The sequence below is a fragment of the Nonomuraea marmarensis genome, from assembly GCF_043197025.1.
GTDB lineage: Bacteria > Actinomycetota > Actinomycetes > Streptosporangiales > Streptosporangiaceae > Nonomuraea > Nonomuraea marmarensis.
In genome coordinates this window covers 53,672-134,496 of sequence record NZ_JBICRM010000028.1, presented here as the reverse complement: position 1 = coordinate 134,496, position 80,825 = coordinate 53,672, and the positions used below count along the sequence as shown (strand labels likewise).

82 protein-coding genes, 1 tRNA gene, 1 pseudogene and 1 riboswitch (1 of these 85 cut by a window edge) are annotated in these 80,825 nt (G+C 68.6%); of the genes and pseudogenes, 48 read left to right on the top strand and 36 right to left on the bottom strand.

Annotation, left to right across the window (positions count from 1 at the left end; genetic code table 11):
* Positions 1-555: 555 nt before the first annotated feature.
* Positions 556-2,685, top strand: coding sequence for a prolyl oligopeptidase family serine peptidase (locus ACFLIM_RS35640; RefSeq protein ID WP_393172773.1), 2,130 nt, complete (start codon positions 556-558; stop codon positions 2,683-2,685).
* 699 nt (positions 2,686-3,384) lie between these two features.
* Here the strand turns inward: ACFLIM_RS35640 and ACFLIM_RS35635 are convergent.
* The 4 genes from ACFLIM_RS35635 to ACFLIM_RS35620 form a co-directional block, all read right to left on the bottom strand.
* Positions 3,385-3,612, bottom strand: coding sequence for a hypothetical protein (locus tag ACFLIM_RS35635; protein WP_393172772.1), 228 nt, complete (start codon positions 3,610-3,612; stop codon positions 3,385-3,387).
* Complete coding sequence (gene lgt, locus ACFLIM_RS35630) at positions 3,597-4,313, bottom strand: prolipoprotein diacylglyceryl transferase (protein ID WP_393172771.1); 717 nt, start codon at positions 4,311-4,313, stop codon at positions 3,597-3,599. Before lgt ends, ACFLIM_RS35635 begins: the two co-directional genes overlap by 16 nt.
* A gap of 176 nt (positions 4,314-4,489) precedes the next feature.
* Positions 4,490-5,248 carry a class I SAM-dependent methyltransferase gene (locus ACFLIM_RS35625; protein WP_393172770.1) on the bottom strand — a complete coding sequence of 253 codons (759 nt, stop codon included), beginning with the start codon at positions 5,246-5,248 and terminating at the stop codon, positions 4,490-4,492.
* Between the two features lie 430 nt (positions 5,249-5,678).
* Positions 5,679-6,323 (bottom strand): DNA alkylation repair protein, encoded by a 645-nt coding sequence (locus ACFLIM_RS35620; RefSeq protein ID WP_393172778.1) that lies wholly within the window; start codon positions 6,321-6,323, stop codon positions 5,679-5,681.
* A 570-nt stretch (positions 6,324-6,893) separates the two neighbouring features.
* Between ACFLIM_RS35620 and ACFLIM_RS35615 the strand changes: the two genes are divergently transcribed.
* Positions 6,894-7,535 carry a dihydrofolate reductase family protein gene (locus ACFLIM_RS35615; RefSeq protein WP_393172769.1) on the top strand — a complete coding sequence of 214 codons (642 nt, stop codon included), beginning with the start codon at positions 6,894-6,896 and terminating at the stop codon, positions 7,533-7,535.
* 268 nt (positions 7,536-7,803) lie between these two features.
* Here the strand turns inward: ACFLIM_RS35615 and ACFLIM_RS35610 are convergent, their stop codons facing one another.
* The 3 genes from ACFLIM_RS35610 to ACFLIM_RS35600 all read right to left on the bottom strand — a co-directional run bounded on the left by ACFLIM_RS35610 (position 7,804) and on the right by ACFLIM_RS35600 (position 9,622).
* A complete protein-coding gene (locus tag ACFLIM_RS35610) occupies positions 7,804-8,196 on the bottom strand; it encodes a type II toxin-antitoxin system VapC family toxin (RefSeq protein ID WP_393172768.1) in 393 nt (130 codons plus the stop codon).
* A gap of 14 nt (positions 8,197-8,210) precedes the next feature.
* Positions 8,211-8,531: a type II toxin-antitoxin system Phd/YefM family antitoxin gene (locus ACFLIM_RS35605; RefSeq protein WP_393172767.1), complete on the bottom strand. Its 321-nt coding sequence runs from the start codon at positions 8,529-8,531 to the stop codon at positions 8,211-8,213.
* A gap of 164 nt (positions 8,532-8,695) precedes the next feature.
* The gene (locus tag ACFLIM_RS35600; RefSeq protein ID WP_393172766.1) at positions 8,696-9,622 is read right to left on the bottom strand and encodes a LysR family transcriptional regulator; all 927 of its coding nucleotides are present in this window, start codon (positions 9,620-9,622) and stop codon (positions 8,696-8,698) included.
* A 118-nt stretch (positions 9,623-9,740) separates the two neighbouring features.
* Here ACFLIM_RS35600 and ACFLIM_RS35595 point away from each other — a divergent pair, with 118 nt between their 5' ends.
* From ACFLIM_RS35595 to ACFLIM_RS35580, 4 genes are all read left to right on the top strand, one after another.
* Positions 9,741-10,514: an SDR family oxidoreductase gene (locus ACFLIM_RS35595; protein ID WP_393172765.1), complete on the top strand. Its 774-nt coding sequence runs from the start codon at positions 9,741-9,743 to the stop codon at positions 10,512-10,514.
* 126 nt (positions 10,515-10,640) lie between these two features.
* Positions 10,641-12,011, top strand: coding sequence for an erythromycin esterase family protein (locus ACFLIM_RS35590; RefSeq protein WP_393172764.1), 1,371 nt, complete (start codon positions 10,641-10,643; stop codon positions 12,009-12,011).
* A 178-nt stretch (positions 12,012-12,189) separates the two neighbouring features.
* Positions 12,190-12,843, top strand: coding sequence for a TMEM175 family protein (locus ACFLIM_RS35585; RefSeq protein ID WP_393172763.1), 654 nt, complete (start codon positions 12,190-12,192; stop codon positions 12,841-12,843).
* A 147-nt stretch (positions 12,844-12,990) separates the two neighbouring features.
* Positions 12,991-14,130, top strand: coding sequence for an FAD-dependent oxidoreductase (locus ACFLIM_RS35580; RefSeq protein ID WP_393172762.1), 1,140 nt, complete (start codon positions 12,991-12,993; stop codon positions 14,128-14,130).
* 34 nt (positions 14,131-14,164) lie between these two features.
* On the opposite strand, the gene ACFLIM_RS35575 is transcribed toward ACFLIM_RS35580, so the two are convergent.
* Positions 14,165-14,815, bottom strand: a complete 651-nt coding sequence (locus ACFLIM_RS35575; RefSeq protein WP_393172761.1) for a response regulator — start codon at positions 14,813-14,815, stop codon at positions 14,165-14,167.
* Positions 14,812-16,845, bottom strand: a complete 2,034-nt coding sequence (locus tag ACFLIM_RS35570; RefSeq protein WP_393172760.1) for a sensor histidine kinase — start codon at positions 16,843-16,845, stop codon at positions 14,812-14,814. The genes ACFLIM_RS35575 and ACFLIM_RS35570 overlap by 4 nt, the downstream gene beginning before the upstream one ends.
* A gap of 169 nt (positions 16,846-17,014) precedes the next feature.
* Between ACFLIM_RS35570 and ACFLIM_RS35565 the strand changes: the two genes are divergently transcribed.
* The 9 genes from ACFLIM_RS35565 to ACFLIM_RS35525 all read left to right on the top strand — a co-directional run bounded on the left by ACFLIM_RS35565 (position 17,015) and on the right by ACFLIM_RS35525 (position 26,345).
* Positions 17,015-17,500, top strand: a complete 486-nt coding sequence (locus tag ACFLIM_RS35565; protein ID WP_393172759.1) for a hypothetical protein — start codon at positions 17,015-17,017, stop codon at positions 17,498-17,500.
* Positions 17,501-17,944: 444 nt separating this feature from the next.
* Positions 17,945-18,910 (top strand): ABC transporter ATP-binding protein, encoded by a 966-nt coding sequence (locus ACFLIM_RS35560; RefSeq protein ID WP_393172758.1) that lies wholly within the window; start codon positions 17,945-17,947, stop codon positions 18,908-18,910.
* On the top strand, positions 18,907-20,262 hold the full coding sequence (locus ACFLIM_RS35555) for an ABC transporter permease (RefSeq protein WP_393172757.1): 1,356 nt from the start codon (positions 18,907-18,909) through the stop codon (positions 20,260-20,262). Before ACFLIM_RS35560 ends, ACFLIM_RS35555 begins: the two co-directional genes overlap by 4 nt.
* Before the next feature lie 3 nt (positions 20,263-20,265).
* Positions 20,266-23,049, top strand: coding sequence for an alkaline phosphatase family protein (locus ACFLIM_RS35550; protein WP_393172756.1), 2,784 nt, complete (start codon positions 20,266-20,268; stop codon positions 23,047-23,049).
* Positions 23,050-23,151: 102 nt separating this feature from the next.
* Entirely contained in the window at positions 23,152-23,610 is a 459-nt protein-coding gene (locus ACFLIM_RS35545; RefSeq protein WP_393172755.1) for a hypothetical protein, read from the top strand.
* An 859-nt stretch (positions 23,611-24,469) separates the two neighbouring features.
* Positions 24,470-24,613, top strand: coding sequence for a hypothetical protein (locus ACFLIM_RS35540; protein ID WP_393172754.1), 144 nt, complete (start codon positions 24,470-24,472; stop codon positions 24,611-24,613).
* Complete coding sequence (locus tag ACFLIM_RS35535; protein WP_393172753.1) at positions 24,610-25,269, top strand: SRPBCC family protein; 660 nt, start codon at positions 24,610-24,612, stop codon at positions 25,267-25,269. Before ACFLIM_RS35540 ends, ACFLIM_RS35535 begins: the two co-directional genes overlap by 4 nt.
* A gap of 46 nt (positions 25,270-25,315) precedes the next feature.
* A complete protein-coding gene (locus ACFLIM_RS35530; RefSeq protein ID WP_393172752.1) occupies positions 25,316-25,996 on the top strand; it encodes a DUF998 domain-containing protein in 681 nt (226 codons plus the stop codon).
* 28 nt (positions 25,997-26,024) lie between these two features.
* Complete coding sequence (locus tag ACFLIM_RS35525) at positions 26,025-26,345, top strand: GNAT family N-acetyltransferase (RefSeq protein ID WP_393172777.1); 321 nt, start codon at positions 26,025-26,027, stop codon at positions 26,343-26,345.
* 162 nt (positions 26,346-26,507) lie between these two features.
* Here the strand turns inward: ACFLIM_RS35525 and ACFLIM_RS35520 are convergent, their stop codons facing one another.
* Complete coding sequence (locus tag ACFLIM_RS35520) at positions 26,508-26,948, bottom strand: ester cyclase (RefSeq protein ID WP_393172751.1); 441 nt, start codon at positions 26,946-26,948, stop codon at positions 26,508-26,510.
* Positions 26,949-27,053: 105 nt separating this feature from the next.
* Complete coding sequence (locus ACFLIM_RS35515; RefSeq protein WP_393172750.1) at positions 27,054-28,469, bottom strand: sensor histidine kinase; 1,416 nt, start codon at positions 28,467-28,469, stop codon at positions 27,054-27,056.
* A gap of 715 nt (positions 28,470-29,184) precedes the next feature.
* On the opposite strand from ACFLIM_RS35515, the gene ACFLIM_RS35510 reads away from it, so the two are divergent.
* Positions 29,185-30,417 carry an RICIN domain-containing protein gene (locus tag ACFLIM_RS35510; RefSeq protein WP_393172749.1) on the top strand — a complete coding sequence of 411 codons (1,233 nt, stop codon included), beginning with the start codon at positions 29,185-29,187 and terminating at the stop codon, positions 30,415-30,417.
* 379 nt (positions 30,418-30,796) lie between these two features.
* Here ACFLIM_RS35510 and ACFLIM_RS35505 read toward each other — a convergent pair whose 3' ends face one another.
* Positions 30,797-31,165 carry an ArsR/SmtB family transcription factor gene (locus ACFLIM_RS35505; RefSeq protein WP_393172748.1) on the bottom strand — a complete coding sequence of 123 codons (369 nt, stop codon included), beginning with the start codon at positions 31,163-31,165 and terminating at the stop codon, positions 30,797-30,799.
* A gap of 66 nt (positions 31,166-31,231) precedes the next feature.
* Between ACFLIM_RS35505 and ACFLIM_RS35500 the strand changes: the two genes are divergently transcribed.
* From ACFLIM_RS35500 to ACFLIM_RS35485, 4 genes are read left to right on the top strand one after another with little or no spacing between them, the layout of a single operon-like run.
* Positions 31,232-33,247 carry a heavy metal translocating P-type ATPase gene (locus ACFLIM_RS35500; protein WP_393172747.1) on the top strand — a complete coding sequence of 672 codons (2,016 nt, stop codon included), beginning with the start codon at positions 31,232-31,234 and terminating at the stop codon, positions 33,245-33,247.
* A gap of 38 nt (positions 33,248-33,285) precedes the next feature.
* Entirely contained in the window at positions 33,286-33,882 is a 597-nt protein-coding gene (locus tag ACFLIM_RS35495) for a TetR/AcrR family transcriptional regulator (protein ID WP_393172746.1), read from the top strand.
* The gene (locus ACFLIM_RS35490) at positions 33,879-34,349 is read left to right on the top strand and encodes a DUF6653 family protein (protein WP_393172745.1); all 471 of its coding nucleotides are present in this window, start codon (positions 33,879-33,881) and stop codon (positions 34,347-34,349) included. The genes ACFLIM_RS35495 and ACFLIM_RS35490 overlap by 4 nt, the downstream gene beginning before the upstream one ends.
* Before the next feature lie 54 nt (positions 34,350-34,403).
* Positions 34,404-34,835, top strand: a complete 432-nt coding sequence (locus ACFLIM_RS35485) for a protein-tyrosine phosphatase family protein (protein ID WP_393172744.1) — start codon at positions 34,404-34,406, stop codon at positions 34,833-34,835.
* 66 nt (positions 34,836-34,901) lie between these two features.
* On the opposite strand, the gene ACFLIM_RS35480 is transcribed toward ACFLIM_RS35485, so the two are convergent.
* Complete coding sequence (locus ACFLIM_RS35480; protein WP_393172743.1) at positions 34,902-36,239, bottom strand: hypothetical protein; 1,338 nt, start codon at positions 36,237-36,239, stop codon at positions 34,902-34,904.
* 161 nt (positions 36,240-36,400) lie between these two features.
* On the opposite strand from ACFLIM_RS35480, the gene ACFLIM_RS35475 reads away from it, so the two are divergent.
* The 4 genes from ACFLIM_RS35475 to ACFLIM_RS35460 all read left to right on the top strand — a co-directional run bounded on the left by ACFLIM_RS35475 (position 36,401) and on the right by ACFLIM_RS35460 (position 40,527).
* Positions 36,401-38,197, top strand: a complete 1,797-nt coding sequence (locus tag ACFLIM_RS35475; RefSeq protein ID WP_393172742.1) for a flavin-containing monooxygenase — start codon at positions 36,401-36,403, stop codon at positions 38,195-38,197.
* A gap of 18 nt (positions 38,198-38,215) precedes the next feature.
* The gene (locus ACFLIM_RS35470) at positions 38,216-38,653 is read left to right on the top strand and encodes a hypothetical protein (protein ID WP_393172741.1); all 438 of its coding nucleotides are present in this window, start codon (positions 38,216-38,218) and stop codon (positions 38,651-38,653) included.
* A 78-nt stretch (positions 38,654-38,731) separates the two neighbouring features.
* Complete coding sequence (locus ACFLIM_RS35465; RefSeq protein ID WP_393172740.1) at positions 38,732-39,898, top strand: sensor histidine kinase; 1,167 nt, start codon at positions 38,732-38,734, stop codon at positions 39,896-39,898.
* Positions 39,889-40,527, top strand: coding sequence for a response regulator (locus ACFLIM_RS35460; protein WP_393172739.1), 639 nt, complete (start codon positions 39,889-39,891; stop codon positions 40,525-40,527). Before ACFLIM_RS35465 ends, ACFLIM_RS35460 begins: the two co-directional genes overlap by 10 nt.
* On the opposite strand, the gene ACFLIM_RS35455 is transcribed toward ACFLIM_RS35460, so the two are convergent.
* Positions 40,520-40,951, bottom strand: coding sequence for a VOC family protein (locus ACFLIM_RS35455; RefSeq protein ID WP_393172738.1), 432 nt, complete (start codon positions 40,949-40,951; stop codon positions 40,520-40,522). The two genes, ACFLIM_RS35460 and ACFLIM_RS35455, sit on opposite strands and share 8 nt — an antisense overlap.
* 30 nt (positions 40,952-40,981) lie before the next feature.
* Here ACFLIM_RS35455 and ACFLIM_RS35450 point away from each other — a divergent pair, with 30 nt between their 5' ends.
* From ACFLIM_RS35450 to ACFLIM_RS35435, 4 genes are all read left to right on the top strand, one after another.
* On the top strand, positions 40,982-41,773 hold the full coding sequence (locus tag ACFLIM_RS35450; RefSeq protein WP_393172737.1) for an MBL fold metallo-hydrolase: 792 nt from the start codon (positions 40,982-40,984) through the stop codon (positions 41,771-41,773).
* A 35-nt stretch (positions 41,774-41,808) separates the two neighbouring features.
* Positions 41,809-42,381 (top strand): PadR family transcriptional regulator, encoded by a 573-nt coding sequence (locus ACFLIM_RS35445; protein ID WP_393172736.1) that lies wholly within the window; start codon positions 41,809-41,811, stop codon positions 42,379-42,381.
* A 192-nt stretch (positions 42,382-42,573) separates the two neighbouring features.
* On the top strand, positions 42,574-42,912 hold the full coding sequence (locus ACFLIM_RS35440; protein ID WP_393172735.1) for a hypothetical protein: 339 nt from the start codon (positions 42,574-42,576) through the stop codon (positions 42,910-42,912).
* A gap of 10 nt (positions 42,913-42,922) precedes the next feature.
* Positions 42,923-43,882 carry a GNAT family N-acetyltransferase gene (locus ACFLIM_RS35435; RefSeq protein WP_393172734.1) on the top strand — a complete coding sequence of 320 codons (960 nt, stop codon included), beginning with the start codon at positions 42,923-42,925 and terminating at the stop codon, positions 43,880-43,882.
* On the opposite strand, the gene ACFLIM_RS35430 is transcribed toward ACFLIM_RS35435, so the two are convergent.
* The 3 genes from ACFLIM_RS35430 to ACFLIM_RS35420 are packed head-to-tail and all read right to left on the bottom strand — an operon-like array spanning position 43,869 to position 46,333.
* Entirely contained in the window at positions 43,869-44,246 is a 378-nt protein-coding gene (locus ACFLIM_RS35430) for a QcrA and Rieske domain-containing protein (protein WP_393172733.1), read from the bottom strand. The two genes, ACFLIM_RS35435 and ACFLIM_RS35430, sit on opposite strands and share 14 nt — an antisense overlap.
* A gap of 45 nt (positions 44,247-44,291) precedes the next feature.
* Positions 44,292-45,665 (bottom strand): sensor histidine kinase, encoded by a 1,374-nt coding sequence (locus tag ACFLIM_RS35425; RefSeq protein WP_393172732.1) that lies wholly within the window; start codon positions 45,663-45,665, stop codon positions 44,292-44,294.
* Positions 45,662-46,333, bottom strand: coding sequence for a response regulator transcription factor (locus ACFLIM_RS35420; protein ID WP_393172731.1), 672 nt, complete (start codon positions 46,331-46,333; stop codon positions 45,662-45,664). The genes ACFLIM_RS35425 and ACFLIM_RS35420 overlap by 4 nt, the downstream gene beginning before the upstream one ends.
* Before the next feature lie 124 nt (positions 46,334-46,457).
* On the opposite strand from ACFLIM_RS35420, the gene ACFLIM_RS35415 reads away from it, so the two are divergent.
* Entirely contained in the window at positions 46,458-46,928 is a 471-nt protein-coding gene (locus tag ACFLIM_RS35415; protein ID WP_393172730.1) for a hypothetical protein, read from the top strand.
* Here ACFLIM_RS35415 and ACFLIM_RS35410 read toward each other — a convergent pair.
* Positions 46,918-47,994 carry a hypothetical protein gene (locus tag ACFLIM_RS35410; RefSeq protein ID WP_393172729.1) on the bottom strand — a complete coding sequence of 359 codons (1,077 nt, stop codon included), beginning with the start codon at positions 47,992-47,994 and terminating at the stop codon, positions 46,918-46,920. The two genes, ACFLIM_RS35415 and ACFLIM_RS35410, sit on opposite strands and share 11 nt — an antisense overlap.
* A 135-nt stretch (positions 47,995-48,129) precedes the next feature.
* A complete protein-coding gene (locus tag ACFLIM_RS35405; RefSeq protein WP_393172728.1) occupies positions 48,130-48,567 on the bottom strand; it encodes a YtxH domain-containing protein in 438 nt (145 codons plus the stop codon).
* Between the two features lie 221 nt (positions 48,568-48,788).
* Between ACFLIM_RS35405 and ACFLIM_RS35400 the strand changes: the two genes are divergently transcribed.
* Both ACFLIM_RS35400 and ACFLIM_RS35395 read left to right on the top strand, forming a co-directional pair.
* Positions 48,789-49,325 carry a peptidylprolyl isomerase gene (locus ACFLIM_RS35400; RefSeq protein ID WP_393172727.1) on the top strand — a complete coding sequence of 179 codons (537 nt, stop codon included), beginning with the start codon at positions 48,789-48,791 and terminating at the stop codon, positions 49,323-49,325.
* 197 nt (positions 49,326-49,522) lie between these two features.
* Entirely contained in the window at positions 49,523-50,416 is an 894-nt protein-coding gene (locus ACFLIM_RS35395; protein ID WP_393172726.1) for a rhomboid family intramembrane serine protease, read from the top strand.
* A 34-nt stretch (positions 50,417-50,450) separates the two neighbouring features.
* Here the strand turns inward: ACFLIM_RS35395 and ACFLIM_RS35390 are convergent, their stop codons facing one another.
* The gene (locus ACFLIM_RS35390) at positions 50,451-50,696 is read right to left on the bottom strand and encodes a cell division protein CrgA (protein WP_393172725.1); all 246 of its coding nucleotides are present in this window, start codon (positions 50,694-50,696) and stop codon (positions 50,451-50,453) included.
* A gap of 143 nt (positions 50,697-50,839) precedes the next feature.
* On the opposite strand from ACFLIM_RS35390, the gene ACFLIM_RS35385 reads away from it, so the two are divergent.
* The 3 genes from ACFLIM_RS35385 to ACFLIM_RS35375 are packed head-to-tail and all read left to right on the top strand — an operon-like array spanning position 50,840 to position 52,171.
* Complete coding sequence (locus tag ACFLIM_RS35385) at positions 50,840-51,442, top strand: class E sortase (protein ID WP_393172724.1); 603 nt, start codon at positions 50,840-50,842, stop codon at positions 51,440-51,442.
* 1 nt (position 51,443) lies between these two features.
* A complete protein-coding gene (locus tag ACFLIM_RS35380; RefSeq protein WP_393172723.1) occupies positions 51,444-51,602 on the top strand; it encodes a hypothetical protein in 159 nt (52 codons plus the stop codon).
* The gene (locus ACFLIM_RS35375) at positions 51,599-52,171 is read left to right on the top strand and encodes a glutamine amidotransferase-related protein (RefSeq protein WP_393172722.1); all 573 of its coding nucleotides are present in this window, start codon (positions 51,599-51,601) and stop codon (positions 52,169-52,171) included. The genes ACFLIM_RS35380 and ACFLIM_RS35375 overlap by 4 nt, the downstream gene beginning before the upstream one ends.
* Before the next feature lie 147 nt (positions 52,172-52,318).
* Here the strand turns inward: ACFLIM_RS35375 and pknB are convergent, their stop codons facing one another.
* The 7 genes from pknB to ACFLIM_RS35340 form a co-directional block, all read right to left on the bottom strand.
* A complete protein-coding gene (gene pknB, locus ACFLIM_RS35370; protein ID WP_393172721.1) occupies positions 52,319-54,157 on the bottom strand; it encodes a Stk1 family PASTA domain-containing Ser/Thr kinase in 1,839 nt (612 codons plus the stop codon).
* An 83-nt stretch (positions 54,158-54,240) separates the two neighbouring features.
* Positions 54,241-55,593, bottom strand: coding sequence for a serine/threonine-protein kinase (locus ACFLIM_RS35365; RefSeq protein ID WP_393172720.1), 1,353 nt, complete (start codon positions 55,591-55,593; stop codon positions 54,241-54,243).
* Positions 55,594-55,614: 21 nt separating this feature from the next.
* On the bottom strand, positions 55,615-57,072 hold the full coding sequence (locus ACFLIM_RS35360; RefSeq protein WP_393172719.1) for a peptidoglycan D,D-transpeptidase FtsI family protein: 1,458 nt from the start codon (positions 57,070-57,072) through the stop codon (positions 55,615-55,617).
* A complete protein-coding gene (locus ACFLIM_RS35355; RefSeq protein ID WP_393172718.1) occupies positions 57,069-58,451 on the bottom strand; it encodes an FtsW/RodA/SpoVE family cell cycle protein in 1,383 nt (460 codons plus the stop codon). The genes ACFLIM_RS35360 and ACFLIM_RS35355 overlap by 4 nt, the downstream gene beginning before the upstream one ends.
* Positions 58,451-59,746: a Stp1/IreP family PP2C-type Ser/Thr phosphatase gene (locus ACFLIM_RS35350; RefSeq protein WP_393172717.1), complete on the bottom strand. Its 1,296-nt coding sequence runs from the start codon at positions 59,744-59,746 to the stop codon at positions 58,451-58,453. Before ACFLIM_RS35350 ends, ACFLIM_RS35355 begins: the two co-directional genes overlap by 1 nt.
* Positions 59,743-60,213: an FHA domain-containing protein FhaB/FipA gene (locus ACFLIM_RS35345; protein WP_393172716.1), complete on the bottom strand. Its 471-nt coding sequence runs from the start codon at positions 60,211-60,213 to the stop codon at positions 59,743-59,745. The genes ACFLIM_RS35350 and ACFLIM_RS35345 overlap by 4 nt, the downstream gene beginning before the upstream one ends.
* Before the next feature lie 17 nt (positions 60,214-60,230).
* Positions 60,231-60,971: an FhaA domain-containing protein gene (locus ACFLIM_RS35340; RefSeq protein WP_393172715.1), complete on the bottom strand. Its 741-nt coding sequence runs from the start codon at positions 60,969-60,971 to the stop codon at positions 60,231-60,233.
* A gap of 199 nt (positions 60,972-61,170) precedes the next feature.
* On the opposite strand from ACFLIM_RS35340, the gene ACFLIM_RS35335 reads away from it, so the two are divergent.
* A tRNA-Leu gene (locus ACFLIM_RS35335) sits at positions 61,171-61,253 on the top strand.
* Between the two features lie 359 nt (positions 61,254-61,612).
* On the opposite strand, the gene ACFLIM_RS35330 is transcribed toward ACFLIM_RS35335, so the two are convergent.
* Together ACFLIM_RS35330 and ACFLIM_RS35325 are read right to left on the bottom strand one after the other, a co-directional pair.
* On the bottom strand, positions 61,613-62,629 hold the full coding sequence (locus tag ACFLIM_RS35330; protein WP_393172714.1) for a hemolysin family protein: 1,017 nt from the start codon (positions 62,627-62,629) through the stop codon (positions 61,613-61,615).
* Positions 62,626-63,972, bottom strand: coding sequence for a hemolysin family protein (locus ACFLIM_RS35325; protein ID WP_393172713.1), 1,347 nt, complete (start codon positions 63,970-63,972; stop codon positions 62,626-62,628). The genes ACFLIM_RS35330 and ACFLIM_RS35325 overlap by 4 nt, the downstream gene beginning before the upstream one ends.
* A 243-nt stretch (positions 63,973-64,215) precedes the next feature.
* Between ACFLIM_RS35325 and ACFLIM_RS35320 the strand changes: the two genes are divergently transcribed.
* Genes ACFLIM_RS35320 through ACFLIM_RS35310 form a run of 3 tightly spaced genes read left to right on the top strand, consistent with a single transcriptional unit; the run spans position 64,216 to position 67,006 of the window.
* Positions 64,216-65,463: an LCP family protein gene (locus ACFLIM_RS35320; RefSeq protein WP_393172712.1), complete on the top strand. Its 1,248-nt coding sequence runs from the start codon at positions 64,216-64,218 to the stop codon at positions 65,461-65,463.
* Between the two features lie 14 nt (positions 65,464-65,477).
* The gene (locus tag ACFLIM_RS35315) at positions 65,478-66,083 is read left to right on the top strand and encodes a TenA family protein (protein WP_393172711.1); all 606 of its coding nucleotides are present in this window, start codon (positions 65,478-65,480) and stop codon (positions 66,081-66,083) included.
* A 44-nt stretch (positions 66,084-66,127) separates the two neighbouring features.
* The gene (locus ACFLIM_RS35310) at positions 66,128-67,006 is read left to right on the top strand and encodes an Fpg/Nei family DNA glycosylase (protein WP_393172710.1); all 879 of its coding nucleotides are present in this window, start codon (positions 66,128-66,130) and stop codon (positions 67,004-67,006) included.
* A gap of 1 nt (position 67,007) precedes the next feature.
* On the opposite strand, the gene ACFLIM_RS35305 is transcribed toward ACFLIM_RS35310, so the two are convergent.
* Positions 67,008-68,417 carry an MFS transporter gene (locus ACFLIM_RS35305; protein ID WP_393172709.1) on the bottom strand — a complete coding sequence of 470 codons (1,410 nt, stop codon included), beginning with the start codon at positions 68,415-68,417 and terminating at the stop codon, positions 67,008-67,010.
* Between the two features lie 121 nt (positions 68,418-68,538).
* Between ACFLIM_RS35305 and ACFLIM_RS35300 the strand changes: the two genes are divergently transcribed.
* From ACFLIM_RS35300 to ACFLIM_RS35290, 3 genes are all read left to right on the top strand, one after another.
* Positions 68,539-68,931 (top strand): winged helix-turn-helix transcriptional regulator, encoded by a 393-nt coding sequence (locus ACFLIM_RS35300; RefSeq protein WP_393172708.1) that lies wholly within the window; start codon positions 68,539-68,541, stop codon positions 68,929-68,931.
* Complete coding sequence (locus tag ACFLIM_RS35295) at positions 68,928-69,251, top strand: rhodanese-like domain-containing protein (protein WP_393172707.1); 324 nt, start codon at positions 68,928-68,930, stop codon at positions 69,249-69,251. Before ACFLIM_RS35300 ends, ACFLIM_RS35295 begins: the two co-directional genes overlap by 4 nt.
* Positions 69,252-69,307: 56 nt before the next feature.
* Positions 69,308-69,422: riboswitch (TPP riboswitch) on the top strand.
* Entirely contained in the window at positions 69,413-70,744 is a 1,332-nt protein-coding gene (locus ACFLIM_RS35290; RefSeq protein ID WP_393172706.1) for a purine-cytosine permease family protein, read from the top strand. (Overlaps the previous riboswitch by 10 nt.)
* On the opposite strand, the gene ACFLIM_RS35285 is transcribed toward ACFLIM_RS35290, so the two are convergent.
* The gene (locus ACFLIM_RS35285; protein WP_393172705.1) at positions 70,710-71,282 is read right to left on the bottom strand and encodes a methylated-DNA--[protein]-cysteine S-methyltransferase; all 573 of its coding nucleotides are present in this window, start codon (positions 71,280-71,282) and stop codon (positions 70,710-70,712) included. The two genes, ACFLIM_RS35290 and ACFLIM_RS35285, sit on opposite strands and share 35 nt — an antisense overlap.
* 96 nt (positions 71,283-71,378) lie before the next feature.
* Here ACFLIM_RS35285 and ACFLIM_RS35280 point away from each other — a divergent pair, with 96 nt between their 5' ends.
* Together ACFLIM_RS35280 and ACFLIM_RS35275 are read left to right on the top strand one after the other, a co-directional pair.
* Positions 71,379-73,220 (top strand): sensor histidine kinase, encoded by a 1,842-nt coding sequence (locus ACFLIM_RS35280; RefSeq protein ID WP_393172704.1) that lies wholly within the window; start codon positions 71,379-71,381, stop codon positions 73,218-73,220.
* Between the two features lie 206 nt (positions 73,221-73,426).
* Entirely contained in the window at positions 73,427-73,876 is a 450-nt protein-coding gene (locus tag ACFLIM_RS35275) for an ATP-binding protein (RefSeq protein ID WP_393172703.1), read from the top strand.
* Here the strand turns inward: ACFLIM_RS35275 and ACFLIM_RS35270 are convergent.
* The 3 genes from ACFLIM_RS35270 to ACFLIM_RS35260 form a co-directional block, all read right to left on the bottom strand.
* Positions 73,860-74,501, bottom strand: a complete 642-nt coding sequence (locus ACFLIM_RS35270) for a YidC/Oxa1 family membrane protein insertase (protein ID WP_393172702.1) — start codon at positions 74,499-74,501, stop codon at positions 73,860-73,862. The two genes, ACFLIM_RS35275 and ACFLIM_RS35270, sit on opposite strands and share 17 nt — an antisense overlap.
* Before the next feature lie 74 nt (positions 74,502-74,575).
* Complete coding sequence (locus ACFLIM_RS35265; protein WP_393172701.1) at positions 74,576-74,776, bottom strand: DUF6412 domain-containing protein; 201 nt, start codon at positions 74,774-74,776, stop codon at positions 74,576-74,578.
* Entirely contained in the window at positions 74,773-74,946 is a 174-nt protein-coding gene (locus tag ACFLIM_RS35260) for a hypothetical protein (RefSeq protein ID WP_393172700.1), read from the bottom strand. The genes ACFLIM_RS35265 and ACFLIM_RS35260 overlap by 4 nt, the downstream gene beginning before the upstream one ends.
* A 94-nt stretch (positions 74,947-75,040) precedes the next feature.
* On the opposite strand from ACFLIM_RS35260, the gene ACFLIM_RS35255 reads away from it, so the two are divergent.
* Both ACFLIM_RS35255 and ACFLIM_RS35250 read left to right on the top strand, forming a co-directional pair.
* Positions 75,041-75,739 (top strand): response regulator transcription factor, encoded by a 699-nt coding sequence (locus ACFLIM_RS35255; RefSeq protein ID WP_393172699.1) that lies wholly within the window; start codon positions 75,041-75,043, stop codon positions 75,737-75,739.
* Entirely contained in the window at positions 75,739-76,851 is a 1,113-nt protein-coding gene (locus ACFLIM_RS35250; protein WP_393172698.1) for a sensor histidine kinase, read from the top strand. The genes ACFLIM_RS35255 and ACFLIM_RS35250 overlap by 1 nt, the downstream gene beginning before the upstream one ends.
* A 7-nt stretch (positions 76,852-76,858) precedes the next feature.
* Here ACFLIM_RS35250 and ACFLIM_RS35245 read toward each other — a convergent pair whose 3' ends face one another.
* Positions 76,859-77,146 (bottom strand): hypothetical protein, encoded by a 288-nt coding sequence (locus ACFLIM_RS35245; protein ID WP_393172697.1) that lies wholly within the window; start codon positions 77,144-77,146, stop codon positions 76,859-76,861.
* A gap of 310 nt (positions 77,147-77,456) precedes the next feature.
* Here ACFLIM_RS35245 and ACFLIM_RS35240 point away from each other — a divergent pair, with 310 nt between their 5' ends.
* The 3 genes and pseudogenes from ACFLIM_RS35240 to mptB form a co-directional block, all read left to right on the top strand.
* Positions 77,457-77,804, top strand: a complete 348-nt coding sequence (locus ACFLIM_RS35240) for an STAS domain-containing protein (RefSeq protein WP_393172696.1) — start codon at positions 77,457-77,459, stop codon at positions 77,802-77,804.
* A gap of 55 nt (positions 77,805-77,859) precedes the next feature.
* On the top strand, positions 77,860-78,591 hold the full coding sequence (locus ACFLIM_RS35235) for a glycosyltransferase family 2 protein (RefSeq protein ID WP_393172695.1): 732 nt from the start codon (positions 77,860-77,862) through the stop codon (positions 78,589-78,591).
* A 33-nt stretch (positions 78,592-78,624) separates the two neighbouring features.
* A pseudogene (gene mptB, locus ACFLIM_RS35230) lies at positions 78,625-79,875 on the top strand (polyprenol phosphomannose-dependent alpha 1,6 mannosyltransferase MptB); the annotation flags it as partial.
* Between the two features lie 328 nt (positions 79,876-80,203).
* Here the strand turns inward: mptB and ACFLIM_RS35225 are convergent.
* Positions 80,204-80,825: the final stretch of a hypothetical protein gene (locus tag ACFLIM_RS35225; RefSeq protein ID WP_393172694.1), read on the bottom strand. The gene runs 1,625 nt beyond the window's last position; only the last 622 of its 2,247 coding nucleotides appear in the window; the start codon falls outside the window, past its right edge; it ends in the stop codon at positions 80,204-80,206.

The following is an 80,825-nucleotide window of genomic DNA, read 5'->3' as shown; positions in this document are numbered from 1 at the left end:
AGTCAGCCTCGACCCGAGCCGGATCACCCAGATCGCCGCCGCGGCCCTCGTCCTGCTTCAACTGGAGCACGGACGCACCGTGTAAGGCGATCACGAACCGCCACAAGCGGTTACAGGGAAAGGTTCAGTAGGCTGCGTATTACTTTTGTGCGGGACCGATCTTCGATTGGCATTCCAGTACGCTCTCCTCTTTTGCATGAAATTTTTATGTGGATGGCCGATATGGTCGGCCGGTTCAGTGGCCCAGCGCGTGCTGAGAATTCTGGGGATTGGCGCGCACTGTCGAGGGCGAGGCCGTGTTTATAGATCGCGGCCGCGGGGATGATTGTCGCCATAATCGCCCATTTCGGGCGATTCGACGAATCCGGGAGGCTGACATGAACGGATTCCTGCCGTATCGCGAAACCACTCCGGGTGCTCGCGTCGGCGGCGTACGCGGCTGGCAGGCGGACATTCTCCGCGGCGAGTCGTAACCCAGTAAGCCGAGGTACTGCGGTGCGTAAAGGCCGCAGTACCTCGATCCACCGCAGTCTGGGCAATGCTCCGGAGGGGTTTGTGACGCGATTGTTCTACCCTGCCGCTTGGCGCAGCGATACGGTCGATGATCTGTTCGGATTTTTGGTTTCCGATCCCTACCGGTGGCTGGAAGACGCCGATGATGCGCGCGTGCGGGACTGGGCCGCGGCCCAGGATCGTCTCTTCCGCGCGTATCGCGCCGGATGGTCTGAGAGTCGATCGTGGGCGTTCTTGGTGGATCAGGTCTCTTCCTTCGGCGTGTCGGAGCCTCCGATGGTGCGTGGTTCTGTCATGTTCCTCGCCGAGCAACTGCGTGGGGATGAGCAACGCCGCCTGCTGGTCGTCGACGCCGAGGGCAACAGGCGGGTGCTGGTGGATCCGGCCGAGATCGATCCTTCCGGTCACACCGGGCTGTGCACCTGGTGGCCGTCGCGCGAGGGCGAACGGGTGGCCGTTCAGATGGAGGTTGCCGAGCAGCCGGGCAGCGACATCATGGTGCTGGACGTACGTACCGGCGAGGAAGTGGACGGGCCGTTGCCACGCGCCCGTAACACCTCGCTTGCCTGGCTGCCGGGAGGGGAGGCGTTCTACTACGTCAGCCGTGTTCCTGATGAGGAACTGGCCCCCGGCGACAAGCGTTTGCAGCGGCGGGTGCGGTTGCATCGGATCGGTTCGCCCTGGCAGGCCGACGCGGTGGTGTTCGGCGGAGAGGATGCCCCAGACCACTATTACGGGCTCACGGTCAGCGTCGACGGTCGCTATCTGGCGATCACCGCGATGGTCGGGCCCGCCTCACACAACGATGTGTACCTGGGCGAGCTCATCGATCCGCGAGCCCCGCACTTCGTCAAGATCGTGAACGGGCGCACCACACGGGCCCGTGTCCTGCCACGCTTTTTGGCGGACAACGATCTGCTGCTGGTCACCGATCACCAGGCCCCGTGTGGCCGCATCTGCATGGCGCACCGGTACGACACCGACCCGGCCGCGTGGCGAACCCTGATAGCCGAAGATCCCCAGGCCCCCTTGGACGAATGTGTGGTCCTGGATGACCCGGCACTTCCGCGGCCCCTGCTGCTGCTGGCACGCACCCGCCATGGCACCTCCACCCTGACCCTCCACGACCTGGCCAGTGGCGGTAGCCTCACCACCTTGCCCCTTCCCGGCGCTGGCGTGGTGTCATCCCTGTGTACCAACACTCCACACGGACGCCACGCATGGTTCAGCTACTGCGACGCGACCACACCTCCCACCATCTATCGCTACGACGCCACCAGCGGGGAGTTGGAACAACGAGTCGGCGCTTCGATAGCCGGGCATAGTCCACGAATCCGTAGTCGCAGCGTCCGCTATCACGCCGGCGACGGTACCGAGATCATGCTGTTGCTGTTCACCCCGGCTGAAGAACATCAGGGGCCCCGCCCCACCCTGCTCTACGGCTACGGCAGCTTCGGCATGCCGATGCGCCCATGGTTCTTCCCCACGGCGGCCGCATGGGTCGGCGCCGGCGGCACCTACGCGGTCGCCTGTGTCCGCGGAGGCGGCGAAGAAGGCCAACGCTGGCACGACGCCGGCCGCGGACCACACAAATACCGCGCGATCAGCGACTTCAACGACGCCGCGAACTGGCTCATCACCACCGGCCGAACCACGTGCGACCAACTAGCGATATTTGGCCAATCCGCCGGCGGGCTACTGGTCACCGCCGCCGCCGTACAGCGACCAGACCTGTACGCCGCGGTCGTCGCTGAAGGGCCGCTGTGTGACATGGTGCGCTACGAGCATTTCGGCCTGGGAGGCACATGGACCGACGAATTCGGTACCGCCTCCGAACCCGAACAGCTCCAATGGCTACTCACCTACTCCCCCTACCACGCCATCACCCCCGGAGTCCCCTATCCCGCATTCCTCCTCACCGGCGCGGTAACCGATCTGCAGACCGGAGAGGCCCACGTCACCAAAATGTGCGCGGCCCTGCAACGCGCCACCAGCAGTGACCGGCCGATCCTCATGCGCCGGGAACCCGACACTGCCCACGCCGCCTCCCCCGCGAGCAAAGAACGCGCCCTGGCCGCGGACATCCTGGCCTTCGCCGCAGAACACACCGGCCTGTCTCCGACGAAGACAACCGCTATGAGTCTTCACCAGACCGCCGCAGAAACAGGCTGAGAACAACCCGACCGCGACTTACCTAAATTAAGCGGCGGGTCGCGCCGATCACCATCCGCTGGTTCGTGAACGGCAATCACCTGCCGGCGTACGACGGCCGCAGTTTCGTGTCGCGCGCATGTCAGCCCACGTTCAGGTACGACATCCGAGCGGCGTAGGTCGAGTTCCGCACCTCCGAGGTCTGCCGGTCCGGCAACCCATGACGCATCGATCGTCCGACGTTCCCCGCTGAACCGCGACCCTCACCAGTCAATGCCAGCCTGGCCTAGCCTCAAGGTGCCATGCCAGCGGTGTCAACGGCCGAGTGCGTGCAACCCGGCCACCTGCAGCTACGTTTGCACGGCCACGGACAAGCGGTAAGGCGTACAGCAGGAAAGTACAGCAACAGGGCCACACCACACCTCACGCAGACATCCGTGTCACACACCAGAGCAGGGAAAGTAACGCTCTACGTCGTGACTGGCGCCCGTTTGCAAGCAGGAAGTCAGGAGTTCGAATCTCCTAGGCTCCACCTCGGAAGACTTACGCTTGCCGATCACTGTGAGGCGAGGGTGAGTGACGAACTGAGTGGCTGCCGTGTCTGGGGGTCACGTGCTCTTGTCTGTGGTGGCCGTCGTCCTGCGAGCACGAGAAGGTCCACGTCGTGCCGGCCAAGCCGGTGCAAGCCGCAGGAGCAGCGATGAACCAGGCTCCGCGCCGTCAAGAACCTCCTGGAGCTCGGCGGGTGTCCGCCTCCGCGTCAGCCTGGTCGGTCGGAAGCGCCGGATCGGCGGCCTCCCCGCCGTCCTGCTTGTGCGAGGCTGGTACCACGATCTCTTCGGTGTCCTTGTTACGAGTCACCCAGAGGTAGACCAGCGCGCCGACGAACAGCACGATCGAGGTCCACTGGTTGATCCGCAGCCCCAGGAACGTCACCGCGTGGTCCACCCCGCCAACCGGGTCGATCCGCAGCCCCTCGATCCAGAACCCCCCAACGTGTACCCGGCGACGTAGAGCGCGAACAGGCGGCCGTGGCGGAGTGTGAACCGCCTGCCAGCCAGGATCAGCCCAAAACCGAGCGCCACGTCCCACAGCGACTCGTACAGGAACGTCGGGTGGTAGAGCACGTCCGACTGGCCGCCGTGCGCCTGGTCGATCTCCAGGCCCCACGGCAACGTGGTCGGACTGCCGTACAGTTCCTGGTTGAACCAGTTGCCCCAGCGGGCGATCGCCTGCCCGAACGCGATGCCGGGCGCGACCGTATCGGCCACGGCGCTGAGGGACAGTCCCCGGCGGCGGCAGGCCAGCCACACGCCCACGCCTCCCAGAGCGACCGCGCCCCAGATGCCCAGCCCGCCTTCCCAGATGAACAGCGCCCGGTAAGGCTCCTTGATCGCGCGCGGGCCGAAGTAGGTCTGCCAGTCGATGATGACGTGGTAGAGGCGGCCGCCGATCAGGCCGAAGATCACCGCAGGAACCGCGATGTCGTTGATCGTGCCTTTCTCGCCGCCCCGGGCGCGCCAGCGGCGCTCGCTCAGCCAGACGCCGACGACGATTCCGAGAATGAAGCACAATGCGTAGGCCCGGATCGGGATGAATCCAAGATGCCAGACCCCCTCGGAAGGGCTGGGAATCAAGGCGAGGGGCATGTCGGTGACGGTAGCGGATGCGAGCTTACTTGGCCGCGTGCGTGACCTGATTGTGCAATTCCTACGGCTTGACGCGGTGTGGACGAACCCGGCAGCCCGCTGAGCGTGGCGGCATGATCAAGCATCGTCTGGGGTAGTTCGTCGCAACGCAGGTCAACGAGGCGCCGTTGGCATTACTAGCACCGTTCGAGCGTGAGCAGCGGCTCAGAAAACACAGGCGCTGGTGCGCCGGGATCTGCGGCAACAGCCTGCTCCAGGCGGCGGAAGCCGGCCTCCAGCTCGTCGGGACTGAGGTGAGCGAAGAACGAAAGGGTGCGCAGGCGCAGCCGTTCGAGCATGTCACCGCGGGTGCCGGAGGACGGCTCGGTAACCGTGCCGAAGCTGGCAACGCGCCAGTCGGTCGACGTGAACATCGCGATGACCTCGTGCAGCGGCTGAAACAGCGAGGCGTCCACCTCAAAGCCGCGGGGGAAGTGCTCCAGCCACCACGGCCTGGGATGGTGGTCGCTGAAATTCGCGCGCAGTAGCAGCCGCCCGGCGGGCCTGAGTACCCTGGCCAGCTCCCGGGCCGCCCGCGGCTTGTCCTGGACGTGGTGCCAGGACAAGAACATGAGAGCGTAGTCGGCGCTGCCGGACGGCACTGGCATGTCCTCGGCGGAGCCTGCCAGATACCGCACACCGGGATGCAGGGACTGCGCCTGCGCTATCTCGCGCATGCGGACCGACGGCTCGACGCCAGTGACCGGCCCGAACGCTCGCGCCAGCGCGGGGGTGTACCTGCCAGTCCCCGAGCCGACGTCCAACCCCGCCAGCGGACGCCGCTCGGGCAGCACCGCTCCGAAGGCACTGATCCATGTCTGTAGCTGCTGCTCGGAAAGCGCACGGCCACGCGCGTAGTCCTGGTACTGCTCCGTGTCGTAGTCGATCCGCCTCATCGCAGCTCCCGCGTCAGTCGGGCTACGGCAAACCGTCGGCCCGATATATCGAGTTGATACATCGGCACGATATGCAGTGTCGCGTCATGCCGCAAGTGGGGCATGGCGCTCGGGCGTGCCATCGCCAAGCTTGGCTGTGCGACTTTTGTCGGGGCCACGCTCTACCCTCGGCACTCCCGCTGTTACGCGGGGGGGGGGGGGGGGAAGTGTGCCTTGAGGGAGACAGATGCCGGGAAGGGTTAGCTCCAGTGCCGACCGTCTCGACGCTTGGTCACACGTCTGCACCACGGCGAGCGGCCAGGTCGCTTCAATCGACTCGGGCAGGCCCGGCGTGCTCTCCAGCCGTAGGCGACGTGAGGCTCCTCACGGCCGGTTCGTATCGGGGGCCGCGTTCTGAGGAGTAGCGGCACGAGCGTGACCGCGAACCTTCCTACTTATCGTGCTGTCGGCGCACCATCTCGGTGATCCAGATGGGCGCGAACGGAGACGTGCAGCCAGGGGAAGTCGGGTAGTCCTTGAGCACCTCCAGGCGCTCACCGATGTCGATTGCACGGGCGCGGTGCTCGGCGTGCTCGATCCCGATCTGAGCCAGGCAGTGGTTCATCGCCCACTGCAGGCGATCCGGGGCGTCTTTCATCTCCGCCTCGATGACGTCGAGCAGTCCTGCGAGGTCGAGGCCCTCGGGCTTCTTCGTCACGCCTTCGGTGGTCAGCGCCCAGCCGGCACTCGCGACCACTGGATCCGGATCGGCGGACCAGGCCAGGCGCAGCTCTTCGGAGTGCGGGTTCTTCTTCACCACGTAGTTCACGAGCCAGTCGTGCACCTTGGGTGTGCGCTCCTCACGCAACATGACGTCCAACTCGTCACGCTCGAACGCCTTCGGGCGGCAGATCAGGATCGCCAGCAGTCTCGCCGCGGTGTCATCCGTCTCCCAGAGCTGGCACGCGAGTTCCTGCTGCGTCTTCAGCCGCTTCGCGAGCGCGCGCAGCTTGCTGAGGTTCACACCGTGATCGTCACCGTGTTTCTCGTTGACCTCGCGTATCTTCGGGTCCTCGAGCTCGGCCAACTCGGCCATCACCTCGGCCATCATCGTCTCGGTCAGCGTCGTCTCGGCCACCTCTGCCTCCTGTCGATCACGTGCGAGATTCAGCCTACGACGGAAGTCGGCCTCCTGTCGTACACGCCGGTTCGGCGGCAGCCACCGACACGAAATCCCGCGTCTTCACAAATTTGCAGCAGTTCTCGGCACTGACCCTCGACTTCACTCCGAAGTACAGCAACGAGGTCTCACACCATCACACTCTGTCGGCCACGAACTGCTCCCTGAGCTGGGCGGCGCGGGTCTCAGGGGGCAACTGGCTCTCGTTTGCAAGCAGGAAGTCAGGAGTTCGAATCTCCTAGGCTCCACCAGGGAAAACGACTGATCATTTGACGGGGCGTTCGTGCCATTAGCACGTAGGGACCAGCGCTCCCGTGCTGCCGTGGTCACCTCCCCTCTTGCGCTTCCTCTTCGCCTTCTTCTACTCGGCCTTCACCCGCGCGGTGAGCGTGGTCGGGTCCTCGGCGATCGTTCGATGAGTTTGTGTCCGGACGCCGGTCTAAGTTCGTGCCGGCACACAAGCCGGAACACAAGGAGGAGAACACTATGGGCGCGATCCACATCGACCTGTTCGCGACGCTCGACCTGGTTGGCCAGGCGCCGGGTGATCCCGGGGAGGACCCCGACGGCTTTCCGTTCGGGGGATGGCAGGCGCCCTTGTTCGATGAGACGGTCGGCCGGCACGTCGGTGCCGGAATGGAGGGCATGGACGCCCTGCTGCTGGGCCGCAAGACCTACGACATCTTCGCCGCGTTCTGGCCGAACCAGGTCGACGGCGTCGACGGCGGGATCGCCACGCTGTTCAACAGCGTCCCGAAGTACGTCGCCTCGCGAGGCAACCCGGATCTGGGCTGGGCGGGCTCGACGCAGCTGGGACCCGACCTGGTGAGCGCCGTGCACGAGCTGCGTGACAGGCATGAGCACGTCCACGTGATCGGAAGCCTGAACCTGGTGCAGACCCTCCTGCACAAGCGCCTGTTCGACCGGCTCGACCTGTGGGTCTTCCCCATCGTGCTCGGCGTCGGCAAGAAGGTGTTCGACGGCGGTGCGGTGCCCGCCAACCTGGTGCTCCTCGAGCCGCCCGTCGCCTCGTCCAAAGGCGCTGTGCTCCTGCGTTACGGCCAGGGTGCGGGGACCCCCGGCACCGGGGACATGCGACGCGAAGACCGCGGCGTCGGTTCGAGCTGAACAAAAGTCAGTCATTCAATCGAGCAGCCCAACTCGGAGCACATCCAGCGGGCGCATAACCCAAGAGGATGCCTCCGGCGGGGAACTCAGCTCCGGGATGATCGCCCACGCGCCCGGCCGCTATTCAGCGGCGAGCGTGAGCCCGATCTTCCCGTCAGAGTGGCATCGATTGCAGCGGCAGTACAACGCGTGATCGTCGTGCCATTAGCGTGCCATTAAGGGCGTTCAGCAGCGGTCAATCACAGGCCGCAGGCCTCTTTTATGGCTTTCACTGGGGGCGGGTGACCGGGACTACGGCAACTAGGTGGTCCAGGCCTTTAAAATCCTTGGGATTGCAGGTGTAAAGAGGGAGCCGGTTCGCGATTGCCACACAGACAATCATCAGATCTGCTGTTCGGGGTCGAGGTTTGCGGCCTGAGGCAATGACGGCCGTCCACAACTGACCGTACTCGCGAGCGGCAGTGTCGTCGAAGGGCAGGGGATCGAATTCGGCTTCGGCGGTCTGCAGAATCTTCATTCGCTGGGCGAGTTCTTGTGCACCTGTCGCCACCAGGACGCCGACCGACAGCTCCGCTGTGGTGATGGCGCTGATCATCATCTCGTCGGGTAGTTCGTCGGGGTCGATCCCGGCGCGCAGGATGAGGATGTTGGTGTCGAGCAACCCTTGAGCATGGGTCATTCCTCGTCCTCTGCGGACTCGCGCCTGCCGTATGCCCTGTCGTAAGGGTCGTAGAGATCGTCGTTGACGTGGTGATCCATGTCCTCGCGATACTTACGGTCGTCCAGTCGCGGCATGCCGCGGGACACGGCAGCGAACTCGGCCCGCGAAACGGTCCGGCGCCGGCGGCGGAGGGGGACCAGGTCGCCGATGTGATGGCCGTTACGGGTAACGGCGTATCGCTCCCCACGTTCCAGGCCATCCATGATCTCCGCTGACCGGTTGCGTAGGTCGCGCTGGGAGATCTCGTGGGAGCGGTCAGGCTCAGGAGTGCTCACATTTTGAGTTTACTATGGGGTGCCATTTGGTGCTACTCAGTAGCACATCTCGAGATCTCTCACCCTCTTTCGCGAGCCGCCAGCCATCCGATCATCCTGCCCTTGCGGCCCCGTACGGCGAACGGGCGAGATGACCGATGCAGCTCCGAGGTCGTTTTCTGTGATCAGGGGCCACTCGGTGATGGCGGCTGATCATCGGGTGTGTCGGGCGTGGCGCTCCCGATGTCGCTGGCGGCTTGGGCCAAGGCGCGGATAAGTGGGGTTTCGTTGGCGGTACGCCAGACGAGCGCCGCCCGGCAGGGGGCGGCGTCGCGGATGGGGATGAAGGCCAGGCTGGGCCAGGGGTAGAACTCGGCGAACTCGGCGATGACGCCGGCGACGGCTTGGCCGGAGGACACGGCGGTGAGTGCTTCCTGCCAGGTGGTGACCTTGGGGCCGCGGCCGACGGGACGGCCGGTGGGGGTGCGGTGGGGATTAAGGACTTCCTCCATATAGGGAGGGATTGAGCGGCCCTGGACCACGGCGCAGTCGCCGAAGTCTTCCAGGCAGATCGAGTCGCGTTCGGCGTAGGGATGGGTGGCGGCGACCATCAGCACCACGTCGGAGACGTGCGTGACGGGGCCGACGGTCAAGTCGGGTTCGCGGACCGGCAGCCACAGGTGCGCCACGTCGACCTCGCCGGATCGCAGGAGGTCCAGCGGGGAGGGCGGCTGGATCTCGCGATGCTGCAGCAGGGCACCGGGGTGGCGAGTCTGGAACAGGTCGAGGATATGGGTGATCGCCAAGGAATACGGGCCGATGGTGCCCAGGGTCAGCGTTCCGGAGATACCGCTGACGGTGCTCTTCGCGGCCTCGATCCCTTCCATGATCTGTCGGTATCCGGCGCCCAGGTCCCGCTGCAACTGCTCGCCGAGGGAAGTGAGGCGTACCGCGCGAGGGGTGCGGTCGAACAGCGGCGCGCCGATGCGGCGTTCCTGCTTCTTGATGGCTTGGGAGATCCGGGCGGGAGAGACGTGCAGCCGTTCGGCGGTCCGGCCGAAATGCAACTCTTCGGCGAGCACCAAAAAGATCTCAATGTCGCGAAGCTCCATGATTCCCTTCGTTAACTTTCAGGTTAACGCTGCATTGCGATGTTTGCCGTTGTTCGGGTGGCCGCCCGCGCCGATCCTAGAGCCGGACACAACCGGGATCATCGTGTGGAGGAACGCAATGACGAGCCTGATGGGCAAGACGGCGCTGGTGACAGGGGCCTCGCGAGGCATCGGCCGGGCCATCGCGCAACGGCTGGCGGCCGATGGCGCGCTGGTGGCCGTGCACTACGGCGGTAACGAGCAGGCGGCCCGCGAGAGCGTGGAGCTGATCCAGAAGGACGGCGGCCGGGCCTTCGCGGTCCGGGCCGAGCTGGGCGTTTCCGGCGACGTGGAGACCCTGTTCGCCGCTCTGGAGGCGGGGCTGCGCGCGTGGAGCGGTCAGGTACGGCTGGACATCTTGGTCAACAACGCCGGAATCAACACCGGTGAGACGATCGAGACGATCACCCCGGAGGCGTTCGACCGGCTGGTCGCGGTCAACGCCAAGGCGCCGCTGTTCATCATCCAGCGGGCCTTGCCCTTGCTGAACGACGGCGGGCGCATCATCAACCTGTCCACCGGGGCGACCAGGATCGCGATGCCGGAGGGGCCGTACGCGATGAGCAAGGCCGCCGTCGAGGTGCTGGGCCGATCCCTCGCGCAGGTGGTCGGCGCTCGCGGTATCACCGTGAACACCGTCTCGCCCGGTCCGACGGTGACCGACATGAACCCGTGGATGATCGACAACCCGCAGGTCCAGGAGATGGTTGGCAGCGGCAACGCGATCCCCCGAGTCGGCCAGCCCTCCGACATCGCCGATGTGGTCGCCTTCCTGGCTTCCGAGGCGGGGCGCTGGGTGACCGGGCAGGTCATCGACGCCTCCGGTGGCTGCTTCCTCGGCCCGCGCATCTGACCCACCGTCCCCCCAGGCGCTGACATCCCCCATCGGCCGTCGTCAGCGTCCTGTCGATGGGTTGTCAGCGCCCCTACCGAGGCTCACACCTGTCAACCACGCCTACCCCTGCATCGGAACCTCATCATGAACAGCAAGACCTGGGCTGGAGCCCTGTCCGTCAGCCTTGCCCTGACCACCGCGGGCACGGCCGCCGCGGCCGCCGACTCCGACAGCCCGGCGGCCGTCGTCGCCGCGCTCAACGCCGCGGCCAAACCGCTCGCCTCCACCTCCCCCAGGGGAGGCCTGCACGACCTGGACGCGTTCGGCGCGATGGTGGCGGGTGCCAAGGTGGTCGGCGTGGGCGAGGCCACGCACAGCACCGCCGAGTTCTACACCCTCAACCACCGGCTGTTCCGCTACCTGGCGATCGAGAAGGGTTTCACCACCTTCGCGCGGGAGCTCAGCTGGAGCACCGGCGTGCGGCTGAACGACTTCGTCCGGTACGGCAAGGGCGACCCGCGCAAGATCATGCACGAGGAGGTGAAGGGCCCCTACGACCTGTTCGACAACCGCGAGTTCCTTGGCCTGATCACCTGGATGCGCTCCTACAACGCCACCCACAAGGCCAAGGTCCAGTTCATGGGCGCCGACCTGCTCTACCCCGGCGACGTCCTGTTCGACAAGGTCCTGGTCTACGTCAAGCAGTACCACCCCGACCTGTTGAGCGCGTTCACTCAGTTGTACGACGGATTGCGGCCGACGACTCCGAACGCCGGAGCGTACATGGCACTGGCGCTGGCCCAGCCGCTGGAGACCCGCCAGGACTACGCCCGGCGCGCCACCGAGGCGCTGAAGCTGCTCGAGCAGCAGGACTCCGACGGGAACGCCGAGGAGTACCAGTGGGCGGTGCAGCACGCCCGCGCCCTGTCCCAGACCTTCACCGACTTCGCCTTCGACCAGAGCACCGCCGAGGGACGCCGGCAGGCGCAGGTCTACCGGGACACCGTGCTGGCCGACAACGTCGCCTGGTGGAACCGGACCACCGGCCACAAGATCCAGATGTCGGGGCTGAACGCGCACATCAGCTACGCCCCGATCGACACGATGTTCGTCCCCGCCCCGATGGGAGGCGTCCTGCGCGAGCGCCTGGCCGACCGCTTCGTCACCGTCGGCACCTCCTTCGACCAGGGTGGCTACAACTTCCTGATCGACAAGGGCGAGTGCCCGGAGGGCTCGCTCCCGGCCGAGCGGCCCCTGACGTGCAAGGGATCGGTGGCAGCCGCCGGCGCGGACTACAACGAGTACGTCCTGGACCAGGTCCGCCATCGTGACTTCATCCTCGACACCCGCACCGCGCCCCGGGCCGCCCGGGACTGGCTCGCCGAAAGTCGCCCCACCCGCCTCATCGGCGGCGGCTTCTGGTCGCCCGACCAGGCCACCAAGGTCGCCCTCGGCAAATCCTTCGACATCGTGATCCACCTGCACAAGGTCAAGGCCGCCACACTCCTGCCATGACTCAGCAACACGGCTCCACGTGGCCATGCGGGCGGTCGCGACGTCGCGGCCGTCCATGGTGGACACCGCGAGAGTCGCATCTCGTCTGCGAAGAGAGGCCGATCGTCAAGGCGGCCATGCTTGAAATGTGGGCATGGCGTGATTCACACCTAGATCGTTTGCTGAGGGAGCATGACTGATGGCTGACAAGGAGACCAGCCCGAGAGCCGTCGAGCGGGTGGCATTCTTCTCCGATGCGGTGATCGCGATCGCGCTGACCCTGCTGGCTTTGGAGCTGCCGGTGCCCGAGGGGACGCATCTTCCGGACTTCGTCGCGTCCTTCGGCGAACATCGCGACGAGTACATCGCCTTCCTGCTGGCTTTCGTAGTGGTCGGGGGCACGTGGCTCGCTCATCACAAGCTCTTCCGCTTCATGGCTGCCACCGATACGTTGTTGCTGGTCATCAACCTTGTCACCTTGTTCGCGCTGGTGCTGGTGCCCTGGGCCAGCAAGACGCTGGACACCTCGGAGGACGGGTCGGGCATCGCGCTGTACTCGCTCGTCATGGCCTTGATCGGTGCTTCGAGCCTGTGGCTCACCCTGCATGCCAAGCGGGCCGGGCTCATGTATGAGGACACGCCCAAGGCGCTGTTCGACGGCATCTGGGTGAAGGCCGGGCTGCCGGGTGCCATGTTCGCGGTCTCCGCGCCCCTCGCGCTGTGGATCCAGGCCTGGGTGTATCTCATGTGGCCCCTGGTCTACGTGGGCATCGCCATCTTCTACATGATTCGGCGTCTCATGAAGCCGCGGTCTGCCGTACCCCCGGCTCGAAGCACACCTGCCACATCCTGAGGTCCATGCAGTGTGACTCCGTGTACGGGCGGACCCCTCTCGGCAGAGAGCAATCCACGGTCCCGAGTGTGGCGACGGTGTGGAGATACGGGGCGGGTAGCGTGCAGACGGTCGCATGGGTGGGGCACCGTCCCTACCGTCGCAGGTATGCAGACCGTCGATGTACTGGTCGTGGGTGCGGGCCTGGCCGGCCTGCGCACAGCCCGCTTGCTCGCGCTACGGGAACTGAATGTGATGGTGGTCGACCGCCGCAGGTCGCTGTCGACGGGCACCCGCACGACGGGGATCTTCGTGCGGCGCACCCTTGATGACTTCGACCTGCCGGACCACCTGCTCGGGCCTGGTGTCCGGGACGTGCTGCTGTATCCGCCGTCGCGGCGGGCACCGATCCGGCTCACCAGCGATCGGGACGAGTACCGCGTGGCCGACATGGCGGCCGTCTACGAGCACGCGCACCGCGAGGCGGAGTCGGCCGGGGCACGGGTCCTCTTGGGCGTACGGTATGTCGACGCGTCGATGGGTTTTGTGCGGTTCGCGGGTGCGGAACCGGTGACGGCCCGGTTCATCGTCGGCGCGGACGGCGCCCGCTCCCGGGTGGCCCGTGATCTCGGCCTTGATGTCAACCGGCGCTTCCTGGTCGGTGCCGAGATCGTCCACCCGGTCGCGTCGGGCACGGCCACCCCGGCGTTTCACTGCGTGCTGGACCCCCGGGTCGCTCCGGGGTATCTGGGCTGGGTCATCGACGACGGCCGGCATGCGCATGTCGGCGTCGCGGGATATCCGGATGCGATGCGCACCGGCATCCGCCACCTGCTGGACGCTTTCGCCGCGGACGCGCCCGGCCGCGCGGTGCCGGCCGGTCCGGTCGAGCGTCGAGGTGGTCCGATCCCGGTCGGCGGTGTGCTGCGACGGTTGGCGTGCCCCGCCGGGCTGCTCGTCGGAGACGCGGCGGGCGCGGTGTCGCCGCTGACGGCCGGTGGGTTGGACCCCTGCTTACGCATGTCCGAACTGGCCGCGGCGGTCGCCGCCGGGTACCTGCGCACTGGCGACCAACGCATATTAAGCCGGTACGACGGGGACGCGTTGCGGACCCGGTTCCGAGGCCGGCTGTTGCTACGCCGCGTGTTCGCCGGCATCCGATCCCCCGCCGCGGCAGAGGCGGCGGTGACCGTGCTACGCGGTCGTGCCGGTCGTGCCTTGGCGGCGCGCATCCTGTTCGGCGACGGCTCGTTTCCCGACGTCAACTCACGGCTCGCGGACCCGGCGATCGACCACCCATGCCAGTAACGCCGAGCGGGCGCAGGTGCGCAGAACAGCCTCGTCACGGTTCGCCGAGTCCGGCGCGGCGGGCCTGGACGATGGCGGCGGCGCGGTCGGGGGCCTGGAGTTTCGTCAGGATGGTCGAGACGTTGTTGGCCACGGTCTTGGTGCTGAGGACAAGGTGGCGGGCGATGCGGCTGTTGGGCCAGCCGTTGGCGAGCAGCGCGAGGATCTCGCGTTCGCGGTCGGTGAGCTGGGGGAAGGGGCCGGAGGCCGGGCGGGGGTCGGTGAAAGTGCGCAGGACGCGGCGGGCGATGTCGGGGCCGAACACGGCGTCGCCGCGGGCGACCGCGCCGATGGTGCGCACGACGTCTTCTTGCTGGGCTCCTTTGAGCAGGTAGCCGCGGGCTCCGGCGCGGAGCGCGGCGAACACGAACTCGTCCTCGCCGTACATGGTCAGCATCACCACTGCGATGTCGGGATGGGCGGCGGTGATCTGGCGGGTGGCCTCTACGCCGCCGATGCCGGGCATCTCGATGTCCATGAGTATGACGTCGGGGGTGAGTTCGATGGCCAGCACGATCGCCTGTTCCCCCGAGGTGGTCTCGCCCACCACGTCGATGCCGTCGACGGAGTCGAGCAGGAGGGCGAGCCCGTCGAGCACGATGCGGTGGTCGTCCACGATGACGACTCGCACGTCCTGTTCGTTCATGCGCTGCTCCCCGTGAGTGACAGCGGGAGCTGGACGAAGACCCTGCCGCCCGCGCCGGTGGGTCCCGCGCCCCAGGTCCCGCCGAGGGCGGTGGCCCGCTCCCGCATCGAGGTCAGGCCGACGCCGGGCGACCATTGTCGGTCGTCTGGGCCGTCGTCGCGGATCTCGAGACTCAGCTGGTCGGTGCAGGTGATGGTCACCTGGCACCGGGAGGCGGCGGCGTGCCGGGTGATGTTGGTGACGGCCTCGGTGATGATCCGGTAGGCGGCGATCTCCACAGCGGCCGGCAGTGGAGGGAGGGCTGAGGGTACGGAGAAGGCGACGGGGAGGGCGGCGTGCTCGAGATGCTCTTGCAGCGCGCCCACCAGGCCCAGCTCGTCGAGGACCGGAGGCCGCAGGGCGTACACGAGACGGCGCAGGTCGCCCAGGGCGGTGGTGAGGTCGTGCCGGACCTTGCCGAGCAGGACTTTGGCCTTGGGCGGGTTCTTCTCCAGCAGGTTGCGGGTGGCGTCGACCTTGGTGGCCGCGGCGGTGAGCATGGGCCCCAGGCCGTCGTGCAGGTCGTGGCGCAGGCGCCGGCGTTCCTCTTCGGCCGCGTTGACGATGCGCTCGCGCGACAGCAGCAGCGCCTCGGTGAGCATGACGTTGCTGGCGGCCACGGCGACCTGGCGGGCGATGTCCTCCATCAGCCGGGTCTCCCGGAGGTTCAGGGAGCCCTGGCCGGAGCGCAGGCCCACCACCAGCGCGCCGATGTCCCGGCCCTGGTGGGCGAGCAGAAACCTGGCGGAGGGGGCGTCCGGGCTGGGATCGCCGTGGGCGATGCGGCGCACGGAACCGTCATCCCCGAGCATTTCGACCGCCGCTGACGGAAGCCGGAGCGCCTCGGTGACGGCTTCGAGCAGATCGGGGATCAGCCGCTGGATGCTTCCGGCGCTCTCCAGGCGTGCGGCCAGCCGGCCGATCACGGTATAGGGCTCGTCGCGTTCGCCGTACAGGAAGCGGTTGACCAGGCGTTGGATCCGGAACCTTGCCGGGGAAAGGCTGAACGCGGCGCCGAGGGCGGCGGCGACCGTCCACGGCCCGCCAACTGCCTGGCCGAGCAGGGCGAGGATCGCAACCCCTGCCGCGTACACCCCGGCGACCGACGCGGTGAGCAGGGCGTAGACCAGGGTGCGGTTGAGGACGACGTCGATGCCGTAGATCTGGTTCGCCAGGACGACCGCGGTGATCACCAGGAGCATCACGATCGAGCCCACTGAGGAAATCATCTCTCCGGCGGGCAGCGCGACGACCGCCGGGGTGACCAGGATCGCGGCGAGATTGGTCACGGCCAGCCAGCGCAGGACCTGCCGCAGCCGGCCCTTGGCTCGCAGCCACCGGATGACCATCACGACGGAACCCAGCAGCATGCCGATACCGAACAGCGGAGCGGGCTCCCAGATGGGGAGGCCGGCGACGGCGAGCGGATTGGCCAGCGTGACGCCGGGCAGGGCGGGGAACGGCGAGAACAGGCCGTACAGCCAACCGGCGGTGCACAGCAGGACGCTCGCGGCGGCCGGCCAGCGGATCCTCCCCGCGGGCAGTTTCCCGTCGGGAAAGGTCGCCCAGGCCGCGATGAGCACGACGGTCTCCAGCGGCTCCCCGAAGATCGCCGCCCAGAGCGCCGGGGCGGCTCCCGGCAGGTCCTGCCCCTCGCGCAACGCGAACGTGGCCCAGCCGATGCCCCCGGCGGACAGGCCGTGGCCGACCGCGGCGGCCAGCGCCAGCCAGCCGAACACCACCTCGGGACGCCGCACCGCCAGCAGCCAGCCCGCCGCGGTGAACGCCACCGCCAGCACGATCTGGCTCCACAGATGGGCGCTGTCCGCAGGACTCGCGCCGGTGGTCAGGGCGGAGTGCCGGTTGACGACGGCCAGCACCCCGCCGAGCGCGGCCGTGCCCAGCGCGGCCGAGGCCAGCAGATGAGCGGCCCAGCGCCGGCGGATGCGGGCGCCGTCACCGCGCAGGTCGAACACCCCCACATTGTGCATCTCGGGTGATCCCGAAGGACCCGGGAATTCTTCCCGATCTCGCCGGGAACCCGTACTCATGCCCGCGGGATGCCGGGCCCCCGACGATCGCTGCAGCCAACCCCTTCGAACGGAGACGCCCACTCGACCGGTCACCCGGCAGGCCGAGACGACTCAAAAGGAGACCGCAATGCGATCCACCCGCCGCTTCACCGTGCTCGGCGCCGCCGCGCTCGCCCTCACCACCGTGGTCCTGGGCGTCCAGCCCGCCGGCGCCGCCGCGAAGCCCAAGACCCTCCACTACTTCGAGAAGCCCACCGGCTTCACCTACATCCCGGCCGGCGGGAAGCCGATCCACCAGCCGCCGTCCGGCCCGCCCAAGCCCGGCGACCGCATCGAGATCAGCGGCAACCTCTACAAGGGCGACCACAAGCACCACGGCGATGAGGTCGTGGGCACCGACCACACGATCTGCGTGTTCAACGCCGACCTGAGCGCCTACTGCGACGCTCAGGCAGCCTTCGGTGGCTCGATGCTCCTGGTCCACAGCAGCGGCGGCGACGGCGACTTCACCTCCACCATCACCGGAGGCACCGGCCGCTTCCTCAACGCCAAGGGAACCGTCCGCACCCACCCCGTCAAGGACAACGCCGACCTGACCATCCGCCTGAAGTAGACCTGTCGCTAACGAAGATGTCATGAAGTACGCGGAAGGGGAGCAACTCTGGTGTCAGCATGATGCCGGGGAGGCTCTCGGCCAGGAGGAACGCCGGCCCCCGGTGGGGGTCGGCGAGTGGGGAGGTACTTGATCAGCTCATCGAGTGTCGGACTGTCTGGGGACAGCAAGGCTACGGCTGTCCCCGCGTCTCAGGCACCGGGCAATCGTAGTGCGCCCTGAGCGACCTCGCCCCGGCACCGGGTGAGATCCAGGGCGCGAGCGCGTTGACCAGTGCGACCGTGCGATCGCCGGGTCAAGTGGCATATCGACAGGTTGAGTGGCGTATCGACGGATTCAGTGCATATCGACGGCATTCGCCCAACGTTTGGCTGCGCGCCCTCCCATGGCAAACCGCGATCTCTAGGTTCCTCTTGGTTGTAGATCAAGCTAAGGGAGACCGACATGCACAGGCCCCCCGCAGTCCGGGCTCGCGGGATCACGAAGTCCTTCGGTGATGTGATCGCACTCGACGGCGTCGACCTCGACGTGATGAGCGGGCAGATCCACGGCCTGGTCGGCCCGAACGGCGCGGGCAAGACGACGCTCCTCGGTCTGCTGTTAGGCCTGGCGGTCGCGGACAGGGGCCGCCTCGAGATCCTGGGTACGCCGGTCGGGCGGACGCTCGCCGTACCCGACGGTGTCGCGGGCTTCGTGGACGGACCCGGGCTCTATCCCTCACTAACCGCGCGGCAGAACCTCTCGGCCCTGGCCTCACTGCGCCGGTACGACTCCGGTCGCACCGCCGGCGTCGACGACGCGCTGGAGCAGGTCGGGCTCACCGACGTCGCCGACGACCGGGTCCGGGGCTTCTCACTGGGGATGCGCCAGCGGCTCGGGCTGGCCGCCGCGGTGCTCACCACACCGCGACTGCTCGTCCTCGACGAGCCGGCCAACGGCCTGGACCCCGCCGGCAAGCACCACGTGCACCGCGTCATCACCGAACTCTCCGCGGACGGGACCGCGGTGTTCCTCTCCAGCCATCGGATGGACGACCTCGCCGCGCTGTGCTCCGAGGTCACCATCCTCGCCACCGGACGGGTCGTCTTCTCCGGGCCGGTGAGCAAGCTCGCCGCCGAGAGCGGCGAGCTCGACTACCGGCTGCTCACCTCCGACCCGGCGGCCGCCCACCGGCTGGCGTCAGAGACGCCCGGGCTCCGCGTCGTGCCCAGCGGCGACCCCGGTCAACGGCCGGACGTCGTCGTCCGCGGGCCGGTGCCGGCCCTCGACGAGCTGGTCGTGCGGCTCGTGCGAGCCGGCGTAGCGCTCCGAGAGCTGGGGCCCGTGGTGGCGCCGCTCGAGGCCGCGTTCCTGGCCCTGACCGGGACCGGCACCGTACCCGCGCGGACCGACCAGGAGGACCCGCGATGACCGCGACCGTCGCCCGACCCCGGGCCGGCGCCCGGCCGGCGCCCGTGCTGCACGGCTACCGGTTCGAGCTGGTCAAGCTGCTCTCCCAGTGGCGGATCCGCCTGCTGCTGCTCGCCTGCTGGATCGGCCCCGCGGCCTTCGTGGCCGTGGTGAGCCTGCAGAGCTCGCTACCCTCCGACACGGTCTTCGGCCGCTGGATGAACGCGACCGGCTGGGCGGGGTCGCTGGTCGTGCTGGACTTCTCGTGCAGCTGGGCGCTCCCGCTGCTGACGGCGCTGGTCGCCGGGGACGTCTTCGCCGTCGAGGACCGGCTGGGCACCTGGCGCCACCTCCTCATGGCGGTCCGCTCCCCCCGGCGGATCTTCGTGGCGAAAACCCTTGCCAGCCTCACCGTGATCCTGCTGCTGGTGGCCGGACTGACCGCGTCGGGCATCGCCGGCGGCCTGGCCGCGGTCGGCAACCGACCGCTCGCCGGCCTGGACGGCCAGCTCCTCGCCCCGGCGGACGCGGCCGGCACGGTCCTGCTTGCGTGGGCGTGCGCGTTGGCGCCGACGCTGGCGTTCGCCGCGGTCGGCCTCCTCGGCTCGGTCGCCCTGGGCCGCTCTCCGATGGGGCTGCTGATGCCCGCGCTGCTCGCCTTCGCGCTGCAGCTCGCACAGTTGCTCCCGCTGCCGGTGGTCGTGCGGCTGGCCCTGCCGAGCGAGGCCTTCCTCGCCTGGCGCGGGCTCTTCACCAGCCCGGCCCAGGCGGGCCCCCTCCTCATCGGCCTCGCGGTGAGCCTCGCGTGGGCGGTCATCGCCACCGCGCTGGCCTACCGCCTGTTCCTGCGCCGCGACTTCACCGACCTGACATACGACGGGTCGGGCCGGCACGTCCTCGTGGCGGCGGTCCTGCCGCTGGCCGCGCTGGTCGCCCTCACCGTCGGCGTGATCGCCGGCGCGACCCCGGCCACGGGCTCGGGGATCGAGAGGGGGAAGCTGCAGGACTCGCTCGCCACGGCGTACGCCCACCTCTACCGGCTGCAGACGCAGGAGCTCCATCGTCCCGACGTCACGGAGGCCCAGCTGCAGGCCACCGCGTCCTGCGACAAGGGCGGCTCCCGGGTCCTCGACCAGGGACCGGGCAACGACTGGCGGTGCGTCGTCTCCTGGCACCTCCCCGGCGCGACCGCCGTGGGCACCGCCATCTACCAGCTCGACGTCACCGCGGACGGGCGGTACGTCGCCGACGGAGACGGACCGAAGGAGGTGAACGGCTACTTCCAGGTGCGCACCCCGACCGGGGACGCGCCCAACCCCCTGTGGCAGTTCGACGGGAACGTCGACCTGCTCGCAAGCACCCTTAAGGAATGATTCATGCACGTCAAGCGCCAGCGCGTCGCGAAGGACCGTCTCGGGCTCTTCGATCGACGCACCGGCCGCCGGATCCGCCTGGTGGTGGCCGGCACCGCAGCTCTCGCCGTCGCCAGCGGGGGCATCGCCTATGCCTCCACCGAGGTGTTCGGCAGCAACTTAGTCGGCTCCACCACCGAGGCCGGCCTGCAGCTCGCCAGCGACCAGGTCATCAAGCCGATCGGTGACCGCCTGCTCGTCGACAACGGCAAGCTGCTTGCCTCGACCGTCAGCCCGGACGGCCGTTTCCTCGCAGCGCTCACCAACGACCGGTCGATCGCTCTGACCATCGTCGACCTGCAGAACTACAAGGTGCTCCAGCAGGCCGGGACCGCCGCGACCGCCGGTGCGCGCATCTCCAGCAACAACGTCGGGCAGGAGGGGCCGGCCTACTCCCCGGACGGCAAGACCCTGTGGCTGCCGCAGATCGACGGCTTCAACCGCTTCCCGGTGAACGCCGACGGCACCCTCGGCACCCCGACGTTCATCACCATCGCCGCGCAGGGCACGAAGAAGGCGCTGCCGGCCCAGGCGGTCTTCTCCGCTGACGGCAAGACCGCGTACGCCGCCGTCAACGGCCAGAACCGCGTCGTGGCGATGGACGCCGCGACCGGCGCGATCCAGCAGAGCTGGACCGTGGGCACCGCGCCGCGTGGTCTGGCGCTGGTCGGCAACAAGCTCTACGTCAGCAACGAGGGCGGCCGCCCGGCCAAGCCCGGCGAGACGACGATCAACTCCTACGGCACCCAGGTGCCGGCCAACCCGGTCACGGGTGCGACGACCACGGGCACCGTGAGCGTGATCGACGTTGCCAACCCGGCGGCTTCGGTCTCCTCCATCGACGTCGGTCTGCACCCGACCGCGCTGTACGCCGCCCGCGGCGCGCTCTTCGTCACCAACACGTTCGACGACCAGGTCTCGGTCATCGACACGTCCAAGGACGAGGTCGTCCAGACGATCGCCACCCAGCCGTGGCCGGAGGCCGAGGTCGGCTACGCCCCGAACGGTGTGACCCTGACCGAGGACGGCCACCTGCTGGTCACCCTCGGCCGGGCGAACGCGGTCGCCGTCTACCGCTACAAGAATCCGCAGGAGCCGGTCAGCTACGTCGGCCTGCTCCCGACGGACTACTACCCGGAGGAGGTGACCACCGTCGGCGACGACGTGGTCGTCACCAACACCCGCGGCATCGGCGAGCGCGGCCCAACGCGCACGATCAACAAGGGAGCCGGCACCACGCCGGCCACGGGCCACAACACCCACGACTCGACCGGCTCGCTGACTCGGTTCAAGCTGCCGGCCGACTCGGTGATCGCCAAGTCCACGGCCACGGTCTTCGCGCAGAACGGCTGGGACAAGCACGACGTCAAGCAGGCCCAGGGCAACTCCCAGCACGCCGTGCCGGTCCCGAAGCACCTCGGTGACCCGTCGACCATCAAGCACGTCTTCCTGCTGGTCAAGGAGAACCGCTCCTACGACCAGGTGTTCGGCGACGACCCGCGCGGCAACGGCGACCCATCGCTGGCGCAGTTCGGTGAGAAGGTCACCCCGAACCAGCACGCTCTCGCGCGTCAGTTCGGTCTCTACGACAACACCTACGCCATCGGCACCAACTCCGCCGAGGGCCACAACTGGCTGATGCAGGCCGACAACCCGGAGTACACCGAGTCCGGCGCCGGCTTGTACCAGCGCAGCTACGACACGGAGGACGACGCGCTGGGCCACCAGCGCTCGGGCTTCCTGTGGACCGGTGCCCAGGCCGCCGGCAAGACCGCTCGCAACTTCGGTGAGTTCACCCAGTTCTTGACCGTCCCCGCCGGCTCGTCGTGGCAGAAGTTCTACTGCGACGCCCGGAACATGGAGGCGACCGGTCAGGACACCACCATCAAGACGGACACCCAGTCGCCGATCCCGTCGCTCAACGACATCACGCTGCACTCGTACCCGAAGTACGACACCAACATCCCGGACATCTACCGGTACCAGATCTGGAAGCGTGACTTCGAGGCCAACGGCCCGGCCAACCTCAACATGTTCTGGCTCTCCAGCGACCACACCGGTGGGGCGGCGAACGCGGTCGCCCAGGTCGCCGACAACGACCTGGCCGTCGGCAAGATCGTCGACACCATCTCACACAGCAAGTACTGGAAGGACTCCGCGATCTTCGTGATCGAGGACGACACCCAGGACGGCGTCGACCACGTCGACGGCGCGCGCGGCCCCGTGCAGATCATCAGCCCCTGGGCCCAGCACGGCACCGTGGACAGCCACTACTACACGCAGATCACCATGATCCGCACCATCGAGCAGATCCTCGGGATCCAGCCGATGAACCAGAAGGACAGCGCCGCCACCCCGATGGCCGCGGCCTTCACCAAGAAGCCCGACTACACGCCGTTCAACGTGGTGCCCAACCAGGTCCCGCTGACCGACGGCCTGGCCACCCCGCCGGCCTGCGGCAACGACACCCCGGCTGCGGCGGGCGCCTCGGGGGCTCCCGCGCAGACCACGGCCTCGGCCGTGCCCGCTGACATGCAGCCCATCGTCGACGCTTGGACTGCCTGGCAGAAGGAGCAGCACCTGAGCGGGGCGAACGCGGTCCCGGACTACGCCAACCCGGCGCTCATGAACCACTTCACCTGGTACCAGGCGCACAACTGGACCACGCCTTACCCGGGTGAGGACAAGATCTTCACCCCGGCCGAGGTGCCCGGTGGCTACCTGCCGTCGCCGGAGTCCGACGGCTGACCTCCGCCCAACTCACACGACGGCCCACCGGGATCCCGGCGGGCCGTCTGCCCATAAGAACGCCTAACGGGAATCCAGCGCGCTGAACTGCCTTTCCGCTGATTGGGCAAGATCGGCGTGCGTCTTTGCAAGCAGGAAGTCAGGAGTTCGAAATCTCCTAGGCTCCACCTCGGAAAACGCACCCGCTCGGGTGGCGAGGCGTTGGCGTTTCCTGCACACTTCGGCGCGCGGCGCGTACGGTGGACAGCCGAGTGGAACAGCCGGATTCTCCCCGCATGGCGGAAGTCGGATCGCGCTGATCTTGCGCGGCTGCTTCCCGGCTTCATCGGCGAACTCCACGTTCAGGCCGCGACAGAGACAGGACCGGCCCGTGACTCGGCGCTGCGTTTGCTCATCTGGGCGTGCAGCGCGGCGGCATCGGATGTACTCAAGGCGTTCGGCCATCTCGATCTTGCCTGGATCGCCAGCGACATGTTCGCGCGCGAGCTGGTGGCGGATCTGCTGGAACGCGTCGGAGGGCGCGACGTGCGTGGCCTGGCGTGGCGGATGAACCTGATCTGACAAGGGGTTTCCGTTCGGAAACACTCTCGGCTGACAGCCGACCTCAACGTTCGGGGCATGGACGGTTACGGGTCCCTACCCCCCACGCGATCGCTCGCCCTATCAGGCGCTACGAGCAGTCCTGCTGACGAGGGCGCTATGACCTGGCGTCGGCAGGGTGGGCTGGCATCCCGCCGTCCGCGAAAGCGGGATCTCGGCATTGACCCGGAAGCCGCCGACCAGATCCACAATCCCATCCAGGCGGCCCTTGCAATCGCTAGTCGTGTCAGGGGGGTCATGCTTGCCCAGCAACATCTTCGACGGCCGATCCTCGGCGCTGTCATGCCCGGCGCCTACTGACCCCACGATCAAGGATTGGCGGCCGGTCGCATCCCGGCCCAGACAGGCAAGGTCTTTTCCATGAACCAGCCCCACAGACACTCCGTCAGCGTGGCAGGCGTGATCATCGATCCCGGCTGTCCGCCAACACGACGGCGTACGCCTACTCGGACCCAAACACTCACGGCAGTGACCTTGCCGAATTGTTCTTATGGGTATCAAGGCGGCGGCGCGGCGCGCCCCGGCACCCCGGCCCTCCGCCCGCCCGTCGTCCGGGCGTGCGGCCTGGGGCCGGTCCCGGACGGCGCGGGACTACGGGCCGGCCGCCGCACACCTGCCCCGCCGCACGGACCGAACGCTCCGGCCGAGGTCGCAGGAAAAGGCCCGTCTCTTTTATTCATCCTTGACTTATATAAGTCGTGGGTGAGATTGTTGGCCCCGTGCACGCGCTCGACGCGCTCGGCGGCGCGGTCGGCACCCCCGGCGCCCGTACGGCGTCGGCTCCGTACCACTCGGGGAGGTCGGCATTCGGCTGGAGCGCTTGCGCCGGTTCTGGAGCCGGCGCCTGGACGCGCTGGGCACCGAACTCGCGCGCGCCCGGCGCGAGCGCCGCCACCCGCTTGACGAGACGCCGTCCGCGGAGGGACGACCGGACTCGAACAACGAGGAGGAAGAAGAGGAATGATCGACATCGTCAACCAGATCAACGCCACCTACCGGGAGATCGGCAACCAGGCGGTCGCCGCCGGCCCAGGGCGCTCGCTGCTGCTGCGGCGCACGTACGACGCCTCGATCGAGGACGTGTGGAGCGCCTGCACCGACCCCGACCGGATCAGCCGATGGCTCACCCCGATCGAGGGCGACCTGCGGCTCGGCGGCACTTTTCAGCTCAAGGGCAACGCCGGCGGGGAGATCCTGCGCTGTGAGAAGCCCCATCTGATCAAGGTGACCTGGGGCCAGGGGGAGGGCATGCTCACCGAGGTCGAAGTGCGACTCGAGCCCGGCGGCGACGGCGGGACCGTCTTGGAGCTGGAGCACGCCGCGCCCGCCGCGATCGTCGATGAGATGGTGCGCATGTACGGGCCCGGCGCCACGATCGGCATCGGCTGCGGCTGGGATCTGATGCTACTCGGCCTCGACCTGTTCCTGCGCGGCGTCACGTTCGACCCGACGACCTGGGAGGGCACGACCGAGGCGAAGGAGTTCGCCACCGCTAGCTGCCACGCCTGGGGGCCCCTGGTCCAGGCCGCCTGGGGCACCAGCGACGACGACATCGCCGCGGCCGTCACGTTCGCCGTGCAGCACTACGCTCCCGAGACCGGCAGGGACGGCAACGGCTGACCGCCGCGCGGTGGGGCCGTCCTGTTCTCATGAGAGGAGTAGACCGATGACCGAGAATCTCACCACCACAGCGGCCGGCGGGGTGACGCGGACGCTGCTGATGTGCGGCATCGTCGCCGGCCCGCTCTACATCGTCGTAGTCCTTCTGCAGATGCTCACCAGGGACGGGTTCGACATCAGCCGGCACCCGGCCAGCATGCTGAGCAACGGTGACCAGGGATGGATCCAGATCGCCAACTTCGCGGTCAGCGGCCTGCTGTTCGTGGCGGGAGCGGTCGGCCTGCACCGGGTACGGGGTCCGGCGGGCCGGGGCGGCACCTGGGGGCCGCGGCTGGTCGGCGTCTTCGGCGCCGGGATGGTCGCCGCGGCCGTCTTCTCCGCCGACCCCTCCGACGGCTTCCCGCCGGGGACGCCGACCGGCCCGCCCACGAGCATGAGTACGCACGGGATGGTGCACTTCCTCGTCGCCGGGGTCGCCTTTCTCGCGCTGATCGCCGCGTGTTTCGCGTTCGGCCGGCGGTTCGCGGCGGCCGGCCGCCGCGGCTGGGCGGCCTTCAGTACGGTGACCGGCGCGCTCTTCCTGGCGGCCTGGATCTCGATCTTCGCGTTGCAGGGCTCCCGGGTGGCCAATGTCGCCTTCGCCCTCGCCATCGCGCTCGTCCTGGCATGGACGTCGCTCCTGGCCGCGCACCGGCTGACTCGGCCCGGCGCGACGGCACCGGCCTGACCCTCGGCGTGAGCGCCCTGCCGACGAGATCGGCTCCACCTGGCTCGCCGCCTCAGCGCTGGGCACCGGGATCAACATCGAGTCCAAGCTCCTGCTCCTTCGCTATGCGTTCGAGCAGTTGGGGGTGGCGCGGGTGGATTTTATGACCGATGCGCGGAACGAGCGGAGCCGCCGGGCGCTCGAAGGGTTGGGCGCGCGTTGCGAGGGCGTGCTGCGGAGTTGGTCACGATCATGGGCACCGGGCGAAGACGGCCTTCTGCGCGACTCTTCCATGTACTCAGTCATCGCCCCGGAATGGCCGTCCTGCGAGCACCATCTCCTGAAACGACTAGGCCTTGGCCTGTCCTGACGTAAGCCGACTGAGCCTGTTCGAGCTGCGGTGCAGAGCGGGTGGTCCGGCGCGGGCGTGCCGGGCGGGCCTTCCGAGGCAGAGCCCGGCGCGGGGAGCACCGGACCCGGCGCCGCGCAGCGGTGCCGCTTACCTTACGGCGGGGTAGCAGGGCACTGCGAGCTAGCAAGGAGAATCGCATACCTCGGGCAAGCCGAACCCGAGTTGCGAGTACAGCTCCAGTTGATCGAAGTACTCCCGATGCGTGACGATCTTCCCGTGGGCAACATGGGCCACACAGGAGCCACGAACGGCAACGCGGCGGCCGGTCGCCTCCAACTCGCGCCCGTTCGGCAGGAGGAAGAGTCCCTGATGCGTGCCAGTGATCGTCCACTCGGTGACGGCAGGATCGTCACAGGGAACCTCCAACCAGGGCGTCTGCTGAAAGTCGGGGAACGCCTTAAAGAACTGCTCCCAGAACCAGGCAATCTGGTCATGGCCCTCTAGCACGCCGGAAGGCGCCACCACCACGGCCTCAGGCAGGTAATTGTCGAGGATCGCAGACACGTCATGAGCGTTAACCGCACGATACAACCGGTGCTTGATCTCCCAGCCAGTAACCATCGCAACTATCCCTTCCTCCAGGACGGACGTACCTTCTACCCGCCAGGGGACTCGATGAGCACGGGACATAAGCCCCAACCGGGTAGATCTCTTTGGTGACCTGCGTCATGGGCATCCTGTCGTGACCGTGGGAGCCGGGGCCTGCCGGCAGCGCGGGAGGCGCAGGACGAAGCGGGCGCCCCGATCGCTGTCCTCGATGCGCAGAGTGCCGCCGCCGGTCTCGGCGATCTGCCGGGCGATCGGCAGGCCCAGCCCGGTTCCCCCGGCGTCCTTGTTGCGGGCCGCGTCCAGCCGGGCGAACCGCCGGAACACCAGCTCACGCTTGTCCGGCTCGATGCCCGGCCCGTCGTCGATCACCTCCAGCACCGCGACGCCGTGCGGGAAGCGCCCGCCGTCACGCTCGTCGCACGCGGCGTGCCGCACATTGACCATGATCGTGCTCTCGGCGTGCCGGTCGGCGTTGTCCAGGAGGTTGGTCAGCAGGCGGCCCAGCCGCAGCCGGTCGCCCAGCACCACCACGCCCGGTTCGAGGCGGCAGATGAGCCTCTTGGTCGTCTGGTGGCGCATCCGGCACTCCTGCTCCACCAGCCCCGCCAGGTCGATCGAGTTGTTTGCGCACGGCGTGCCCGCGTCCAGCTTGGCGATCATCAGCAGGTCGGAGACGATCGACTCCAGCCGGTCCAGGCTCACCAACATGGTGTTCCCCATCGTGGTCACGCTGGTCTCTTCGGGCGCCAGCAGAGCGTCCTCCACCTCCGCGCGCATCGCGGCAATGGGACTTCTCAGGTCGTGAGAGGCGTCGCAGGCGAAATGCCGCTGCTGTGTCATCGCGCGGTCAAGGCGGGCCAGGGTGTGGTTGACGCTGTCGGCCAGCTCGTGGATCTCGTCCTCGCCGGGCGGAACGGGCACCCGCCGGCCGGGACAGGAGGCGTTGATCTCATCGAGCTCCCTGCGGATGGCGCTCACCGGCCGCAGGGACGCGCTGACGATACGGTAACCGAGGTAGGTGACGGCCACCGCAAGCACGGCCGCCGACCCGCCGACCAAAGTGGCCAGCCACGGCTGGACCCACACGGGGATCACGGGAGAGGAAGCGTAGACCGTCCAGTTCCCCTCCGCCCGGTGGGCGGACTGCGCGACCACGATGTCACACTGGCCGCGCCCGAAGACCCCGCCACACACCACCGCGTCCCTGCTGTTTTGTCCGTCCGCGGTCAACGCCGCCATGCGCGGCTTGCCACGCAGCGCCGCGGTGGAGGCGACGATACGCCCGCGATGGTCGACGATTTGGACATTGCGGGACTGGCGCCGCGCGAGCGGGAAGTCCGCCTTGTCCCCCTGCTCCACCTTCATGGCCACGCGACCGCCGGTCGCGCGGACCTCCTTGGTGAGCGCACCGGTGGCGAAACGATGGACGGCGATCATCAGCACCACGGCCAGCAACGTCGACAGCAGCGCCGCCACCACGCCGGTGAACAGCGTGATGCGCGCGGTGATCGATCGTTTGTGGTTCGCTTTCATCCTCCAATCCCCTTCGGCAGGTTGCTCTCCCACGCCCCCTAGTGCGCGGGAGAGTGGTGTTGGGCTGGACATCTGGCCCGGGGGATAACGGGGGATGATGTTACGGTCCGCTTACGCGCCATAACTCTCCAGACCATACCTGCAGGTCAAGTGGCAGTCCAAACGCAAAGCCGGGGCAAACACGGCCACCGCCCTCAGGGCACGACCACGGCGTGTCCCCGAGAGGGGCCACAGCCGCCACACCCGATCCAGACCACGCTCGTCCGCACGCGGCGGTGCGGCACGTCCATAGGGACCTCGGTGAACAGATGTTGCGCTCCTTGAGCGTGCTTACATCCGCGGTAGAGCTACTTCCTCTACCAAGGATCCCTATGGCGGCACCCGCCGTCATCGATGCCAGCCCCCATCTTGGGATGTCAGACAGCCGGGTTGCCGACATTGCTGCTAGCCGCAATATGGAGTGGTTGGTCTCCCCTCCAGCTGTGACCGTTAGCGTCCACTCACGCCATTCAAATCGTCAACATGCCGGGGCCGTGGCGCCGCAGCGCTACGAATACCTGTGGTGAATAGTCGCCCGATCTGATCCCACCTGGGCCGAAGTAATGGTCGGACCTATGCCGCCATAATTGCTAGAGAGCGCTCTCTTGACAGCGGTGCTGATATTGCCGGAAGGTTTCCGTAAAGCTACATCCGTGATCCCGATGAGGTAACCCCCATGGTTCGCACCCCCCGCTCCAGAACGTTGCTCGCCATCGGTGCCGCTCTAGCCGCGGTGATCGCGCTGCTCGTCCCGATGACCGGCACCGCCAACGCCGCTCCCGCCCCAGGCCCGCTGGTATGGTCCGACGAGTTCAACGGATCAGCAGGCAGCGCCGTCGACCAGTCGAAGTGGCGCTTCGACCTCGGCGGCAGCGGCTGGGGCAACAACGAGCAGCAGTACTACACCAACAGCACCCGTAACGCCGCCATGGACGGCACCGGCAACCTGGTGATCACTGCCCGCCGCGAAAACCCGTCCAACTACCAATGCCACTACGGCACCTGTCAGTACACCTCCGCCCGCCTGCTCACCGCCGCCACCTTCACCCGGTCGTACGGACGGTTCGAGGCGCGCATGAAACTGCCCCGCGGCCAGGGCATCTGGCCGGCCTTCTGGATGCTCGGCGGATCGAGCTGGCCCGACAACGGCGAGATCGACATCATGGAGAACATCGGCCGCGAACCCAGCACCGTTCACGGCACCATCCACGGCCCCGGCTACTCCGGCGGCGCAGGCATCGGCGCCCCCTACTCGATCGGCGGCGCGTTCGCCGACGCGTTTCACACCTTCGCCGTCGACTGGTCTCCGAACCTGATCATCTGGTACGTCGACGGCAACGAGTACCAGCGCCGGACGCCGGCCGACCTCGGCGGCAACCGCTGGGTGTTCGACCACCCGTTCTTCATGATCATGAACGTGGCGGTCGGCGGGTACTGGCCCGGCTACCCCGACGGCTCCACCACCTTCCCGCAAACCCTGAGCGTCGACTACGTCCGCGTCTATGCCCCGCCCACCGGCGGCTCCTCCGGTGGCCGGATCACCGGGCTCGGCGGCAAGTGCGTCGACGTGGCCGGTGCCGCCACCGCCAACGGCACAGCCGTCCAGCTCTGGGACTGCAACAGCACGGCCGCCCAGAGCTGGACGTGGAACAGCGACGGCTCGGTGCGCGCGCTCGGCAAGTGCATGGACGTCACCGGCGCCGCCACGGCCAACGGCGCACAGGTGCAGCTGTACGACTGCAACGGCAGCGGCGCCCAAAGATGGACCTACAACTCCGGCACCGGCCAGATAGTCAACCCCCAGGCCAACAAGTGCCTCGACGCGACCGGTGCCAGCTCGGCCAACGGCACCCGGCTGCAGATCTGGGACTGCACCGGCGGCACCAACCAGCGGTGGACACGCGCCTGACGCCCCGCGTCTCGCCAAGCTGAAGGGCTCCCTCCGGCCGGGAGGGGCCTTTCAGCCGGTGAATATCGCATGCGTGGTTATCCGCAGATAGCAAGAACGCGCTCTCTCAGCCATCCATGTGATTCCCGGGATCGTCTGCTTTTCGCGGTGGCCCGATTAGGAAAAAGCCGTGAGAAAGACGGCTATAGAAGCAGGCTGAGGATCACCGTAAGCAGGACCGACAGCACGATGGATATGGCGATCATCGTCAGGCAGCCCACCCAGCCGCCCAGCGGCCGCACGTCCCAGTTCCCGAACCTCATGAGGTCCGCGTCTACCCGTACGAGAGGCTTCCAGATCCGCCGGGACCAAGACTTGGCCGAAAGTCTCTGCACCGGTGCTAAGACGTTGCGTGGATTTTGTGGTGCTTGTCGTGGGTGGACGAACTGTCGTCGTCTATGTGGTCGGCGTGGAAGAGGCCCTCGGTCAGTAGACGGCGTACATGCTCGTCCGCCGCGCTGTAATACACGAACGTGCCCTCGCGGCGGCCCTTGACCAGTCCAGCCAGGCGGAGTTTGGCCAGGTGCTGGCTGACTGCGGTCGGGGCGGCGTCGGCGAGGTCGGCCAGACAGGCGACCGAGGATTCGCCCTGCAGCAATGCCCACAGGATTTTGATGCGGGTGGGGTCGGACAGCAGGCGGAACGATTCGGCCGCCAGGTGCACCTGTTCCTCGTCGGGCATGTCGAAGTCGGGGAGCGACGTGTGCATGTCGTCAGCATAGCTCCGAGCCTGGCTGCTTGCGTATCTGCGTGCATGCGCAGATACGATGCTTTGGTGACCGTTGATGAAGTGACCGCCGGGGCGGCAGCCGCGCCTGCGAGGGGTGTGGCGTCGTGGCGCTCTGGTACGTGGTCGGTGGCCGAGGTGCGTTGGGCCGGCGTCGCGACGGCGTTCTTCGCCGTCGGCGGGCTCTGCCAGCTGGGCGGGGCGCCGCCGTGGCTGTGGTGGGCGCTCTACCTGGCCTGTTACGCCGCCGGAGGGTGGGAGCCGGGGCTGGCGGGGCTGCGGGCGTTGCGCGAGCGGACGCTGGATGTCGATCTGCTGATGGTCGCCGCGGCCATCGGTGCCGCCGCGATCGGGCAGGTCTTCGATGGGGCGTTGCTGATCGTCATCTTCGCCACCTCCGGCGCGTTGGAGGCGGTGGCGACGAAGCGTACCGAGGACTCGGTGCGCGGCCTGCTGGATCTGGCGCCCGAACGGGCCACACGGCTGGGCGCCGACGGCGAGGAGGTGGTGGTGGAGGCCGTCGATCTCCAGGTCGGCGAGGTGATCCTGGTACGCCCTGGCGAACGGATCGCCGCCGACGGCCTGGTCGTCGACGGCGCCAGCGCTGTCGACCAGGCGAGCATCACCGGTGAGAGTCTGCCGGCGGACAAGCGGGCCGGCGATGAGGTGTTCGCGGGGACGTTGAACGGCACGGGTGCCCTGCGGGTGGAGGTCACGCGTCCGGCGGGCGAGACGGTGATCGCGCGGATCGTGGCCATGGTGGAGCGGGCCGGCGCTACCAAGGCGCGGACTCAGCTGTTCATCGAGAAGGTCGAGCAGCGGTACTCCGTGGTCATGGTCGCCGCCACCGTGGCGTTGTTCGTGGTTCCGCTGCTGTGGGGGGTGGGGGTGCAGGACAGTTTGCTGCGTGCGATGACGTTCATGATCGTTGCTTCGCCGTGTGCCGTGGTGCTGGCCACCATGCCGCCGTTGCTGGCCGCGATCGCCACCGCGGGGCGGCACGGTGTGCTGGTCAAGTCGGCTGTCGTGCTGGAACGGCTCGGGACGGTTACCCAGGTTGCCTTCGACAAGACCGGGACTTTGACCGAGGGGCGTCCACATCTGACTGAGGTGAGGGTGTTGGCCGGCGACGTCGCTGCCGAGCGGTTGCTGGCCTTGGCTGCCGCCGCCGAGCAGGATTCCGAGCATCCGCTGGGCAGGGCCGTCGTGCAGGCCGCCCGCACCGCCGGACTGCCGATCGCGCGGGCATACGAGTTCGGCTCCGAGCCGGGACGGGGCGTGCGCGCTCGGGTCGACGGCATGCTCGTCGAGGTCGCCGGCCCGGCCCAACTGGTGGCGGGTGGCCGTGAGGCTGCAGGGCGGGGGAGTCTGCGGTCGGCTGAGGTCGAGCGTGTCGCGCGTGAGGTGGTCGGCGAGTTCCAGCGTGGCGGCCACACTGCCGTACTGGTCCGCATCGACGGCGTTCTCACCGGGGTCCTCGCCCTGGCCGACCGCATGCGGCCCGGCGCCGCCGCGACCGTGGCCCGGCTGACGGCGCTGACCGGGGCCGGTCCGGTGCTCCTGACCGGTGACAACGGCCCGGCCGCCGCCCGGCTGGCCGCTCAGGCGGGTATCAGGGACGTACGCGCCGACCTGCTGCCAGGCGACAAGATGGAGGCCGTCGCCGATCTGCAGCGGCAGGGCGCGCGGCTGGCGTTGGTCGGTGACGGGGTCAACGACGCTCCGGCGCTGGCGAGCGCGCACGTAGGAATCGCCATGGGAAGTACCGGCTCCGACCTGGCCCTGGACACCGCCGACGCGGTCATCACCCGCGACGAGCTGGCCACCATCCCCGCCGTCATCGCACTGGCGCGGCGGGCCCGCCGGCTCGTGGTGGCCAATCTCGTCATCGCCGCCACCTTCATCGGTGTCCTGGTGGCCTGGGACCTGTTCGGCGACCTGCCGCTGCCGCTCGGCGTGGCGGGACACGAAGGCTCCACCGTCATCGTGGGCCTCAACGGCCTGCGGCTGCTGCGCAACGCTGCCTGGCGCCGCGCCGTCGACTCCGGTCACAATCGAGGCTAAGCTATGACTGAATATCCAATCAAGTCATAGGGATACGCATGGCCGTGGCATTCACGGTGGCCGACAAGGACCGCATCACCGCCGTCCTGCTCGACACCGCCGAAGAGCTGTTCGCCATCCAGGGCTTGAAGAAGACCTCGCTGGACGAGCTGGTCGCGCCCGCGGGCATCTCCAAGGGCAGTTTCTACGCCTTCTTCGACTCCAAGGAGGAGCTCTACAAGGAGGTCATGGTCCGCAGGGCGCCGATGCTGGGCAAGGTGCTGGCCGCCGCGCTGGACCGGCCGCCGAGCGTCGATGCGCTGGCCGCCCTGATGCGCGGCATGATCGAGGTGCTCACCACCGACCCGTTCTACCGGCGGCTGCTCACCCGCCCCGACGAGCTGGAGGCGGTGGCCCGCAGGGTGGGGCCCGAGGAGATCGTCCGCGTCACGCCGCACCTGATGACGCCATTGCTCGAATACCTCGCCCGGGGGCAGGCCGACGGCGTCATCGTCGCGGACGCCCCGCCCGAGGTGCTGCTCGGCGTGCTCCGCACCGCCGGTCTGGTGGTGCTCAACCGCGACAGGTACGGGCCCGACCACGACCAGGTGGTCGAGGCCACCATCAACGCGCTGGCAAGGGGGCTCATCGTATGAGCACGTTGAAGAAGTACGCCCAGGCGGTCGGCATGTCCGATGAGGCGTGGCAGCGCCACGCCAACCCGTGGAGCGTCTGGACCAGGTTCGCCGCCATCCCGCTGATGATCGCGGCGATCTGGAGCAGGGAGTGGCTCGGCTGGTGGGCGCTGGTCCCGGTGGCCCTGGTCGTGGTCTGGCTGGTGCTCAACCCGCACGTCTTCCCCGCCGTCGAACAGCCCGGCAGCTGGACCGCCAGGGGCATTTACGGCGAGAAGCTGTGGCTGCACGACCGGTCACTGGTCACCGGTGACCACCGCAACGTGCAGCGGCTGCTCATCGCGCTGGGCTCGGCGGGGTTCGCGCTGCTCGCCTGGGGGCTGATCGCGCTGGAGATCTGGCCGACCGTGTTCGGCGCCACCCTGGTCACGGTGGGCCAGCTCTGGCGCATCGACCGGCTCGGCCAGCTCTACCTGGCGAACCGGTGACACGCGGGGCAATCAAGCGATTCAGCGGAGCCCCATGAGAGTAGGTACCTCATCATGACCACAACCTGGGAGCCCACGTCCGAGGGCGTCCTGCGGCTGCCCTCGGGCCGGCTGGTCCGCGGCCGGGGCCTGAGACGCCCGGTCCCGCAGGGTCCGCAACCCGTCTTCGCCCTCTACCTGCGCGGCCGCCGCCCACTGCCCGTCGCCTGGGAGCACCGATGGGTGCGCTGGCCCGACTTCTGGCTGCCGTCCGACCGCGCGGCCGCCGCCGACGCCCTGCGCGAGGCCTGGGAACGTGCCGAGTCCGAACGCGTCGAGATCGCCTGCGGCGGCGGCCGAGGGCGCACCGGCACCGCCCTGGCCTGCCTGGCCGTGCTCGACGGCGTCCCCGGAGACCAGGCGGTCGCCTACGTGCGCGAGCACTACTCACGCCACGCCGTCGAAACCCCCTGGCAACGCCGCTTCGTCACCCGCTTCGGACGGTGACCTCAGGTCTCCGGCTCCGGCCTGGTGAGCGTTTTGGCCGCCTCGACCAGCGCCGACGCGGGCTGGTCAGCCCACGTTGAGGGTTTCCCGCTCGGCCTCGGCCGACTGCCTGCTGGACGGCGAACGGCCGCCGAGGGTCAGCCCGACCGCCAGGCAGACCAGCGGGATCGCCGGGATCACGTACCGCACGTCGTAGGCCGCCAGGAACGGCGGCGAGACGACCAGCGCGAGCGCGGCCACCGCGGGCAGCAGCGCGTCCCACCGCCGCCGCACCAGTGCCGCCGCCAGCGCGCTGACCAGGGCCAGCATGAGCAGCGGGAAAGGAACATAACCGAACCGCTGGTACGCGCGCAGCCATCCGGCGAACGGCTCCACGACCCGGGTGGCGGCCGGGCCCCCTTCGTACGATTCGGCGACGCCGCGGACGGACTCGTTCAGGGGGCGCTCGGCGGCGGGCAGCTTGTACGGCGTCTTCTCGTCCACGGCCGTGCGCTCCCAGCGCAGCAACTGCGTGAGATCGGTTGCGACCGACGCCAGATATTCGCCCGGCTGCGCGAGGATGGCCTGCCTGGCGAACTCCCCGGCCAGCTGGTTGCGATTGGCCGTCCCCGGCACCTTGAGCAGCGGCGAGAAGCTCTCCCACAACCAGTGGGGCGGGTAGGGACGTTGTTCGACCGGCATGTCGGGGCAGAGCACGGCCAGCCGCTCGGGCGGCTTGATCACCGCGCAGTCGGCGAAGCTCATGGTCCTGGACCACAGGAAGTTCCCGTCCGCCTCGGTCAGGGCGAACTTGCCCTTCTCCACCTTCGTCCAGGTGGCGTACGCGCCCAGCGGGATCACGCCCGCCACCAGCAGCGCCAGCAGCGGGCGCCAGCCGTACCGCCTGATCAGCAGGTAGGCGGCGGTCAGGAGCAGCAGCGGCAGGCCGACCGTCCTGGTGATCCCGGCCAGCCCGAGCAGCATTCCGCCCACGGCCGCCGTCGCCGGGGTGACCCGCCACACGATGAGCACGATCGCGCCCGCGACCAGCACGATGAAGATCGCGTCAGCCATGATCATGTGTTCGAGCAGCACGAGGAACTCGTCGAACAGCAGCGGGGTGACCAGCAGGGTGGCACCCCAGCCGGGCAGGCCGCGTCGGCGCAGCAGCGCGTACACCGCGACCGCGAGCGCCAGCATCAGCAGGTGCTGCAGGACCGTCACCAGCGTGAGGCTGTGCGCGGGTCGCAACAGCGCCAGGAGCAGGGAATATCCTGAAGGTCGCGTCGTGCCCGGCGTCAGCTCCTCGCGCAGGAAGGCGAAGGAGTCGGCGTAGAAGAGCAGGGCCGGAGGGAACCCGAGCACCGCGAGCACGCGCAGCCCGATCGCGGGCAACATGGCGATGACCAGTGCGCGATGAGCCAAGGTGATGCCGCTTCCTCGTGTGTCCGGGCCACCACAATAGTGGCATTCCGGTCAGCGAGCAGGTGATCACACCGGCCGTTGGTACTTGTCTGAGACCATTTCCGAATGACATTCTGAAATTAGGGTCCAGCGCCCTGCCGTCCCCGCGCAACGGAGGATGTATGACAGTCGCCGATCGCCCTGCCATCGACAGAGACGCCCTTCGCCGGAAATATCGCGAAGAGCGCGACAAGCGGCTGCGCCCGGACGGCAACGACCAGTACCTGCGCCTGACCGGCCGCTTCGCGCACTACCTCGACGATCCGTACACGCCGGTCACCGAGCGCGCGCCGAAGACCGATCACGTGACGTTCGCGTTCATCGGCGGCGGCTTCGCCGGACTCGTCACCGGCGCGCGGCTGAAGGAGGCCGGCGTCGAGGACGTGCGCATCGTCGAGAAGGGCGGCGACTTCGGCGGCACCTGGTACTGGAACCGCTACCCGGGCGCGCAGTGCGACACGGCCTCGTTCGTGTACATGCCGCTGCTCGAAGAGACCGGCCACATGCCCACCGAGAAGTACGCGCACGCGCCCGAGATCCTTGAGCACTGCCGCCGCATCGGCAAACACTACGGCCTGTACGACAACGCGCTCTTCCACACCGAGGTCGTGGACCTCGAATGGATCGGCGGCCGCTGGCTCGTCCGCACGAACCGGGGCGACGCCTTCACCGCCCAGTTCATCGCCATGGGCATCGGCCCGCTCCATGTGCCGAAATTGCCTGGCATTCCGGGCATCGAGGAGTTCAAGGGGCATTCGTTCCACACGAGCCGCTGGGACTACGCCTACACGGGCGGCGACCCCTCGGGCGCGCACATGGACCGGCTGGCCGGCAAGCGGGTGGCCATCATCGGCACGGGCGCGACGGCCGTACAGTGTGTGCCGCATCTGGCGCGGGCGTGCGCGGAACTGTACGTGTTCCAGCGCACGCCGTCGTCGGTGGACGTGCGGGACAACCGGCCGACCGACCCCGACTGGTTCGCGCGGATGGCGACTCCGGGCTGGCAGCAGCGCTGGCTGGAGAACTTCACCGCCAACCAGACCGGCGGCCAGGCCGACGAGGACCTGGTGATGGATGGCTGGACCGACATCGCCCGCCGGGTGCGCGCCAGGATCGGGGCACTCGCTCCCGAGCACCGCACCGCGCCGAACATGCTGGCCGCCTTCGAGGACTCGGACTTCGAGAAGATGGAGGAGATCCGCGCCCGCGTCGATGCCATCGTCGAGGACCGGGAAACCGCGCGGAAGCTGCAGGCCTGGTACCGCCAGCTGTGCAAACGCCCCTGCTTCCACGACGAATACCTGCAGGCCTTCAACGTCCCCGGCACCCACCTCGTCGACACCGACGGCAGGGGCGTGGAGCGGATCACGGAGCGGGGAGTGGTCGTCGCCGGCAAGGAGTACGAGGTCGACTGCGTCATCTACGCCTCCGGCTTCGAGGTCGGCACGGACTACAGCCGCCGGGCGGGTTACGACCTGACGGGGCGCGACGGGGTCAGGCTGTCGGACCGCTGGTCGGAGGGCATGCGCACGCTGCACGGCATCCACGTGCACGGCTTCCCGAACGCCTTCCTCGTACAGCCGACGCAGGGTGCGAACCTCATCTCCAACATCCCGCACAACCTGACGGAAGCGGGCAGGACCATCGCCGTGATGGTCAAACATGCCCTCGACCACGGATACGACGAGATCGAGGTCACCGAGGAGGCCGAGGACGCCTGGGTCGAGCTGCTGCTGTCGGGCGGGGGCATGCTCCTGGGCTCGCCGGACTGCACCCCGGGCTACTACAACAACGAGGGCCAGGAGCTCGGGCTGCGCTGGCGGCTCAACGCCGGCTACCCGCAGGGGGCGATGGCGTACTTCGCGTACATCGACGGGTGGCGCACGTCGAACGCCTTCGAGGGCCTGGAGTTCCGCTGACTAGTACCTTCGTTCAGCATGAGCTACGACCTCTACTTCGCGCGCAGGGAGCCCGGCCAGTCCTGGGACGAGGTGCTGGACGCGGTGGACGAGCAGGACAAGCCCCTGCCGCCCAACCTGCCGGCCTGGGACAACATCGTCACCCAGACCCGCGAGCTGCTCGGCGAGGTGAAGATCTTCGAATACGCGCCGAACTGGGAGCTCGCCCACGAAGCCAGCGGCATCTCCGTGAACCACTGGGAGGGCGGCTGGGAGATGAGCGTCCCTTACTGGACGCACGGTGACGACGCCCGCCGGGTCGTCGACCTGCTGTACAAACTGGCGGCGATCGTGGAGCGCGAGTCCGGGTTCGAATGTTTCGACCCGCAACTCGGCCGCCCGCTCGCGGAGATCACTGACACGGCGAAGATCGTGGAGATGTTCGACGTCGTGGCCGACCGCTTCGGCCGCCGCTGAGCCCAGCGATCTCGTGCCGGGTGAAAGGTAAACCCAGCACTACTGTGTAATGTTCCAGCCCCTGGATACGGTCACAAGGTGCTCAACCGGACCGCGCTGGAGGCGCTCACCCAGCGGCCGCTGCCGTTCCTGGCGTCGGCCTGGCCCTGGCGTTGCGCGGCGTACCTGCTGGTCAGCGTGGTCCCCGGCGCGGCCGCCGGGCTCACCGCCGCGGCTGTCGCAGCGACCGCCGCGGCCTCCACGCTCGCGGCCGCCGTGGCGGGGGTGATCGTGCTGGCGCTGTCCATCCCGCCCGTCGCCTGGTTCGAACGCCGCCGTTTGCGGCTCGTGGACCCCGTGCCCGTGCCCGAGGCCCCGGACAGGCGCAGGCGGGAGGCCGGGCTGGCGGTCATGACGGTGCTCGTGATGTGGTGGATCGACCTGGTCATGCTCGCGTTCACCCTCGGCGGGCCGATGTTGCTGATCCTCTCGCCCGTCGTCCAGCCCGAGGTGGCGCCGCTGGTCGGCGGCGTGGCCCTGGTCGCCGGTGTGCTGTTGCTGCCCGTCGCCGCCTACACGGTCACGGCCTGGGGAGGCGCCAGGGGTGCCATGGTCAGGGCGATGCTCGCGCCGCAGGGCTCCGAGCTGAACGAGGTGCTGCGGTCACGGGCGCGGCTGGTGGACGCGTTCGAGATGGAGCGCCGCAGGATCGAACGGGACCTGCACGATGGCGCGCAGCAGCGGCTGGTCTCCCTGTCGATGTCGCTCGGCCTGGCCAGGCTCGACCTGCCGGACGGCTCGCCGGCGGGCAGGCTGGTCGAGAAGGTGCACGAGGAGGCCAAGCAGGCGCTGGCCGAGCTGCGCGAGCTGATCAGGGGCGTGCACTCGCAGGTGCTCACCGACCGGGGGCTGGCCGCCGCGGTACGCGACGTGGCGGGCCGCTCGCCTGTGCCCATCGACGTGGACATCGAGCCGGCCGGCCGGTTGCCCGCCCCCGTGGAGGTCACCGCGTACTACGTGGTCAGCGAGGCCCTCGCGAACCTGGCCAAGCACAGCCAGGCCACCAGGGGCGCAGTCACGGGCCGGGTCCAGCGCGGCACCCTGGTCGTCGAGGTGCGCGATGACGGCGTCGGCGGCGCCGACCCGGCCAGGGGTACGGGGCTGACCGGTCTGGCGGACCGGCTGGCCGTGGTGGGGGGAAGACTGTCCCTGTCCAGCCCGGCCGGCGGGCCCACCCTCGTCCGAGTGGAGATACCGTGCGCGTAGTGATCGCCGAGGACGCCGTCCTGCTCAGGGAGGGCCTGGTGGGCCTGCTCGAACGCTTCGGCCACACCGTGGTCGCCGCCGTCGGCGACGCGCCCGCCCTGGTCGCCGCCGTCACCGAGCACCGGCCGCAGGCCGTGGTGACCGACGTGCGGATGCCGCCCGGCTTCACCGACGAGGGGCTGCGCGCCGCGCTGGAGCTGCGCGAGCGGCATCCCGAGCTGGCCGTGCTGGTGCTCAGCCAGTACGTCGAGCAGACGTACGCGGCCGAGCTGCTGGAGTCCGGCGACGGCGCGGGCATCGGTTACCTGCTGAAAGACCGCATAGGCGACGTACGCGAGTTCGTCGACGCGCTCGACCGCGTGGCCGCCGGCGGCACGGTCGTGGACCCCGAGGTGGTGCGCCAGCTCCTGAGACGGCGACGCGACCCCCTGGCCAGGCTAACCCCGCGCGAGCAGGAGGTGCTGGGCCTGATCGCCGAGGGTCGCTCGAACGCGTCGATCGCCAAGGAGTTGTTCGTCACCGAGGCGGCCGTGGCCAAGCACATCGCGAACATCTTCACCAAGCTCGATCTCCCGCCCGCCGCCGATGGTCACCGGAGGGTGCTGGCGGTGCTGGAATATCTCAAGTGACGCAGAGCTCGTTGCCCTCAGGGTCGGCGATGGTGATCCACCAGTTGGGCCCCTGGCGGCCGCGGTGCAGCACCTTCGCGCCCTTGGCAGTCAGCCGCTCGACCACGGACTCGATGTTGTCGGCGCCCACGCGCACGTCGAGGTGCACACGGTTCTTGACCGTCTTGGGCTCGGGCACGAGCTGGAACAACACGCGCGGAGCCCGTTCGAGACCGTCGGGGTGCCTGATGGCCGCGCCCGACTTCCACACCAGCGCGCCGTTGTGCCGGGTCGTTTCGTCGTCGGTGGCGTAACCCTTCTCGATCATGCTCCGGATGAACGCCTCGTCCTGCTGCTCCACCTTCCACCCGAGCGCGTCGGCCCACCAGTCGGCCAGCGGATGCGGGTCGCCGGTGTCGATGACGACTTGGAAGTCATATGCCATGTACCGATCCTAAAGTTAGGGTTCGTTGGCATGAATGAGTGGCATGAGGTCGGCGACCGGGTCTATGTCCGGCGTCATGAGTCGTACGACATGAACGTGGGTCTGGTCGTGGGCGACGGGCACTGCCTGGTGCTCGACACGCGCAGCTCGCACCGGGAGGCGGCGGACCTGATCGAGGCGGTCAGGAGGATCACCGCCGCCCCGTGGACGGTGGTCAACAGCCACTCCCACTTCGACCACTACTTCGGCAACGCTCTCTTCCGCCCCGCCGAGATCTGGGGCCACGTCAGGTGCGCCGAGGAGATCGACGAGTACGGCGAGCGGCACCGCGCCGGCATGATCGAGGGGGAGCCCGAGCGGCGCGAGGAGTTCGAGGAGGTCACGATCGTGCCGCCGGATCACACGTTCGCCGTCGCGGCCGACCTCGACATCGGCGGCCGCATCGTGCACCTGCGGCATTTCGGGCTCGGGCACAGCAGCAACGACGTCGTCGCGCACGTTCCGGACGCGGGTGTGGTGTTCGCCGGAGACCTGGTGGAGGAGGGTGCGCCGCCGGCGTTCGGCGACTCGTACCCGCTCGACTGGCCCGGCACCACGGCGGCGATGCTGGACGAGCTGCCCGAGCAGGTGATCGTGCCGGGGCACGGCGCGGTGGTGGACCGGGCGTTCGTACGGGCGCAGCACGACGAGCTGGCCCTGGTGGCCGAGCTGGCCAAGCGGGCCCACGTGGAGGGCCTGCGCGACGTGATCAAGCTGTTCCCCTATCCCGAGGAAGTGACCAAGCAGGCGATCGCGAGGACCTTCCGGCAACTCGACGCGTGAGCTATATTGCAACTTGCAATATAGCTGGAGGCAACATGGCGCGACGCCACGACCTGGTCGGCCTGACCGTGCTGGCCCTGCTCACGGTGCGCGCCAGCCACCCCTACGAGCTGCACCGATTCATCATCGACACGCACAAGGACTACATCACCGGCCTGCCGCGCAGCCTCTACCACGCGGTCGAGCGGCTGGCCAGGGATGAGCTGATCGTGCCCGCCAAGACCGACCGCGAGGGCCGCAGGCCGGAGCGCACGGTCTACGAGATCACCGACGAGGGCCGCGAGGAGCTGGCCACCCGGTTGCGGCAGCTCCTGGAGACGCCCGATCCCGACCGGCGCGCGTTCGTGGCGGCCGTCTCGCTGATCGGCTGCCTGCCGCTGCCCGAGGCGCAGCGCGCGCTGCGCGGCCGGGCGGCCACGATCGAGGGCCTGCTGACCGGGATGCAGGCTCATGTACGGGCCATCGCCGACAGCGGTCTGCCCGCGATCCTGATGCTCGAAGTCGAGTTCGAGCAGGCGCTCTACACCGCCGAGCTCGACTGGATCAGGAAGGTGCTCGACCGGCTGGGCAAGGGAGAGCTCGACTGGGGGAGCTCAGTCGACCTGTGAAAGGGGCCGCCGGGGTGCGCCAACACCCCGGCGGCCGGACATCCGAACAAGGCGCCTGCCCTGCCCGAACTCGCATTCACAGGATAGGCGCCGCGACCAAGGGAGCTGTGCCATGTCCACAGAGATCGTCCGCCTGCTCACGCCCGAGGGCTGGCGCTTCGCCTCTTTCCAGAACACCCGGGTGAGCCGGCCATGAGGAAGAAGCTCGTCACCGAGGTCGCCGGGGTGGTCGCCGCGCCGGTCGAGCAGGTGTGGCAGGCCCTGCTCAGGGACTTGCCAAGCCACGAGGCCGGCGACCACACCCTCGCCTACCAGGGCGGCTGGTGGTACCGCGGCGAATGGTCGGTCACCGCCCACCCCGAGGGCACGCGCGTCGTCCACCGCGTCTACGACGTGGCCGAATGGATGCGCTGGGGTGTGCCGCTGGCCAACCGGTTCTTCATCGGCTTCCCCAAGCGCACGCGCGAGGCGTTCGCCGAGGGCCTGGCCCGCATCGGAAACCAGTTGGGGTGCTCCGCGAAGCTGGCCTAGGCTCCCCAGCATGGAATGGGGACCGCTGACCCGGCAGGACGCCCGGCCGCTCGCCGAGCTCTGGGCCGCCATCGAGGCCGAGGACAGGACCGGCGATCTCTACGCCGTCGACGACGTGGCGGAGCAGCTCGCCCACCACCTGATCGACCTGCCCGAGGGCACGATCGCGGCCAGGGACGGCGACCGCGTCGCGGCCTTCGGCTACCTCCCGGTCAAGCAGTCCGTCGTGGACGTCCACATGATGCGCCTGTGGGGCGGCGTGCACCCCGCATATCGACGGCAGGGGCTCGGCAGGCGCATCGTGGACTGGAGCGTCCGCGCGGCGCCGGGACTGAGCGCCAAAGCCTTTCCCGGCGTCCCTCTGGAGGTCCACCTCGACGTCCACGAGGGCAGCCAGGGGCTCGCGGCACTGGCGGCGGGGTCCGGGTTCGCCGCCGCCCGTACGTTCGCCCGCATGACGCGGCGCCTGTCCGGCGGCCTGCCACCGCTCAGGACGCCGGCGGGCGTGTCCATCGTCACCTGGTCGCCCGAGGTGGACGAGGGCGCCCGCCAGGTGCGCAACGAGTCGTTCCGCGACCACTGGGGCAGCGTGCCGCACACGCGGGAGAGCTGGCGCACCATCATCACCGGATCGCGTAACTTCCGCCCCGAGGCCACGTTCGCGGCCCTCGCGGGAGAGCGCGTGGTCGGTGTGCTGATCACGCACTTCTTCGACGCCCAGTCCGCCCACCTCGGCGAGCGCCAGGCGTGGATCCCGATCATCGGCACGCTGAAGGAGTGGCGCGGCAAGGGCGTGGCGAGCGCGTTGATCGCGCACGCCCTCGCCGCCTTCACCAGTCAGGGGTACGCGAGCGCCGGACTCGGCGTCGACACCCACAACCCCACGGGAGCGGTCAGCGTGTACGCCCGTGCCGGCTTCGAGATCATCAAACGCAGCACGAGCTACGCCTTACCGATCAAGCCAGCCTGATCGTCCCCTTCGAGATCTTGATCTTCTTGCGGGCGAGCGGCCGCTTGGCGGGGCCGTTCACCACTGCCCCCGTCGAGGCACTGAACTTGCTGCCGTGGCACGGGCAGTTGATCGTGCCCCGGCTCACGCTCGCCACCGTGCAGCCCTGGTGGGTGCACTTGGCGCTGAAGCACCGGTAGACGCCCTTCTTCGGGTGGGTGATCACGTACTTGCCTTTGACGATCTTGCCGCCGCCGAGCGGGATGCTGCGGGTCTTGGCCAGTACGGGACCGGCCGTTTCCGCCTCGGCCGGGCTGGGCCACAGGAACATGACTCCTGCTCCCGAGGCGCCACCTCGGGTGATCAATGCGCGGCGTGTGAGCATGATTGCCTCCTTCAACCATCCACACGTTCGCGGATCATGAGTGGTTCAGGTGATTTTCAAGGGAAATTTCGCGACGAATCCGAAGTTGGCGTACACGAGTGACCCTTCGTGCAGGACCGCGATGTCCCGCGCGATCGGCAGCCCCAGCCCGGCGCCGCCCGCGTCCCTGGCGCGGGCCTCGTCCAGCCTGGTGAAGCGGTCGAACACCGCCTCACGCTGCGCGGGCGGGATCCCCGGGCCGTCGTCGATCACCTCCAGCACGGCCTGGCCGCCCTCGGCGCGCACGCGTACCTTGACGGTCGAGGCGGCGTGCCGGACCGCGTTGTCGGCCAGGTTCGTCACCAGGCGGTCGAGATGCGCACGGGAGCCCTTCATCACCACGTCGGGCTCGATGTCCAGCTCCACCCGCACTTCCGGCCGCCGCCTGGCCCGCAGCGACTCCTCGGCCGCCACCTGGCCCAGGTCCAGCTCGGTGGCCCGCAGCGGCTCGCCCGCGTCCAGCTTGGCCAGCATGAGGAGATCGGCGGCCAGGTGTTGCAGGCGTTCGACGTCGGCCAGGGCCTCCCTGGTGAGCTCGCTGGGCTCGGCCAGTTCCAGGCGGGCGCGCAGGGTGGCGATGGGGCTGCGCAGCTCGTGCGCCGCGTCGGCGACGAACCGCTTGTGCGTCCCCACCGCCGTCTCCAGGCGGTCGAGCGTGCCGTTCACGGTGCTGGCCAGCGCGGCGATCTCGTCCTTGGAGCCCGGTACGGGGACACGCTGGTGCAGGTCGCGGGCCGTGATGTCGGCGACCTTGGTCCTGATCGCGGCCACGGGAGCCAGCGCGCGGCCCACCGAGATCCAGGTCATCCCGGCCACCACGAGCAGCACGGCGGGCACGCCGGGCAGCAGCGCGCCGTACAGCGTCCGCAGCGCCTCCTCGGCGCCCGCCAGCGAGACCCTCGACCACACCTTGGCGGGGCCGCCCGCGGTGGTCACCTGGAGCCCGGCGACGGCGTACTTCTTCGGCTCCGCCCACTTGGCGGCCGCGGCGGCCTTGTCGCTGGTCAGCATGACGTCCGGATCGGCGATCTTGACCGCCGTGCCGTCGCGCAGGGTGACCGTTCCTCCCTTGCCCGCGACCATGATCGGACTGCCGGCTTCCGGCGCGGTCTCGACCGGACCGTCCCCGGTGTTCTTGTCCGTGGGCGCGATCTCCAGGGTCTGCGCGTACGGCGCCGCGGCCACGGCCTTCCTGGTCGCCTCGGCGTCGGCGGTGCTCTCCAGGGTGCCGCGCAGCACCAGCACCAGCGCCAGGGCCGCCATCCCGAGGGCGAGGGCCACGACGAGCGTCGCCGCCGCGGTCGCCCGCAGCCGCACGGAGGACAGGCTCGCGGACACCCTCGCCCAACTCACGTCCGCACTGATCACCCGCCACTTCATGCCGCCTCCAGCCGGTAGCCCGCCCCGCGGACCGTCATGAGCGTCGTCTTGCCGAAGGGCATGTCGATCTTGCGGCGCAGCGCGCTGATGTAGACCTCGACGATGTTCGGGTCGCCGTCGTAGGAGAAGTCCCATGCCTGGGCCAGCAGCTCGCCCTTGGAGACCACCTCCCCGGCCCGGCGCGCCAGCGCGTGCAGCACCGCGAACTCCTTCGGCGTCAACCCCACCTCCACCTCGCCCCGGCGGCACCGCAGCCCGGCCGGATCGATCACCAGGTCGCCCACTGTGATCGACACCGGCCGCTCCCGCCCGCCCCGCCGCATCAGTGCCCGCAACCTGGCCAGCAGCACCACGTACGAGAAGGGTTTGGCCAGGTAGTCGTCGGCCCCGTTGTCGAGCGCCTCGGCCTCGTCGTAGATGCCGTCCTTGGCCGTGAGCATCATGATCGGCGTCCAGTCGCCCGCCTCGCGCAGCTTGGAGCAGACCGCGTACCCGTTCATCCTGGGCAACATCACATCCAGGACGATCACGTCGTACGTGTTCTCGGTGGCCATCCACAACCCGTCACGGCCGTCATGGGCCACGTCCACCGCGAAGCCCTCGCCCGCCAGCCCGCCCTTGACCAGGTCGGCCAGTCGCTCCTCGTCCTCCACCAGTAGCACTCGCACACTGTCAAGGGTGCCTCAGGCCACCTAAAGCCAACCTGAAGATCATTTAGGGCGTCTTCAGGATCGTTTCAGGTACATCTCGCCAGTCTCGGGAGCGTTCGATTGACCCCAGTGAGGAGAATTCATGTTCAAGCGACGCCTCGCGGTGCTCGGCGCGGTCGCCGTACTGGCCATCACCGGCCTTGCGGGCTCCGCCATGGCCGACGAACCCCCGGCCACCGCCGGCGCCAAGGTGACCTGCACGACCAGCGACGGTAAGACCATCGAGCTTGCCAAGCCCCTGCGTGCCAAGGGGGGCGTGGTCATCACGCGCGACGGGAAGGTTCACCGGGTCAAGCCGGGCACCAAGGTCTCCCTCCGCGACGGCGAGGCCCCGGAGGCGGTGAAGCTCGACGCTCTCGAAGACGGTGAGGCCCCGGAGGCGGTGAAGATCGAGGGGATCCCGGACGGCGAGCGCCTACGGGCGGTGCCCGCTCGGCCCGCCCTTCCTGAAGGGGCTTCGACCGAGGTGGCTCCGGTCGAGAAGGCCCCGGGCGAGAAGGGCGTGGCCAAGAGGGTCAAGATCATCTGCAAGAAGCCCGCGATCACTCGCTGAACGACGGGTGGGGCCCCAGCGCCCAGTACTCGTAGAGTCCGTGGCCGACGAGCCCGTCGTACTCGAAGCGCCCGACGGCGTCCACCAGGCCCCACATCCGGGCGGCGTCGTCGGGCAGCCGGTACGTCACGCCCTGCACGACCGGCCCCGCACCCTGGTACATCCCGTGCTTCCAGTCCGGCTCCAGCCCGTAGCCGGTGCCGACCATGAGGTGTACCGGCAGCAGCGGAGTGCAGTGTACGTCGAACGGCTTGCCGCCGGGCGGTGCGAAGGTGATCGTGGCCTCGACGACGTCGCGGGTGCCGGGGGCGTAGACGGGGCGGTAGTCCGGTCTGCCGAGGTACTCCTCCTCCCGCCCGTCGGACCAGACACGTACCGCCTCCTCCAGCACCCGGCGGCCCCGCTCGTCCTCCTGGACGATGCAGAGGATGGCGTGGTCGTCGAACCGCATCGGCGTGTAGAGCCAGTAGAACGTGCCGGGGTTCTTGGCCTGGATGCCCGGCGGCTCGGGCTCGCCGACCGGCCTGATGCCCCAGGACCGGTCCCTGGTGCCCTGCCAGCGGTCGGGGGTGACCGGGATGTCCTGCTCACCGATCCTGATATTTCCGGACCAGCTCCCGGTCTGCGCCAGGCGTACCGAATCGAACATCACCCGCTCCTGCCACCGCAGGAAGTGCCGGGGCTCCAGCGTCGCCGGGATCGTGCCCTCCCACAGGAGGTCGAAGGACAGGCCGTGCTCGTTCGGCTCCAGGACCACCCTGAGCCGCTTGAGCCCTTCGACGACCTCGACGCGGAACGGGCCGATCGCGGTGTCCATCCGGTCGGGGCCGAGCTCGCGGGAGGCGCGTACGACGCGGTGCAGGTCCTGGTGGCGTACGCAGGCGAAGGCGTCGGTGACGCCCAGGTTGGGGTACTGGCCGAGGCCGACGATCAGCATGAGCTCGTCGGTTCCCGGGTGGCAGTTGAAGTAGTAGCGGTCGTAGAAGTTGCGGTCGGAGGTGGCCACGTGCCGCATGACCTGCGCGGCCTGGTGCACGGGGTAGTCGTCGAGCGGTGACAGCGCCATGCCCGGCTTTGTAGCAAGCGCTTGGTAAACCGTCAACACCCTCCAGTCGCGCCCCTCGGCCAACCGGCACGGCCTTCCGGCAAATGGAAGCGCGCCCCCGGTTTCCATCCGAGGACGCGCTTCCTTTTGGCGAAATCACGACATCTTGCGATACGTCTCCTCCGCCCTGTTTGACGCATTGGCTGCCATCCGGTTCGCGGACTCAGTAGTCCTGTCCGCCTTCTCGCTGGCCCAGCGTGACGCATCAGAGGCGGAGTCCTTCATGTGCTCGGTCCACTGCTGTGCATTACGGCGGTAGAACACGTAACCGATCGCCCCCACCGCGAGGCCGGTCAGCAGAGCGAGCGTCGGCCACCGCCGCGACCGCGACGGCGTGGGATCGATCTTCCTGGCCGCCGCGGACAGCATCGAGCTGACCTTCGGAGCGACCTGGTCCTCGAACCCGTGAGCCGCGGAATGCAGCCGCGGCGCCGCCCAGTAGCGGGCGTCTTCAAAGCGCTGGGCGGCGACCACTTTGGCCTGGTCCGCCACTGGCGTCATACGATGGCCGGTTCGTACGGCCCGGGTCTTCATGCGACCCATCCACGTAGCCGGTATTTCTATGGCCACGCGGCGTCTTCTCAGTGTCAGGGACACGACAACCTCCCCTGTCGTTGGGGCCCCGAGCCTGACCTTCCCTGGACAAGGCGGCTCAATCATGGCCGACCGTGGGAGGATGGCTCTGAAGGCCGAACGGCCATAGTCCTCAAACCATCACAAAACTAACCCTGTGCATAGAGGGGGGCAGCTGTCTCGTGGCTGAGAAGCTGATCGCAAACCTGCAAACCAATCGCGGCAATATCAAGGTGGAGCTCTTCCCCAACAGAGCCCCGAAAACGGTACGAAACTTCGTAGAGCTCGCCGAAGGCGGCCGCGAATGGACGCACCCGGGCACCGGCGAGAAGAGCACCGGCCGCTACTACGACGGCACGATCTTCCACCGGGTCATCTCCGGCTTCATGCTCCAGGGCGGCGACCCCCTGGGCCAGGGCATCGGCGGCCCTGGCTACGAGTTCGACGACGAGATCCACCCGGAGCTCTACTTCAACCGCCCTTACCTGCTGGCCATGGCCAACGCGGGCATCCGCTTCGGCAAGGGCACCAACGGCTCGCAGTTCTTCATCACGGTCGTGCCCACGCCGCACCTCAACGGCAAGCACACCATCTTCGGCGAGGTGATCGAGGGCCAGGACGTGGTGGACGCCATCGCGAAGACCCGCACCGACCGCCGCGACCGCCCAACGGAGGACGTCATCCTGGAGTCGGTCACCATCGAGCACCTCCAGTCCTGACCCAAGGCACCCGCCAGGGGGCCGCGCGCCGCGCCGGCGGGCTACCCGGCGCCACAAGCGCCCGCTGGGCGTGCGTGCGGGGTGAGGGGTAGCACGGCGTGGCGTGGCGGCGTGGTGGGCGTGCGCTCGCGTACGCTACGGCCACTGCGCCGTCACGGCCCACGCGGCACCGTCCGGCACGCCTTAGGCTTTCGGTCATGACCAGCCAGCCGCCCAGCCCGCCCCCTCAGCCCGAGCAGCCCGCTGAGGCGGTCCCCACGTGCTACCGGCATCCCGACAGGGAGACCTGGGTCCGCTGCCAGCGCTGCGACCGCCCCATCTGCCCCGACTGCATGCGCGACGCCGCCGTGGGCTTCCAGTGCCCGGAGTGCGTGGCCAAGGGCAATCACGGCATCCGCCAGGCCAGGTCCACCTTCGGCGGCAACGTCGTCCGCACGCCATACGTCACCTGGACGATCCTGGGCCTCGTCGTGTTGGTCTTCGGCGGCCAGCTACTGACCAGCGGCGTGCTCACCGGGGCACTGGCAATGCAGCCGCTCGCAGTCGCCCTTGGCCAGTATTACCGGCTGATCACCTCGGCTTTTGTGCATTCCACCGACGGCTCTCTCCCTCTCCACATCCTCTTCAACGGCTGGGCCATCTACGTGATCGGCCCTTATCTGGAGCGAGCCTTCGGACATCTCCGTTACGCGGCCGTCTACGTGCTCAGTGCGATAGGCGGCTCGGTGCTCAGCCTCTGGCTGGACCCGCTGGGCACGCCCACGGTCGGCGCCTCCGGAGCCGTCTTCGGGCTGTTCGGAGCCGTGTTCGTGGTGGGCCGCAGGCTCAACATGGACGTGCGAGGCATTACCGCGGTCATCGGACTCAACCTGGCCATCACGTTCGTGTTGCCGGCGATCTCCGGTCTCCGCATCAGCTGGACCGGGCATGTCGGCGGCCTGGTCACGGGAACGCTGCTGGCCGTGGCGCTGGCCTACGCCCCCAAGAGCAACAGGACCCTGTGGCAGGTGCTGGCGATCGCGGGAGCGCTGGCCTTGCTAGCCGTGCTCGTGGTGACCAGGACGTCGGCCATCCTGAGCGGCGCGGGCTGACTTCCCCAGGCTGTGGAAAAGACTGTGGAAAGAACTAACGCCAGCGGGTGGAAAGCACCACACCGAAGATGATGAAAACAAACCCGATCAGCAGGTTCCAGTTCTGGAGGTCGCTGAAGAAGGGCGCCTGCGGTGCGACGTAATAGATCGCGATCCACAGGATGCCGATGATCCACGAGACCACCATCGTGGGCGCCAGCCAGCGCGGGCTGACCTTGACCTGCTGGGATCTCTGCGGCGGGGTGTAGACCGCCTTCTTGTTAGCCTTGGACTTGGGCACTGGGTGACTCCTGCTGAGTGCCTGGGCTTCCGGATCGTCCACAGGCTCTTCGTTAAGGGTAGTTGAAGCGTGCCAAGGATAGTCGCCACGCGCACGACATGGCGATCCCCAGATGCCGCTTCCGTGCCGAATACGCTCATCGCATGCGGGCCACGCTCCAGGCCGTGGGGGAGACGAGCATCACCGCGGGCCTGATCCTCATGCTGTTCTGCGCGTACCTGCTCTGGGGCACCGGCGCCTACACCCAGAGCCAGCAACTGCTGCTCCAGCGCGATCTGGCAGGCAGGCCAGCCGAGAAGGCCGAGCCCGGCCAGGCCCTCGCCCTCCTGCGCATCCCCAGGTTGGGAAACGACTATCGCTACGCCGTGGTCGAAGGCGTGGACGCCCAGCACCTGAAGAAGGGCCCCGGCCACTACCCCGGCAGCGCCATGCCGGGCCAGGTCGGCAACTTCGTGCTCTCTGGGCACAGGACCACGTACGCGGCCCCGTTCAACGAGATCGACGAGCTCGAACGCGACGACGAGATCGTCGTGGAGGCCCGCGAGGCCCGCTACACCTACCGCGTGACCTCCCAGGACATCGTCCAGCCCGACGAGGTGGACGTGCTCGCCCCCGTGCCCGGCAAACCCGACATCCGCCCCATCCGCGCCTTCATCACGCTGTCCACCTGCCACCCCGAATATTCGGCCGCCGAGCGCCTCATCGTCTATGGCGTGCTGAAGGAGACCGAGCCGAGAGAGGAATGATATGTACGCCTGGCTCTGGCGCAGGCTCCCCGGCAGCCGGCCCACCAGGGTGCTGACGGCCCTGGTGCTGGTCACGGCCGCGGTGGCCGTACTCTGGTATGTCGTGTTCCCGCTCTTCGAGCCCGTGGTGACGGTTGACGAGGTGACCGTAAGGAAATGAGTCGCGTGCTGGTCGTGGACAACCACGACAGCTTCGTCCACACGATCGTCCAATACCTGCGCCGGCTGGGCGCCGACTGCGACGTGCGGCCGCGCGACGACGTACGCGTGGACGACGCCGACGGCTTCGACGGCGTCCTCATCAGCCCGGGACCCGGCACCCCCGAGGCGGCCGGCGTGAGCGTCCCCATGGTCCACCACGCGGCCGAGCACCACCTGCCGCTGCTCGGCGTCTGCCTGGGCCACCAGGCCATCGCCATCGCCTATGGCGCCACCGTGGCCCGCGCGCCCGAGCTCGTACACGGCATGACCAGCGCTGTCTCCCACGACGGCAAGGGCGTGTTCGAGGCGCTGCCCTCGCCGGTGCGGATGACCCGCTACCACTCGCTGGCGGTGCTACCGGAGACCGTCCCCGACGTGCTCGACGTGACAGCCCGCACCGAGGACGGCGTCATCATGGGCCTGCGCCACCGCGGCGCGCCCGTCGAAGGCATCCAGTTCCACCCCGAGTCGGTGCTGTCCGAGCACGGTCACCGGCTGCTGGAGAATTGGCTGCGCGGAATCGTGTAACAAACATCTCGCGTACGGCGACTTACAAGTGAGCGTCCCCGCCGTTGCCCCCGAGCGGCGGGGGCGTTCTTTTTTGTCCAAGCATGCACGGCCGAAGGGCCGCTCATCCCGCGCGGGGGATGAGCGGCCCTTCTACGTGCCGGGGCCTCAGCCGAGGCCGCCGTCGCCGATCGGGTTGTCCTCGGTCGGCTCGTCCGTCGGGAAGTCCGTCTGATTGTCCGTCGGCTGATCCGTCGGGAAATCGCTGGTGGGCGGCGGCGCCGTGTCCTCGGGACCGGACGACACCACGATGGTGATCGTCGTGCGCGGCGGCTGCTTGTTGCCCTCGGGCGGGTTCTGCTGGATGACCGTGCCCGGCGGCTGGTCGCTCGGCTGCTCGACGACCTTGGTCCGGAAGCCGGCGGCCTTGATCTGGGCGGTGGCGTCCTCCTGGGTGAGCCCGATCAGGCTGGGCACCTCGCTCAGCTCCTTGGGCACGTAGAGGGTGACGGTGCCGTCCTCCTCGATCTCCTCGCCGGCCTTGGGTTTGGTGTCGATGACCGTGCCCTGCGTCTTGGTCGAGTTTCTGGTCGTGACCGTGCCCCTCAGCCCGGCCTCCTGCAGTGCCTTGATCGCTTCCTCCTGCGAGAGACCGATGAGGCCGTCAGGCACCTTGATCTTCTTCGGGCCCTTGGACACGATCAGCTTGACGCTGGAGCCCTTCTCGACCTTCTGGTTCTCGGCGGGCTCCGTCCTGATGACCGTGCCCTTCTCGACGTCGCTGCTGGCCTCCTGCACCACCTGGGCGGTGAGCCCGAGCACCTTGAGCTGCTCCTCCGCGTACGCCTGCTTCTGCGTGGCGAGGGACGGGATGGTGACCATCGTGTCCGTCGGCGTGTTGTTGGAGCCGAACACCAGATAGCCGACCGTGACGAACGCCCCGATGATCAGCAGCGGGATGATGATCCACAACGCGGTCTTGACCCCGTTGCCGCCACTGTTGCTGGCCCTGCGCCGTCCGCCACGGCCGCCGCCCTCGCCGTACTCGTAAGGGGGGACCGCGCCGGTGCGCTGCGTGGCCGGGCCCTGGGCCGCCTGGGTCGCCGTCATCATGCGGGTGCCCTGGCCGTGGTTGCCGGTCATCGCCATCGTCTGGGCGTCGACCGGCATGCCGGACATCGCCCGCTGGATGTCGGCTCGCATCTCGCCGGCGCTCTGGTAGCGGTGGGCCGGGTCCTTGGCCATGGCCTTGAGCACGATCGCGTCGGCCCACGGCGGGATCTCGCGGTCGATCTGCGACGGCGGGATCGGATCCTCGCGCACGTGCTGGTAGGCGATCGCGACGGGGGAGTCGCCGGTGAACGGCGGTTGCCCGGTCAGCAGCTCGTACAGCAGGCAGCCGGTGGAGTAGATGTCGCTGCGCGCGTCCACCCGCTCTCCCCGCGCCTGCTCGGGCGACAGGTATTGGGCGGTGCCGATCACCTGCGCCGTCTGCGTCATCGTGGCCGCGGAGTCGGCCATCGCGCGCGCGATGCCGAAGTCCATCACCTTGACGTCGCCCGCCCGCGTGATCATCACGTTGGCCGGCTTGATGTCGCGGTGCACGATGCCGCCGCGGTGGCTGTAGTCGAGCGCCCGCAGGATGCCGTCCACCAGCTCGACCGCGCGCTCGGGCAGCAGCCGCCGGTCCTGGCGCAGCAGGTCGCGCAGCGTCCTGCCGTCGACGTATTCCATCACGATGTACGGCACGGGGGCGCCTTCTGAGGCGTCCTCTCCGGTGTCGTAGACCGCGACGACGGCAGGGTGGTTCAGGGAGGCCGCGGACTGCGCCTCACGCCGGAACCTGGCCTGGAAGGTGTGGTCTCGCGCCAGGTCGGAGCGGAGGGTCTTGATCGCGACTATTCGGTCCAGCCGGATGTCTCGGGCGCGATACACCTCGGCCATGCCGCCGCGCCCGACGACACCGTCGAGCTCGTAACGACCTCCGAGTAGCCGAGGCTGAGTCATTTCCTGCACTGTCCCTTACCGTTCATCTTGGGTACCGGCCAGCTCGGGGGGCCGCCGGTGTCCATCATCGACCCCGTAGCGCATCACGTCTCCTCCTTCGGCGGGTTTGTCTCACCCGGGTCCGGCGAGGCGGTAGGTGTCGGAGTTGTCGGTGTAGTGGTGGGCGTTGGGGTGTGTGTGGGCTTGGGGGTAGGGGTGGTCCGGGTCGGTTTCGGTGTCGGCTTCTTGGTAGGAGTTGCCGACTTGCTTACCGTAGCCGACCGCGAGGGTATCGGCCTCTGCGACGTGACGGGAAGCACGGAGGACGGCCGGGTCCGCTTTTTCGTCTTCGTGGGCTTCATCTGCTCGGGCGTCAGCATCGCCGACTCGCTCGGCTCGGCCACCTCGGGCAGCGGCGCGGGCGGCTCGCGGTTGGCGAACGTGACGGCGCTGAGCCCCACCGCGGCCACGCACCCCGCCGTGGCGACGATGGCCAGCGTCCTGCCGCCCTTGCGCCGCCCTCCCGCCTTCTCCTGCAGCTCGGTGGCCGGGTCGAGATTGTCGGTCGTCCGCTCGTCCTCGGGCGACGGCTCGCGTACGCGAAAGCCGCCGGGGTCGGTGAGCATGCTGAGCTCGGCGCCGTGCTCGACGCCCGCCAGCGACTCGCGCAGCACGTAGGCCCGGTCGGCCACCTCCAGCGCCGTGGCGGGACGCTGCGCGGGCTCCTTCCCCAGCAGCGCCATGACCAGCTCGCGCACCGGCGCGGGCACGTCCACGCCGAGCGGCGGCGGCGCCTCGTTGAGGTGCAGCAACGCGATCGCCACCTGGCTCTCGCCGCGGAACGGCGTGCGCCCCGCCAGGCACTCGTAGGCCACCACGCCCAGGGAGTAGAGGTCGGTCGCGGGAGTGAGCTGGAAACCCTGAGCCTGCTCGGGACTGACGTATTGGGCCGTGCCCAGCACCGTGCCCGTCTGCGTCACCGGCGCCGCCTCCAGGGCCCGCGCGATGCCGAAGTCCGTCACCTTGATCGTGCCCTCGGGGGTGACGAGGAGGTTGCCGGGCTTGATGTCGCGGTGGATGATCCCGGAGGAGTGGGCGGCGTGCAGCGCCTTGGCGGTCTGGTGCACCACGTCGAGCGCCACCTCGGGCCCGAGCGAGCCGTTGCGGGCCAGGATGGCCGACAGCGGCTCGCCGTGCACCAGCTCCATCACCAGGTAGGCCAAGTCGCTCTGCTCGCCGTAGTCGAAGATCTGCGCGACCCCTGGATCGGCCAGCGCCGCGGTGAGCCTGGCCTCGTTGCGGAACCGCTCGCGGAACGTGGGATCGGCGTAGATGTGACTGCGCAGGATCTTCACCGCGACCTCGCGCCCGAGGAGCTCGTCACGGGCGCGCCACACCTCTCCCATACCGCCCGTGGCGATGCGGGAGAGCAGGAGATAGCGGTTACGGAGCCGCATGATCCAGCAGGTTACCGTCACTCACTTCAGTACCGCCTCCAGCACGGCCTTGGCGATCGGCGCGGCGGTGTGGCCGCCGGTCGCCTCCGCGCCGACGTTGGCCGCTCCGGACTCGACGATGACCGCCAGGGCCACCTTCGGGTCCTCGGCGGGCGCGAAGGAGATGAACCAGGCGTGCGGCGGCTGGCCGTCGGCCGTCTCCGCGGTGCCCGTCTTACCCGCTACTTGGACGCCTGGGACCTGCGCCAGGTTGGCGGTGCCGTTGTTGACGACGCTCACCATCATGTCGCGCAGTTTGCCCGCCGTCTCGGAACTGACCGCCTCCGACAGTTCCTCGCGCTTGGCCTGGTCGACCGTGTCGCCCTTGGCGTCGGTGATCTTGTTGACGAGGTACGGCTTCATCACCTTGCCGTCATTGGCGATGCCCGCGGCGATCATGGCCATCTGCAGCGGCGTCATCCGGTTGCTGCGCTGCCCGATGGAGGCCATCGCCAGGGCCGCCTGGTCCTCCTCGGGGCCGAAGTCGCTCTGGGTCACCGACATCGGCACGGCGATCTGCTGACCCATGCCGAACTTCTCGGTCTGCTCCTTCATCGCGTCGTAGCCCAGCTCCATGCCGATCTTGCCGAAGGGCGTGTTACAGGACTTCTCCAGCGCGTATATCAGCGTGACCGAGCCGGAGCCGCAGGCCGCGCCGCCGTAGTTGGGCAGGCTGATGTTCGTGTTGGGCAGGGGCAGCCGCTGCGGAGCCTCCACGGTCGTCTGCGGCCCACGCGAGGAGTCGCCCTCGAGGTAGGCCGCCGCCGTCACGACCTTGAACGTCGAGCCGGGGGGATAGGTCTGTGCGATGGTGCGGTTGAGCAGCGGCTGGCTCTTGTCCTTGGCCAGCTCGTCGTAGCGGGGAAAGACCTTGCCCTTGTCGGTGGTCGACAGCTCGGCGGGGTCGTAGGTGGGCAGTGACACCATCGCCAGGATCGCGCCGGTCTTCGGGTCGAGCGCCACGAGCGCGCCGCGCTTGCCGCTCTCCCGCAGCGCGTCGTAGGCCGCCTTCTGGGCCTTGGGGTTGATCGTGAGATCGACGTTGGCGCCCTTGGTCGGCTCGCCGGTGAACAGGTCGATGCTCCGCCGCAGCAGCAGGTCGGCGCTGGAGCCGTCGAGCAGCTGGTTTTCCGACCTCTCGATGGCGCTCTCGCTCTCGGGCGAGAAGAACCCGGTGACGTGCGCGTAGAGCTTGCCCTCCGGGTATTCCCTGACGAACTTGAACCTGTCGCTGTCGGTCTCGACGGACTGCGCGATCACCTTGCCGCCCGCGGTGATGCGGCCGCGCTCGATGGCGTAGCGGTCGTAGAAGTTGCGGGTGTTACGGGCGTCGGAGCGCAGGCCCTCCGCCCGCACGGCCTGCAGGACGTTCACATTGATCATCAGGAGCGCGAACATGGCCAGGCAGGCCACGGCCACGCGCTTCAGAGTTCTGTTCATCGCTGGAACACCTGCGTCAGTCCTTCGTTCTGGATCGCCTGGGGCGGGGGCCGCCGCGCCGCGTCTGACATGCGTACCAGTAGCGCGATAAGGATCCAGTTAGCCAGCAACGCCGAGCCACCCTGGGACATGAACGGGGTGACCAGGCCGGTCAGGGGGATGAGGTTCGTCACACCGCCGACGATGATGAAGACCTGCCAGGCCAGGATGAACGACAGGCCGCCCGCCAGCAGCTTGGAGAACGGGTCGCGGGCCGCGAGCGAGGTGCGCAGGCCACGCTGGACCAGCAGGGCGTACATCATGAGCAGCGCCATCAGACCGGTCAGGCCCAGCTCCTCGCCCGTCGCGGCGAAGATGAAGTCGGAGAACGACAGCGGGATCAGCTCGGGGTGGCCCTGGCCGAGCCCGGTGCCCAGGATGCCGCCCGCGCCGAACCCGAACAGGCCCTGCATGATCTGGTAGCTGCCGCCGATCTCGCGGTTGTAGAACACCGGGGAGCCCGGGTTGAGCCAGATCTCGAACCTGTCGCCGACGTGCGAGAACGCCAGCCCCGCCAGGTAGGCGCCGCCGACGAAGAGCAGGACGCCGATCAGCACCCACGAGGTGCGCTGGGTGGCGATGTAGATCATCGCGATGAACGTGCCGAACAGCAGCAGCGAGGTGCCCAGGTCCTTCTCGAAGACCAGCACGAGCAGGCTGAGCGCCCAGGTGACGAGGACGGGGCCGAGGTCCCTGGCCCTGGGCAGGTCGATGAGCAGCAGCCGCCGCCCGGCCAGGGCCAGCACGTCGCGCTTGGCCACCAGATAGCCGGCGAAGAAGACGACCAGCGCCAGCTTGGCGAACTCGCCGGGCTGGATGGAGAAGCCGCCGAGGCGGATCCAGATCTTGGCGCCCTGCACCTCGCTGAGGCTGCCGGGCAGCAGCGCGGGGATGGCGAGCAGGACCAGGCCGATGGCGCCCGCGGTGTAGGTGAGGCGCTGGAGCATGCGGTGGTCGCGCACCACGATCAGGGTGATCGCGAACATGACGACGCCGACTCCCGTCCACATGATCTGGTTGGCGGCGGACGCGCCGGGCATCTTGGCGGCCTCCAGCCGGTAGATCACCACCAGGCCCAGGCCGTTGACCGCGGTCACCAGCGGCAGGATCAAGGGGTCGGCCCACGGGGCGAACTTGGCCAGCACGAGGTAGGCGGCCAGCATCAGGGCGCCCAGGCCCAGGCCGTACGTCAGCATGCCGGCGGGGACCTGGCCGTCCATGGCCAGGCCCACGTTGGCGTACGCGCCCATGACGATCAGCACCGCCAGGGCGAGCATGATCAACTGGGCCCCGCGGCGCTTGGCCGGCATCGCGACCGGGTCTGCGGCGATCTCGCTCATTACTGAGTTTTCGTCTTGGTCGCGGTGGCGGATGCCGTCGGGGTCGGCGACGCGCTCGCCTCAGTGGGCGTGCCGCTCTTCTGCTCCTGGGAGAACTTCAATCCGTTGATCCTCGTCATGCCTTCGGCGACGGTGGTGACCGGAATGCCGCTCTTGATCAGTGCCTGGTCCGCCTCCGACAGCTGGGAGAGCTGCCTGCCGGTGGGCTTGGAGACGTGGAAGAGCGGGAACGGCCCCACCTCTCTCTGGATCCCCTGGAACACGACCACCTCGCCGTCTCTGGTACCGACGAAGAACTGGTCCTGGGTCCACTGATATCCAAAGTAACCGCCGACGGCCACGACGGCGATGCCAATGCCGAGCACGGTGACGAGCACGGGCCACACGCGACGACGCCTGACCGATCGCCGGGACGTCTGGGCGACCGGATCATCGAAGTCGTCGGTGATCGCCGGCTGGGGTGCGGTCACCGACCCGGGTCGCCCCGGCGAGGTGTCCTGCGGGTTTCCGTGCAGCCTGGTCATGCCCGCGGCGCCGACGACGGTCACCTCGCCGGGCACCGGCTGCCCGTCGGTGATCTCGAGCACGTCGGCCAGCACACACGTGATGTTGTCGGGCCCGCCACCCCTGTTCGCCAGATCGATGAGCTGGCGAACGACCTCTTCGGGATCGTCGATGTTGGTGAGCGTGGCATGCAGCGTCTCCGCGCTCACCACGCCCGACAGGCCGTCGGAACACAGCAGATAGCGGTCGCCCACCTGCGCCTCGCGCAGCGTCAGGTCGGGATCGACCTCACCGCTGCCGTCCAGCGCGCGCAGCAGGATCGAGCGCTGCGGATGCGTGGCCGCCTCTTCCGGCGTGATGCGCCCGTCGTCGACGAGCTGCTGCACCAGCGTGTGGTCATGAGTGATCTGGTAGAGCTCCCCGCGCCTGAGCAGGTAGGCGCGCGAGTCGCCGACGTGCACCAGGGCGACCTGGGCGCCGTTCCAGAGCATGGCCGTGAGAGTCGTGCCCATGCCTTTGAGGCTGGGATCCCGCCCCACCATTTCGTGCAGCCTGCGGTTGGCGTCGCGTACCGCTGCCTCGATGGCGTTGAGCAGGTCACCCCCCTGTTGGGCCTCTTCCAGAGAGGCCATGGCGGCGATGGCGACTGAGCTCGCCACCTCGCCGTGTGCGTGCCCGCCCATACCGTCTGCGACGGCGAGCAGGCGCCCGCTAGCGTACGCCGAGTCCTCGTTCCCTTCGCGGAGGAGGCCGACGTCCGAGCGGGCGGCGTAGCGGAGTGCGATGGTCATTTGCGCAATTCGATGACTGTCTTGCCGACGCGGATCGGAACACCGAGCGGCACCGGGGTCGGACGGGTGACTTTCGAGCGGTCGAGATACGTGCCGTTGGTCGAACCGAGATCTTCCACGATCCACTGACCGTCCTGAGGAAAGAGCCGGGCGTGCCGGCTGGAAGCGTAGTCGTCGGTGACTACCAGCGTGGCGTCATTGGCCCGGCCAATGGTGATGGGCGTCTCCGTGAGGTTGATGGTGGTGCCTTGCAGGGGACCACCGGTAACGATCAGCTGGCGTGGCTCGCCCTTCTTGCTCTTGGGCTTGGCCACGGGTTTCGCGGGTTTCACGCCTTTGCGTGCGCCCGCGGACGTCGTACGTGAGCCGAACAAGTCAGTCCGGATCACGCCGACTGCGGCAATGACGAAGAACCACAGCACCGCCAGGAAGGCGAGCCGGATCAGCAGCAGCGTGAGCTCGGACATGGACCGTCTGTCTACCCCTAATCGCGCCGGAACACCAGAGTCGTGCGCCCCAGCGTCACTCGCATGCCGTTCTGGAGCTCGATCCTGCGTACCGGCTGGCCATTGACAAAAGTGCCGTTAGTGGATCCGAGGTCGACGAGCACCACGAGCTGGCCCTCGACGCGCAGCTCCGCGTGATGACGCGAGACGCCCGGATCGACTAGACGAAGATCGCAGTCGGTGCCCCTGCCGAGCAAGGTCACCGGAGTGGTGAGCTCGTAGGAACGGTCGCCCTGCGGGTCGTCCTGAGTGGAGACGAGCAGCCTGGGCCGCCCGTTGAACGCGTTCGGCCGCGAAGGGGGCAGGTCGCTCGCCGGCTGGCGAATCTCGTCCTGCTCGACCGTCGCACCGCGAATGACGCCCGACCGGATGCGGAACAGTCCCACAGCCAGGTCGCCGGCGGTCTCGAAGCGGACCCGGACCGGTCCCACGAAGGAGTAGCCCTGCTCCTTGGCGTACTCCCTGGCGAGGTTGGCCAGTTCGTGGCTGATGCTGTCGGCGTAGACCTCTAGCCGTTCGCTGTCGGTCGTGGACAGTTCAACCACGAAGTCGTTGGGCACGAGCGTGCGACCCTGAGCGACGATCGCCGCACGCTCATCCATCTCCCGCTGAACCGCGCTGGCGACCTCGACCGGCTGAAGGTCAGATTTGAACGCCCGCGCAAAGGCTCCCTCAACCAAGCCTTCGAGCCTTCGCTCGAAGCGCTGAAGGACTCCCACCGGGTACCTCCCTTCCTCCGTGCATATGATCGCGGCCCCCAGACGCTTCCGGCGCCCGGTTCCCGCTCGTTCCACGTCACGGCGTCCCTGGCGCTCGTCGGCTGTCGCGCCCAGCTCCTCCGCTCCCGTGTCTTATGCGATCGTATCCGGGTTCAGTACCAGTGGCTGTTCCGTGCTAATCTTCTTCCGCACCCAATAAGGGCGGGTGGCGGAACGGCAGACGCGCACGGTTCAGGTCCGTGTGTCCGAAAGGACGTGAGGGTTCAAATCCCTCCTCGCCCACGTTCGGGGATTGGGGATCCTTGGTCGCGGCCCTAAAGGGCCGCTTCCGCGGATCCCCTTCCTCATGTCTCTGCCCGGGGGATAACCCCCGGACCCCCAGCGTCTTCCGGGGGCTTGCCCCCGGACCCCCATCCCAGGGGGCTTGCCCCCCGGGACCCCCGGTTGCCTGTGGGTCGTTGCTCTTTGGTTGCTCTTGTGCGTTGACCACATTGGCGAAGTGGGTGCTGGATCGCAAGAGTCCTGGGCTTTCTTTTCAAGAACCTGTTGGTAACGGCTGTGGCCGCCCTTGGACCGTACGTTCTGGTGGTTGCATCCTGCTTTCTGGTGGCTTGCCGTCCGTATTGTGTTATAGGTCACAGTCAGGCTGCTAGGGCCCTCATGTCCAGTAGTTCGCCTAGCAGGTCCGTGAGGCTCACCATTCCGATGACCGAACCTTCCTGGTTTGTGACCAGGGCCAGATGTGCTCTTGCTTCCTGGAGGGTTGTTACCGCCTCTGGGACCTGGGTTACGCAGGGGAGTTTTGGCAGCGAGCGGCTTAGGTCGCCTGCTGTGCTGGTCGGTTGCAGGAGGGCGTCTCGGGCGTGTAGGACGCCCTCTACTCCTGTTGGGCCCTCTACCAAGAGTCTCAGGTGGCCGCCGGCTGCTGCTGCGGCTCTGATCTGGGTTGCCGTTGCTGTTGGGTGGACCTTGACTGCTTGGTCTATGGGGACCATCAGGCGTTCTATGCCCTCGTCGTCCAGGCGGAGGGCTCTGGTCAGGAGGTCGTGTTCTTCCCTGTCCAGGAGGCCCATCCTGCCTGACTCGCCTACCAGCATGGCCAGCTGACGGGGGGTTCTGGTCGTTGCCAACTCGTCTCTGGGCTGGACGCCGAACAGGTGGAGGATGACGTTTGTCAGGCCGTTTAGTGCTGATAGCAGGGGGCGCATTAGCCAGGTGAAGGCGCGGAACGGGACTGTTAGGAGCATTGCCGCGCGTTCGGGGTGGGTCAGGGCCCATGACTTCGGGGCCATTTCTCCTACCACCATGTGGAGGAACGTCACCAGGGCCAGGGAGATCGTCAAGGCTATGGGCAGGCGTAGGGCTTCTGGGATGGCTACTGCTGCGAAGACCGGCGCCAAGTAGTGTTCGATGGCTGGTTCCGTTACCTGGCCCAGGCCCAGGGTGCAGAGGGTGATGCCCAGTTGGGCGCCGGCCAGCATCAGGGAGAGTTGGCGGCCGCCTCCGACTGCTGATTTTGCGGCGAATCTGATCAGGCGGTTGCTGCCTGTGGCCATCTCCTCCAGGCGGTGGCGTCTGGCGGAGACGAAGGCGAACTCCGCCGCTACGAAGAGGGCGTTGAAGATCAGTAGCGCGAGGCTGATGAGGATCATGGTCATCGGGCGGCCTCCGCGTGTTCGACCGGTGCCAGGCGGACCCATTCGGGGACGCGGCGGTTGAGGGACATCACCGTCAGTTCGGCCAGGTGCTCGTCGGGGTCCTCTGTGAACGGGTCGGAGTCTGGGGTGACTTGGACTGTCACCGTGTCGCCCGGGTTCGGCATTCTGCCCAGTCTGGCTAGCACCAGGCCCGCGAGGGTGTCGTAGTCGTCGCTCTCCGGGAGTGACACGCCTGTTGCGCGCTCCACCTCGTCCAGCCTGAGGCTTCCTGGGACCTCCCAGATGCCGTCTGGCTGTTCGACTGCGCCGGCCGGTTCCGGGTCCTTTTCGTCTACCAGTTCGCCCACCAGTTCTTCTGCCATGTCCTCGACGGTGATCACCCCTGCCAGGCCGCCGTACTCGTCGATGACCAGGGCTATGTCGTCCATGGCCACCCGCATTCTGTCCAGGACGGCCGGCACCGGGACCGAGTCGGGCACCAGTAGGGCGGGGCGGATGATGGCGGTGATGCGGCCCTCGTCGAGGCCGGAGGTGAGCAGCTCGCGCACGCCTGTCACGCCGACCACGTCGCCGTCGGCGCCCAGCACCGGGTAGCGGGAGTGGCCGCACTCGCGCATGACCTCCAGCAGGTCGGAGATGGGCTGCGAGTCACGCAGCACGACCACGCGGGGGCGCGGGACCATGATCTCCTCCGCCGTGCGGTCGCCGAACTCCAGCGCTCGTTCGAGCAGGTCCGACAACCTCGGCGGCAGCTCGCCCGCCTGGGTCGACTCCGCGATGATGCGCGAGAGCTCCTCCGGGGTCGCGCCGTGCTCCACCTCCTCCACGGGCTCGATGCCGATGCGCCTGAGCAGCCCCGTGGCGGCCGAGTCGAACAGCCGGACCACCGGCCCCACGACCGCCAGATAGACCAGCGTCGAGCCGGCCAGGAACTTGGCCACCGGCTCCGGCCTGGCGATGCCCAGGTTCTTCGGCGCCAGCTCGCCGAGCACCATCTGGACCACGGTCGCCACGAACACGCCGATGGCGACGGACAGCCCGGTGATCACCGCGTCGGACAGCCCGGCGTCGAACAACCACGGCCGTACGATCGTCGCGATCGCCGGCTCGGCCAGGAAGCCGACCAGCAGCGCCGTCACCGTGATGCCGAGCTGGGCGCCGGAGAGCATGAAGGACAGCCGCGAGGTCACCTGGAGTGCCTTCGCGGCTGAAGCGTCACCGGCGGCGGCCTGCTCGCGCAGCAGGGCGCGGTCGGCGGCGACGAAGGCGAACTCCTGGGCGACGAAATAGCCGGTCGCCGCAGTGAGGAGGAAGAGGGCCAGCAGCCCGAGATAGGCGCTCACCACAGTGAGCCCTCAGAGGAACCCGTGCCCGAGCACGGGCGAGGATTCCACGGGTCCTGAGCGGACACGATCATCCTTTCGTGTAGACGTCGTCACAACGCTAACGACACAGGTGGCGTCTATGTTTCCGCAGTGACATTCCGTTGGTTCCGCGTACTTTTGCATGGGAAAACCTTGGCGGAATGTCTTCACTGCTGGGGGGTTAGACGTAGCGTCTATGACAACCGAAGGGAAGAAGGCGAAGTGTCTGAGGACGACCGGACGCGGGCCATGCGCTCTCCAGGCGACGGCCGCCCGCTGCCTCCACGGCCCGGTGACGGCCCGCGTTCTGGGGGTGCACCGGCCTATCAGGTGCCGTCCGGGGGGCCGGGAGCGCCCACGCACGCGCTTCCCGCCGCCTCGCAGATTCCCGAACCACCGCCGCCGGTTCAGCCCAGGGCCGGTTCGCGGGTGTACGGCAAGGCGCGCTCGGGCAGCAGCCCGGTCAAGCCGCTGACGCCGAGGGACGAGCCGTCCCCCAGGGGGCCGCGCAGGCGGTTGTCCGGCAAGACCATTCTCAAGATCGTCGCGGGGCTGTTAGTGGTGCTCCTGGTGGCGGCCGTGGGGTTGTTCTTCTGGGTCGGCTCGCGGCTGACGGGGATCGACGGCGTTCTCGAGGACTACGCGGGCCGTCCCGCCGACACCCCTGGCACCAACTGGTTGCTTGTCGGCTCGGACAGCCGCAAGGGCCTGTCGGCCGCCGAGCGTAAGAAGCTGCGTACGGGGCAGGCGGTCGGGCAGCGTACGGACTCGATGATGTTGCTGCACATCCCCGAGACCGGCGACAAGCCGACGCTGGTCAGCTTGCCGCGCGACTCCGCCGTCACCATCCCGGGCAAGGGGCGTGACAAGCTCAACGCCGCCTACAACGGCGGGCCGCAGCTGCTGGTCCGCACCGTGGAGACGGTCACCGGCGTGCACGTCGACAACTACATGGAGATCGGCTTCGCCGGGTTCGTGGACATCGTGGACGCCGTCGGCGGGGTCGAGATCAACGTGCGGGCCGCCGTGGACGACCCCAAGGCGGGACTCAAGCTGAAGAAGGGCACGCAGGTGCTCACCGGCGCCCAGGCGCTCGGGTACGTACGCACTCGCAAGGGCGGTGACCTGCCCGACTACGAGCGGACCCAGCGGCAGCGGCAGTTCCTGGGAGCCGTCGTGAAGAAGGCGGCCAGCCCGGGGGTGCTCATCAACCCGTTCACGTCGATCCCGCTGGCCATGAGCGCCACGGACGCGGTCGCGGTCGACCCCGGAACCGGGGTGTTCGACCTGCTGTCGCTGGGGTTGTCCATGGGTGACAGCCCGGTGACGACGGTGGTGCCGTTCGGCGGGAACGAGGCCGTGCCGAGCGGTGGCACGGCGGTCAGGTGGGACCGTGCGAAGGCGCTGGCGCTGTTCGACGCGTTGAAGAACGACAAGCCGGTCCCGAAGAACATCGTCGACACCGGTTGACTAACCTCCCAGCCATGACCATCTCGGAGAGGTTGCACGTCATCGGCCGGCCGTTGCTCCAGGCGCAGCTCGAACATCCCACCGTGGCCGGGATCGGGCGGGGTGACCTGGCCGAGCCGGTGTTCAGGTCGTGGCTGGAGCAGGACTACCTGTTCCTGCTGGACTACGTGCGGGTGTTCGCCCGGCTGGCCTGGCAGGCGCCCGCCGGGCATCTGGGGGACCTGGTCGATCTGGCGCACACGACGTACCACGACGAGCTGAGCCTGCACCGGTCGATGTCGGCGGAGTTCGGGGCCGATCTGGAAGGGGCGGTCAAGGGGCCCGCGTGCGCGGCGTACACGGCGTTCCTGCTGGGGTCGGCCGGGTCCTACGGGGAAGGGTTGGCCGCGCTCTATCCGTGTATGTGGGGATATTCGAGTCTTGGGAGGATATTGGCGGAGAATCCGCCTGCTGAGCCGAGATTTCGGGCTTGGGTGGACACGTACGCGGATCCGGGGTTCGAGGCGCTCACCGCGCGGATCGCGCAGATGATCGACGAGGCCGGCCCGAATCCCGCGCGGGCGGAGGCGTTGTTCGCCGAGGGCATGGCACACGAGCTGGCCTTCTGGAGCGTGCCGTAATCCACAGGCTGTGGACGGTCCGGTGTGCGCCGTACCCTGGGGGCATGCCGGAACTTCCCGAAGTGGAGTCGCTCACCCACTTCCTGCGTGAGCGGGCGGTGGGCCGTACGATCCTGGGCGTCGACGTGGTCGCCTTCCAGGCGCTCAAGACGTTCGACCCGCCGGTCACCGCGCTCGGCGGGCTCACCGTCACCGGCGTGTCGAGGCACGGCAAGTTCCTCGACCTCGACTGCGACGGCGTGCACCTGGTCATTCACCTGGCCCGTGCGGGGTGGCTGCGCTGGCGCGAGGACCTCTCGGGCGCGAAGCCCGTCCGCCCGGGCAAGGGCCCGCTGGCGGTACGGGTCCGGCTGGCGCCCGACGACGAGGGCCTGGCGCCGGGGTTCGAGCTGACGGAGGCGGGGACGCAGAAGCGGCTGGCCGTCTATGTCACGAAAAATCCGGACGATGTCCCCGGCGTCGCCGCCCTCGGCCCCGATCCCCTCGACGAATCCTTCACGGTGGACGCGCTCAAGCGCATCGTGGGCGGCAACCGTACCCAGATCAAGGGGCTGCTGCGCGACCAGAAGATCATCGCGGGCATCGGGAACGCGTATTCGGACGAGGTGCTGCACGCGGCCAAGATGTCCCCGTTCAAGATCGCGGCGACGCTGACCGACGCGCAGATCGCCGACCTGCACGAGGCCATCGTCGCCACGCTGCGGGAGGCGGTCGAGCGGGCGCACGGGCTGGCGGCCAAGGACCTCAAGGCGGAGAAGAAGTCGGGGCTGCGGGTGCACAACCGGACCGGGCAGCCTTGTGACGTGTGCGGCGACACGATCCGGGAGGTCTCGTTCGCCGACTCCTCGCTCCAGTACTGCCCCACCTGCCAGACAGGCGGCAAGCCGCTGGCCGACCGCCGCCTGTCCAGGCTGCTCAAATAGCTCAAATAGCCGCGGGCACCCGATCCTCGGTCCGCGCGCGGGTGCGCAGGCCGACGGCCGCGATGATCGCGGCCAGCAGCGTGGCCGTCACCGGCACCACCAGGGCCGTGCGCAGGGCGGTCAGGCCCGCTTCGGGCGTGGTCGCGTCGCCCAGCGCGGCCACGTTGACCGCCGTCACGATGGACAGGCCCAGCGCCGCGCCGAACTGGAAGGACGAGTTGATGAGGCCGCCGGCCAGGCCCTGTTCGTGCTCGGCGATGCCGTCCGTGGCCACGATCGTGAGCGGGCCGTAGACGAAGGCGAACATCAGGCCGATCAGCAACATCGACGGCAACATGGCCGCGTAGGCCCAGTCCAGCCCGACCCCGAGGAACAGCGCGTACGCCAGCAGACCCGACAGCAGGCCGCCGAGCACGACCTTGGCGTTGCCGTACCGGTTGACCAGCCACGGGGTGAGCGTGGGGGCGAGCACCACATCGGCGGCGGCCGCGAGCAGCGCCAGGCCGGTCTGGATGGTGGACCAGCCGCGCAGCTCCTGCAGGTACAGCGTGACCAGGAACTGGAAGCCGAAGAACGAGGCCGTGAGCAGGGCGGCCGTCACATTCGAGCGGACCAGCGGGGCCGACCTGAGCAGGCCGAGGCGGACCAGGGGGTTCGCGGAGCGGCGTTCGATGGCGACGAAGGCCGCCAGCAGCGCCAGGCCGCCGGCGAAGGCCGCGACGGTCAGGGGCCAGCCGTCGGCGGGGTGCTCCAGGCGTACCACTCCGTAGACCAGCAGCATCATCGCGCCCGTGACGCTCGCCGCGCCCGCCAGGTCGAAGCCCCGCGCCGCCGGCCGGGCGGCGGCGGGCTCCTTGAGCAGGGGGATGGCGGCGAGCAGGATCGCCAGCGACAACAGGACCGGCGCGAAGAAGACCCAGCGCCAGCCGAACGTGGTCAGCACCCCGCCGATCACCAGCCCCAATGCGAAACCGCCGGCGGCCGTGCCCGCGTAGATGAGCAGGGCCCTGTTGCGCTGCCTGCCCTCGGGGAAGTTCGTGGTGATCAGGGAAAGGCCCGCGGGCGTCATGAACGCGGCGGCCACCCCCGTGACGAACCTGGCCACCAGCAGCACCCACCCCTCGTCCGCGAACCCGCCGAGCCCCGAGAAGACCAGGAACACCCCCAGCCAGAGCAGGAACATCCGCCGCCTGCCCAGCAGGTCCGCCGCCCGGCCGCCGAGCAGCATGAAACCGCCGTAACCCAGCACGTACGCGCTCACCACCCCGCTCAGCATGCCGGTGGACAACCCCAGGTCGGCCCGGATGGACGGAAGGGCGACGTTCAGCATGGCCACGTCGATGCCCTCCAGGAAGATGGCCCCGCACAGAACAGCAAGCACGCCCCAGGAACGGGCGGGAACTATAGGCATGACAAACCCCCGGTTACTTCTAGGCAGGTCAGTTCTCTCTTGTAACCGTCCAAATCATGGGCCAACATGAAATGTCATGGAAGACGGCACTTTGAGATCACTCAGTTACTGCGAAGGCACCATGGAAGACGACGACTACGACGTACGGCAGTGGGACGTCCGGGAGGACTGCGAGGTCCGCCAGATCCTCGACCGCATCGCGGACAAGTGGTCGCTGCTCGTCATCGCCCTGCTCGACTGCCAGAGCCTGCGCTTCACCCAGCTCCGCCGCGAGATCGACGGCGTCAGCCAGCGCATGCTGAGCGTGACCCTGCGCCAGCTCGAACGCGACGGGCTGGTCAGCCGCACGGTCCACCCCGTTGTGCCGCCTCGCGTGGACTACGCGCTGACGCCGCTCGGCCGTACCCTGCACCAGACCATCAAGTCCCTGGTCACCTGGACCGAGAAGCACCAGGAGGAGATCGCCACGGCGCGTGCCGCGTACGACCGGCGGCGCGAGATGATGGAGTCATGACCGTTCCTGAGATCGAGGCCAGTGCCCTTCCCTCCGACGCCTACCTGCTCGACGTCCGAGAACAGGACGAATGGGTGGCCGGCCACGCGCCGGAGGCTGTGCACATCCCCATGACCCAGATCCAGGGCCGGGTCGACGAGGTCCCGAGCGACCGGACGGTCTACGTCGTGTGCCGGGTGGGCGGCCGGTCCCTGCAGGTCGCGGCCTGGCTCAACCAGCTCGGTCGCGACGCGGTCAACGTCGGGGGCGGCATGCAGTCGTGGGAGTTCGCGCGCCGCCCGATGGTCAGCGAGACCGGGCAGCAGCCGTTCGTAGCCTGAAAACTCGCCCTCTATGGCGGTTTTGCCGTCATTAAGGCATGATGAGGGCGCTAACTGCAGATCGTCGCGGGAGCTCGGGGTGCCGGGCTGAGAGGGCAGCTATCTGATCCGCTGCCGACCGCCTGAACCTGTCCGGGTAATGCCGGCGTAGGGAGTGTGCGATGACGCACGTCGTCGACGAAGTTCCGCTGACTCTCGAAGGACGACCGCCGAAGACGCTCGGCGTGCTCGACCAGGGTGCGCTCTGGGCGAACCTCGGCGTCAGCCTCCTGGGCTTCTCAGGGGCGCTGTTCCTGCTCGACCCCCTCGGCAACGCCCCGCTCAGCCTGGCCGCCGCGCTCCTGGCGGCCGTGGTCGGCAGCCTGATCGGCACGGCCATGGTGGGCCTGTCCGCCATCCCCGGCACGCGGACCGGGCAGCCGGCGATGGTGCTGCTGCGCGGGCTGTTCGGGGCCAGGATCTCCTACGTTCCCTCGGCGCTGAACATCGTGCAGATGCTCGGCTGGGGGGCCTTCGAGCTCTGGGTGATCGCCAAGGCCGCCACCGCGATCTTCGGCGGCGTGCCGTACCAGGTGTGGGTGATCGCGGCGGGGGTGCTGACCACCGCGCTCACGATCTGGCCGCTCGGCGCGATCCGGCTGCTACGCCGGTACGTCACCATCGGGGTGATCGTGTCGTTAGTCTGGTTCACCTGGTTCTTCCTGACCGAGGCTCCGGTGCACACCGGCGGGTCGTGGACCGCGTTCGCACCGGCCGTGGACTACGTGATCGCGATTTCGGTGTCGTGGGTGCCGATGGCCGCCGACTTCGCCCGGCACTCCAGGTCGAGCAGGGCCGCGTTCACCGGCGTGGTCGGCGGCTACACGCTGGCGCAGGTGGCCTGCCTGGGGCTGGGCGTGTACGCGGTGGCCATCGCCGGGGCGGACGCGGTGCTCGCCGACAGCACGGTGGTGTTCAACCCGTTCGTGGCGGTGCCGGTGGGCGCGTTGTTCTTCGGCATCCTGGTGCTGCGCGAGACCGACCAGTCCTTCGCCAACGTCTACTCCACCACGGTCTCGCTGCAGAACCTGATGCCGCGGGTGGACCGGCGGGTCATCTCCGGCGCGATCGGCGTGCTCACCGTCGCGATCGCCCTGGTCGTGGACGTCACCTCGTACGGCGCGTTCCTCACGGTGATCGGGGCGGTGTTCGTGCCGATGTTCGCGGTGCTCGCCGTGGACTACTTCGTGCTCGGCGGCTCCTACCGCTGGGACACCGGCGAGAACGCGCCCGCCCGCTGGTCGATGCTGGTGCCGTGGGCGCTCGGCTTCGTCGCCTACTGGCTGACCACGTCCACGATCACCGTCGAGGCGTGGGACGGCTTCTGGGTCACGGTCCGCGAGGCGATCGGGTTCACCCGGCAGCCGTGGATGAACGGCGCGCTCGGCGCCGCCCTGGTGGCGGCGCTGGTGACGCTGCTCATCGGCTGGCGGAGGCGCGACTTTCGACGTTGAGCAGGTGCTGCTTGGCGGCCGTGCCGCCCGGGTAGTCGCCCAGCGTGCCGTCCTCGCGCACCACCCGGTGGCTCGGCACGATCACGCAGATGGGGTTGGAGGCCAGCGCGTTGCCGATCGCCCGCAGCGCGCGCGGCCTGCCGATGCTCTCGCCGATCTCCTCGAGCGTCGTGGTGGTGCCGTAGGCGACCGCCATCGTCTTCTGCAGCACCGTACGCGCGAAGGACGTGGCCAGCGTCAGGTCCACCGGCGTGGCGAACGCGCGCAGGCGGCCGGAGAAGTACGCGTCCAGCTCCCTGCGCACCGGGTCGAGCCGCCGGGCGTCCGGCCCGATGAACGTGCCCACATGCCTGGTGACCAGCTCGAACACGTTGTTTTCCGGCTCGAAGCTGCACGCCGCGATGCCCTTGCCCGTCACGGCCAGCACCAGCTTGCCCACGGCGCCGTCGTAGGTGCCGAACGCGACGTCGGGCGGCGTCTCGCCTCTGTAGGTGCTGGAGGTCACGCGCAGCAGGGCATCGAGATCACCGCTCGACATTCCCTCACCCTCCCCACCCCGTAGAGAATCACCGTGACCGCAGCGTATCGGACGGATCGCCCGACGCACCCCCCGCGCCACGTGCACTATGGAGGTGTGGGGGACGAATGGGCCGGTAGTGACGATGAGATCGCTCGCGCGGTGCTCGCCAGCTCGCCCAACGCCGTCGTGGCGCTCGACAGAGATCAGACCGTGCTGGTCTGGAACGACGCGGCCGAGCGGCTCTTCGGGTGGACGGCGCAGGAGATGCTCGGGCGCAGGGCGCCGATCGTGCCCGGCGAGCTGACCGCCGAGCACAACGCCGTGCTGGAGCGGGTACGCACCGGCGGCCAGGTCTCGCTGCGCACCAAGCGCTTCCGCAACGACGGGAGCCTGCTCGACGTGCGGGTCGACATCAGCGCCTTACGCCTGGGCAGTGCGGTGGCCGGCTACGTCTGCGTGCACTACCTGGCCAGGGCCGACGAGGTCGCCAGGAACCGCATGGCACGCCGGGCCCGGCTGGTTCGCAGGCTCACTGACGTGGTCGGCGACATCAACTCCGAGCTGGAGCTCTCCGCCGTGCTCGACCGGATCTCGGCCAGCCTCACGGAGCTCACCGGGGCGGACGCGGGCGGGTTCGTGCTGATCGAGGAGGATCGGCTGCGGCTGGTCAGCACGTACCAGTTGCCGGAGACGCTCAGGGGCACCATCACCGACCTGCGTACGAGCCTCGTGGACAAGCTGTTACGCACCGGCAAGACCGTCATGCTGGAGTCGAACGGGCTGGACGACCTGGTGTGGGCGCGGCTGCCCGGGCTGCACACGATCGCGCTCGGCCTGGCCGCGGTCGGCGGGCGGCCGTACGGCGCTCTCTACGCGTTGTTCGCCCGGCGCACGCCGGGGCATCTCGAACTGGAGCTGCTGGAGCTGCTCGCCGGGCACGCGGGCATCGCCGTCGGCAACGCGGTGGCCTACCAGGAGGCGGTGCGGCAGCGGGCGCACGAGCGGGCCGTGTTCGACGCGAGCGCCGACGGGATCGCCGTGCTCGACGGGGCGGGCCGCGTGGTGCGCTGGAACCCGGCCGCCGCCGAGCTGACCGCCTTCTCCGCCGACGCGGTCATCGGCGGGCCGCCGCCGTTCCCGCTGCCCAGGCCGGGGGAGAAGCTCACGTTCCAGATGGAGAACGGGCGGTGGCTGGACGTGGTGAGCGCGCGGATCGAGGAGACGGGCGAGGTGGTCATCGACTTCCGCGACGTGACCAAGGCCAAGGAGCTGGAGGAGGCCAAGGATCTGTTCCTGGCCACGACCAGCCACGAGCTGCGGACGCCGATCACCATCGTGCGGGGGTTCGCCAGCACGCTGGACTCGCGCTGGGACAAGCTGACCGACCCCGAACGCCGCTCGGCCGTGCACACGATCGCCGAGCGGTCCAGATCGCTGGGGCGGCTCATGGACCACCTGCTGCTCGGCTCCCGGGCGGGGGCGGACGAGCTCAAGGTGCGGATCGAGGCGTTCGACCTGGCCGAGCGGATCGACGCGGCCACCCTCGGGCTGCCCGTGTTGTCGGACAAGCACCGGGTCGAGGTGATCATTCCCGTCGGGCTGCCGTACGTGCTGGGTGACGCGCTGGCGACGGACATCGTTCTGGGGCAGTTGCTGGAGAACGCGTTCAAGTATTCGCCGAAGGGCGGGTTGATCAGCGTTGAGGCCTGGCCTGAGGACGACAGCGTCGTAGTGGTGGTCGATGACGAGGGCGTCGGTATCGCCCCGCCTGACCGAGAGCGGATCTTTGAGAGGTTCGTCCAGGTGGACAGCGGCGACCGGAGACGGTTTGGTGGAGTGGGGCTGGGTCTCTACATCGTCCGCAGCCTCGCCAGGGCACAAGGGGGAGACGTGAGCGCTCATCCGAGACCTGGAGGCGGCACCAGGATGCGACTCGTCCTGCGAAGGAGCGGCTGAGCCGCCTCGTGGAGTGGGGCTATGAAGCAGCTGCGCTCGCACTATCGGATCCGACACACCGATGCGGTAACAAGGTGGTCACAGTTGCGCTGATCTATCGTCCAATGTGTACAAGCTGTGATCGAGATGCGGTTTCTGGGATCGAGTAACGGGGCATTTCGGTCGTACCGGGGAGTGTTCCCGCGGGGGGCACGGGTAACGGGGAGGTGGGTGTGTCAAGCGTGGTGCTGCTGCCGTACGCGCCGTCCAGCGTCGCCGTTGCCCGCCAGCGTCTGAGCACTGACCTGCAGGAAGGCGGCGTTTTCGGCGCCGCCATCGACGATGCCGTGCTCGTGGTGAGCGAGTTGCTGAGCAACGCGCTGCGGCACGCCCATCCGCTGCCGTCGGGCATGGTGCGGGTGGCCTGGCTGCGTAGCGACGATCACATAGAGGTGGCGGTCAGCGACGGGGGCGCGGCCACCGAGCCGCGGGCCGGCCGCCCGACCCTGTCCTCGCTCGGGGGCCGGGGGCTCGGCATCGTGGAATATGTGGCGGAGAGCTGGGGGGTTCGGCACGACGGGGACACGACGACCGTGTGGGCCATCCTGCCCGCCCCGCACACCCCGCACGCGTCGGTGAACGGGCAGGTGACGGCGGCCCTCAGAGAGGCCGGGTAGCGAGCACGGCCCGCTCGGAGACGGCCCACGCCGTGGAGACGAGCAGATAGAGCCCGGCCGCCAGCGGGAGCACCAGCGCGGCGAGCACGGAGCCGTACGGGACCAGCGGCATGATCTTCCTCAGCAGCGGCGGCTGCTCCTCGGTCACCTTGATCTGCCTCGCCGCAAACCAGGCCACCACGGCGATCAGCGCTATTAGCAGCACAAAGACCAAAACCGGCCAACTGACCAGACCGTAATTGGCGATCACCCCCGCCACCTGCTGCCCCAGCGGCGCCCCGAACAGGTCATGCCCGGCCAGCGCGGTCGGATGCGTGGCCACCCGGTACATCAACCACATGAACGGCAGCTGCCCCAGCATGGGCATGAACCCGGCGAACGGTGAACTGCCCTCCTTGGCGTAGAGGGCGGACAACTCCTTGGACAGCCGCTCGGGGTTACGGGCGAAGCGCTTCTGCAACTCGCGCAACTTGGGCGCCAGGCGCTCCCTGATCTTCGCGGTACGGGCCTGGCGGACGTTGAGCGGCAGCAGCACCAGGCGTACGGCCAGCGTGAACAGGACGATCCCGAGCGCGGCGTGGCCCCCGGACAGGTTGATGACGAACGCGACGAGAGAATCGATCATGAGCCCTACTTCGGATGAGGTGGATGAAAGGCTCACTCGAAGAGGAGCCCCGCTTCGGCTGGAAGCGGGGCAGGCTACGGGGCTCGCGGGCGTGAGCGTCCGGCCGCGTCGGGATCGCGCTGGCGCAGGAAGGCCGTGCGGCGCGCGTAGGTCAGCGGAAAGCCCGGCGGCTCACCACTGAGGGCGGGCAGCAGCGTGGCCGCCCACGTGGCCAGCAGCAGGATCGCCATCATGGTGATCCCGACCAGCCACGGGTCGAACAGGAACAGCGTCACTGCGACCGGGATGACTTGCCTACCACGGTGACCGTGATGAAGACGAGCAGAGCGACCACACCGATGATCAACGCGATCTTGATCAGTCCTGCCAGCATCGGCAGCAGGAAGTTGAACAACACGAAGAGACCGAGCAAGGTCCCTATCACGAGCATCACGACTCTACCCATGGAGCCACCGTACGTCCTCGGGGCATGATCCGCGAGGCTTACGAACCAATGACGTAGATGTCACTTCCTGTCAGCTCGGCCGTACCGTGAAGTAGTGAATACCCGCATCCTGGTCGTTGATGATGATCCGACCGTTTCCGAGGTCGTGGCGCGCTATCTGGAGCGCGACGGGCACGAGGTCGAATGCGTGGGCGACGGTGTGGAGGCGCTGCGCAGGGCGCTGGCGAACCCGCCCGATCTCATGGTGCTCGACCTGATGCTGCCCAAGATCGACGGGTTGCAGGTGTGCAGGAAGCTCAGGGAGCGGTGGCCGGTTCCGGTGATCATGCTGACCGCGCTGGGCGAGGAGATCGACCGGGTGGTCGGCCTGGAGACGGGGGCCGACGACTACGTGACCAAGCCGTTCAGCCCGCGCGAGCTGGCCCTGCGGGTGCAGTCCGTGTTGCGGCGGGCCAGGGGGGCCTCCGTCACCGGCGGGACCGGGGTGCTACGCGACGGGGATCTGGTGGTGGACGTGGGGGCCCATGAGGTACGGCTGCGCGGGGACGAGGTGATGTTGACGGCCCGGGAGTTCGACCTGCTGGCTTATCTGATGCGTAATCCGCGGCAGGCGTTCAGCCGGTCGGCGCTGCTGAACCAGGTGTGGGGGTGGTCGTTCGGCGACTCGTCGACGGTGACGGTGCATGTGCGGCGGCTGCGGGAGAAGATCGAGCCCGATCCGACCGAGCCGCGCAGGATCGTCACGGTGTGGGGAGTGGGGTACCGGTACGAGCCTTTGGAAGGTGGCTCCTGATGCCGCCGGCGGTGGCCGTGGGGGAGCTGCCGATGGTGGTGGCCGTGGCGGCCGGGTGCGGGCTGCTGGTCGCGCTCGCCGGCATCTGGGTGATGTGGCTGCTGCGTACCAGGTCCATCGGGGTGATGCTGGCCGTGGTCGTGGTGGTCGCCGTGGCGGCGACCCTGGCCGGAGTCGTGGCGATCATCATGAAGATGATCATCGAGGGGGCGGTCAAGGACTTCGTGCTGAGCGTGGTGGCCGTGGGCGGGGTCGTGGGGCTCGGGGTCGCGTTCGTGTTGTCGAAGCGGGTGGTGGGGGAGAGCAGGCGGCTGGTGGCGGCGGTAGGCGATCTGCCGTTCGTCGCGCCCCAGGGGCTGCCCGCCGAGCTCCAGACGATCGCGAACACCCTTGAGGAGGCGTACGCGCGTGAGCGGGCCCTTGAGGGGGCGCGGCGGGAGCTCGTCGCCTGGGTGAGCCACGACCTGCGGACGCCGCTGGCCGGAATGCGGGCCATGGCCGAGGCGCTGGAGGACGGGGTGGTGGCCGACCCCGAGACGGTCGCGCGCTACCACGGGCAGATCAAGCTGGAGGTGGAGCGGCTTTCCGCGATGGTGGACGACCTGTTCGAGTTGTCGCGGATCCACGCCGGGGCGCTGCGGCTCTCGCGCGCCAGGATCGGGCTGGCCGACCTCGTGGCCGACACGCTGGCCGGGGCCGAGCCGCTCGCCCGGGCCAAGGGGGTGGTGCTCACGGCCGAGGCGGCGGCGACCGTGCCGGTGGAGGCCGACGCGGGGGCGTTGGGGCGGGCTCTGGGGAACCTCGTGGTCAACGCCATCCGGCACACGCCATCGGACCGGACCGTGGTGCTGCGGGCCGGGGTGGACGACGCGGGGATGGCCTGCTTGTCGGTGACGGACTGTTGCGGGGGGATTCCCGAGGAGGATCTGCCTCGGGTGTTCGAGGTGGCTTTCCGGGGGGAGGTCGCTCGTACTCCTACTGCTGACGGTGGGGCGGGGCTCGGGCTGGCCATCGCGCAAGGGATCGTGGAGGCGCACGACGGGGTGATCGGGGTGGTCAACGACGGGCCGGGGTGCCGGTTCGAGATCCGGCTTCCCCTGGTCAGAAGCTGACGACCTCTTAGGCGCTCTCGGGGAACGCCGTGTCGGCTGTGTCCCGAGGTGCACCGAACGACTCCGACATTGCGCGAAATGTCGGGCAAGGCCAGCGCCACATGCAGCTCCGGCAGCGCAGGATCGGGTGGGCGGTGTCACTGGTGATGCCTCCCGCGTCCCTCGGCTGGTGGAGATCGAGCAACCTGAGCCCGAGCTCCGAGAACCTGAGCAGCTCGGTACGGGCGCCGGAGAGGAAATCGAGGTCATCGAGCGCCAGGCGGGTGCGGATGGGAACGTAGCCTTCGTGGTTCACCAGGCCACGAAGGCGCTCTGCTTCGTCATGCCATGACGTGGCCTTCTCTGTGCGGATGAGGATGGTCTCCAGGCGTTCTCGGAGCCCCTGACGCTGAGGATCTTCAGGTTTGTCGGCTTTCATCGATGCGGGGCCCGCCAGTCGTGCCCCAGCCCCTCCTTCTCCGTGAAGTGGTGCCGGTTTCGGTGTCACGCTGTCAAGCTTCGCGTACTCTCCGTTTCCGTGGAGCCCAAACGGAGGACAAAAACCTGGGGTTGCCCTATCGGCGTGACAACGTGACCGGAAGCCTCCGCGCCGCTAGCCTGCCCATGTGGAGCTCAAGGTCTCGACTCGATCACATGCCGGGTGCGCACTCGTTGCCATCACCGGAGAAATCGACCTGTACACGGCGCCCCACCTGCAGTCCGAGTTCACTCGGCTGTTGCAGGAAGGGCCTAGCCGGGTGGTCATCGACATGTCCGCCGTGGATTTCTGCGACTCCACGGGGATGAACGTGCTGTTGTCGGCACTCAAACGCATGAAAGAGCAGGGTGGGGGGCTCGAAGTGGCCTCCCCGCGTCCTGCCGTACGTAAGATTCTGCAGGTCACAGGGCTTGATTCGGTGTTCGTCGTACATGATGAGGTGCCGCGGGAGTTCCTCATCACCGAGGGATCATGACGGGGTCGGCGCTCGGGAGCCAGGGCGGCCGCGTTCTTCGCGGTGGTGACGCTCTGTGAGCACTGGAGACACGGCGGTCATCATTCCGGCCGTCAACGAGGCCGACCGCATCGCGGCCACGGTCGCGGCCGCCGCGGCCCTGCCCGGTGTGGATCTCGTCGTGGTCGTGGACGACGGCTCGCGGGACCAGACCGGCAGAGTGGCGCGCGCGGCGGGGGCCCGGGTGGTGCGGCACAGCCGCAACCGGGGCAAGGCCGCCGCGATGGAGACGGGCGCGGAGGCGGTCCGTCTCCTGGACGAGGACGCCGCTCCCCGTCACCTGCTCTTCCTCGACGCCGACCTGGGCGCGACGGCTCACGCCGCCGCGCCGCTCATCGAGCCCGTACGCGCGGCGAAGGCCGACATGACCATCGCCGTGTTCACGACGCGGGTGAAGCTGGGCGGCCATGGCTTAGTCGTACGCCTGTCGAAGGAGGGCATCCGCCGGGCCACCGGCTTCGAGCCCGCCCAACCGCTCAACGGCCAGCGTTGCCTCACCAGAGCCGCCTTCGAAGCGGCCCGGCCGCTGGCGCACGGGTTCGGGGTGGAGACGGCGTTGACGATCGACCTGTTGCGCAAGGGGTACCGGATCGCCGAGGTCGAGGTGGACATGGCGCATCGTGCCTCCGGGACGGATTGGCGGGCGCAGCTTCATCGGGCGCGACAACTGCGGGACGTGGCGCTCGCGTTGGCCACGCGAGAGCCGCTCATCTCCCAAAATCTCGACAAACTCCGCGCCAAACGTTGATCCTGTCCATGTCCTCGGCCTCGGCCTTATGGTGTGAGGTCTGGGCTGGGTTCGTCATCCACAGGAAGTCGTGACCCGGGCCGGTTATCCACAGGCGGTTGCCGGTGGGCCGAAGGCGTCTTGCGAGTGTGCTGGAATTTCCCGGTGACTTCGGAGACGTGGCAGGAAAAGGCACGAGGTCGGCTCGCCGGGCCGGCCACGGCGGCGATCGGCGCTTCGATCCTGCTGACGATCAGCATTGGGCTCCTCGGCCCATCGGCCATGGTTCCCGCGCTGGGTGGCCCTTCCTGGCAGCCGCCGTACTCTCTCGACGTCCACCCCGGCCCGCACCTGGTGATCGCTGTCGCCGCGGCCGCGCTCATCCTCGGCGGCCTCGGCCTCCTGGCCGCCCTGACGACCATCCGATCCCCAGCCACGGGCGCGCCCGATGGCCGCCGGTCGCTGCCCAGCGCACGGCTGCTGGTGCTCATCGGGTGTCTGGCCGCCGGAGTCCTGGCGTTCCTACCTCCGTCGGGCTCCGGCGACCACCTCAACTACGCCGCGTACGGCCGCATGGTGACGCTGGGCCTCAGCCCCTACACCCATGGCGCCGTGGACCTGCCAGGCGACCCGGTGGCCGACGCGGTCGAGCAGCCGTGGCGTGAGGAGCCGAGCGTGTACGGCCCGGTGGCCACGGCCCTGCAAGCGGTGGCGAGCTGGATCGGCGGCGACTCGGTGCGGCTGACGATATTCGTGCTGGCCCTGTTCAACGCCGCCGCCTTCATCGCGACGGGTCTCCTCATAGACCGTTTCACCAGAGACGACCCGGCCGGCCGCCTGCGGGCCGCTCTGCTGTGGACGGCCAACCCGCTCCTGCTCTACCAGCTGGTCGCGGGCATGCACGTGGACACGCTCGCCATCGCCTGCATGGTCGCCGCCCTCCTGGCCAGAAGCCGTCCCGCAGGCTCGGGTGTGCTGCTCGGGCTCGGCGTGGCCATCAAGATCAACGCCGGGCTCGTGGCCCTCGGGCCGGCCTGGGAGCTACGCCGGAGACCCGCCCGCCTGGCACTCATGGCCGCCTGCGCCCTCGCGGTGGTGGTCGTCGGATACGCGATCGCGGGCCCCGAGGCGATCACGCCGGTGACCCGGACCAGCAAGTCGATCTCGCACGCCTCGTTCTGGAAGCTCGTCCAGGGCTGGCTCCAGTCCATCGTGGGCACTGGCAGCGCCTATCGAGCGGAGATCCAGATCGGCTCCCTCCTGGTGCTCGCGCTCGTCGCCTGGTCCCTGCTCCGCCTGGCCGCACGCTCGCGCTGGGCGAGCCACCACGGTTCAGCCCACCCGGCAACAGGGATGAGCCGCCAGACGAAGAACGTGGCGAGCCGGGACACGTCGGGCGGGCGGGGGGGGCTGGAGGCGCCGGTCGTGGCGGCGGGGCTGGTGGTGGCCTACCTTTTCGCCACCCCGTACATCCTGCCCTGGTACGACGGGCTGGCGCTGGGGCTGCTGGCGATCGTGGGGGCGTCCGCGGTGGACGGGTTCGTCGTCGTACACCTGCTGGTCCTGTCGCTCGCCTACCTGCCCGCGCGGGTGGAGGGGCAGCCTCAGGACCTCGCGTGGCTCACCACCGTGGTCAGGCCTCAGCTCGCGTGGGTGCTGCTGGCTCTGACCGTGGCCCTGGTGGTGTGGGCGTGCCGAGCTGCAGGGCGCGTACACAGGCGGCCAGCGTCAACGGCACGGCCACCGTTAGCGCCATAGCGGGGATGGCGATGCCCGAGTCGTTCATGAGGAAGCCGACGAAGGCACACGTGAGCGCCCCGAACAGGCCTGCCCTGAGCGTTGGGGTCAGGTGGTAGGCCTGGCCGAGGGCCGAGGCGCCCCACCGCGAGGGGCGGGCCAGCACCAGGAAGAGGAATGCCAGCGCGACCAGCGAAAGGAGGGTCAGTGACCAGTTGCCGACGGTTACGCCGATCATGGCACTGAACTTGCGGCCGACGACGGTCCACGCCTGACCGTCGATGATCTGCTGCACGAAGGCGCCCAGGTGGGTTCGCTGTGCTTCCGGGCGCAGCCAGTCGAACACCGAGATGGCGCCCACGAACGCGGCCCCCACCAGGCCGACGAGCAGGAGCCTCAGCACCGATACGCGTTTGCCCGAGAGCAGGATGAGGAAGACGGCCAAGCCGATCACGAACGCCGGCACCCCGCCGAAGTCCGCACCCCACGACGGCCACCCGTCTGCGAAGACCGCGAAT

Coding starts and splice junctions, on each gene's coding strand:
- lgt (WP_393172771.1), bottom strand. CDS start 4,313: ATGCCCCTCGCCTTGATTCCCAGCCCTTCCGAGGGGGTCTGGCATCTT.
- ACFLIM_RS35625 (WP_393172770.1), bottom strand. CDS start 5,248: ATGAGGCGGATCGACTACGACACGGAGCAGTACCAGGACTACGCGCGT.
- ACFLIM_RS35620 (WP_393172778.1), bottom strand. CDS start 6,323: ATGGCCGAGTTGGCCGAGCTCGAGGACCCGAAGATACGCGAGGTCAAC.
- ACFLIM_RS35615 (WP_393172769.1), top strand. CDS start 6,894: ATGGGCGCGATCCACATCGACCTGTTCGCGACGCTCGACCTGGTTGGC.
- ACFLIM_RS35600 (WP_393172766.1), bottom strand. CDS start 9,622: ATGGAGCTTCGCGACATTGAGATCTTTTTGGTGCTCGCCGAAGAGTTG.
- ACFLIM_RS35595 (WP_393172765.1), top strand. CDS start 9,741: ATGACGAGCCTGATGGGCAAGACGGCGCTGGTGACAGGGGCCTCGCGA.
- ACFLIM_RS35590 (WP_393172764.1), top strand. CDS start 10,641: ATGAACAGCAAGACCTGGGCTGGAGCCCTGTCCGTCAGCCTTGCCCTG.
- ACFLIM_RS35585 (WP_393172763.1), top strand. CDS start 12,190: ATGGCTGACAAGGAGACCAGCCCGAGAGCCGTCGAGCGGGTGGCATTC.
- ACFLIM_RS35580 (WP_393172762.1), top strand. CDS start 12,991: ATGCAGACCGTCGATGTACTGGTCGTGGGTGCGGGCCTGGCCGGCCTG.
- ACFLIM_RS35575 (WP_393172761.1), bottom strand. CDS start 14,815: ATGAACGAACAGGACGTGCGAGTCGTCATCGTGGACGACCACCGCATC.
- ACFLIM_RS35570 (WP_393172760.1), bottom strand. CDS start 16,845: ATGCACAATGTGGGGGTGTTCGACCTGCGCGGTGACGGCGCCCGCATC.
- ACFLIM_RS35565 (WP_393172759.1), top strand. CDS start 17,015: ATGCGATCCACCCGCCGCTTCACCGTGCTCGGCGCCGCCGCGCTCGCC.
- ACFLIM_RS35560 (WP_393172758.1), top strand. CDS start 17,945: ATGCACAGGCCCCCCGCAGTCCGGGCTCGCGGGATCACGAAGTCCTTC.
- ACFLIM_RS35555 (WP_393172757.1), top strand. CDS start 18,907: ATGACCGCGACCGTCGCCCGACCCCGGGCCGGCGCCCGGCCGGCGCCC.
- ACFLIM_RS35550 (WP_393172756.1), top strand. CDS start 20,266: ATGCACGTCAAGCGCCAGCGCGTCGCGAAGGACCGTCTCGGGCTCTTC.
- ACFLIM_RS35535 (WP_393172753.1), top strand. CDS start 24,610: ATGATCGACATCGTCAACCAGATCAACGCCACCTACCGGGAGATCGGC.
- ACFLIM_RS35530 (WP_393172752.1), top strand. CDS start 25,316: ATGACCGAGAATCTCACCACCACAGCGGCCGGCGGGGTGACGCGGACG.
- ACFLIM_RS35520 (WP_393172751.1), bottom strand. CDS start 26,948: ATGGTTACTGGCTGGGAGATCAAGCACCGGTTGTATCGTGCGGTTAAC.
- ACFLIM_RS35515 (WP_393172750.1), bottom strand. CDS start 28,469: ATGAAAGCGAACCACAAACGATCGATCACCGCGCGCATCACGCTGTTC.
- ACFLIM_RS35510 (WP_393172749.1), top strand. CDS start 29,185: ATGGTTCGCACCCCCCGCTCCAGAACGTTGCTCGCCATCGGTGCCGCT.
- ACFLIM_RS35505 (WP_393172748.1), bottom strand. CDS start 31,165: ATGCACACGTCGCTCCCCGACTTCGACATGCCCGACGAGGAACAGGTG.
- ACFLIM_RS35495 (WP_393172746.1), top strand. CDS start 33,286: ATGGCCGTGGCATTCACGGTGGCCGACAAGGACCGCATCACCGCCGTC.
- ACFLIM_RS35490 (WP_393172745.1), top strand. CDS start 33,879: ATGAGCACGTTGAAGAAGTACGCCCAGGCGGTCGGCATGTCCGATGAG.
- ACFLIM_RS35485 (WP_393172744.1), top strand. CDS start 34,404: ATGACCACAACCTGGGAGCCCACGTCCGAGGGCGTCCTGCGGCTGCCC.
- ACFLIM_RS35475 (WP_393172742.1), top strand. CDS start 36,401: ATGACAGTCGCCGATCGCCCTGCCATCGACAGAGACGCCCTTCGCCGG.
- ACFLIM_RS35470 (WP_393172741.1), top strand. CDS start 38,216: ATGAGCTACGACCTCTACTTCGCGCGCAGGGAGCCCGGCCAGTCCTGG.
- ACFLIM_RS35455 (WP_393172738.1), bottom strand. CDS start 40,951: ATGGCATATGACTTCCAAGTCGTCATCGACACCGGCGACCCGCATCCG.
- ACFLIM_RS35450 (WP_393172737.1), top strand. CDS start 40,982: ATGAATGAGTGGCATGAGGTCGGCGACCGGGTCTATGTCCGGCGTCAT.
- ACFLIM_RS35445 (WP_393172736.1), top strand. CDS start 41,809: ATGGCGCGACGCCACGACCTGGTCGGCCTGACCGTGCTGGCCCTGCTC.
- ACFLIM_RS35440 (WP_393172735.1), top strand. CDS start 42,574: ATGAGGAAGAAGCTCGTCACCGAGGTCGCCGGGGTGGTCGCCGCGCCG.
- ACFLIM_RS35435 (WP_393172734.1), top strand. CDS start 42,923: ATGGAATGGGGACCGCTGACCCGGCAGGACGCCCGGCCGCTCGCCGAG.
- ACFLIM_RS35430 (WP_393172733.1), bottom strand. CDS start 44,246: ATGCTCACACGCCGCGCATTGATCACCCGAGGTGGCGCCTCGGGAGCA.
- ACFLIM_RS35425 (WP_393172732.1), bottom strand. CDS start 45,665: ATGAAGTGGCGGGTGATCAGTGCGGACGTGAGTTGGGCGAGGGTGTCC.
- ACFLIM_RS35415 (WP_393172730.1), top strand. CDS start 46,458: ATGTTCAAGCGACGCCTCGCGGTGCTCGGCGCGGTCGCCGTACTGGCC.
- ACFLIM_RS35410 (WP_393172729.1), bottom strand. CDS start 47,994: ATGGCGCTGTCACCGCTCGACGACTACCCCGTGCACCAGGCCGCGCAG.
- ACFLIM_RS35405 (WP_393172728.1), bottom strand. CDS start 48,567: ATGAAGACCCGGGCCGTACGAACCGGCCATCGTATGACGCCAGTGGCG.
- ACFLIM_RS35395 (WP_393172726.1), top strand. CDS start 49,523: ATGACCAGCCAGCCGCCCAGCCCGCCCCCTCAGCCCGAGCAGCCCGCT.
- ACFLIM_RS35385 (WP_393172724.1), top strand. CDS start 50,840: ATGCGGGCCACGCTCCAGGCCGTGGGGGAGACGAGCATCACCGCGGGC.
- ACFLIM_RS35380 (WP_393172723.1), top strand. CDS start 51,444: ATGTACGCCTGGCTCTGGCGCAGGCTCCCCGGCAGCCGGCCCACCAGG.
- ACFLIM_RS35375 (WP_393172722.1), top strand. CDS start 51,599: ATGAGTCGCGTGCTGGTCGTGGACAACCACGACAGCTTCGTCCACACG.
- pknB (WP_393172721.1), bottom strand. CDS start 54,157: ATGACTCAGCCTCGGCTACTCGGAGGTCGTTACGAGCTCGACGGTGTC.
- ACFLIM_RS35365 (WP_393172720.1), bottom strand. CDS start 55,593: ATGCGGCTCCGTAACCGCTATCTCCTGCTCTCCCGCATCGCCACGGGC.
- ACFLIM_RS35360 (WP_393172719.1), bottom strand. CDS start 57,072: ATGAACAGAACTCTGAAGCGCGTGGCCGTGGCCTGCCTGGCCATGTTC.
- ACFLIM_RS35355 (WP_393172718.1), bottom strand. CDS start 58,451: ATGAGCGAGATCGCCGCAGACCCGGTCGCGATGCCGGCCAAGCGCCGC.
- ACFLIM_RS35350 (WP_393172717.1), bottom strand. CDS start 59,746: ATGACCATCGCACTCCGCTACGCCGCCCGCTCGGACGTCGGCCTCCTC.
- ACFLIM_RS35345 (WP_393172716.1), bottom strand. CDS start 60,213: ATGTCCGAGCTCACGCTGCTGCTGATCCGGCTCGCCTTCCTGGCGGTG.
- ACFLIM_RS35330 (WP_393172714.1), bottom strand. CDS start 62,629: ATGACCATGATCCTCATCAGCCTCGCGCTACTGATCTTCAACGCCCTC.
- ACFLIM_RS35315 (WP_393172711.1), top strand. CDS start 65,478: ATGACCATCTCGGAGAGGTTGCACGTCATCGGCCGGCCGTTGCTCCAG.
- ACFLIM_RS35310 (WP_393172710.1), top strand. CDS start 66,128: ATGCCGGAACTTCCCGAAGTGGAGTCGCTCACCCACTTCCTGCGTGAG.
- ACFLIM_RS35305 (WP_393172709.1), bottom strand. CDS start 68,417: ATGCCTATAGTTCCCGCCCGTTCCTGGGGCGTGCTTGCTGTTCTGTGC.
- ACFLIM_RS35300 (WP_393172708.1), top strand. CDS start 68,539: ATGGAAGACGACGACTACGACGTACGGCAGTGGGACGTCCGGGAGGAC.
- ACFLIM_RS35295 (WP_393172707.1), top strand. CDS start 68,928: ATGACCGTTCCTGAGATCGAGGCCAGTGCCCTTCCCTCCGACGCCTAC.
- ACFLIM_RS35290 (WP_393172706.1), top strand. CDS start 69,413: ATGACGCACGTCGTCGACGAAGTTCCGCTGACTCTCGAAGGACGACCG.
- ACFLIM_RS35285 (WP_393172705.1), bottom strand. CDS start 71,282: ATGTCGAGCGGTGATCTCGATGCCCTGCTGCGCGTGACCTCCAGCACC.
- ACFLIM_RS35270 (WP_393172702.1), bottom strand. CDS start 74,501: ATGATCGATTCTCTCGTCGCGTTCGTCATCAACCTGTCCGGGGGCCAC.
- ACFLIM_RS35260 (WP_393172700.1), bottom strand. CDS start 74,946: ATGGGTAGAGTCGTGATGCTCGTGATAGGGACCTTGCTCGGTCTCTTC.
- ACFLIM_RS35250 (WP_393172698.1), top strand. CDS start 75,739: ATGCCGCCGGCGGTGGCCGTGGGGGAGCTGCCGATGGTGGTGGCCGTG.